This window comes from Pseudonocardia sp. DSM 110487, from assembly GCF_019468565.1.
GTDB lineage: Bacteria > Actinomycetota > Actinomycetes > Mycobacteriales > Pseudonocardiaceae > Pseudonocardia.
Map to the genome: position 1 here is coordinate 3,908,941 of NZ_CP080521.1, position 112,926 is coordinate 4,021,866.

The following is a 112,926-nucleotide window of genomic DNA, read 5'->3' on the forward strand; positions in this document are numbered from 1 at the left end:
AAGCGCGACGATGCCGCGATGGCGCAGGACGGTCTCGACCTGTTGCGGATCGAGGGCGATCGGATCGCGGAGGTGTGGCTGTTCTCCTCCGACCCGCGGTCCGAGGACGCCTTCTGGGGCGCCGCCTGACCGGGTCGCGCGCTACGCCGGGGGCGGGATCGGGCGAGGTGGCCCAGGTGGCGTCGAGGACGTCGCTCGCCGTGCGGCGTGAGTCGGTACGACGGCGACGCGGTTTCCGATCAGGTGCCGCCGGCGCGCCTCCGCTCGCCCGGCCGTTCCTCCATGGCCGCGACCAGGTCCTCCCGGGCGCGGGAGACGCGGGAGCGGATGGTGCCGACCGGGCAGCCGCATACCTCGGCCGCCTCCGCGTAGCTCAGGTCGAGCACCTGGGTGAGGACGAACGCCGTGCGCCGCTCCGGGTCGAGGGCGCGACCAGCTCCCGCAAGTGGACCGCTTCCTGGGTGGCGCCGCCCGCTGAGCCCCGGGCGTCGCGTGCCTCGCCGTCTCCGATGTGGGAGAGGCGGGGTCGGCGGGTGGTCGCGCGCACCGCGTCGGCGGCGGTGTGCCGGGCGATGGACAGCAGCCAGGTGCGGCCGGACGCGCCCGGCGGCGATCGCCCACGCGGTGATGTCGGCGTCGTCCGCGCGCTCGGGGATGGCCTCGAGCGTAGCTAGTGTCATCGCCGGGAACCGCGGGGCACGTCGGGGCGACCAAGTGGTCATGCGGTGCGAGGACTGCCGGGAAGCGATCTCGGCCCGGCTCGACAGCGAGGATCTGCCCGGCGAGGCCGACGCGGTCGACGCACACCTGCGGATGTGCGCGGACTGCCGTGTCTTTGCGGAGCGGGCCGCCCGCGTCCGGCGCCTCACCCGGGTCCGGCTCGCCGAGCCGGAACCCGATCTGGTCGGCGCGGTGCTCGCGGCCGGTCCGCCCCGATCGGTGCGCTCGCGTGCCGCGGGTGCCGTCCGGGTGGCGCTCGGCGGGCTCGGTGTCGGGCAGGTCGCGCTCGCGATCAGCGGCATCGCGGCCTCGGCCGGGCCCGGCCACGGTGGCGTCGTGGAGCTCGCCGGGGGGAGCGCGGCGCACCTGGTCCACGAGAGCTCGGCGTGGAACCTCGCGATCGGTGTTGCGTTCCTGCTGGCGGCCATGGGCTCGCGCCGGGTGTCGGGGATGGTGCCGGTGCTCGGCGCGTTCATCGCCGCGCTCGCGGCGTTGTCGGCGTTCGACCTGGCCGAGGGCCGGGTCGAGGTCGAGCGGCTGCTCGGGCACGGGCTCGCGCTGGCGGGGCTGGTCCTGCTGATGGTGCTCGGCCGGCTCGCGGACGACGGTGGCGGCGGTGCGGACCGAGCTACCCCGGACAGCTTCGAGGCTCCCGCGGTCGGCGGCTCGGATGCTGCGGGGGAGCGCCCGACGCGCCGCGCGTCCGGCGGGGGCCTGGCGCCGAGCGCCCGGCGCGGTGCCGCATGACCGGCGTGCTCCACGCCGGGCGGCGCACCCATGGCCGATGGGGATGGGCGGTTGTGCTCGCCCGCCTGGTGCTGGGCGGGGTGTGGCTGGTGGCGGGGTGGGCGAAGGTCGGCGACCTCGACGAGTCGGTCCGCGCGGTGCGCGCCTACCAGCTGTTGCCCGAAATGCCGGCGCAGGTCGTGGGGGCTGCGCTGCCGCTCGTGGAGATCCTGCTGGGCGTGCTGCTGGTCGCAGGCCTGTTCGTCCGGGCGTCCGCGGTGGCGTCGGCCGTGCTCATGGGGGCGTTCGTGGTCGGTATCGCGTCGGCGTGGGCCCGCGGGCTGCGCATCGACTGCGGTTGCTTCGGCTCCGGTGGGGAGCTGGCCGCAGGGGAGGACCCCGCCTACGGGTGGGAGCTGGCGCGCGACGGCGGCCTGCTCCTGGTCGCCCTGCTGCTCGCCCGGTGGCCTGCCGGGCACTACGCGCTCGACGGGCTGCTGGCCGGCCGGCGCAACGACGAGGAGGACGAGTAGATATGACATCCGGACGAGCAACCCGCAAGCGGCGCGCGATGGTGAAGCAGCGCGGCGGCCCGTCGCCCGCGCTGCTCGGGGCGATCGCAGTGATCGCGCTGTTCGCCGGCATGGTCGGGTTCGGCGTCTACCGCGCATCCGCGAGCAGCACGGACGCGACGGTGCCGCCGAGCGCCACCGCGTCCGGGGTGCCGGTCGGTTCCAGCGACGCGCCCGCCACCGTGGACCTGTACGTGGACTTCCAGTGCCCGGCCTGCCGGGCCTTCGAGCAGCAGGCCGGCCCCACGATCGACGAGCTGGTCGGCAGCGGTGCCGCCCGGGTCGTCTACCACCCGGTGGCCTACCTCGACCGGTTCTCCTCCACGCGCTACTCGAGCCGCTCGTCTGCCGCTTCGGGCTGCGCGGCGGAGGCCGGCGTGTTTCCGCAGTACGCGCAGCTGCTGTTCGCGAACCAGCCGCCCGAGGGCGCGGCCGGCCTGCCGGAGGAACAGCTGATCGCGCTCGGCGCGCAGGCGGGCGCCGGGCCCGGCTTCGCCGAGTGCGTGTCCTCGGACCGGTACGCCGGCTGGACCGCGGCGCTCACCGACGAGGCTTCCCAGGCGGGGGTCAACGCGACGCCCACCGTCCTGGTGAACGGCCAGGAGATCGAGCGGAGCGTCGCGGCGCTGCGCGCGGCGGTCGAGGGCGCCTCCTGAGCGTGGAGTTGACGTAGTCGGTGCACTACTGGGTGCCGTATCGAGAGGGGCTCGGTGGGCGGGCTGCGACGGGCGGGCGGTCCCGCGGTGTTGGCGGGTGCTCTTGTCGCCGGGCTGCTGGTGCTGGCGGACACGGCGGCGTACGCCCGGCTCGGTGTGCCCGTGCCGTCGCTCACGGCGCAGGCGTGGGTGGCCGGTCTGCGTGCGGTCGCGGAACTCGCCGGCGGGCTGGCGGTGGGGTCGTTGGTGTTCGCGGCGTTCGTCGTGGCGCCGCAGCGTTCCGGTGTGCTCGATGTGGACGGCTGGCTGGCGGTGCGCCGGGCCGGGGTCGCGGCCGGGGTGGCCGGGGTGGTCGCGGTGCTGCTCGGGCCGCTGACGGCGGCCGATCTGTCCGGGGTGACGCCGGGCGAGGTGCTGGATCCGGCCGGTTTCGGGCTGTACGCCGTGCTCGAGGAACCGCTGGCCTGGGTGTTGAGCGGCGTCGGGATGCTGGTGTGCGCGGCAGGATGCGCGGTCACGTTGGCCTGGCGGTGGGTGCCGGTGTTGCTGGCGATCGGGGTGGCGAGCCTCCTGCCGCCGGCAGTGGTGGGCCCGGCCATGACCGGCGTAGGCCACGACTGGACGACCGATGCGTCGGTGCTGCAGGCGGTCGGCGCGGCAGCGCTCGGTGTCGTGGCCTCGCTGTCGTCCTTTCGCGCACGGGGGGTGGCGGGCGTGGGCTGCGTCGAGCGCCGGTGTCGGTGGATCGTCGTCGTGCTGGGGCGGCGCTGCTGGTGTCTTCGGTTGTGCTCACCGTGCTCCGCGCGGGTTCCGGCCCGGTGCTGGCCCACCCGTGGGGTGTGGTCGCGGTCGCGCGCATGTTGGTGCTGGTGCTCACGTTGGGTGTGTGTCGGTACTTGGGACGCCGGAGCGGGCCGGTGGTCCTGGCGGGTGTGTGGTTCGCCGTGGTGATGGGGGTCGTACAGGCGCGGTGGGTGCCGCCCCTGTTCCTGGAGCGTGCCTCCACGGCGGGTGAGGCGCTGATCGGCTACGACCTGCCGGAGCCGGTCACCGTCGCGCGGTTGCTGCTCGACTGGCGGTTCAACATCCTGTTCGGGACGGCGGCCCTGGTGCTCGCCGCCGGCTACCTGTTCGGGGCACGGCGGCTCCGGCGCCGCGGGGACGCCTGGCCGGGTGGACGGACCTTCGCGTGGCTGGCCGGGTGCGCGGTACTGCTGGTCGCGACGTCGTCCGGGCTCGGGCGCTACTCGCCCGGTGTGTTCAGCGTGCACATGGTCAGCCACATGGCGCTGAACATGCTCGCCCCGGTCCTGCTGGCGATCGGTGGGCCGGTGACGCTCGCCCTGCGGGCGTTGCCGCCGGCGGGCCGGGACGCCGCTCCCGGGGTGCGGGAGTGGCTGGCCGGGCTGGTGGTGTCCCGGCTCGCGCGGGCGGTGACGAATCCGCTGCTCGCGCTCGTGCTGTTCGTGGGCTCGTTCTACGTGCTCTACCTGACCGGCCTGTTCGACGTCGCGCTGCGCTACCACTGGGCACACCAGTTGATGAACGTGCACTTCCTGCTCGTGGGCTACCTGTTCTTCTGGCCGCTGGTCGGCTCCGACCCGGCACCGGTGCGGCTGCCGCACCTGGGCAGGCTGGCGGTGCTGCTCGCCGCGATGCCGTTCCACGCATTCTTCGGGATCACCGTGATGAGCTCGAACACGGTGCTGGGCGGGGACTTCTACCGGATGCTCGCCCTGCCGTGGGTGCCGGACCTGCTGGCCGACCAGCACCTCGGGGGCGGCATTTCATGGGCGTCCGGTGAGCTGCCGATGCTGCTGGTGGTGATCGTGCTGCTCACCCGCTGGGCCCGCGACGACGCCCGGGAGGCGGCGCGCCACGACCGCAGGGCCGACGCCGACGGCGACGCCGAGCTGACCGCCTACAACGCGATGCTCGCCCGGCTGGCGGGTTCGGACCGCTGACCGTCGCATCAGTCGACGCGGCTGTTAGTCGACTCGGCTGTTAGTCGATGCGGCGTAGCCGCAGGCTGTGGGTGACGACCAGCAACGACGAGCACGCCATCGCGGCGCCGGCGAGCAGCGGGTTGAGCAGCCCGGCCATCGCGAGCGGGACGGCGGCGACGTTGTAGCCGAACGCCCACGCGAGGTTGCCGCGAATCGTCCGGATCGTGGCCCCGGCCAACCGGACCGCGGCCGGCAGCGCGGTGAGGTCGTCGCGCACGAGCACGAGGTCCGCGGACTCGACCGCGATGTCGGTGCCGGAGCCGATGGCGATGCCGAGGTCCGCGGTGGCCAGTGCGGCGGCGTCGTTGATGCCGTCGCCGACCATGGCGACCGTGCGCCCCTGCGCCTGCAGGCTGCGCACCAGTTCCACCTTCTGCTCGGGCAGGGCGCCTGCGTGCACCTCGTCGATCCCGACGGCGGCGGCGACGTGGTGGGCCGCGGCGGGCGCGTCGCCGGTGAGCAGCACCGGGGTCAGGCCCATCGCACGCAGCTGCGCGACCGTGTCCGCCGCGCTGGGGCGCACGGTGTCGGCCACAGCGAGCGCACCGGCGACGGTGCCGTCGACGCCGATCACGACGATCGTGGCGCCGGTCGCGGCCCAGGCGCTCATCCGATCCGCCACCGGGGATCGTCGAACAGGTCCGGTCGACCCACCAGCACCTCTCGGCCATCGACGGTGCCGTGGGCACCCCGACCGGGAAGTGCGCGGAACCCAGCGATGGCAGGCAACGGCGCCTCCCCGGTGCGGGCGCGCACCGCCGAGGCGATCGGGTGCTCCGACCCGTTCTCGACGGCGGCGGCGAGGGTGAGCAGCTCGGTCTCGGTCCGCGGGGCGACCGCGGCGACGCCGGTGACCTGCATCCGGCCGGTGGTGAGGGTGCCGGTCTTGTCCAGCACCACGATATCTGCGGCGTGCACCGCCTCCAGCGCGCGGAACCCCGTGACGAAGATCCCCAGCTCGGCCCCGCGGCCGGTGGCGACCATGATCGCGGTCGGGGTGGCGAGTCCGAGCGCGCACGGGCAGGCGATCACGAGCACCGCGACCGCCCGGATCACCGCGTCCCCGGTGCTCGCTCCGGCCATCAGCCAGCCGGCGAGGGTGAGCACGGCCAGCCCGAGCACCGCTGGGACGAACACGGCAGACACCCGGTCGACGAGCCGTTGCGTCGCCGACTTGCCGGCCTGCGCGTCCTGCACGGCACGCACCATCTGCGCGAGCCGCGTCGCGTCGCCGACCCGGTCGGCTCGCACGGTCAGCGTGCCGCCGACGGCGATCGCGCCCCCGACGACATCGTCGCCGGCGCCGACCTCCACCGGTACCGGCTCGCCGGTCATCGCGCTCGTGTCGACCGCGGCCATGCCGGCGACGACGGTGCCGTCGGCGGCGATCCGCTCGCCCGGCCGCACGACGAAGCGGTCACCGGCACTCAGGTGGGCCACGGGCACCCGCTGTTCGGTTTCCCGGCCCTCGGGGCCGCGCAGCACGGAGACCTCGGCCGGGCGCAGCCCGACCAGTGCCCGCAGCGCGCCACCGGCGGCGCGCCGCGCCCTTGCCTCGAAGTAGCGCCCGGCCAGCTGGAAGGTCGTCACCCCGGCCGCGACCTCGAGGTAGAGCGGCCCGTCCGGGTGCAGCACCGCCGTCCAGCCGCCCTCGACGGGCGGCGCCCCGGAGGTCGCGAGCGTCCACAACGACCACGCCGAGGCGGTGATGATGCCGAGCGACACGAGCGTGTCCATGCTCGTCGTGCGGTGCCGGAGCCCGGCGAGCGCCGCTCGGTGGAACGGCCATGCGGCCCAGCCGACCACCGGGAGCGCGAGCGTGGCGATCACGATCTGCCAGCCGGGGAAGCGCAGCGCCGGCACGAGCGACAGCGCGAGCGAGAGGTCGGCGACCGGCACGAACAGCAGGAGCGCGACGGTCAGCCGTCGGCGCAAGCCGTCGACGTCGCCATGGGGTGGGGTGGGCGGCGAGCCCGGCTCGACCGGCCGCGCGCGGTAACCGGCCCGCTCGACCGTCTCGACGAGGGTGGCGACCGGAACGCTCGGCGGGTGCGTGATCGTGGCCCGGCCGGTGGCCAGGTTCACCGTCGCGACCACGCGCTCGAGCTTGCCGAGTTTGCGCTCGACCCGGCCCACACAGGCCGCGCACGTCATCCCGTCCACGGCGAGCACTGCCGTGCTCGTGCCGCTCACGGTCGCTGATTCTGTCCTCACGCGAAGACGGGTCGGCGCCGAAGGCCCGTCGGTTCCCGTCGATTCCGGGTTCAGGTCCCGCCGTGGCGTTCCGGCGGTCCGGGTGAGGCGAAGCTCGCCTGGCTGGCGCGGAGCATGGCCCGGTAGAGGGCGTCGGGTTCGGGTGAGTCGGGCAGGGGGCCGCGGGCGGGGGCCTGGTAGGACTGGATCATCAGGGCGACGACGCGTCGCCATGCGTCGGGGACGTCGTGGCCGGTGGCGTTGACGACGCCGGCGTTGGCCATGTAGATCAGCACCAGGTCTTCGGGGGTGAAGTCTTCCCGCAGTCGGCCGGCGGCCTTGGCGCGGTCGATCAGTTGCACGACGGAGTGGTAGACCTCGATGCGGCGCTGTTCCAGGGTCTTGGCGGTGGGGAAGGTCATGGTGAGTACGTCGGCGAAGCCGTAGTCGGCTGCCTGCATCGCGCAGACCGACTCGATGATCCCGACGAGCCCGCGCCAGGGGTCGGGGTCGTCGAGGGCCTCGGTGACCACGTCGGCGTAGGCGTCCATCCGGTCGGCGAACACGGCCGCGACCAGGTCCTCCTTGGTGGGGAAGCGGCGGAACAGGGTGGCGATCCCCACCCCCGCCTCGCGGGCGACGGATGCCATGGATGCGTTCAGCCCGCCGCGCCCGAACACGGTGCGTGCGGCCGCGATGATCCGCGCCCGGTTGCGCTCGGCGTCGCTGCGCAACGACGGGGCGGCGGTCTCGTCGGCGCTCGGCGCACCAGGGCTCATGCCGGCAGCCTACCGAACTGGAAGACCGTATCCACTTGCGTGTTACGGTTCCAGTCAACCGGATAGGCCTATCCGGATTGGCCAACGGAGCAACAGGAGTCCTCCCATGGACAGGATGAATGGCAAGACCGCGCTCGTCACCGGCTCCAGCAGGGGCATCGGCCGGGCCACAGCCGTCAAGCTGGCCAACGAGGGTGTGCTGGTCGCCGTGCATTACGCCGAGAGTCGGGACGCGGCCGAGGAGACGGTCACCCTGATCGAGAAGAACGGCGGACGCGCCTTCGCCGTCCAGGCCCGACTCGGAACTCCGGGTGACGTCGGTGAGCTGTTCCTCGGTGTCGAACGCGGCCTGCGGGATCGGACTGGCTCCCCGACGCTGGACATCCTCGTCAACAACGCGGCCGAGGTCGCTCCGCGCGGTATCGCGCCGGAGGACGTGACGCCCGAGCAGTTCGACCGTTCCTTCGCGGTCAACGCCAAGGCTCCGTTCTTCCTCGTGCAGCGGGCGCTGCCCCTGCTCCCGGAAGGTGGCCGGATCGTCAACATCAGCTCCGGAATGACCCGGCTCGCCGTTCCCAGGCAGATGTTGTACGCGATGACGAAGGGGGCGCTCGAGCAGCTCACCCTGCACTTCGCCCGGCACCTGGCCCCGCGCGGCATCACCGTCAACACCGTCGCGCCGGGTAACACGGACAACGGCAATCCCGTGTTCAGGATCCCGGAAGTGGCCGAACAGCTGGCCCAGATGTCGGCGTTCAAGCGTGTGGCCAAGACCGAGGACGTCGCCAACGTGGTGGCGTTCCTCGCCTCCGACGAAGCCGCGTGGATCACCGGGGCGTACATCGACGCCACGGGCGGCACCCTCCTCGGCTGATGAAGCTCCGACGACCAGGCGCTGCGCGAAACGGCACGTGCCATCCGGAGCTGAGTCACTCGCGCTGCCTCGGCGTCGACACCATCGACGCGCTGGGTGAGTGCTCATCCACCACACAAGACATTTGGGTATCGCGCTTCGCGGCCGGTATGACCCTGGCGGCTTCGGTGACGATGTCGCGGGTGAGTGGCTGCCAGACCAGCCAGGTGTCGAGTGTGAGCTCCGGTTCGGTCAGCGGGAGCCATCTCCAGTCGGGGAGGAGGCGCTGTGCCGAGTGCTCGACGAGCAGCACGCCGTCGGCTCTGACGGCTTCGGCGCAGGCGAGCGCCTGTTCGGTGAACTGGGCGAACTGCCACAGCGGCACGGCTCCGGCGTCGTGTGCGGCCACGACGAGGCGGTCGTGAACCACGGGGACCTGCTGGCGGCCGTGGGACAGGATCCGCAGGCCGTCCAGATCGCGGACCCGGCAGGCGGGCCCCGAGCCGAGGGGGTGGCCGGGGCGCAGTGCCACGCCGAACGGGTGGGTCAGCACTCGGGCGCTACGCAGCTCGCCGGGCGGTTGCCCGTGCACGAGCGCGAGGTCGAGGTGGCCTTCCCGGATCATCCGCAGCTGCTCGACGCTGCTGGCCTCGGCGAGGTTCACGGCGGCGTGCGGCACGTCGGCCTCGAGGTCGGCCAGTACGCCGAGTAGCCAGGTGGTGGGCAGGCCCGGTGGGACGCCGATGTCGAGGATTTCGCGGGTGTGGCGGGTGGCGGACTGCGCCATGTCCCGGCTGGCGTCGGCGAGCCGCAGGAGCAGCAGTGCGTGGCGGTGCAGCGCGGCGCCCGCGGGGGTGAGGGCCGTGCCGGTCGCGCTGCGGTCGAAGAGCGGGACGCCCATGTCGCGCTCCAGCTGGCGGATCTGCCGGCTGAGCGACGGCTGCGTGGTGTGCAGCTGTTCGGCGGCGCGGGAGAACGATCCCTCCGCGGCGACCGCCACGAAGTAACGCAGGTGTCTCAGCTCCATCGTGACCTCCCAGTCATGCCTGCCGGGCATGCCTCAGCTGATTAGGGGGCATTGGACGGGGATCGGTCAAGCGGGCTCTACTCAGCCATGCCTGGCATGCAGGGAAGCGTGCCGAGTAGAGAAGGGAATCTCGAGGATGAGTTCCACGCCGACGGCCGCGACGCGGCATCCGTACCGCTGGGTGGTGCTGGTGCTGTCATGGGCGGCGTTCACGATGACCGCCGTCGACCGCGCCACCTGGGGACCGGCATCGCTCGCCGTGAGCGAGCACCTGGGCGTCGCGCTCGCGGGGCTCGGTGTGTTCGCCACCGGCTACTACGTCGGCTACGTCGTCTCCAACGCCGCAGGGGGCGTGCTCACCGACTGGCTCGGACCCCGCCTCGTCATCGGGTGCTCGCTCTTCCTCGCCGGTGTCTTCATGGTCCTGTTCGGCGAGACCGACTCGGTCGCCCTCGGGATCGCGTTCCAGGCCGGTATCGGGATCTTCGCCGGGTGCGACTACTCGGCCGGCGTCAAGATCGTCTCGCAGTGGTTCCCCTCGACGGACCGCGGCTTCGCCATGGGCTTCTTCCTCACCGCGACGTCGCTGGGCACCGTGATCGCAAACGCGATCGTGCCCAGCCTCATCGCCGCCTCCGGCTGGAGCACGAGCTATCACGTCTTCGGTGCGGCGTCGATGATCGTCGCCGTGCTGTGCGGGTTGCTGCTGCGTCCCGCGCCCGACGGGACGCGCGGGGAACCGCGGCAGGCGCCGGACCTGCGCCCGCTGGCCCGCAACCGCGACCTGTGGCTGCTCGGCCTCGCCGGGTTCGGCGGCATGTGGGGCACGGCCGGCTTCATCACCTGGGCGAACGCCCTCATGGTCAAGGGCGGCGGCGTCTCGGGGGTGCAGGCCGGTGTCGTCGTCACGCTCTTCGCGATCGCCGGTCTGGTGGCGAAGCCGCTCATCGGGATCGCCTCCGACCTGTTCGGTGCCCGGCGCAAGGTTCCTGCCGCGCTCATCTTCGGCGCCTTCGTGATCACGCTGCTGGTGTTCGGCACCCGCGACAGCCTCACCGGGTTCCTGTGGGTCGCGCCCTTCCTCGGGGTCGCCGCCTACATGTACAGCCCGTTGCTGGTGGCTCTGGTACCCAAGCTCGCCGGGGTGCGGCTTGCCGGGTCGGCGGCGGGAGCCACCAACGCGTTCTGGCAGGTCGCCAGCACGATCGTGCCCACGGTGGTCGGCGCGGTGTTCGCCGGCACGGGGTCGTTCCTGGCGGCGTTCGCGGCGCTTGCCGCCGGACCGCTCGTGGGCATGGTCCTCGTCCTGCTCATCGACGAGAGCTACACGCCGGACCCGAAGCCCGTGGGGGAGATGGAGGAATCGATACGGTGACCAAGCACTACGACGTGATCGTGGCCGGGGGCGGGTCCGCCGGGATCGGTGCCGCCATCGGGGCGCGCCGGACAGGGGCCCGCACGCTGCTGATCGAGCGGGGGCCGTGTCTCGGCGGGGCGGCGACCCTGCGCAACGTGGTGACCTACTGCGGGCTCTACACCCGCGACGAGGCCGAGCAGGTGGTCTTCGGCGTCGCCAAGGAGATGCTCGCAGGGCTGCGCGCCCTCGACGCGGTCAGCGAGCCGACCCGGTTCACCGCCGTCGCCGTCGTGTTCGATCCGGAGGCGGTCAAGCACGTCGCGGACGAGCTCTGCCACGGCGCCGGCGTGGACGTCCTGCTGCACTCCCATCTCATGGCCGCCACCCGCTCGCAGGACCGGATCGCGTCAGTCCGGGTGGCCGACCACTCCGGGATCCACGATTACACGGCCGACGCCTTCGTCGACGCGACCGGCGAGGCCGATCTCGGTCACCACGGCGGCGCCGACGTGCGCTACGGCAACGACGGCTGGGTGCAGAACGGGACACTCGGCATCCGCTTCGGTGGCATTCCGGCCGACGTCTCCCGCGAAGCCATCCGGGCGGCCGTCGCGGCCGCCAAGGCCGCCGGTGCGCGCGGGCTCACCGCCGCCTCCGGGCTGGTCGCCCGGATGCCGGTGTCCGGTGACCTGATCACCTACCTCGCCGACGAGGGCTACGACGCGCGCAGCGCCGCCGATCTCAGCAGGGCCGAACGCAGCGCGCGGCGCCAGGCCCATGCCTACCTCGAGGTGATCAAGGCGATTCCGGGGTGCGCGGATGCCTACATCGTCAGCACCGGCCCGGAGATCGGCACCCGGGAGTCACGCCACCTCGTCGGCCGCGCCCAACTGCTCGAGAAGGACGTGCTGGAGCCCGGCCCGCTGGGGGACGCCGTGGCCGTCGGCGCCTGGCCCATCGAGTACCACCCCGGCCCCGGGATCCCGTCGGAGTGGAAGTTCATCGGCGCGCCCGGCTACTACGGCATCCCGCTGGACGTGCTCCACAGCCGCGACACGCCCAACCTGTTCGGGGCCGGCCGCACGGTCGACGGGGACCGCGGCGCGGGCGCGTCGCTGCGGGTGATGGGCACGGCGTTCGCGACCGGCCAGGCTGCCGGCGTCGCGGCCGCCGTTGTCGCCCGCGACGCGGACGTCGACGTGGCAGCGGTGCGCCGGGAACTCGATCGCCAAGGTGCGTGGCTTCCGGGCGGTGGCGGTGTGGCCGGATGAGGCTCGGTGCGTCCTCCGCGCGCCTTCCCGACGGCCCGTCACCGATTGCGCCACCGGGGGCTGCGCTTCTGCGCGAATGCGGTGATGCCCTCGATCATGTCCTCGCTGACCATGAGCTCGTCGATGGCACGCGACGGTTGTGTGACGGCGTCGACGGTGTCGGGGATCCCCTCGGTCTCGGCCATGATCTGCAGGGAGGCGCGCACCGAGGTGGGGGAACCGCCCAGGATCTCCGCAGCGAGCGCTCGCGCGCCATCGAGCGCGGTGCCCGCCTCCACCACACGGTTGACGAGACCCGCCGCCAGCGCCTCCTCGGCCGTGAGCCGCCTCCCGGTGAGGATCATCTCGGTGGCGAGCTTGGGCGGAACCATCCGCGGCAGCCGGACCAGGCCACCGGCGCCCGCCACGAGGCCGACCTTCACGTCCGGCCGGTTGATCGTCACCTCCAGGACGTGCCCGTCGCGGTGCACCAGTACGTGCTCGTAGTCGTCGCGCAGCGCGGCGGGCCGAGGCGGGAACCGCGCGTCCATGCATGCTTCGGTGGTGGTGACCCGGTCCCGGCGCCGAACGAGCGGACGTAGACCCGGGCACCGATCGGCGCACCGTCGCCGAGGAGCTGGAGGATCTCCTCGTCGCCTTCGGCGGCCTTCGCGAGGAAGCGCCGGCCGTCGGCCTCCAGCCGCCCGACCACGATGCCGGTGCGCCGACCATCGCGATCGTGCCTGACGGTGTACGTCTCGATCGTGGCCCAGCCGTCGGCGTAGCGGGCAGGCTCGGGCGCGGGCCATGCGTCGATCTCGGCCTGCAGCGTGGCGCTGCGGTCGGGCCGCCAGCCGATGGGCGTCGTGCAGTAGACGCCGGCGGAGTACTTGGACAGCGTTCCGCCGTTCGCGCCGACGAAACCGTACGAGCCGGGGTTCGCCCGGCACCGTTGCACGGTCTCGGCGATGGCGTGCATCGAGTAGTTGTTGCCCGCTCCGCCGAAGAAGGGCAGTCCGCCGGTGACGGTCAGCCCGCGCGGGTCGTCCGGGCCGAGGCCGAGGCCGTCGCAGATGTTCGACACGGCGATCGGGAAGCACGAGTAGAGGTCGAACGTGGCGACGTCGTCCATATCGGACCACCGACCCCGCAGCCCGTCGCGATGAACCGGCTGCACACCTTCCTGCGGAACGCCGGTCTCCGGTCGTTCCACCAGATGAGCGACCACGACCCGACGTTGCTCGCCGCCTACATCCGCCGCAGCCGCGGCGTCACCCTCACGCTGGATCCCCGGTCGGGAGGCCACGCCCGGGTGTTCGACGATCCCGCGTTCGCCGTCGTGCCGGTGCGCGATGACATCGAGTTCCTGCTCGGCCTGGCGTGGCGGCGTGCCGATGTCGTCCGCGGCGAGGCCGTCCACGACCTCGTCCGTGCGGCCCGTGCGGAATGGGCCGAGCGCGCCCTCAGCATCTGACTGACGCCGCTGGCTACGGCCCGGGGAACACACGTCGGAGCACGTCGAGCGCCGGGCCGTGGTCATCGGGCGCGGTGTGCTCCGGATCGAGTCGCCCGTAGACGAGGCGGGAGAACGCCTCGGCCGGGAGCGTGAGGTCGGCGGACGCCGTCGCGGTGGTGGCGAGGAACGTGGCCGAGTCGGCGGCGAGCTCGATGCGGAAGCCGCGTTCGGGACCGGTGGTTGCGACGGTGATGACGGTCGCGTCGCCGGTGGGCTTCGCGGTGAAGCCGGCGACGAGCCCGAGGTTGTCGACGACCAACGCGGCGACCTGCGGCGGGAGGGTGGCTGGTGGATCGCGGGTGATTTCGATGTCCCAGGTGTGGAAGGCGTGCTCGTTGAGACGCATCCCGACGAACTCCGTGAATCCCAGGGTCATCGGGCCCATGGCGGAGGAGAAGCCGGTGCGCTGCTCGGGAGTGACCGCCTCGAAGCGGGCGAGGAGATCGGCGTCAGCGACGAGGGCGTCGTCGCGCTGCGCGACCGGGGTCTTCCCGTTCCAGGTGTCCCACACGCCCGGCGCGAAGTCGTCGGGTGTCGGGCGGCCGGCGAGGGTGTCGTCGAGGCGGCGGCCGGTGATGACGGCACCGGACCCGAGGTGGGAGAGCACGTCGGCGATCGTCCACTCGCTGGGATAGGCGCGACCCGTCAGCTCGGCCTCTGTCATGGATGCGGCGATGCCCCGCAGTCGCGCGACGGAGGAGCGGAGGGCCTCGACGCGCGGCTCCGCGTCGACGAGCGTCTCGGCGTCGGCGAGATCCTCAGTCATTTGTCGCTACCCGGACAGGAGTGAAAGCGGCGGCGACGCGCACGCTGCCGGGGTCCTGGGTGTCTGGAACATCGAGCGTCATAGCCATGAAGCGGACCGTACCGGAAGTGGGCGGACGTCCCCACTTCGGATAGATTCCGGTCATGCACCTTCGGGCCGATGCCGCCCGCAATCGGGCCGCCATCGTCGAGGCCGCTCGGACAGTCTTCGCCGAGCAGGGGCTCGACGTGCCACTGGAGGAGATCGCGCGTCGGGCGGGGACCGGGAGTGCCACGCTCTACCGGCGGTTCCCGACGCGTGAGGACCTGATCGCGGCCGTGCTCGCCGAGCGAATGTCCGAGCACCTCGATGCCGTCCGGAACGGGCTGGCCGACGAGGATCCGTGGCGTGGCTTCGCCTCCTATGTGACCGCCGCCGCGGCCATGCAGGCCCGCGATCGCGGTATCGCCGATCTCGTCATCATGGAGATGCCGGCCGGACCGGAAATCGAGGAGCTGCGGTCCAGGGCCTTCGACGGGCTCGTCCAACTCGTCGAGCGCGCCCGGCACTCCGGCGTCCTGCGCGCCGATTTCACCACGGAGGACGTGGTGTTGCTGCTGATGGCCAACGCCGGACTCGTCGAGCGTGCCCACGGCATGGCTGCGGACGCGTCCGTACGCCTGGTGCACGTTCTCCTCGATGGTTTCCGCGCTCAGGGTGCCTCCGCCGGCCCGCCGGCCCCCGGACCCCGACAGACCGAGGAAGCCATGCGTCGCAACTGCGGGCGCCTTCTCACGTCGGTGCGGAGGCGACGATGAGCGGTTGCTGCGGCGCGAGCCTCCGCTTTCCACGGCACCCCGGGATCGAGCAGCACCTGCGATGAACCTCGAGCGCCCCGCCCTGGCTGCCATGGCGTCGAACGACCACTGTGGTCCGCAGAGTCGTGTCCACACCGCCACGGAGCCCGGAGGTCGCCCGATGTACGCACCCGCCCAGCACGACGAGGTCACCGGCCTGGTCAACTACATCGACGAGCAGCTCGCCGCCATCCGTGCCGCCGCGTTCGGTCTGACCGAGGAGCAGGCGCGCGAGACGCCGTGCCGGAGTGCGCTGTCGGTCGGGGGCATCATCAAGCACGCGGCCTACGTCATGCGCGGAGCGCTGGAGCGCCTGCGGACCGACGTCACCGAGCAGCCGGTCGATCCGGCGGCGTACGCCGCGTACACCGACAGCTTCGCCGTGCGCGATGACGAGACGGTGGCCGGGACAATCGAGGAATTCGACCGGGTGCGGGCTCAGCTGCGTGCCGCGGTCGCCGCGACCGATCCGGCCGGCAGCACGACGGCGCCGCCCGCGCCGTGGCACGGGATCTTCGACGCGCGACCGATTCACGCTCGCTACTACCTGGTGCACCTGGTCGAGGAGTGTGCCCGGCACGCGGGGCACGCCGACATCATCCGTGAGCAGATCGACGGCGTGGCGGTGCCGGCGCTGGTGCTCACCCTGGAGGGGGCGAGCGCCAACGACTTCTTCCAGCCGTACCAGCCGGCCCCGGGCACCCTACTGGCGTGAGGTGCGGGCGCGGACCGCTACAGGGTCGCCATGCCGCCGCCGGCGATGGCGGGCGACGCGGCCGCGCGCATGCGGCGCAGCAACCGTGACGTCACCGGACGCACCAGCGGGTGCTGGCCGCCGTTCGCGGCCGCCGCGTCCCGCCACGCGCCCATGCGTGCCTCGAACGTGGCTGCGTCGCCCAGCTCGACGCAGTCCAGGGTGTCGTCGTCAAGATCGATGACGATCGTGTCGCCGTCCTCGATCAGGGCGATCGGACCGCCCAGCGCCGCCTCCGGACCGACGTGGCCGATCACCAGGCCGACCGAGCCGCCGGAGAAGCGGGCATCGGTCATCAGGGCGATCGAGATGCCCTTCTGCCGGCACAGCGTGGTGATCCGGGACGTCGGGTCGAGCATCTCAGGCATGCCCGGTGCGCCGCGCGGCCCCTCGTAGCGGATCACGACCATGTCCTGGTCGGCGAACACGTCCGGGGTGTCGATGAGGGCGTGCAGCAGGTCCTGTTCGCTGTCGAACACCCGCGCCCGGCCGACGAACCGGTTGTCGACGATCCCGGTCTCGACACCGGCCAGCTTGAGCACGGCGCCGCCCTCGGGGGCGACGTTGCCCGACAGCAGGCGCAGCCCGCCGGTCGGCTTGAACGGCGCCGACACCGGGTGGACGACCTCGCCGTCGGGCGCGGGCGGATCGATCCGGGCAACCTGCTCGGCCAACGTCTCGCCCGTGCACGTCATCGGCGAGCCGTCGAGCACACCGGCGTCCAGCAGCTCCTTGACCACCACGGGCAGACCGCCGACGGCGTCGATGTCGACCATGCTGTACTTCCCGAACGGCCGGGCGTTGATCAGCACCGGCACCGTGCGGGAGAGCTGGTTGAACTCCTTCTGGGACATCACCTGGTTCCAGAAGTCGATGCCCGCGGCGCGCGCGATCTCCGGCGCGTGCAACACCACGTTGGTCGAGCCGCCCATCGCGATGGCGACGATCGTGGCGTTGCGGAACGCGGCGGGGGTGGCGATGTCGCGGGGCGTGATCCCGCGCTGCGTCATGATCTCCAGGCAGTCGACGACCTGCTCGGGGAACACCTCGGTGCGCCGCGGGTCCTCGGACGCGGGCGACACCATGTGCAGCGGTTCGAGCCCCAGCAGGGCGATGAACGACTGCATGGTGTTGTAGGTGAACATGCCGCCGCAGCTGCCGTAGCCAGGGCAGGCGTTGCGGGCCCAGCGCTCGCGCTTGTCCAGGTCCGGGTCACCCGCCACCTGGAAGCAGCTCACCAGGTCGATCGTCTCGCCGGTGAGCGGGTCGGTGCCGGGCCGGATCGAGCCGTCCGACAGCACCACCGCGGGCACGTTGCGCTCCATGATCGCGGCGGTGGCGCCGACCGGCGGCTTGTCGCACGCGACGACGGCGACCAGGCCGCGGATTTCGCTGCCCTCGAAGTGCAGGGACAGGCCGTCGTTCGTGGTCTCGCGTCCGATGAGCGAGTACCGCATCTGCGGCGTGCCGTTGCGCTGGCCGTCGGAGACGCCGCCCGAGTAGTTGGGGGCCAGCAGGCGCACCGGCAGGTCGCGCTCGGAGATCCGGCGCCCCATCGCCGCGTGCACGGCCTCGACCTTCTCGTTCACGCCCACATAGCAGATGCTGTCGCCCAGCGTGCCGACCACACCCCACGGCGCCCCGTGGATCCGGTCGACGTCCTGGCCCAGCGCCTTCGCGGTGGCCACAGCCTGGCAGTCCTGACCGGGCCGCCAGACGTCCCGGCCGTTGGGCTCACTCATGGATCCATCTCCTCGTTCTCGGCAAGGACATCATCGGCCCCCGGCCTCGCGTGGTGCGTTGGGGGCGCCATCGCAGGGCCTCGGACCCGATCGGGTGATCGCGCGCTACTGTCCAGGCCTATCCGGGGTGGCGGCGGCGAACCCTGGAGCGCAGGCAGGGGGACCGTCGCCACGGGGGACTCACGTGTGGTGGCGACGTGCTCGGGATGCCGATCGGGATCCCGACGTTCCGGCATCTGCCGAACAGGTGGAACTGCCCGGTGATGGGCCGAGAGACGGGCTGAGCGAGGCGCTGGCGGCGGCTGCGGCAGTCGAGGACGCCACGCAGCGGGCGCAGCGGATGCTCGCGACGGTTCGGGAGTTCATGGCGAGGGTCGACGACGACGCGCTCGGTCACCGGCTGGGGCCGTTGCAGGACGCGCTGATCGAGGTGGGCGCCGAGCTGCCCGACGAGGCGGTGCGCGAGCTGGTGGCCGTGTCATGGCGGTGCGACGTCGACGAGCGAGCCGCACAGGACGTGCTGGTGCATTGGCTGCGGCGACCGCGCGCCGAGACCTTCGCGGCGACCTGGGGGCCGGTGTCGGGGTTGCTGACGCAGTCGACGGCCCTGTGCGGGTGGCTGACCCGCACCATGCTGGACGAGCACGCGGCGGAGTTCCGGGAGCTGGCCAGGGAGCACCTGACGCGGTTGCTGGACGGGCAGTTCGAGAAGTACGAGTTCAGCGCCACCTCGCCGGTGTGGAAGGTGCTGTACGCGCTCGGCCCGGCCGACCGGGCCCACTGGTTCTGCCTGGTGGGTGACCTGGCGGCGGAGCGCGGTGACGAGGCCGCCGCGGCCCACCGCTACGAGTTGGCGGACCGGTACGGAGGGACGGGGATCCAGGAGCGCCGGGAGCGGCTGCTGGACCGGTCGGCTCATCGGCAGCTGCGCGAGGGGACGACCTCCGCGGTGCGCCTGGCCGGCGACGGCACACCGACCGCGTATCGGCAAATGCTGCTGGCCGCCGCCGCGGTGCTGCGGGGCGAGGCGGCGCAGGCGCTGCCCGACGATCTCGATCCGGCCGGCGACGAACGGCTCCGGACACCGACGCTGCTGATCCACGCACTCGGCCTGCTGCGACGGGGCCGGCCGGATGCCGCGCGGCGCCACCTCGACCTGATGCTGACGGCACCGGTCTCCTCCGCTGCCGACCAGGATCTGATGACCAACGCCGAGCTCGTCCTCGGCGCGCTCGACGGTGACGACCAGCGGATCGCGACCGCGGTGCGGACGCTGCACGCGCGGCACGGCGACGGCTGGCAGGCACGGTCGCTCGTCGCCCCGGCCCTGGTGGTGGCGGCCGTCGCCCGGGTGGATGCGGCGCTGCTCCCCGAGCTGGGCACGTCCGCGCCCGGCGGTGCGCTCGACGCTGTGCGTCGCGCGGCGGCCGCTACGGCGCTGGCGACGGCCGCGCAGGCGGTACTGCTCGGTCGTCCCGGCGAGCAAGAGCGGTTGATCGAGGAGGCACGCAGGCTGCTGACCGGCGCCGGGCACGCCGAGGCGGAGCGGCGGGCTGCGGACCGGATCACGGAACTCGCCGCAACCCTCTCGGGCGACCACGCCCCGCAACGACCGGTGGACCGGCTCGCCTACGCCGCCCTGAACCAGGACGGCGCGGTCCATCCGGTGACCCCCGATGCGCTGCGGCTGTGGCGGGAACTCGACGCCGAGTCGGCAGGCGATCAGCGCAGCCTGCACCATCTCGCCATCGCCGAGCACGCGCTCGCGCATCGGCTCGAGCTCGACGGCGACGACACCGCTCCCGAGCAGTGGCGCCGCGCTCTCCGTTGCTGGGCGCGGCTGGGTGCGGACCCCGCGTTCTGGTCGGATCTGCGCACGCACCTGGCCGCGGTCGTGCCCGACGCGACCGTCGACGACATCGCGGGCGCCGTGGCGCATGCGCAGGCGCAGCTACCGGCGCATCTGCTCGAACCGCACGTCACGCGGGTGCTGCAGCTGCGCCGCGGCGAGCCCGAGCGAGCCAGGGAACACATGGAGATCCTGCGCTCCGCGCCGTTGCCCGCCGACGTCATCGCCGCAGCCCGACTGCGCCTGACCCGGGAGGCGATCAGCAGCGTGCGCGGCCTGCTGCGCGAGGACCACCTCGATCGCGCGCTGGAGGAAGCCCGGTCGTGGGCGGCGGTCGACGCCGAGAACGTCCCCCTCGCCGAACTGCTCCTCGACGTGGGTATCGAGCACGTCGAGAAGGGTGCCCGGGACGACGAGTTCGCGTGGGCGGCGGACGCCCGCCCGCTGCTGGAGCAGCTCGCCGAGGTGGTGGAACCGATCCGGGCCGCCCTGAACCTCACCGGCCGGGAGCTGATCACGCATCGCCGGGCGCAGGTCGCGGACGGCGATCACGCGGCCTTCTCCGCCAAGCTCGCCCGCTTCGAGTTCTGGCTCGGGAAGAGCCAGCTCTACACGACCTACGACCGTCGCCGGACCGACCCGTTTCACAGCCTGCACGGATACCGCACGGCGGGGCGGCATCTGGACGTCGCGATCCTGCTGGGGCTGCCCTCGCGCGCGCCCTTCAGCTCGGCCCGCCACCTCCTCGTGCTGGCCGGGAAGCTCGCGAGCGGCTCCTCGATGGGCTTCTTCTGACGTGATCGGAGCAGCGGTGAACCCATGGACGTGGACCGGCCGGAACCCGTACTTCGAGACGGCGTTCCAGGTTCTCGATCTCGACCCCACCGTCGACCGCGCGACGGCGCGCACGCGCATCGCCTCGCGGCGCAAGCGGATCTCCTACGACGCGGCGCGGTTCCCGCTGTTCGGCGCGACGTTGAGCGCCGCGGACGTCAACGCCGCCGAGGAGCAGATCGCCACCCCGGCCGGGCGGATCGCCGCCGAACTGATCACGCATCCGCGGGAGGCCGAGGGAGCCGATCTCCCGAGCCTCGCCGAGCTGCTGGGGCTGTTCCGGGAATGGTCCGAGCGCGGTGCGGGCGTCGGCGGCGACCAGGAGGGCGGCTCGTGGCTCGATTTGAGCGTCCTTCCCGAGCTCCTTCCCGAGCCCGGACAGATGAAGCACCCGACCGAGGGGACTACTCCATGAACCTCGTCGCCGGTATCGATCTCGGCACCACCAACTGCTGTGTGGCCGTGCCCGCCGACGCCGACATCCCGAACCGGGACGAGCTGATCATCCAGCGGCGGCTGCGCCCGGTCGGCGGGGCGCTCATCGTCGCCAATCCGGATCTCTCGCTCACCACTCCGTCCGCGGTGTGGATCGGGCCCGACGGCACCCCCCTCGTCGGCGCACGTGCCAAACGCAAGGCCCGCCAGCCGGGTTCGCCGCCCGCCCTGTTCTTCAAACGCAACATGGGCACCGATCAGCCCGTGACCGCGGGGCACGCAACCCTCACCCCGTTCGAAGCCTCGGTGCTGCTGCTGAAACAGCTCAAGGAGAACGCGGAAGCGACCCTTTGCATGACGATCGATCGGGCCGTCATCACCGTGCCCGCCTACTTCGAGACGAGCGCCAAGACCCAGACCACGCAGGCAGGTGCGGAAGCCGGGCTGGAGGTGGCCGAGACGCTCATGGAACCGGTGGCCGCCGCGCTGGCCCACATGCACGAGAACGGATACGCCACGGATCCGGAAGGGCCCGCCCGGCGCTTCCTCGTCTACGACCTTGGCGGCGGCACCTTCGACACCTCCGTGGTCTCGTGGGCTGCGCAGGAGGGTTTCACCAGCAGGTCCTTCGGTGGCGACCGGTATCTCGGTGGCTACGACTTCGACCAGGCCGTCGTCGACTGGGTGATCGCGCAGCTGCCCGCGTACGACCTGCGCTTCGAGCCCGGCGATCCGCGTGACGACGAGCGCAGGGCCCGCCTGTTGGCGCTCGCCGAATCCGCGAAGCACGAACTGTCGCGGGAGTCCGAGACCGAGATCATCAGCGATGACCTCGAGGATCGCGCCGGGCAGCCGATGACCATCAACCTGTCGCTGAGCCGGCTCGAGTTCGATCAGCTCATCGGGAGCCACCTGCGCGGCACCGTCGACCACTGCGCGGAAGCGCTCGCCACGGCGCGCGTCGACCCAGCCGAACTCGACGAGATCGTGCTGGTCGGCGGCTCGTCCCGGGTGCCGCTGGTCGCCGAGCTGTTGCGCGAGCGGTTCGGGCTCACCCCGCGCTCGTTCCATCCGGAGCTGGTGGTGGCGGTGGGTGCGGCGTTGAAGGCCGCGGGGCTGGCCACCCGCAGCAGCGTGCTGGAGCTGGAGAACCTGGCGCCTGACGGGGATGTCGTCGACATCGCGGGGCGGGTGCTGCTGTCCGGGATCAGCGGTGCCGAGATCGTCGTGGAGGTGGGGACGAGCACTGGTGATGCCGTGCGCGAGCCGGTGTCCGACGGAGGAACGTTCCTGTTCGTCGACGTACCGATCGGCGCGGGCGAGTTCACGGTTCGCGTGCTCGCCGATGGCCGGGAGGTCGCCACCGAACGCCTCGGCGTGCGCGCCCGACCGGGCCCGGCGGTGCCGGACGTGGCGGGCGACATCCTCGCGCACGACTTCTCCGTGGAACTGCTCGACCGGCAGCTGTGCCGTGTCGCCAAGGCCGGCACCAGGATTCCCCATCGTGTCCACCAGCACCTGGTGACCGCGACCAGGGGCACCACGCTCGCCGTACACGTGTACGAGGGCTGGATTCCCATCGGCACCGTGCGCATCCGCGATCTGCCCGAGGACCTGGACCCCGGCGCCGCAGTGGAGCTGACCCTCGAGTTCGAGGTGGGTTGGACCCTTCGCGCCGCGGTGCGCATCCCGCACCTGGACCGTTCGGCCACGGCCGTCATCGAGATCCCGGTGCGCGAGGTGGCGCCGTGGGCGCAGATCCGGGCCCGCGCCACAGCGGCGCGCGCCGACTGGGCGCAGATCCGCCGAGACGTGCACCCCGCGGAGTCCGCCGCGGCCGCTCCCGAGGTCGAGCACCGTCTCACCGCTCTCGACGCCTTGGTGGCCCGCACCCAGGATCAGGCCAAGGCCCACCACCTCCTGCTCGAAGCCGAGACCATCCTCCAGGGGCTGCTCAACAGCCGCGGTCCGGCCGACTACCTGGAGCCGCCGCTCCCGGAGTTCGAAGACACCCTGCGTCAGGTCTCCGATCTGATCCTGATGCTGCAACGCAGCGAACCCGGGCGTGCGCCCACCTACCGGGCCCGCCGCGACGATCTGGAGGTTCAGGGCCGCACCGCCTACGAGGCCGGTGACTTCCTCACCTGGCCCCGGGTCAACGAGCAGCTCGACGACCTGCACGAGGAGCTGCTCCAGATCTCGTCGGTCCGCGAAGTCGTGATGACGCTGCAGACGCCGAGAGTGGTGCGCCGCTGGATGGCTCGGCGCATCGACCGGACCGATGCCGAGATCCGGAGGAAGCACGACGAGCTCCAGCTGGATGCGCGGCTGGAGGACCATGACCGTGCGAAGCTTCCCGCCCAGCGCGACGATCTGCTTGCCGAGCTGGCGGTCGTCGCGATGGCCGTCGACCAGGTGGACGACAAGCGGGACTCGGCTCCGGAACAGATGTGGAACATCTGGTTCGACCAGCTGAAGCCGCTGACGCGACGCGTCGCCGGCTGGGGCAGGGAAGCACGGATGCGCAAGTCGTAGTAGGTCCTCGTGCCGTCCGCGTCAGTGCCGCGCGTCTGTGCAGGCGCCGGCACGACCCTACGACGGGCCGCTCGATGCTCGGAAAGGCACGGCGTCGGCCGTACGACCTCCGCGCGCCCTGCTCTGGCTTCGCCGCAGAAACGCGGGCCCGACGAGCGCGATCAGCGCGAGCGTGAGGATCGTTGCGGCAATCGGGCGCGTGACGAACACCGACAGGTCGCCTTCGCTGAACGCGAGGGCGCGCCGGAACTGGGTCTCCAACATGGGGCCGAGCACGGCGCCGAGGATGAGCGGCGCCACGGGATAGCCGGTGCGTCGCATCACGAAGCCGATCAGCCCGAAGGCGATCGCGATGAGCACGTCGGTCACGTTCTGGGCGGTGGCGTAGGCGCCCAGGATCGCGAAGACGAGGATGCCCGTCGTGAGGATCGGGGTGGGCAGTTTCAAGATCTTGATCCACAGGGGGATCAGCGGCACGTTCAGCACGAGCAGCATGACGTTGCCGATGTAGAGGCTGGCGATCAATGTCCACACGAGCACGGGCTGGGTGTCGAACAGCTGCGGGCCGGGTTGCACGTTGTAGATCTGGAACGCGATCAGCAGGACGCCCGCCGTTGCCGAGGTCGGGATGCCGAGCGTCAGCAGAGGCATCAGCACACCGGAGAAGGCCGCGTTGTTCGCCGCCTCGGGCCCCGCGACCCCTTCGATCGCACCCTTGCCGAACTCCTCGGGGTGCTTGGTGAGCCGGCGTTCGAGGTTGTAGCTGAGGAAGGTCGGGATCTCCGCCCCACCTGCGGGTAGTGCGCCGATGGGCAGGCCGATCGCGGTGCCGCGCAACCAGGGCCGCCATGAGCGGGCCCAATCCTCGCGGTTCATCCTGATCCTGCCGCGCAGCGGGATCGGTTCGTCGGTGACGTCACGGTGGCGTGCGACCGTGTACAGCGCCTCGGCGATGGCGAAGAGTCCCACTGCGAGCGCGACGACCTCGATACCGTCGTAGAGCTCGGGCACACCGAACGCGTAGCGCGCCTGGCCGGTGAGCGAGTCGATGCCGATCATGCCGACCGCGATGCCGAGGAACAGGCTGCACAGCCCACGGACCACCGACCTGCCGACCAGGGAGGTCACCGTGACGAAGGCGAGCACCATGATCGCGACGTACTCGGCGGGCTGGATCAGCTTGGCCACCGCCGACATCGCGGGGGCGAGGAAGGTGATCCCGACGGTCGAGAGCGTGCCTGCCACGAAGGATCCGATCGCCGCAGTGGCCAGCGCGGCGCCTGCCCTGCCACTCTTGGCCATGGGGAAGCCTTCGAGGGTGGTCGGCACCGAAGCCGTCTCGCCGGGGACGTTGAGCAGGATCGCCGTGGTGGACCCGCCGTACATCCCGCCGTAGTAGATGCCGGCGAACAGGACGAGCGCGCCGGTGGGGTCGAACACGTACGTCAGGGGAAGCAGCAGCGCGACGGTGGTCGCGGGCCCGAGCCCGGGCAGCACCCCGACCAGCGAGCCGAGCGTGGTGCCGACCAGCGCAAGAGCCAGGTTCTGCAGCGAGAGTGCGCCGGCGAAGCCGACGAGCAGGTTGCCGAGGACGTCCATCAGATCGCCAGCCGCACGATGCCCGGCGGCAGCCCGATGCCGAGCAGCCGGTCGAACAGCATGTACACCGCCAGCGCGAGGACCAGCCCGATGATCGCATCTCGGACGAGCTTGCGGCTGCCGAGCACGCGGGCGACGGCCACGAAGAACACCGTGGTCGTTTGCCAGTAGCCAAGTGGCGTGAGCAGCAGGACGTAGCCGATCAGAGCCGCCACGAGCAGGACGACAGAGGGCCAGTGCGTGGCGCGGATCTCCTCGCGCAGCTGGTCGATCTGGTCCGTGTCCGTTCCGCGGAACGCCTGCACCACGCCGATGGCGCTCACCAGGCACATACCGGCGCCGACGAGCAGGGGGAACACCCGCGGGCCCACCGCCTGGTAGGTCGTGCCCTGGTCGATCGTGAACGCACCGGTGAGCACGCCCACGGCTACGGCCAGGAACGCGAGCGCGGCGATCCGGTGTGCCCATGGCGCGGCGCCGGTCATGCGTTGAGCCCCAAGTCGGTCAGGATCGCAGTCACCCGGTCACGGTGTTCGACGATCAGGCGGCCGAACTCATCACCGGGCAGCCAGCCGTCCGACCAGTTGTTCTGACGCAGCGTCTCCCGCCAGCAGTCGGTGTCGCGCATCTTGGCGACCATGTCGACGATCGCCTGCTGCTGGTCGTCGCTCAGGCCGGGCGGGGCGAGCACGCCGCCCCGCGACGCCAGGTTGGCGGCGCCGTACCCGAGCTCGACGAGGGTGGGCGCGTCGATGTCGGCGACGCGCTCGGTGCTGTTGGTGATCGCGAGAACCCGCAGCTCGCCCGCCGTGATCTGGCCCTTGACCTCGGCCAGCGTTCCGATACCCGCCGTGGACGCCCCGCTGAGCAGCAGGCTGGTGGCTTCGCCCCCACCGCCTGTGGGTACGTAGTTGATCCGGTTCACCGGGATGCCGTCGGTGTCAGCGAGCGCGGCCACGGCGATGTGGTCCGGTCCGCCGAGCGAGCCGCCGACCCATGAGACGCCCTGCGGGTCGGCTTTCATGTCCGCGAGCAGCGCCTTCAGGTCGGTGTAGGGGGATCCCGCCGGCACCAGGATGGCGCCGACGCTCTCGGTCAGCCCGGCGATCGGGGTCAGCGTGGTGAGGTCGATGGGGGAGTGGTTGCGCACGATGCCGCCGAGCATGGTCATCGTGTCCATGACCATCAGCTGGTACGGGTCCCCCTGCTTGGTGACGAACGCGGCGAGCCCGATCGTGCCGCCCGCGCCCGGCGTGTTGGAGACGGTGGCGTCCTTGCTGATCACGCCGCACCGGGTGAGGGCGTCCGCCATGCCCCGGGCACGGGTGTCCCAGCCGCCGCCGGTGCTGCCGGGGGCGAGGATGGCGATCCCGCGCGCTGGATAGTCGCTGCCCGGATCGGCGTCCGTGGCAGGCCCGACGGCGCAACCGCTGACGACGAGGCCGAGCAGCACGGCAATCGTCGATATCCGCTTCATGAGCGTTCTCCTCCTGTGAGCAGCTGCGCGAAGAAATCCTGGACCGCGGGGATGACCTTCATCGGCTCGTGCGCGACCCCCTCGACGACGTCGAACCGGACGTCGATCCCGTGCGCCGCGAAGTTGTCCCGCAGCGCACCGAGCCGCTCGATCCGCGTCCGGCCCGCGGCGTCGGCCCCGTCCATCCAGTTGGAGTGGCCCCTGTTGTTGATCTCCCAGGTCTCGACGTCGTCGCTGCCGATCACCATCTGTACCGGCACGTCGGCGAGTTCGCTGATCCTCGGCTCGCGCCCGAAGACGTCGGCGAACCCCTTCAGCCCGATCCACCAGGGGCGCTCCCGGTCGATGAACGTGATCCTCCCCGGTGCGCCGATGGAGAGCCCGGCCAGGCGGTCGGGGTGCAGGTAGGCGAACCGGTGCGCGAACTGCCCGCCCCCGGAGAAGCCGTGCAACAGGAACCGCCCGGTCTCGACGTTGAACCGATCGCCGACCTCGCGGACGATCTCCAGCAGCACCTCGTCGAAGCGGATCTCGCCGTAACGGATGAACTTGAAGTTGTGCAGGTCGTCCGGATCGCCGATGCCCGCGGGGAAGAGCGGGGCGAGCACGATGCACCCGTGCTGCTCCGCGAACTCCGCGAACGCGTCGCGGTACTGGGGTCCCCTCCGGCCGGTGCCATGCTGGATGACGACGAGCGGCACCGCGGCGCCTGCCGCGTCGTGCGCGGTCGGAACGTACAGGCAGAACGAGAACCGCTGGTCGAAGCGTGAGGCGAAGACCGTGGTCTCGCCGGTGGCGTAGAACTCGACCGGATGCTTGATCTTCGTGTTCTTGATCTCTGGGTTCTCGTCGATGGCCTCGGGCATAGCCGGGAATCGTCGAGGTGCCAGCGGTGCCGGACAATGACATTGCCACCAACGCGGTAATGTTGCGCATGCCCGTCACCCTCGTCTTCGGCACCTCGGGCCGTGAGTCGATCTCCGCTCGGGTGTCCCCGCTCGCCGAGCTCTGTGCGTGCCTGCACGCCCTCGCCGAGCCGCACCACCACCCGGCGAGCCGCCAGTGGGTGATGGGCGTGCGGAACGAGCTGGACGAGGAGCTGCTGATCAGGGCGAGCGTCTGGGCGCCGCTGTGGAGCGCGTTCCGGGCTCGCTACCTGCTCCCACTGCGCGGTGACACCGAACTACCCCTCGACGAGGAGCTGGCGGCGGTTGCCCGCCTTCCCGAGCGGGACTTCGTGGCCATGTCGGCGCAGGCCCTCATCGGCAAGTCCTCCCGGGAACCGCCCGCCGGGCTCCCCGACGACCGGTTCCTCTCCCGGCTGCGCCTGAATTCCGAGCAGCGCCACGAGCTGGGCAGGCGCCTGCTCGACGACGTCGGCCGGTTCCGAGACGACCTGCTGGCCTTCCTTGCGACGATGGCCGAGGCGGCGTTCGTGACCGAGTGGGACACGCTGCGACCAGTGCTCGAGGCCGATGCCCGGACCCGTACCCACAACGTGCGCAAACACGGGCCTTCGGCGCTCGCCGACCTGCCGGCCGCGTCGGAGAAGCTCGACCCGCCCGGGATCGTGTTCGACAAGCTTTACCACGCGAGCGCGCGCCTGGACGAGACACCGTGCGTCCTCGTGCCCTCGCTGCACCTCAGCCCGCACACGGTGATCAAGCACTATCCGCGGTTCCCCGTGGTCGTGCAGTACCCGGTACGCGTCGACGGGGAGGCTCCGTCGTTCGACACCGCTCGGTACCGGCTCGCCGCGTTGCAGGACCCCATGCGGATGCGCCTCGCCCGGGCGCTGCTGCGCGAGCCGATGACGACGACCGAGCTGGCTCAGAGGTTCGAGATGACGACTCCGCAGACGTCGCGGCACCTGCGGCGGCTCCGGGAGGCCGGGCTGGTGCTCGCACACCGCTCGAGCGTCCGCGTGCGCTATCAACTCGACGTCGACGCGGTGCGCAGGCTGGGCGTCGACCTGCTCTCCGCCCTCTACCGCTGATAGCAGCCGTCCGGCGATGTCGACGTTGCGATCTTCCCGTTCATGATCCGGACTTTCGGGTGCTCATGGTCGTGGCGACAACCATGGACAACCGATGGTCCGGATCATGCCCGCCGCCGGTCGGGTGCCGGACGGTCGGGGCGTCCGGGCGCTTACGCCACTGGCTGTGGTCCCGACCCCCCACACCCCAGCCCCTGTCCTGGATGGTCGACGCGCGACCACTGCGAAGGGGCAGGGCCCGCCCACAGGTCCATGACCAGCAGGAACGGGACATCAGCTGCAGGGGTGCAGCTCAGGTCCCGATTCCGCTGATCACGCCCCAGGTTCCAGGGGTGGCCCGGGGTCGAGGGTCGGGACCCCCAAGGGTCGGGGAAGGCGCCGATCTGATGATCACAGGCTCACCCCGGGCCGCCCCGACGCGGCTCGTGTCGCGTGGCGCGCTCGTTCTCGGGTGGCGCGCCCGGTCGACGGGGTGTCTGGCCGGTGAGGGGGTGCGTCGGCCGATGCGGGTTGCGCCGGCGCCGACGGGCTCCACCGTGCCGAGGTGCTCTCCGAGCCCTGCGATCAGAGGAACGATCACGAAGTCCGGCTGGAGTACTAGGCGTCGGCCAGACGATCCACGATCCGACAGGCGATTCGGATCTCGTCGCCCAACTGGTGATCCACCCGGATATCGGGCAACGCGGCTGTGACGTCCGCGAACACGGAGGCGAGCAGCTTTCCACGGGGCGGGGTGTCGGCGAGCCGGAGTGCCTGGACGGCGGCTACGAGCTCGCAGGCGAGCACGGTGCGGTAGTTGGCGGCGGCGCTCGCCGCGCTCCGCGCGGCGTGGGGGGTGAAGCTGGCGTGGTCCTCCACGCCGCGGGAGATCACCGATGTCCCGAGGGTCACCGGCCCGGCCGAGTGCCGCAGCCTGCCGAGCGCGTCGTGCGCGACGTACTCAAGAATCATCAGCCCGGAGCTTCCTGCCGGCCCGCTGGCCAGGAACGGGCTCAGCCCGGTGAAGTCCGGCTCGACCAGGTCGCCGAGCCGGGCGGCGGAGAGCTCGGCGACGTGGTGCACCGCTGCCCGGAGGTGGTCAAGGGCCAGCGCCGGATAGGCGGTGGAGAAATGGCCGTGGTGGAACACCGCACCCGTGGAGGCATCGATCAGCGGGTTCTCGGCGGCCGCGTTCACCTCGATCTCGAGAACCCGTCCGAGTTGCTCGACGGCGTCCAACGCCGGCCCGTGGACCTGCGGGAACGCGCGAAGGCCGAACGGGTCCTGGATCCGTCGGCCCGGGCTGAGATCGCCCTCGTGCCACAGCAGCCGCCGCATCAGGGCGGCCGCCCGAACTGCTCCGGGATGTGGGCGTCGGGCGTGCACCTCCTCGGCAAAGGCCTCCGACGACCCGCCCAGCGCGCAGTACGACAGCGCGGTCACTGCGTGTGAGGCATCGAGCAGCCGACGCAGTTCCTCCCTGGCCAGCACCGCCTGGGCCAGAGTGACCGCGTTGGATGACATGAACGCCAGTGCGTCGCCGGGTTCGAGGATGATCGGCCGGACGCTTCCGCGCGCCCACTTCAGGTGCCCGGTGAGGGTCAGCCCGATCTCGGCGAGCGCGGAAAGGTCTCCGGTGCCGATCGAGCCGCTGTCGTGGACGGCTGGCACGGCACCGGTCGTCAGGGCAGTCTCCAACGCCCGGACGAAGCGCGGATGGATGCCGCTGCCGGCCGCGGCGAGCTGGTTGAGCCGGATCACCATCGCCGCGCGGACGACGGCGTAGTCGAGCGGTGCCCCGACCCCGGCGGCGTGGCTCAACAACAGCCGCAGGTCGTGGGTCTCCGCGTCACTGGTCCCGACGATCGCGTCCCGGTTCGCGCCGACCCCCGTCGTCCGGCCGTACACGGGCCGGGTCGCGCTGACCGCGCAGGCTGTTTCGTGCACCTGGTGCACGGCCTTCATGGCGTCGGGAGACACCGCGACCCGGACGTCGCCGCGCGCGACCCGGACGACGTCCGCGCAGCTGAGGCTGCCCCCGTCGACGATCAGAACGTCGCCATGGCTCATGCGGGTGCCTTCTCCCTGATCAGCCGCTCGTGAACCGTGTCCGCGATCTTGCGGAGGACATGCACCGGGAACGCCGGCACCCTCGTGAACCGCGGTCAGAACGTGGCGATCGGGTTGACCGGGCTGCCGGACGTACCGGCGAAGCGGACCGGCGCGACCGCGAGGTGGAATTCCCACTGACCGAGCTCGGCAGCCGTCGTCGCGCACACCTCCAGGTCGCAGTTGTCGAGCATCCACAGACCCATCGCGACGAGGCTCACGGCGTGAACCGGCATCAACACGTCGTCGTACCCCGACGGCTGAACGTCCTGGGGGGTGTCGGCGCCGATCAGCGCAACCCCCCGTTCGTGCAGCCACGGCAGGCAGGACGCGTGCCAGCCGGCCTGCGTGAAGCCGTGCGTCACACCGGCTTCGTGCCGGACGCGGCCGTAGCCGGTCCGCAGCAGTACCGCATCGCCGGGTCGCACCCGCACACCCTGGCGACGCTCGGCCTCCTCGAGATCGTCGGGAAACACACCTTGCCCCGGTTCCAGCCACGGCACATCGCGGACCTTCGCGACGTCGAGCAGGACACCACGCGTGACGATCCCGTTCGCCGCCGCCGTGACGGCCGCCCACGCCGAACCCGTCGCGGCGTCGACCAGCGAGTGCGAGCGCCCGTTGTACATCGCGCCGTCCCAGAAGAGGTGGCACGGCGAGTCGACGTGGGTGACGGTGTTGTTGTGGAACATGATGCCGAGCCGCTCGTTCGAGAAGCCCCAGCGGCGGTCGGCGTGGAACGCAGGCGGCATGTTCTCGGCGCCCGGCATGTCGACGGCGAACGGGCACGCCGTCGTCGACCGCTCCATCTCCGCCGGCACAGCGATCTCCCACGCGCACGACACGCTCCTGCCGTGGCGCACGGCCCGCGCCGCCGCCAGCCGGACGTCGTCGGTGATGTGGTTCAGAGTGCCGAGCTCGTCGTCGTCGCCCCACCGTCCCCAGTTCGACAGCGTGTCGAAGTACCCGAGCACGTCGTCCTGGGTGGGCATCGGTCGCCCTGCCGTCATCCGCATCGACTCCTCCGGTCACATGACACTAGATCAGCGGGGCATCAGTCGGCCGGGACGTCCGTCGCGGTCAGGAACTATCGGCGATCGACTGCGTGGTGTGTCATGCGGCAGAAGCATGACGATGTGATCGGGACGTCGGCGCGGGCGAGGGCAACGTCGAGCTGCTGTTTGACGATTCGCGCCGGCTCTGCCTTTCCCAGCCGAACGAGGCACTCGTGGTAGCCGTGCAGGCTCCACACGTTGCCCGGGTGCCAGGACGAGCGCGGGGCCGACGGGTCGTACCCCAGGTCCTCGGCGTAGACGGTCTCGGCCTCCTCGACGCGTCCCTGCTCGAGCAGCAACGCGCCGTAGGCGTGGCGCGTGGGCTGCATCCAGCCCCACGGCTCGTCGTAGGGCAGCGCGTCGTCGAGCGCGATCGCCCGGCGCAGGTGCTCGAACGCCGCGTCGAACCGGCCGTGCCGGTACTCGAGCTCGCCGTCGAGCATCGCCCCGGCGACGGCGAGGATGTCCTGACACGTGTTGTTGAACAGGTAGCGCGAGTCGGGTACGCGCTGGACGGCGGAGAGGAACGCGTCGCGCGCCGCCTCGGCTTCGTCCAAGCGCCCGGTCGCGGCGTGCGCGACGCCCTGTGCGTAATGCGTCATCGCCGTCGTGGTGCAGTAGAGCGCGGGGTCGGAGGGCAGCGGCAGCGCGAGGATGTCCTTCCACATCCCGAAGCGGATGAGCACGTGCAGGCGCATGGGGACGAACGCCTCGAGGTAGTCGGCCATCGGCGGCTGCTCGATCCGCAGTAGCTCCTCGGGCAGCGAGGCCTCGAGGTCGGCGGCGACGCTCAGGGCGACATGCGAGCGGCCGAGGAACATCGCCGCGTAGATCGCGAAGTGGCGGTCGTGTGCGTGATAGAGCGTGTAGAACCCGACCCGGCCGTCGTGCGCGACGTACTTCTCGTTGACCTCGATCGCGCGCAGGTTGGACTCGAGCGTGCTCTTGTAGTCGCCGCACAGCACGTCGATGTGCGTCGGCATGTGCACCAGGTGGCCGGCGTCGGGGACGAGGGAGCGCAGCTGGTCGGCGATCGGCAGCGCGTGCTCGGGGAACGGCGACATCTCCATCAGGTGCAGGTAGAGGTGCGCCAGTCCGGGGTGCTTGCGGCCGCCGGGCCGGTCGAGCGCGCGCTCGAGCACCTCCTTGGCCTCGAGCGTCGCCGCGCCCTCGGACGGCAGACCGGTATAGCGATCCCACAGCGCCCACGGCGTCAGGTTCATCAGCGCGTCGGCGAAGAGCGCCGCGACGTCGAGATCGTCGGGATGCGCCCGATACACCTCACGCATCGCCCCGGCGTAGTCGGCGTTCCACGAGACGAGGTCGGCCGACGGGTCGTTGGCCTGGTAGCGGCTCCCGAGCGCCTCCACGAGCGCCCGCTCGACCGGCGCGGCGCGGTCCGCGCACGCGCGCGCCGCAGCCACCCCATCGCACGCCTTCTCGAGCGACGCTGCGAGGTCGACAGGGTCGAACGCCTCCCACTGCTTGTTGTAGTTCGGACCGACCGCGTAGGCGATCCCCCAGTGGGCAGGCGCGAAGCCGGGGTCGTACTCGACCGCGCGCTCGAAGCACCGGATCGCCTCCTCGTGGTGGAACGCGTAGGACCACACGAGTCCGCGGTCGAACCATGTCTGGGCGCTCGTCGAGGCCGTCGACGTCCCTCGTGTGTAGGTGCCGAGATCGAAGTAGGGCTCCATCGCTGACGCTCCCGTCCTGGACTCCCCCCACGGTCCTACAGCATCTGTCGGCCTGGCAGGGACTTGGATCCGATCCGGTGGCCGCGCCTACTGTCCGGGGCTGTCCGGGGCTGTCCGGGGGTGGCGGCGGCGAACCCCGGAGCGTGCGCTGGGGGACCAGAGTTGATCAACGGTCGGTGTCGCGGATGGTCATGAACCCGGCCAACTTGGGGCCCTGCTGCGGATGGCGCAGCATCGCCGCGGCCTCTGCGGCCCCCTCCGCGCACCGACAGCCCTGCCAGGTCGACGATCAGGTGTGCCGGCCGGTAGGTGATCTGGCCTGCCAGGCACGCGGCCAGCTGATGATGTCGAGCTCGCCCCACGCGCGCACGAGATGGACCCCGGGCGCTGGCACGCTCGTCGCCAGCAACAGAGTGCCGCTCGGATCCACCGTGGACCGAAGCGCAGCATCCGCGCTGCGATCCGGAGAACGGCGACCAATCACGATCAGATCACCACCGTGGCGCGGAAACCGAGGACGACATCCCGCTTAACAATGCGGACATCTCAGCTCGACTCGACGTAACAAGACAGGATCCTTGCGGCCGTCAACGCAACCCGGAAGGGCACGCTGTTGCTTCGACAATCACATGTCGCCGGTGTGGACACGTTCACCTCCACACGTCCCCGCCCGGACATCAGAGACTGCGGATGCTCGCCGATACTCCTTCTGCCGCCTCACGAGCCTCCGGACGGCGGCCCCGGCCCAGTGGGCGCTGATGCGACCGCTTGGAACAACCCGCCTGGAGGCTACCCGGTATCGGAACCCGGATCTCGTCGGCCATCTGGCTCATCTTCTGCGTCTGTTCATCGTAACCAACACTGGGGCACGCCGTCCGATGCTGCACAAGGGTCGGCATGAGACGGCCTCCGCAATGGAAGGCAGTCTTGCATCGTCGGCCGGACGGGTGACAATTTGATCAGTGTCGCTTCCGGAGATAGATCGGAATACCGCGGCGGGCTTGCGTCCTGCAGTCCGGCCGCTTAGCGTCGCTAGGCGTTCACGCGGAATATCGTGACTTGGCTATCAGTGATCGATGATCCGGAACTGTTGATCGGGGACCCTAGAGAATGACGGTAATGAGCCCTGCTGTGCCGGTGATCGGCGAGGATTCCGCTCCCCTCGCTGACATGGTGCCCCAGGCCGCGATCAGATCAGGACAGCCGGACCGGGAGCATGCCGTTCTCGAGGTCGTCGGCGCACCGGGGCCCGACAGCCTCGATGAGCTGCGGCGACGGCTGGAGGGCCTGCTGGTCTCAGGCGTCCGGTACCTCTTGGTCGATCTTGCCGAGGCCGTCCGGGGCGACGCCGTGGTGAGCGTGCTCGCGGAGACCGGCCGGCGGCTCGAGGAACGCCGGGGATGGCTGCGCGTCGACCGGCGGGGCTCGTCGCTTCCGCTGGGCCTGACCGAGGCGTCACTGGGCGACCTGTTCGCGATCTACCGAGCGTTCGCGCGTTCGGCCGGCCAATGGGACGGTGCACATGCCTGAACGGGACCGTCGGCGCGCATCGGTCACGATCCCGGGCAGATCAGCGTGACGCTGTCGCTGGTCGCCACGCCTCCCCCCGCAGCCACGCAATCGTTCGAGCCCGACCTGCTCGACGTCCGACTACATGCGCCGACGCCGGACACCGTCATCGTGTGGGTCGCAGGCCCGATCCGGCGGGCGGACGCGCCACTGCTGACGCTCCGGGTGCGCCAGCAGATCGAGCGAGCTCTGCATGTGATCCTCGATCTCTCGTCGGTGACGTGGCTCGACCCGACGGTCGCTGCCGATCTGCGGTCCCTGGAGACCCGCGCCGACAGCTGTGGTTGCCGGCTCCACATCGCCGGCGCGGAGAACCCCGCGATCGCCGAGCCACTCCGACACCTCGTATCCGCGCATCAGCTCACGGACGGGCCTGCCGACGCGGTCCTCGCAGTACTGGCTGCTCGCAGCGCAGGAGCTGCGTCGGTCACGATGGCGTGCGCGGGCCGCCCTTCGCCGATGGAGAACGCGGAATGAACATCCGCACCGTCGCCCGGCGCGAAGCCGACGCGCCGCACGACCCCGGCCTCGCCGACGTCACCGCGGACCTCATGGCGGAGTTCGGAGCCCACCTCGAGCGGGCCGCCGTCAGCGAGGCCGTCCGGGAGGGCCTGCGCGACCTCCAGTGTTCGCCGGCCGCCGCGCGTGTGGTCGGGCTCGACCGGCTCGCCCGCAACCGTCTCATCGCGCTGGTCGAACAGGGCGAATCGCAGGCCAGGTGACGCGTGGAGGCGCAGGCCCCAAGTTGCGACACCCGATACGCCGAGGTCGTGGTACGGCGGGATGTCGACGAATCCGGCCTCCCGGTACAGCCGATGTGCGGCTGCCATCGTCGCGGGTTCGGTCTGCAACCACACGTTCATGGCAGGTGTGCACCGGTAACGGCCGACCTCCGGCCGCCGACATCACGCGCGGCGCACCCGAAGCCGCCGGGCCGTTCCAGACATGACTCGTCCCATATCCGCGCTCTGAGCGCCACCACGAACTCGCATCTTGTGTACTGGGGAGCACGCGAGATGTCGCCCGCTGTACCGGTCCTGGCGAGCGGCCTGGACCGGTACGGCACGTCGGGGCGCCGGCACGGGGTCGGGCGTTGCACGCCCCGGCTCGGCGTCACAGGGTGGTGATGACGTCGGCCTCGGACCGTTCGGGCGGGATGTTGGCGTTGTGGTGGAAGACGTTGTCCGGGTCGTAGCGTGCCTTGTTCCGCCGGCGGTGAACACCGGCCCGACCGGGCTCGACGATCACTACCGTCCGGTTTCATGACGACGGTCACGACGCGCACGGTCGAGTATCCCGCCGATGGCCTGACGATGATCGGTCACCTCGCGCTCCCCGCCGGTGTCGACCGTCGGCCCGCGGTCCTGATCGGCCCCGAGGGGACGGGGCTCGACGACGTCCAGCGCCGACGGGCCGACGCCCTCGCCGAGCTGGGGTACGTGGCGCTGGCCTTCGATATTCACGGCGGACGCTGGTTCACCGACCCGCAGGAGATGCTGGCTCGCTGCATGCCGCTTCTCGCCGACCCCGACCGAATGCGGGAGATCGGCCACGCGGCGCTCGACGTGCTGCGCGGCGAACCACGGACCGACCCGGACCGGATCGCCGCCATCGGCTACGGCACCGGGGGCGCGATCGCGGTGGAACTCGGGCGCGACGGCGTCGATCTGCGCGCGATCGCGACGGTCAACGGACTGTTCACAGGCCGGCCGGGCGAGGCGGCGCGCATCCGCTGCCCGGTGTGGGCGGGGGTCGGGTCGGAAGACCCGATCCAGCCGCCCGCGCAACGGGACGCGTTCGCCGCCGAGATGCAGGCCGCGGGCGTCGACTGGCGCATCGTGGTCTACGGCGGCGCCCTGCACGCCTTCCACCACCCGATGACGCGAACCGACCAGATCCTGCTCCCCGGCGTCGGCCACCACCCGCAGCACGCGCAGCGGGCCTGGCGCGACGTACTCGACCTGCTCGCCGAGTGTGTGCCCGTATCGCAGTGAGCTGGCGCAGCTCACGACAGCCGGTTCCGCCGGCCTCGCCTCGATCTGACACGCCTCGATCTGACTTCAGGAGGCGTGCTGGAGAGGTGTGATGTGTGGCGACGTGCGGGTGACAGCGCGAGCTCCACCATGAGTTCCCGTACGAGAGGCGAGCGCGATCGGTCTGTAACGCCGAGGGCGGCGGGCGGAACTGAATTCCCTGACGACGCACCTTGCTCGTCTTGGTACTCAGAGAGGGGCCACCGATGGCCACATTCCACACCGCGCGCCCCGCGAGCACGGCTCTGCGGCTCGAACGGATCGGCGCCGCCGTCATCCGGTATGGGCTTGCCCTGGTCGTCGTGTGGATCGGCGCCCTGAAGTTCGCCGCGTACGAGGCGGCCGCGATCGAGGGACTCGTGACGAACTCGCCGTTGCTGTCGTGGATGTACGGCATCGCCAGCGTCCCGACGGTCGCGGCCGTCATCGGTGTCGGCGAGATCGTCCTCGGGGTTCTGATCGCTGTCCGGCACGTCGCCCCACGGGTGTCGGCCGTCGGCAGCGTCGGGGCGATCCTGATGTTTCTGACCACGCTGAGCTTCATGCTCAGCACCCCCGGGGTGTGGCAGGCGGACTACGGGTTCCCGTTCCTGTCAGGGGCCGGACAGTTCCTGGTCAAGGACCTGATCCTGCTCGGCGCGGCCATCTGGACGGCCGGCGACTCGCTCGAAGCGGCCTCCGTGAGGAAGGGAGCGCGTTGAGCGCCTTGCGTGCGTGCGGGCTGGTACCCGGCATCGAGGACGAGGCGCGCAAGCTGACCGGCACGAACGTCATCATGCACGGCCGATTCGCGCCGCACGCGGTGCGCGATGGCACCGGAACGGCGGCGGCCCGGCGGGTCATCGAGGCACTCGGCACGTAGCACGCACGGCAGGCCCGGTTCTGCAGCTTCGCTGCCAGCACTTTCAGGACTGAGCACTATCGGGAGCGAGAAGCTTCGCCAGGACGCCGACATCCGGCAGGTCCAGGTGTGGCCGCCGTTCCGGAGGCAGGTCGGCGAACGACTGCGCGTGGCCGATGCCCGTGTGGACGGCGACGGCCAGCGCGCCGCCCTTGTGCGCCATGGGCACTTCCAGCTCGGGGTCGTCACCCACGACCGCGAGCTCATGGGTGGCGACCCCGAGGCGCCGGGCGGCGCTCCGCAGTGCGGGCAGCTCCGGCTTGCCGACGACGGTCACGCGGCAGCCGGTGATGTCGCGGATGACGGCGGTGATCGCCCGTGAGGTGCCCAGCTGCCGTCCTTCCGCGGTGGCGAAGAACAGCGATTGGGAGGCGCTGTAGAGCTGGGCTCCGCCGAACACGGCGTCGCAGGCGGCCTCGAGGGCGTCGAAGGTCAGCTCCTGGCGGAACCAGCCGGCCAGCACCGCGTCGGCCCTGGTCGTCCGCAGCGGGGGAACGGTCTCCAGACCGGCGGCCTCCAGCGGCTCGGTGACCCCCTTGCCGCCGAGCACCATCACCCGCCGGTGCCCGCGGCTGCGCAGGACGTCCACGGCGCTGGACGCCGGTGTCAGTACCCCGTTGTCGCTCACCGGGAAGCCGAGGGCCTGGAGCGCGTGGGCGTACTGCTGGGGGGTTCGGGACGTGCCGTTGGTGAAGATCCGGAACGGCAGTCCGAGCTCGGTGAGCGCGGCGAAGAGCGGCCCGGCACCTGGCAACGGCCGCAGCCCCTGGTTGTTGCGGTCGCCGAGCACGAGCGTGCCGTCCATGTCGAGGACGAAGCCGCGTACTCGCCGGAGCCGGTCGAGGACCGCAGGGTCGGGCTCAGACACGACCAGCTCCTTCCCGGTGACGGTGCACGGAGAGGCGCAGGTTCGGCTTCGCCACCGCCAGGTCGTGCACGCTCTGCCGTTCCCCGAGCTCGCCGAGCAGGCGGAGCACCGGGGTGAGGTCCGGGTTGTGGTGGTCAGGGGCCGGCCCGGCGGCGAGCATCGCGTCGACCTGCTCGGCGGGCATGTGCGCGCGCAGCAGCAGCTCTTCGTCGCTGATCGAAAAGCCGAACTGGCGGCGCAGCTCCGCCGGGGTCGGCGGATCCGGTTCCGCGGCGAGCTCCCGGGCCCGCGGCCGGTCGAGGATGCGGTCCTGCACCTGCGGATCGATGGGGGCGGTGGGGCGGCCGAAGCTGCCGAGCACGTAGCGGATCACCTGGTCGGGCACGTTCGCGTACCGCTCGCCAATGACCCCGCTCATGACGTTGAACAGGGCCTGGGTGACGACCATCTGCGGGAACGGCGTCACCATGATCGGGTGGCCCAGCTCGGCACGGACCCGGCCAACCTCCTCGATCAGCCCTTCGAATCGGTCCTCCAGCCCGATCTCGCGCAGCTGGCGCCGGGTCGTGGTCATCACCCCGCCTGCGATCTGGTGGTGGAGGAACGCGGCGTCGAAATCCTGCGGCAGGCCGGCAGGCAGCTCATCGGCCTCGGCGAGGCGGCGGAAGAAGTCGCAGGCCAGGCCGAGGGCGCGGTCGTCGATGTCGACGCGGTGCCCCATCTCCCGCAGGTTGGCCACCGTGCGTTGCACCTCGGGCAGCGACGAGCCGTTGCCCAGCACTCCGCAGCCGGTCTGCACGATCTGCACCCCGAGGTCCGGCGCGATCGAGTAGGTCATGGGGGACAGCCCGATGGTGGCGTGGGAGTGCAGCTCGAGCGGGGTGTGCCGGAGCTCCGCCGTGATCGCCGGGAGCAGGGTGCGGGCGCGCTCCGCGGTGAGGATTCCCGCCGGGTCCTTCACGTAGACGCGGTCGATGTCGGGGCACTCGCGCATCTGACGGGCGAGGTCGGCGTAGAAGGCGTCGTCGTACACCGCGCTGATCGTGAACGTCAGCGCGCCGACCACCTCGTCGACGCCGGCCCGCTTGAGGCGGCGGGCGGTGGCGCGCGCGGCGTCCATGTCGTGCATCGGGTCGAGCACGACCACCCGGTCGATTCCGTTGGCGACCAACCGGTCGTAGACGAGCTGCATCGTCTCCGGGTGCGAGTTCTGCCAGGAGATGAACCGGAAGCCCGTGCCGATGAACTGCAGCTTCGTCCTCGGCATCAGCCGCCGGGTGCGCTGGAACAGCTCCCACGGGTCCTCCCGGTGGGTGCGCACCAGCACGCCCATCGCCGTGCTGGAGCTGTAGTCGAGCGCGCGGAAACCGACCCGCTCCAGCAGCGGCGCGACCTGCAGCACGTGAGCGGTCCGCAGGGCGGTCGCGCCCCACAGGCTCTGGTTGCCGTCGCGCAACGAGACGTCGACCAGTCCTACGTCGGCCATCTATGACACTCCCGAGACGCAGGGCTGGAGGAACCGCTCGAAGAACGCCGTGTCGACGCCCCCGGCGGCGAACTCGGGGTCGGCCAGCAGCGCCTGGTGCATCGGCACGGTCGTCGTCACGCCCTCGATCCGCAGCAAGTCCAGCGCGGCCCGCGCCCTGGCCAGTGCGTCGGCACGGTCGGCCCCGTGCACGATCAGCTTGGCCAGCAGCGAGTCGTAGTACGGCGGTACGACCGACCCGCCCTGCACGTGGTGGTCAACCCGGATGCCGTCGCCTGCCGGCAGCACCACCCGCTCGATCCGGCCCGGCGCTGGCCGGAAATCGTGCGCCCAGTCCTCGGCGTTGATCCGGCACTCCACCGCGTGCCCGCTGAGGACGATGTCCTCCTGCCGCAGGCGCAGCGGCAGCCCCTCGGCGACGGCGAGCTGCTCGGCCACCAGGTCGATGCCGGTGACCATCTCGGTGACCGGGTGCTCCACCTGGATCCGGGCGTTCATCTCCAGGAAGTGGAAGGTGTCCCGCTCCCGGTCGTGGAGCAGCTCGACGGTGCCCAGCCCGCCGTATCGCAGGTGGGTGGCGAGCGCGGTCGCCGCGGTCGCCATCTCCGCGCGAATGCGCTCCGACAGCAGCGGCGCGGGCGCCTCTTCGAACAGTTTCTGGTAGCGGCGTTGTACCGAGCAGTCCCGGTCGCCCAGCGCCACGGCACGGTCGCCGTCGCCGAGCACCTGCACCTCGACGTGCCGGCCGGAGGCGACGAAACGCTCCAGGTACACCCTGGGGTCGCCGAACGCGGCCGCGGCTTCGGAGACGGCGAGGTCGAGCGTGTGCGGGAGCTCGTCGGGCGAGCGGACGAGCTTCATGCCGCGACCGCCGCCGCCACCCACCGCCTTCACCAGCAGCGGATATCCCACTTCGGCGGCCACGGCCCGCGCACCTGCAAGGTCGGCGGCCTCGCCGCCCGGCACCACCGGGAGTCCGGCGGCCAGCGCGTGCGACCGGGCGCGCAGCTTGTCCCCGACCGCTTCGAGGGTCTCCGGTGCCGGTCCGACGAAGACGATCTTGGAATTTCGACAGGCCCTGGCCAGCGCCGGGTTCTCGGACAGGAAGCCGTAGCCGGGGTGTACCGCGTCGGCGGCGACCACCTTCGCCGCCCGCACGACCGCGGCCGGGTCCAGGTAGGACTCCGACGCCGGTGCGGGGCCGAGCCGCACGACCCGGTCGGCCAGCCGGGCCGGCAGCGCGTCCAGGTCGGCGTCGGAGGCGGCGAGCACCGACTCGATGCCGAGCCGCGCGCAGGTGCGGATCACCCGGGCGGCGATCTCGCCGCGGTTGGCGATCAGCAACCGGCGGATCCTCATGCCGGCTCCAGGAGCAGCAGGACCGCGTCGGTGTCGGCGAACTCGCCGTTGCCCGTGCGGAACTCCACGACCGTGCCGCGGACGCCGGCGTGCACCGGCGTCATCATCTTCATGGTCTCCACGATCCCGACGACGCTCTCCTCGTCGACCCGGCCACCGACGTCGACGAACGGCGGCGCGCCCGGCTTCGGCGCCCGGTAGAAGGTGCCCAGCAGTGGCGGATGCACCGCGACCAGACCGTCGGGCACCGCGGCGCGCGGCGCCCGGTTGTCGACGTGGTCCGCGGGCTCGGCGCCGCCTTCCACCGCGGGTCGGCGCAGCACCTGCTGCTCCACCGTCCAGGCGGATGCGCCCGCGCGGCGCACGGTGAGGGTGAGGTTCTCCAGCTCCAGGTGGAGCTCGTCCAGGCCGCTGGAGTCGAGCACGCGCAGCACGTCGCGGACGTCGTCGGGGCTCAGGTCCACTTCAGCTCCCGGAGGATCGCTTGCCGAGCACGGTGAAGACGTGGTCGAAGGCGCGGGCGGCAGGGGCGGCGGTGGGGGCGGTGCGAGCGGCGTCCTTCTTCGCCCACACCGTCTCCGGCCGGCTCTGGAGCAGGAAGACGTTCTCGCCGGGCGGCGCGATGCGCGACACCGCCCACTCGATGTCCTGCGGGCAGCCGTAGTGGGACTCGACCCTGCGGCCGATCGCGACGAGCTCGGCGATCTCCTCGTCGTCGAGCGCCGGGACGTCCCGCAGCTGCACGGGCACATCGGTCTCCACGATGCCGTGCCCGCTGGGATCCGGCTGGTGCCATCGGGTCTTGGTCGACACCGTTCGCCGGATGATCTCGCCGGTGACCTTGCTGACCACGAATGCGTCCGGGGTGACGTCCCCGCTGACCACCGCCGAGCCGAGACCCCAGCTTGCGTCGATGGCGACGACCGAGCGGTCGCCGGTCAGCGGGCTGCGGGTGAACATCACGCCGGAGCTGCGCGCACCGACCATCTGCTGGACGACGACGGCCATCGCGAGATCGGGCTCGGGGATGCCGCGACGGCGCCGGTAGGTCACCGACTCGACGCTGTACAGGCTCGCCCAGCAGCGGCGCACGTGCTCGACGACCGAATCCCCGCCGCTGACCCACAGGTAGGTGTCCTGCAGCCCGGCGAAGCTGGCCTCGGCGCTGTCCTCGCTGGTGGCGCTGGAGCGCACCGCCACCGGCAGGTCGCGCTGGCCGGCCTCCGCGCACAGCCGCTCGTAGTGGGCGGTGATCGCCTCGACGACCGACGGCAGTAGCGGCGTGGACTCCACCGCCGCCCGGATCAGGGCGGTCTCCGCGGTCAGCGCTTCCGGGGCCTGCGGGTCGAGGGCCGCCGCTCGGTACGCGATCGGCTCGCCTCGCACGGCCAGGTGGTCGACGGCCTGCCGGAAGGCGGCGGTCGTCACCACGAACCCGTCGGGCACCCGGATGCCGGCGCGCAGCAGCTCGCCGAGGCTCGCGCCCTTGCCGCCCGCGGCCGCCACGTCGTCGCGGCCGATGTCGGCGAAGGGCAGAACCGGATGGGTCATCGTCATCGGGGTGCCCATCAGCCGAGGATGGTGACGATGCCGCGGTCGCCGTCGACCTGGACGCGGTCGCCGGTCTTGATCCGGGCGGTCGCCTGGCCGGTCCCGACGACGGCCGGCATGCCGTACTCGCGGGCGACGATCGCCGCGTGCGACATGGTGCCGCCGATGTCGGAGACCGCGGCGGCGATCTTGCCGAAGACCGGGCCCCAGCTCGGTGCCGTCACGGGGCAGACCAGGATCTCGCCCTCGCGGATCTGGCCGATCTCGTTGACGCTTCCCAGCACGCGCGCGGTTCCCTCGACCACACCCGGCGAGGCGGCGTAGCCGCGCACGACGTTCTCCTCCAGCTCGTCGCCGCCAAGCCAGGTCTGCACCGTCTCGTCGGTGACGCCCCACAGCATCTGCACCGCCGGGTCGTTGAGCGCCTCGGGAACCGGGCCCAGCGCCGGCGGCGGCGACCAGCCGGCCAGCGCCTCCACGATCCGCTTGCGCTCGGCGACGATCGGCTGCCAGTGCCGCGCGCCCAGCTCGGTGCCGCCGGACGCCCAGGCGAGCATGACGTCGGCGAGGGCGTCCTCGACCTCCACGTGCCGCAGGTGGAACACGTCCTCGGCCTCCGCGAGCACGCCGCGGTCGGCCAGCAGCTGTCCGAAGGCCCGGATCTTCTGGAAGAACCGCGTGGTGAACCAGTGCTCGCAGTAGAACTTGTGCGACTCGATGTAGGGGAAGACCTGGCGGCACAGGCCGAGCATCTGGTCGAAGGCGGCCTTCTCGTCATCGCCGGCCAGCAGCGCCCGGTACTCCTCTGCGATCCGTTCCCGCTCGGCGGCGAGCCGCTCGGTCGGACGGGTCAGGTCCTCACCGGCGCGGATCTGCTCGACGTAGCGGGGGAGTGCGGCGAACGGCACGGTCAGGTCGTCGGCCCAGGACAGGTGGTGGTGGTAGAAGCCGTCCCCGACCGACACGTTGAACCAGGGGTCCTTGGCCTCCTCCAGGGCCGCCAGCCAGCGTCCCCCGGCGTCGCCGCGCTCTCCGAGCGCGCTGAGCACCTTGGCCGGTTCGTTGCCCTCGACGAACAGGTCGGCGAGATCGAGCTCAACGGCGAGGGCGGCGAGCTTCTTCAGCTCGTCGTCCGGCCGGTACATGGTCACGTCCATACCGGCCACCATCCGGGCCACCGCCTGGTCGCCGATCTCCGGGAACGCCTGCCTGCAGAACCCGAAGAAGACCACGTAGGCGCCGTAGCCGAGCATCAGGAACTCGGTGTGGTGGTGCCACATCTTCGAGTACAGGTCGATGCAGCGGTGGAAGTTCTCCCGCACCAGGTGGTTGGTCGCGTAGCCGCGGGATCCGGTGACCACCTCGAGGTCGTCGAGCTCCCCGAGCCGCGGCACCTCGACGGCCTCGATCTCGGCGATCAGCGCCTCGATGCGCTGCTGCCAGCCCTCGTAGAGGCGGTCCCAGTTGGCGTAGTAGAAGCCGGCACGCTCCTGGAAGTGGGTCAGCCGCTCGGCCTGCTTCGCCTCGTCGAGCACGGGGTTGGCCGTGATGTACACCCGGCCGTTCAGGATCCGGTACTCGATCCCCATCGTGGTCGGGAACGCGAACAGCCGCGCGGTATTGGCCCCGATCGCGGTGTACGGGATCTCCGAGGTGATCGCATCGAATGCGGGGACCACTTCGGGGAAGTGCATCGAGTTGTAGAACCAGAACCGCTGGTCGTCCTCGGGCTGGAAGCGGGTGAAGTAGGGGTACAGCGCCTCCCACCCTTCCGCGCCGGGGACGTCAGCGATCTGGGACGGCAGCGGGAAGGATCGCTCGCCGGTGGGCTGGGACATCGTTGTCTCCACTGTCTCCTCGGCTCAGGTGTTCGGCGTCGCAGACGGTCGCCGAGGGCGACGTGCATGGCAACCCGACCTTTTCACTGGCCGGAAGACTTCGTCACGCCCGGATCCAGTGCCCCTGCGGCGGCCCCCAGCCCGCTCCGCAGGAAGTCGGCGCTCACGGACGCCGCGGCGGCTCGCACGTGCGGCAGCGCGCCCGGCAGCCGCGGGCTGGTCAGCGGCGCGAGCAGGCCGATCGCAGCGACGACGCCCTCGGGGCCGGTGACCGGAACAGCGACCCCGGACACCCCGAGCCGGTGTTCCTGTGCGCTGCGCGCCAGTCCGGTCCTGCGGATCGCCTCGAGCTGACGGTGCAGCACGCGCGGGTCGGTCACGGTGTACGGGGTGTGCCGGCGCAGATCACCCATCACCTCGTCCACCAGCGGCTCTGGCGCATAAGCCAGCAGCGCCTTGCCCACCGTCGTGCAGTGCAGCGGAAGGTGACCCCCGGGGCTGTGCCGGGTGGGAACGGTCTTCGTCCCGATGAGGCGCTCGATGACCAGCGCCCTGCCGCCGTCCAGCACGGCCATGTGGACCGTGTGCCCGGTGGCCGTCACGAGGTCCTGCAGATGCGGCAACGCCAGCTCGCGAAGATCGTTGGCCGGCGCGAGCATCCCGAGCCGCCACAGGCGGGCGCCGATCTCGTACCGCCCGTCCTCGCGGCGCACCAGCAGCCGCCCCGCGACGAGATCGGCGGCCAGCCGGTGCACAGTGGCCAGCGGCAACCCGCTGCGACGGGACAGCTGGGAGAGGTTCAGGCACCGATGCTCGACATCGAAGGCACCCAGCACCGCGACCGCTCGCAGAGTCACCGAGCGACTGGACGAGCTCTCACCCGCACCGGACATCGGCACCACCCCGGCGACGCGTTTCCAACGAGCGGAAGGGTACGCGAGGCATCGGCACCGACCATGGCCAGTGAGCCAGCGGGGTGAGCTCGTAGTCGACGCGCGTGCAGGGGAGGGGTCCCTGCCCGGATCGGTAGGTTCTCCGCGGTTTGATCGATTCGTCGTGGTCTCACCTGGGGGAGTGGATGATGACCGGGATTCCGGACGGTGCGCCGGTCGCCGTCGTTGCGGGCCGCTACCGGCTGCGCGAGCTCGTCGGGACCGGTGGCATGGGCGCCGTATGGCGGGCCAGTGACGAGCTGCTCGGCCGGGAGGTCGCGCTCAAGCAGGTGCGGCTCGCCGACCAGCCGGTCGTCGAGATCGCACTTGCGCGAGAGCGGACGATGCGCGAGGCCCGAATCGCCGCATCGCTGCACCACCCGCACATCGTCTCGATCTTCGACGTCGTCCTGGAGGACGGCGAGCCGTGGCTCGTGCTGGAGTTCCTGCTCTCCCGCAGCCTGGGCAGCGTGCTGGCCGAACGCGGCACGTTGCCGCCGGCCGAGGTTGCCGCCATCGGCGCCGACGTGGCCGACGCGCTGGCTGCCGCGCATGCCGCCGGGATCGTGCACCGCGACGTCAAACCGGACAACGTGCTGCTCTCCCGCCCCTCCGCTGCCGGACCCGTTGTCAAGCTCACCGACTTCGGCATCGCCCACTCCGCAGCGGCCCCCGCCATCACGGCCACGCACGTGCTCACCGGCACCCCGGCCTACTTCGCCCCGGAGACCGCACGCGGTGAGGGCACCGATGCACGCAGCGACGTCTACTCCCTCGGCGCCACGCTCTACGCCGCCGTCGAGGGGCATCCCCCGTTCGACACGGACACCGGCGACGTCCTCGCGCTGCTTGCCCGGATCGGGCGGGGCGGCGTGCCCCGGCCGCAACGGGCAGGACCGCTGACCGACCTGCTGGGCCGCCTCACCGCCGACGACCCGGCCGCCCGTCCGACCGCGGCACAGGCGCAAGCGGCGCTGCGCGAGATCGCAGGCGGTGTCCGACCGCCTGCCGCGACGACCGTCGACGCCGACCCACAGGTCCGCGCGGCCGAGCAGCAGCCCGATGCGGTCACATTCGCATGGAAAGCGGCAGCCGGGGGGCGACCGCGGCGCGGCCTGCGTGTCGCCGTGGCCTCGGCCGCCGTCCTCGCGGCGGTGGCTGCCGTCATCGTCGCTGTCGTCGTCGCCCGGCCCGGCGATCCCGACCGTGGAAGCGTCGCCGCGCCGAGCGCCGCCGCCACGGCCGCGCGGGGGGTTGTTGGCATCGCCGACCCCGCCGCGGCGGATCCGTGCACGCTGATCGACGTGGCCTCGCTGCAGACGTTCGGTCCGGTGACGGTCGACCCGGACAACGCGCAGTTCGCGGGATGCCGTGCCGACATCGCGCAGTACACCGGCGGCTCCACCGCCTTCCACGTGAGCTTCGAGAACGAGACCGAGGCCGAGCAGGTCAGTGGCGGCCGGCCAAGGGACTTCGGCGACTACACGGTGGTCAGCTACGACCCGGAGGACGGCTTCTGCCAGCAGCGGATCCTGCTGCCCGACGGGCACGCCATCGAGGTTTCCGCCACGAGCCGGGACGACTCGGGCTACCCGGACCTCTGCCCGATCGTCGACGTCGGCCGGGCCGGCACGCTCGCCTTGCTGGATCGGCAGGGCATCGGCGTGCGGCCGCGCCCGACCAGCGCCGGCCCGCTCGCAGACACCGCCGCCTGCAGCTTGCTGGACCCGGCCGACCTCTCGGCCGCCGTCCGGAGTCCCACGCCCCCACGACCCTGGTTCGCCGACTGGGGCTGTGACTGGACCTCCTACACCGGCGACGGCAGCGTCGAACTGGTGTACAACCTCGGGCACGTGCTGGGCGAGTCCGGCGGCACACGCACCGACTTCGCCGGTCACCCCGGCGTCGTGCTCGCGCAACCCGGGTACTGCCGGGTCGAGTTCGCGCAACGCGCGTACGTCGCCGGCGGCAGCGACCGAGTCGAATCCGTGCAGGTGATCCGCCGCGGGTCCGGCTCCGACGCCGAGCTCTGCCAGGCGGCCACCACGCTCGCCACCGCCGCGGCCGGCAAGCTCCCCCCGCCCGGCTGACAGCGGCGGCGCGTCGACCCGGGCCTGCTCCTGGACAGCCGCCGCTGCCGGCCCCGCTGTGCTGTCAACGCCGCGGCTCGGATCCGCCGCCGGCGTCGGCCGGGCCCTGCCATCGGTGCGGCCCGGCCTTGTCAAGGCTCGCGAGGAACGCGTCCACCACGTGTGTGTCGTCGGTGGTGCGCCATGCGACGTGCATCGCCAGCAGGGGAGTCGGGTCGACGATGGGGACCCCGACGAGTCCGTTGGGCATCGCGGACCGTGCTCGCGCGGCCGAGGTGAACACGATCACCTGCTGCGTGCGGGCGACGATCCCCATCGCGCTCGGATCGTCGATCTCGTCGACGACGCACAGATCGATGTCCATCCGGTGGGCGGTGGAGACCACCGCGTCGTACACGGCCGGGCTTCGTTCCCGCCGGGGGAGCACGCACGGAACGCTCGCGAGTTCCGCGAACCGGGCCTGATCGAGCTCGGCCCACGGGTGCCCGTCGGGCACCGCGGCCACGAGCGGTATGTCGAGGATGTGCCGGGAGCGGAGTCCGGGCGCGGTCGGTCGGCCGTACACCAGCGCGACGTCCAGCTCGCCTGCGGCGAGCGCTTCGAGCTGCGCGCCGGTCAGCCGTTCCCACAGGTGGACGACCAGGTTCGGGAAGTCCTCGTGCAGGCGGAGCAGAGTGGCGGGCAGTACCCACTGCCCGGCGATCTGGTTGTAGCCGATGTTGATGGTGCCGTGCCGGCCCGCGACCACGTCGCGGGCCAGCTTCACGGCCAGCGCAGCCTGCGTGACCAGCCGCTCTGCCTCGATGCGGAAGGCCAGGCCCGCGGCGGTCAACCGCACATCGTGTGAGGTGCGGGCGACGAGCTGCACGCCGATCTCGCGCTCCAGCCGCTGGAGCTGCTGGCTAACCGAGGACTGGGCCAAGTGCAGCCGCGCGGCCGCGCGGCCGAAGTGCAGCTCCTCCGCGATCGCGAGGAACGTCGTCACCTGCCGGAACTCCATTCATCGACGCTGTCGGGTGTGGCGGTACGGCGGGCGAACACCCGGTGAGACGCGGGTGTGCCCGAGTAGAACGATCGGCTCGGCCGATCGTGCGGTCGTGGATTGCACGTTGCCGATGATCGGGTGCGTTCCTAGCGTTTCGGCTGTCACCAGCGGAAACAGGGGTGGACGTGGAGCTCGAGGTGCTTGGCTGCCGGGCCGGGATGCCCGCCGACGGGCAGGCCAGTTCGGGGTATCTGGTGACCACAGCGGGTTCTCGCCTGCTGATGGACTGCGGCCCGGGGGTGGCCACCGTGCTCAGCGCGGCGGGCGGGGCGCAGGGGGTGGACGGGATCGTCATCAGCCACCTGCACCTCGACCATTGCTACGACCTGCTGCCGATCGGCAAGACGCTGCTCAGCGCGCACGCGTCGTACCCGGATGGAAGCGACCCGACGGCGGCCGGGCCGGACGGGCTGAGGCCGGTGCCCTTGTTGGTGCCCGCCGGTGCTCGCGCGGTCCTTGACGACCTCGCGGCGCTGTTCCCCGTCCGCAGCATGCCGTTGCTGGACAAGGCGTTCGAGGTCGCGTTCGACGTCCGGGAGTACGAGCCCGGCGACGTCACGCGGATCGGTGACTGCAGGATCAGCCTGCACGAGCTGCGTCACGCGGTGCCCAACTGCGGGATACGGCTGGACGCGCCGAGCGGGTCGCTGGCGTACACCGGCGATACCGGGATGACGGACGCGCTCATCGCGCTGGCCGACGGGGTGGACCTGTTGCTGGCCGAAGCGTCGCTCGAGCGCACCGACACCGGCCCGCACGGGCACTTGAGTGGCGCGGACGCCGGTCGGGTCGCGGCCGGCGCCGGCGCAGGCCGGCTCGTGCTCACCCACTTCGCCTCTACCGATCCGATGTGGACGGATGCGCGACTGGCCGACGCCGCGCGCCACTTCACCGGACCGATCCACATCGCCGCCCCGGGAAGGCGCTTCCTCGCCCGCGAACCCGTACCGAATTCCACGAGGCAACCATGAGATTCCGACGGCGCGGCCGGCGCGTACTGGCCGTCGCCCTGCTCGCGACGGTGTCAGCCGGACTGGGCGGGTGTGGCGAGGACGGCGATGCGAGCCGGTCCGGGCAGGTCACGATCGACTTCCTGTCATACAACTACGGCACGCCGGACATCGGCGGGCAAGGCACGCAGGAACTGCTAGACGCGTTCCACGCCGCACATCCGGACATCACGGTGCGGCCGATCGGCGTGGCCACCAAGGACGTGCTCACCAAGCTGCGCACCGACGCCGCAGCCGGGGAAATCCCGGACGTCGCCCAGATCGGCTGGAGCAAGATGGCGGAGGCGAATACGAGCCTGCCCGTCGTCCCGGTGCAGGATGTGGCCGGCCCGGAGTGGGAGGCCCACGTCGCGGGGATGGCGCCGGGCGTCATGAACGCGGTCGCCAGTGACGGCAAGGTCACGGCGATGCCGTACACCATGTCCATCCCGATCATGTACGTCAACGCCACCCTCTTCACGAGGGCCGGCCTGGACCCGGAGCGTCCGCCGACGACGATGGCGGAGGTCGAGCAGGCCGCTCTGCAGATCAAGAAGGCGGGCGCCGAGGGCGTCTACATCGACGCCGCCAACTCCGGCAAGTCCGATTTCCTCACCCAGTCGCTGATCGCCAGCAACGGCGGCGCACTGGTCGGGCCGGACGGCGCGGTCACCCTCGACCAGCCGGCGGCCGTCGAGGCGCTCGCGGCGCTCCAGGACCTCACCGCCTCGGGGGCGCAGCCTGCGGTCAAGAGCGAGGACGGGATCGCAGCGTTCAAGGCGGGCAAGGTGGGCATGCTGGTCACCAGCACCGCGCTGCTGGCGGCACTGGACTCAGCGGCCGAGGGTGTGTTCGATCTGCGTACCGCCGGGTTCCCTCGGTTCGGCGACAAGCCGGCGCGGCCGACCTACTCCGGAGCCGGGCTCGCCGTCTTCGCACCGGATGAAGCCCGCCAGCGTGCCGCGTGGACGTTCGTCAAGTTCCTCACCAGCGAGCAGGGCTTCACGATCATCACCACGAAGATCGGTTACCTGCCGTTGCGCGAGTCGATCGTCAACGATCCCAGATATCTTGCCGACTACTTCGCCGCCGACGGGCGCATGCTGCCGTCGTTGGGTCAGCTCGCCACGGTCACGCCGTACACCTCGTTCGCGGGCAAGCGGGCCAACGAGGCGGTCGTCGTCCTGCAGGACCAGGCTGTCGAGCCGATCATGCTGCGCGGTGCGGACCCGCCGAAGACCATGACCGAGACCGCCGGGAAGATCCGCGCCATGGCGAAGGCATGATCCCGGTCGCCGAGCGGGCTCGGACGACCGGGAGGGAGCCCGGCGACCGCCGCGGTCGGCTGCCCCGCTCCCGGGCATGGCCATATCTGGTCCCGCTGCTGTTCGGCCTGGCGGTGTGGGTGTACGGCCCGCTGCTGTTCACCGGCGTCCTCAGCGTGCTGGACTGGGACCTGGTCGCGGCCGACGCCGGCTTCGCCGGCACCGCCAACTACGCCCGCCTGGTCACCGAACCGGAGTTTCCGGCCGCGGTGGCCCGCACGGGCCTCTACGTCGCGGGCCTGCTGCCGTTCGCCACGGTCGTGCCGATTCTCCTGGCGATCATGTTGTGGAAGCGGCCCGGTCGCGCCAGCGAGATGTACCGCGCGCTGCTGGTGCTGCCCATCATGCTGGCGCCGGTCGCCACCGCCGTGGCGTGGCAGTTCATCCTCAACCCGCTGCAGGGTGTCGTGAACGCGGTCCTCGGCGGGCTCGGGCTGCCCCGGCTGAACTGGCTCGGCGACCCAGGCACCGCCCTGCCGGTCATCGTGCTGGTCACCGCGGCGAAGGTCGTCTCGCTCAACACGCTGCTCTTCGGCGCCGCGCTGGCAGGCCTGGACCGGCGGGGTGTCGAGGCCGCCCGCGTCGACGGTGCCACCGAGTGGGAGGTCACCCGGTTCGTACTCGTCCCGCAGCTGCTACCGACCGCGGCGCTGCTCGGTGCGCTGTGCGTCGTGCTGGCCAGCCAGTGGGTCTTCACGAACGTCGCCGTGCTGACCCAGGGCGGGCCGGACGGGGCGACCGACAACGTCTACTACCGGCTCTACACCTACGGGTTCACCTTCTTCGACGTCGGCACCGCCTCAGCGGGCGCCGTGGTGATCGTCGCCGCCCTCGGTCTGATCTTCGCCGGCCGGGCCGCGCTCGCGAGGCGGCGTGATGCCGCCGTATGAGACCCTCTGTCGCCGGCTGGGCTGGCACGCGGCGCTCGCGCTGACCGTGCTCGCGATGACGTTCCCGGTGCTGTGGGCGCTGCTGGCCTCGTTCAAGCCGGCCAACCGGATCTACGCGGAAGCGCCCCTGCCGTGGCCGCCCACCCTCGACAACTACCGCGTCGCGCTGGTCGACTTCCCGATCACCCGGTTGCTGCTCAACACCCTGGTCATGGCCGCAGGTGTCAGCGCGATGCAGCTCGCCGTCGCCGTGCTCGCCGGGTTCGCGCTGGTGCGTTTCCGGATCCGGTTCACCGGGCTGATCGTCGCGGGGCTCACCGGTGCCCTGGTGATCCCGGCCCAGTCCCTGATGATCCCGCACTTCCTGATGATTGCCGAGCTGGGCTGGCGGAACACATTCCCGGGCCTGATCGTGCCCCAGCTGGCCGGCTGCGCGTTGGCAGTGCTCCTGCTGCGCCAGCACATCCGGGCGATCCCGCCGAGCCTGCTGTCGGCAGCCGCCCTGGATGGCGCGACACCGTGGGAGGGACTGCGGTTCGTGGTCCTGCCGCTGCTTCGCCCGGCCCTCGGCGCGGTGGCCATCCTCGTGTTCATCGGCACCTGGAACGAGTACCTGTGGCCCTTGCTGGCTGCTCCGGCAGCCGAGCGGACCACGATCCAGGTGGGTCTGCAGCTCTTCCAGAACGCCGAAGGCGCCAACCCCGGCCCACTACTGGCCGCGGCGGTGTTGTCGACCGCGCCGATCGTCGCGGTCTACCTCGCCATGTCGCGGCGCATCGTCGACGCGTTCCTCCAGTCCGGGTTGCGGTGACAACGTGATCGTCCTCGACGGCGTGACCAAGAAGTTCGGCGACCACCTCGCCCTCGACGTGCCATCGCTGACGATCCCGCCGCGCTCGTTCGCTGTCGTGGTCGGCCCGTCGGGCTGCGGCAAGTCCACCGCACTGCGGATCATCAGTGGGCTGGAGCGGCCGACCAGCGGGCGGGTGCTCATCGACGGGACCGACGCCACCGAGCGGCAACCCGGTGAGCGGAATCTGGCCATGGTGTTCCAGGACTTCGCGCTCTATCCACACATGACGGTCGCGGACAACATCGGCTTCAGCCTCAGGCTGCAGGCGCGACACGACCGCCGCGGCGGACCGTCACGACAGGAGATCACCCGCCGAGTAGGAGAGGCCGCGGTGCTCCTGCGCATCGACAAGCTGCTCGGACGGCGACCGGCTCAGCTCTCCGGCGGCGAGCGGCAACGGGTCGCGATCGCGCGCGCGATCGTCCGCCGCCCCGCGGTGCTGCTGCTGGACGAACCACTGTCCAGCCTGGACGCCCAGCTGCGCCACCACGCCCGCGCCGAGCTGGTCCGACTGCACCGCGAGCTCGACACCACCGTGGTGCTCGTGACTCACGACCAGGGCGAGGCGCTGTCCATGGCATCGCACCTGGTTGTGCTCGACGCCGGACGGGTGGCCCAGGCCGGCCCGCCCGGCGATGTGTACCACCGGCCGCGCACGGTCGGCGTGGCCACCTTCCTCGGCAGCCCGGCCATGAACCTGCACGACGTGGATCTGACCGCCGACGGCACCGCCAGCCGGGTATGCGGGCCCGGACTGCGCGGCCGCCTGCCGGCGCCGCCGCCCGGGGTCCGCGTTCGGCTGGGGTGGCGCCCCGCCGACGCCCTCATCGATCGTTCGGGTCCGTCTCGGGACGGCGTCGCCGTCGAGGGCGTCGTGGACGTGGTCGAGTTCACCGGCGAGGGCCACCTGCTCAACTGCACCGGCCCGGACGGCGCCTGGACGGCCTCGCTACCCGGCAGCGAGCATCCGCCGGCCACCGGCTCGCAGGTCCTCGCGTTCCTGCGTCCCGAGCGGGTGCACCTGTTCGATGCGGCTACCGGAGTGCGGCTCGCCAATCGCTGGGATGAGCCGACCTGATCGACCCGGCCGCAGCTCAGATCGCTTTCACCCACCTCGCCCGAGTTCCGGTGGGAATTGCGGCTGATCGGAACGGCTCGGGCCGCTACGCGTGCGGCTCGGCCGACGGCTGCTCCTTGTTCAGATGCAACAGCCAGTCCGCCCCGGTGAAAATCAAGGCATACCGCCGGGAGCCCGTTCGGCCGTGCAGCGTGAACACGATGCGGCGCTCGTCGCGATCGTGCTCCTCCCACCAACCCGTGTCGGCGATCGACTTGTGCTCGTCCGTGTAGTCGAGGTGGTCCATGGCGTGATCCGCCACCGCGATGGCGAGCCGGTTGCGCGCCGGATGGTCGGGGAGTCCTCGCGGCAGCGCCCACGAGCGAAGAACCCCGGCCTCCTCCAGTCGAAGATCGAAGTGATGACGAGGACGCTGGTGCTCATGGAGCACGAAGGCTGGTCGATCGCTCAAACGGCCGGCCCGGGCGGGAACCCACCGGTGGAGACCGGACCCCATTCGTCGATCCGGACGCGGATCAGCGACTTGTTCTGGCGAGCCATCGCCGTCCGGTACTCGTCCCAGTCCGGGTGCTCGCCGCTGATACCGCGGAAGTAGTCGACGAGGCCGTCCAGCGCGGCGGGCATGTCCAGCACCTCGGCGTGCCCGTCGACCTGTACGTAGGGGCCGTCCCAGTCGTCGGACAGGACACAGATCGAGACCTGCGGCCTGCGTCGGGCGTTCGAGGTCTTGGCCCGGCCGGGGTACGTGGACACCACGATCCGATCCTCGGCGTCCAGCCCACACGTCACGGGTGAGAGCTGCGGACCCCCATCGGCCCGACGGGTCACGAGAAGGCCCTTGTGGCGAGGGCGTAGGAACTCCACGAGCGTGTTCCGGTCGACGCGTTCGGCGGTGGCGGTGCGGGGCACGGCGTTCATCTCTCCCTGGAATGCGTTGCGCATGATCGTCCGACAGTCAACACCAGAGCCGGGCGGTCAGGGGTCGCAGGCGTGGTCGCCAGTGACACCAATGCTGCCGCCCAGCAGCAGTCACACACCGACTTCGGTGCTCACACACCAACCGCAGTCGGTGTGTGAGCACAGAAATCGGTGTGTGAGCAGCGAGTTCACACCGGTTGCCCGGGTTGCACGGCACCGCGCCTCCGCCTGCGGGTGCAGCCGATGAGGACGATGATGAGAGCGGTGATCGCGGACGGCCCCGTGCTCGCGGGCACTGATCGATAGCTGTGGCTTCGGTCGTTGCGACGATCGAACCCGTGGCGGCGCCCCGTGGGCGCCCGCGCCGGCACCGGAACGTCCGATCAGGAATCAAGGTGATCAGGAGGAGTCGCATGGGCGACGCCGATTTCGGCAACGTCTTCGACGACAAAGTGGTGCTGGTGACGGGCGCAGGGCAGGGGATCGGCCGTGCGACGGCGGAGGCGTTCGCGCGCGCGGGGGCGTCCGTGGTCGTGGCCGACGCCGTCGGCGAGCGCGCGCGGGACGTGTGTCGCCTCCTCGACGAGCTCGCTCCGGACGGTCGGCGCAAAAACCTCGCGGTCGAGGTGGACATCAGCGCGGACGACGAGGTCCAGGGGCTTGCCCGCGCCATCGGCGAGGAGTTCGGCCACCTCGACTGCGCGTTCAACAACGCGGGGATCATCCACCCGGCCGCCCCCCTGCACGAGCAGGAGCTCGCCGACTGGGAGCGCGTCTTCGCCGTCAACGCTCGCGGCACGTTCCTGTCGATGAAGCACGAGGTCCCCCTCATGCTCGAGCGGGGCGGCGCGATCGTCAACGGAGCGTCCACGCTCGGACTCGTGGGGACCGCCGACCAGTGCGCGTACGTGGCGAGCAAGCACGCGATCGTCGGGCTGACGAAGGCGGCCGCGCTGGACTACGCGCGCCGCGGCATCCGGGTCAACGCGGTGGCCCCCGGAAGTGTCGCGACCCCGCTCGCCGCCGCCACCGACCCGGCCAAGATGGCCGAGTACCGCGAAGCGCACCCGACCGGCCGGATCGCGCGGAGCGAGGAGGTCGCCGCGGCCGTGCTGTTCCTCGCAGGCGACCACTCGTCCAACATCACCGGCACCGTGCTGAGCTGCGACGGCGGCTACACCGCCCGATAGGGCGGTGGGCTCGTCCCATTCGCTCACCTGACGTGAGTCCGGTCCGCAGGTGCGTTTGTTCGTCGTGCCCGACGATGGTGTCCGAACACCGAAGTCGGTGTGTGACGGCCGGCGGCGCCGGCAGGCCACGCCCACGCGGTCAGCCTCGGCGCCGCTCGAGGAGCGGGCGCAGGACGTCGGCCATGGCTGATACCAGGCCGGGTTCGTGGCCGTTGACGGGCAAGCTCCATCCTGCGACGACACCGATGGAAGGAGCGATCCGATGGATGCTCGGCAGCTGGAGTACTTCCTCGCGGTCGTCGACCACGACGGGTTCAGCCGGGCCGCAGCCAGACTTCACATCGCCCAACCGTCGCTGTCACAGGCCATCGCGGCGCTCGAGCGCGACCTCGGTGTGAAGCTGTTCCACCGGCTCGGGCGCGGGGTTGTGCTGAGCGACGCCGGAGCCGAGCTCATCGAGCCGGCCCGGCAGGTCATACGTGACCTCGAGGCGGCCCGGGCGACGATGGACTCGACGAAGGGTCTGCGACGCGGCCGGGTCGAGATGGTCAGCATGCCCTCCCCGGGCATCGAGCCGCTCGGCACGCTCACCCGCGATTTCAGCCGCCGGCACCCCGGACTCTCGATTCGGGTCGACGCTGCCTTTACCGCGACCGAGGTGGTGGAGCGGGTACGGCAGGGCGCCGCCGAACTCGGGCTGGCCGGCGCGCCGGAGGTGCTCAGCCCACCCGGGGTGAACGTGCTGCCCCTTGAGGCCCAGGACTTCGTCCTCGTCGAGCCCCCTGACGACGAGTCGTCCGCCTTCTCCGACGACGAACCGGTGTCCGGAGCCGACCTCGCCGGCGCGCGGGCGATCGTCACACCCGAGGACAGCGTGATGCGCCGGATCGTCGACGACGTTCTGGCCGAGGGCACCGACATCCACATCGTCGCCGAAGTCGCGCACCGGACGTCGATCCTGCCGCTGGTGCTCCACGGTGTGGGACTGGCAATACTGCCCGAGTCGTGGTCGACACTGGCCCGCCGGAGCGGCGCGCGGGTCCGGCGGCTCACCCCGGCGCCGCAGTTGCACGTCGCGCTCGTCAGCCGGGTGGCACCGCTGACCCCTGCCGCCCGGGCCTTCCTCGCGGTGGCCGACGACTACGCGGCCAGCCGCACCCACCCTGAGCACGGCCGGTCCGGTCGCGGTGGCGTCGGGGGTCGGGGTCATGCGTTCTTCCCTCTCGAGGTGCTCTGAGGTGCGAACTCGTGCTCGCCCGCGCTATGTCCGGTGGCGTGCGTCGGTCCCGGTGGTGGCGGTCCAGGAGGCGAGGAGGTCGAGGGCGTGGGCGGTGGGTGAGCCGGGCTCGGCGGCGTAGAGGGTGAGGGTGAGCCCGGGGTCGGAGATCATGTCGACGCTCTCATAGGCGAGTTCGAGGCCGCCGACGTCGCGGTGGTGGAACTGCTTGCTGCCGGCACCGTGGGAGCGGACGTCATGGGCACTCCACCGGCGGCGGAAGTCCTTGCTGCGGGTGGCCAACTCGCCGACCAGGTCGTGGAGGTCGCTGTCGTGGGGGTCGCGGCCTGCCTCGGTGCGCAGGATCGCGACGCAGACGTCGGCGGCCCTCTCCCAGTCGGGGTAGAAGTCGCGGGCGGCGTCGAGGTCGAGGAAGGTGAAGCGGGCGAAGTTGGGCGTTGCCCCGCCGGTGGCTTCGTAGAGGGACGCGTGCATGGCCCGGCCAAGGTGGTTGCTGGCGAGCAGGTCCATGCGGCCGTTTCGGACGATGGCCGGGGCGGTGAACCTGTCGAGCACCCATTGCAGGCTCGGCCGGGGTGTCCAGCGCTTGCTGGGGCGGCGGCGGGGGCGCATGCCGGCGCTGGTGCCGTCGGCGGCGTGGGCCAGGTGGAACAGGTGGGCCCGTTCGGCGTCGTCGAGGTGCAGGGCGCGGGCGAGCGCGTCGAGGACGGATGCGGAGACGCCGCCGAGCGCGCCGCGTTCCAGCTTGGAGTAGTACTCGACGCTGACCCCCGCGAGCGCGGCGACCTCGCCGCGGCGTAGCCCGGGCACCCGGCGGGACCCGACGTCGGGCAGGCCGGCCTGCTGCGGGGTGATCTTGGCTCGTCGCGAGGTCAGGAACTCGCGGACCTCGGCACGGTTGTTCACGTCGTCGACGCTACGACGGGGCCGGGCCGGCTGGGATGTCCTGTCGGTACACGTTTCGGTAGGGACTTCTCCGACGAGTTCGGGCCGGGTTCCCTGGAGTCGGTGAGCCGCTGGATCGATCCCGCAGGCTCGCTCGACCACGGCTACCGATACGAGGAGATTCCACCGATGCGTGGTGTCGTCATGCACGCGCCGGGTGACGTCCGGGTCGAGGACCGGGCGGAGCCCGCCATTCTGAAGCCGACCGACGCGATCATCCGGCTGTCGGCGACCTGCATCTGCGGGTCGGACCTGTGGCCCTACCGGGGGGTGGACGCGGTCGGTGACCCGTTGCCGATGGGGCACGAGTACGCCGGCATCGTGGAGGAGGTCGGCTCGGAGGTCACGACGGTGCGGCCGGGCCAGTTCGTGGTCGGGTCGTTCTTCGCCTCGGACAACACCTGCGAGATCTGCCAGGCCGGCTACCAGACCTCTTGCGTCAACCGGGAGGTCCTCGGCACCGGTGGGGGCGCGCAGTCGCAGCGGATGCGGGTGCCGCTGGCCGACGGCACCTTGGTCGCCACCCCGGACGTGCCCGATGACGACCTGGTGCCGGACTTCTTGGCCGCGTCCGACGTGCTGGGCACCGGCTGGTTCGGCGCCATGGCCGCCGAGGCCGGCCCCGGCAAGACCGTCGCCGTCGTCGGGGACGGGGCGGTCGGGCTGCTCGGGGTTTTGGCCGCGCAGCAGCTCGGCGCCGAGCGGATCATCGCGATGAGCCGGCACGAGCCGCGGCAGAAGCTGGCGCTGGAGTTCGGTGCCACCGACATCGTGACCGAACGCGGCGACGCCGGTGTGGAGCAGGTCAAGGCGCTCACCGGTGGGTTGGGTGCGCACTCGGTGATCGAGGCGGTCGGCACCCAGGAGTCGATGATGCAGGCCATCCGCGCCACCCGGCCCGGCGGCCACGTCGGCTACGTCGGCGTCGCCCACGACGTCGCGCTGCCCGGCGAGGAGCTGTTCATGTCCCACGTCCACCTGCACGGCGGCCCCGCCCCGGTGCGCCGGTTCCTTCCCGACCTCATCGACCGGATCTGGAACCGGGGCATCCGGCCTGGCCGGGTGTTCGACCTGGAACTGCCGCTCGACGAGGCAACGGCCGGATACCGGGCCATGGACAGCCGGCAGGCCATCAAGGTCCTGCTCCGTCCGTGACCGCAGATCTTTCCGGGGTCGCGTCGCCCGCTCCCGGTGCCGGCACGCGCGGCCAGGCCCGGCTCACGGCCGGGCTGGTCGCGTCCGTGGTGTTCCTGACCGCGATCGCGCCGCTGGCGACCGACATGTACGTGCCGGCGTTTCCGCAGGTCGCCGACGAGCTGGCCGCGACAGCGACCCAGGTCCAGCTCACCCTGACCACCTTCTTCGTCGGCATGGCGCTCGGGCAGCTGGTCGGTGGGCCGGTCTCGGACCAGCGGGGCAGGCGCGGGCCGCTGATCGCGGCGACGCTGGTGATGGCCGCCGCGTCGATCGTGTGCGCGCTCACCCCGACGATCGCGGTCATGGCCGCGGCCCGGTTCGTCCAGGGCTTCGCGGGCGGCTGGGCGATGGTGATCGGCCGGGCGGTGATCGTCGACCTCGCCACCGGCGCCCGGCTCGTGCGAGTGCTGAACGTGATCGCGGGCGTCGGCGGCGTCGCGCCCATCGTCGGGCCGCTGGTCGGGGCCGTCATCCTGCAGCTGTCGCACTGGCGGGTCTCGTTCTGGGCCGTCGCCGCCCTCGGGCTCGCGATGACCCTCGCCGTTCTCGTCGCCGTCCCCGAGTCGCTGCCGCCCGAGCGGCGCCACGGCGGCGGCCTGCGGGACTTCGTGATGGCCGGCCGGCAGGTGCTGCGGAACCGCAGTTACGTCGGCTACCTGCTGGTCGCCGGGTCGGCGATGGGCGCGCTGTTCGCCTACGTCGCCACGTCGGCGTTTGTGCTGCAGTCGATGAACGGGCTGTCCCCGATCGCCTATTCGATCGACTTCGCCGCGAACGCCGCCGGCATGACGATCGCCGCGCTCGTCGCCGCCCGGCTCGCCGGCCGGGTCGCCACGCGCACGGTGATCCTGGTCGGTCAGCTCGCCGCGCTCGCCGCCGGCGTCGCGATGCTGATCGGCGCCGTCTGGTTCGACACCCCGCTGATCCTGGCGATCGTCTGCTTCTTCGTCCTGATGACCGCCCAGGGGCTCATCGGCCCCAACGGCGGCGCCCTCGCCTCCGCCGCCGTCCCCGACCACCCCGGCACCGGCTCCGCGGGCCTCGGCTTCGTCCAATGGGTCGCCGCAGGCACCATCGCCCCCATCGCGGGTCTCGGCGGCGAGCACACCGCGATCCCCATGGCTGTCCTCATGATCGCCGGCGCCGCCGCTTCCATGTTCGGACTGCTCGTCCTCGCGAGGCCGTGGGACGGGAGCACGTGAACGGTGTACTGACAGAACATCCCAGGTGGACCGGCGCGGAACTTACGCTCACCGAGGTGGACACCCGCACTGACGTTCGCGAGTTCCTCGTCTCCCGGCGAGCCAAGATCACCCCTGACGAGGCGGGCCTTCCCGACGTGGGCAAGCGTCGGGTGCCCGGCCTGCGTCGGGGCGAGGTCGCCGCGCTCGCGGGGGTCAGCATCGAGTACTACTCGAAGCTGGAGCGCGGGGCGATCGCCGGCGCGTCGGCGTCGGTCCTCGACGCTATCGCGCGCGCCCTCAGGCTCGATGAGGCGGAACGGGCTCACCTGTTCCACCTGGCCCAGGCCGCCGACGGCACGAGCGCGATCGTGCCGCCCCGCAGGCGCGGCGCAAAGCGATGGTCACCCCGCCCCAGCCTGGAGTGGACCCTCGATGCGGTCACGACCGGACCAGCGATCGTCAGCAATGGCCGGACGGACCTGCTCGCGGCCAACCACCTGGGGCGAGCGATGTACTCCGTCCTCTACCCGCCCCGGGGCCGGCCGAACTTCGCCCGGTTCGCGTTCCTCGACGACGCAGCCCGGCGGTTCTACCCCGAATGGGATCTGGTCGCCGACACCACGGTCGCCGTCCTGCGCGCCTCGGCCGGCCGCGACCCCCACAACAAGACGCTGCACGATCTCGTGGGCGAGCTGTCCACGCGCAGCGATGAGTTCCGCCGCCTGTGGAGCGCCCACGACGTCCGCGTCTACGGAACGGGGATCAAGCGCTTCCGCCACCACATCGTCGGCGATCTCACCCTGGCCTACGAGACCATGGACATGGTCTCCGAACCCGGCCTCTCCATGACGATCTACGCCGCCGAGCCCGGCTCCGCCACCGAGCACGCCTTGGCGCTCCTGGGGTCGTGGGCCGCCGGTGACGACATCGACGCCACGGCACAGCAGGCCTGATAGCCGCTGGTGGACCTTCTGGGTGGTACTGGCGGTACATGTCCCGACAGAGACTCCTCCGGGCGTGCGTGTGCATGATCTCGTTGCCCCATGGCGACTGAACCACCTGGCCCGCCCCGCTCCCCGGCGATGGACGTCTTGTCGGCCGGCCCGCTGTCGGCGTTGTCCCGGCGCACATTCATCGCTGCCTCGGCGGCGGCCACGGGCGCGGTCGCCTTCGGGTGCTCCGTCCTGGACGGTGGGCCGGCCACTACCGCGGAAGGGCTGGAGAGCCAGGTGTCGCTGACGGTCAACGGCGCCCGGCAGACCGTCACCGTGGACAACCGGACCTCGTTGCTGGACCTGCTGCGCGAGCACCTCGGGCTGCCCGGGACCAAGAAGGGCTGTGACGCAGGCGCCTGTGGCGCGTGCACGGTGCTGGTCGATGGTCGCCGGGTCAACGGGTGTCTGACGTTGGCGGTACGGCTCGAGGGAGCCGAGGTCACCACGATCGAGGGCCTCGCCCCGAGCGACGACGCTCCGCTGCACCCGCTCCAGCAGGCCTTCGTCGACCAGGACGCGTTCCAGTGCGGCTACTGCACACCGGGACAGATCATGTCCGGCGTCGGCTGCATCCGGGAGGACCGTGCCGGCTCGCCGGAGGAGATCCGGGAGTGGATGAGCGGCAACATCTGCCGCTGCGGCTGCTACGTCAACATCGTCCGCGCCGTTGCCCAGGCAGCGCAGGGGAGCTGAGGTCGATGTATCCCTTCTCCTACACCAGGGTGTCGGACGCACCTGCTGCGATCGCCGCCGTCCAGCAGGGCGGGCGGTACATCGCCGGGGGAACCACCCTTGTCGACCTGATGCGCGAGTCGGTCGAGCGCCCGGGCGCGCTGGTGGACATCAGCGCGCTCCCTCTCGGCGACATCACCACCACCGCGGACGGTGGGCTGCGGATCGGCGCGCTCGTGCGGATGTCCGATGCCGCTGCCGACCCGGCGGTACGCACTGCGTACCCCGTGGTTTCCCAGGCGCTGGAGCTGAGCGCATCCGCCCAGCTGCGCAACATGGCCACCATCGGCGGCAACATCATGCAGCGCACCCGGTGCACCTACTTCCGGGACGTGACCGCGAACTGCAACAAGCGCGCACCTGGCTCGGGATGTGCGGCCCTCCAGGGTTTCAACCGCACCCACGCCATCCTCGGCGCCTCCGACCAGTGCGTCGCGACGCACCCGTCGGACGTTGCCGTGGCGTTCGCCGCGCTCTAGGCGACCGTGCACCTGCAGGGCCCCGACGGGGAGCGGAGCGTGGCCTTCGCCGACTTCCTCCAGCAGCCCGGGAACACGCCGGACCGGGAACAGGACGTGCGGCCCGGTGAGCTGATCACCGCGGTGGAGATCCCGGCCTATCCGCAACCGCTGCAGTCGGGCTATCTGAAGGTGCGCGATCGGCAGAGCTACGAGTTCGCCCTGACCTCCGCCGCGGTCGCGCTGCACATCCAGGGCGGGGTGATCCGCGCGGCGAGGGTCGCCGCGGGTGGCGTGGGCACCGTCCCGTGGAAGCTGCCCGCCGTCGAGCAGCACCTGCTGGGCAGACCGCCCGCACCCGGCCTGTGGGCCGAGGCGGCGTCCCGGGCGGCGGACGGAGCCCGCGCGCTGGAGCACAACCGGTTCAAGGTCGAGCTGCTCACCCGCACCGTCGAACGCCAGCTGCGCATCGTGGGAGGTGCCGAATGACCCAGTCCCAGACAACACAGCCGCAGATCGCCGTCGGGACCCCGCAGTCCCGGGTGGACGGACGCCTGAAGGTGACAGGGCGCGCGCCGTACGCCGCCGATCACGTGATCGACGGTGTCGTTCATGCCGTCGTGGTGGACGCCCACGTCGGCCGGGGGCGGATCACCAGCATCGACACGAGCGCCGCGCTCGCCGAACCCGGTGTGCTGCGCGTGATCAGCCATCTCGACGCGCCCCGGCTGCCCTATGCGGACAACCAGGGGTCGAACAACCCGCCCGGTGCCCGGCTGCGCGTCTTCCAGGACGACCGCGTCCTGTTCTTCGGGCAGCCGGTCGCCGTCGCGGTGGCCACCACCCCGGAGGCGGCGCAGCACGCCGCGCGCCTGGTGGAGGTCTCCTACACCGCCGAGCAGCCCACCACCGACCTGGCGGCAGGCCAGGCCGGTGAGCCCACCGCCTACGCACGCGGCGACGCGGACGCCGCGGTGGACGGCGCGGAGGTCCGGATGGAGATGACCTACCGGCTCGGCCGCAACCACCACAACCCGATGGAGCCGCACGCCACCACCGCCCGCTGGGATGGCGACCGATTGACCGTGTGGGACAAGACCCAGTGGGTGGTGGGCGGCACGCAGCAGGAGCTCGCGGCGGTGTTCGGTATCCCGCAGGAGTCGGTCCGCGTCATCTCGCCGTTCATCGGGGGCGCGTTCGGCAGCGGGCTGCGCGTGTGGCCGCACACCACGATCGCGGCGCTGGCCGCGCGTGAGCTGGGCCATCCGGTCAAGCTCGTGCTGTCGCGGCGGCAGCTGTACTTCGGCACCGGCTTCCGGCCCGCGTACGACTACCGGGTACGCCTCGGCAGCGATCGGGGCGGTCGGCTGTCGGCGATGGTCCACGACATCCGTGCCGAGACCTCCAGCTACGAGACGTTCACCGAGGCGGTGACGGCCCCGGGACAGATGCTCTACAGCATGCCCAACGTGCGTCAGGCGTACTCGGCGGTGGCGCTGGACGTGAACACCCCGATCTGGATGCGTGGCCCCGGCTACGCCACCGGCGCGTTCGTCGTCGAGTCGGCGATGGACGAGCTCGCGTACGAGCTCGGTGTCGACCCGATCGAGCTGCGGCTGCGCAACGAGCCCGGCAGCGACGAGTCCACCGGCCTGCCGTTCTCCACGCGGCGGCTGCGCGAGTGCTACGAGGTGGGCGCCCGCGAGTTCGGCTGGCAGCAGCGCAACCCGGCGCCGCGCTCCACGACCGACGGTGACTGGCTGATCGGCACCGGCATGGCCGCCGCGGTGTACGACACCACCGGGTTTCCCGCGCAGGCCCACGTCCGGCTGAACGCCGACGGCACCGCCCTCGTGCAGTCCGCGACCAGCGACATGGGCCCCGGCACCTACACCTCCATGCCTCAGGTCGCCGCCGACGCCCTCGGCCTCACCATGTCGACGGTGGAGTTCCGCCTCGGTGACTCGGTCATGCCACCGACCGGGCCGCACGGCGGCTCGACGACCATGGCCAGCGTCGGCACGGCGATCCAGGCGGGCTGCGACGACGTGCGCCGGCAGGCGATCACGTTGGCGGTGAACGACCCCGCCTCACCCCTGACCGGGGTGAACCCCGATGACATCATCGTGCGGGACGGTCGGCTCCAGCTGAGGAACGACTTTCTGCGCGGTGAGACCTACCAGGAGCTGCTGGCCCGCAACAACCGCACGCACCTCGAGATCATCGGAACGTTCACCGGGCCGGAGCAGGAGCGGTTCTCGATGTACGCCTACGGGGCGATGTTCGCCGAGGTGGCCGTCGATGCCCGGCTGGGCATGGTGCGGGTGCGGCGGGTGCTCGGCGTCTACGACGCGGGCCGGATCATCAACCCGAAACTGGCCGACAGCCAGGCGATCGGCGGGATGGTCGGCGGCATCGGCGCCGCCCTGTTGGAGCACACCGTGACCGACCCGCGTGACGGCCGGATCGCCAACGCCAACCTCGCCGACTACCTCGTGCCCGTCAACGCCGACGTCCCCGACCTGCGCGCCATCTACCTCGACGGCAACGACCCCGAAGCGAATCCCATCGGGGTCAAGGGCCTCGGCGAGATCGTGCTGGTCGGCGTGGCGCCCGCCATCGCCAACGCCGTCTTCCACGCCACCGGACGTCGCGTCCGCGAGCTCCCGATCACCGCCGATGCCCTGCTGTGACGCCCCCGGGAGTTGCCCCTGTCAGTTCGCGAGTCCCACGCGGAGCAGGCGGTCATCACCGTCTCCCGCGTCACCGCGTCCGTCGGTGTTGCTCGTGAGGAACCACAGGTCACCGTCCGGGGAGGGCATCACCGCTCGGATCCGGCCGAACTCGCCCGGGTAGTGGTCGACGGCGGTGGCGGGATCAGCGGTGGGTACGGCGCGCAGCACCTGCCCGCGCAGGTTGCCGATGAAGATCGTGTCGTCCACGATCGTGATCCCGCTGGGGCTCGCTTCCGCGGGGCTCCACTGCTGCACCGGGTCGATGTACCGGTCGTCGCCGCCGATGCCTTCGACCTGCGGCCACCCGAAGTTCCCGCCCGGGACGACGATGTTGAGTTCGTCCCAGGTGTTCTGGCCGAACTCGGCGGCGAACATCCGTCCGGTGCTGTCCCATGCGATGCCCTGCGGGTTGCGGTGCCCGTAGCTGTACACGAGGGATCCGGGGAAGGGGTTGTCGGCGGGAACGCCGCCGTCCGGGGTCATCCGGAGGATCTTCCCGCCGAGGCTGGCGAGGTCCTGGGCGCTGGTGCGTTGCCCGGCGTCTCCGACCGTGGCGTACAGCATCCCGTCCGGGCCGAACGCGAGCCTGCCTCCGTCGTGGTAGCTGGCGGCCGGCAGGCCTTCGAGGATCGTTTCCGGTGCCCCGAGGGCGAACGACCCCGGTGCGCCCGACAGGGCGAAGCGTTGGATCCGGTTGCCGTCGGGTCCGGTCGAATACGCGTAGAGGCGCTGCTGCTCGTCGACGGCGAGCCCGAGCAACCCGGACTCGCCGACGTGCTGGACGTCGGGGACCGTGCCGGCCAGGCGGGTGGTGTCGCCGGTCAGCTCCAGGATGTCGCCGCTGTCTCGTTCGCTGATGAGGGCCGTGTCGCCGACGAACGCCACCGACCACGGCGCGGCCAGGCCGGTCGTGACGGCGGTGGGCGTTCCCGCCGGGGCCACCGCGGGCTGGGCGCCCGGTGCGGAGCCTGGCGTGGCCTCCTGAGCCGGCGCCTGCGCCGCGCCACAGCCGGCGAGTAGGAACGCCAGGGCGGCGGCGAGGGCGGGGGAGCGGTACGGGGGTGTGGGTGTCATGGTTCCTTGTCGCGTTTCGGGCGGCGTGTTCGCTATTCGACGACCTGCACCGTGACGTTCTCCCCTTCGAGTTGAGTGAGCTGGTCGAGGGATGCGTTGTAGGTGCCGATGTGCAGCGTCTGGTCGGAATAGTCGACGCCGGAGGTGTTGTAGTAGAACCCGAGGTTTCCCCACGGCGTGAAGTAGATGAGGTCGCCGTTCTCCGGATCCGATCCCGGGGAGCCCTCATGGTTCAGTTCGCGCGGAAGGTAGCTGATCTTCTCGCGGCCGGAGTACTCCTCGACGCTGATCGTGAGCGGCAGCATCGACAGGAAGTCGCGCGTGGCGGGGCTGTCCTCGCCGATCGTGACGTCGACGGACGTGGTGGCGGAGGTGAAGCGCACCACGGTGCCCACGACCGCATCGTCGCCCGCGGGAGGTGCCGGTGCGGCCGCGGGCGCGGACGTCACGGACGGCATCGCGGGTGCGGCGGGCTGCTCCGTCGGGCCGCCGCAGGCTGCGACGAGCGCGAGGAGTACGACCGCTCCGGCGGACGGTGCGATTCGGATCACGTCACCAGTCTTCCTATCCGCCGAGGCGGCTGGGAGTTCCTTGCGAGAGGTGTACCGGCAGGGCACCTCTCGGCGCCCGTCACGGACCTAAACTCGGCTCGTATGGCGCGGCACCCCGTCCTATGACGACAGCAAGCTGTGGGTCACCACCCTGTCGCAGGCGTTCGCGTCCCGGTGGAAGGGAACGTCGAGCCATGCGGTCGATCCCGGGTGGGTTCCCCCGTATGGGCGGACCCCGGCGCATCGGATGACCTGACCGCCGGGCACCAGACGCAGGTATGGCTCGCCACCCACGGCGGGGCCACGGGCACCGGCGGCACACGGCCGCAGGGCGAGGGGTGAGCCCGTCCAGCAGTAGCCGCAGGATCTGCCGCAGTTCGCCCGCCAGGTCGCCGCCGTCGGCTCCGTTGTCGACCCAGCGGTACAGCGCGCCGAAGTAGATGTCACGCAGCACGGTTCCCAGGCGTTCGGCCGTCAGGTCGCTGACCGGATGCGGCGGCGCGCCACCCCCGTCCGGACCGGCACCGGCACCGACCCCGGGCGTCGCCAGGGAGGACTACACGGTGCGGTCCGATCCGGGCGTCGTGCTGCCGGCTGGCTGGCGCACGTGCTCTCGGTCGACGCGACCGTTCGACGGTGTGCCTGACCGTGGAAAGGTTGCGTCGCCGGAGAAGGTGTGCGTGAACGGACACCACTCCGGGGTGTACGTGGCGCGGTCACGACCCGCAGCCGAAGGCGAGATGGCACTGAGCGCGGTTCGGAGAAGATCGAACAGCGCTGCATTCCATCTCGGCGAGAGCGCGTGGCCACGACAGGGCCGGGCCACGGCGGGCCGCACACCATCGCTGCCGCCCCGGGTGCGACGGCGCTGGGCGGGTGGTGGCCGGACTGCCAACATCTGGCCTGACGTTAGTCCTCGTCGGTCGCTTCGTCCTCGGTCGTTTGGTCGTCGGTTGTGTCGTCATCGGTGGCCTCGGCCTCGGCCTCGGCCTCGGCCTCGGCCTCGGCGTCGGTGTCGGCGTCGGTGTCGTCGGTCGCGTCGTCATCGGTGGTGTCGTCGGCGGTCCCGTTGGAGGCAGACACGGGGGTGTCAGCGGCATCGGTGGTGGCCGTGCTTTGCGTCGTGAGTTGGGCTCCCGCCCAGAAGACCAGGGCGAGCACGCCGGCGCACGCTATTGGCAAGAGGAGGTGTGCTCCTGCGCGGGTGGCGGTGGTCTTCGGAATGGTGCGATGTTGTCCGGTCCGGCCAGGGCGAGGCGGTGCCAGGCGTGCCACTCCTGCTCGCGCGGCGGTGGCCGACTTGGCCACCAGCGCCTCCAGGGGGCCCTGCCCGAACAGGTACCGCCACGCCGAGGCCAGCACGAGCGCCCCGAGCACCATGAACAGGAACGTCAGCGCAGGCCGGCCGTTCTGGACGCCAGATGCGAGCAGGATCAGGTGAGCCGAGTACAGCGTGAGTGACATGGCGCCCGCGACGGCGAGCGGCGAAAGCGCCCGGCTGACGGCCTGGATGCGGGTCAGCAGCAGGGCCGCGCCCAGCACGGCGGCGGCCGAGCCGAGGGTGTGCAGCAGGTCGATCGTGCTGTGCGAATGCGGGGCGGGGAGCGCGAGGTACCACCACGAGGATGACCCCTCCGGTTCCCAGAGCAACGCGGAAACCTCGGTCGGGTCGCCCGCAAGGCCGTCCTGTTCGATCAGCCGGGCGAGCCCGCCCATCGGATAGAGCAGCACCGCGGACACGGCCCGGGCTGCGAGGGCGAGCGCTGCCCCGCAGCCGAGGAGCAGCCAGGCCAGCCGGGGTGAGCGCAGGTCGAGCCGTCCGATCGCCAGCCCGACACACAGGTAGGCCAAGAAGACCACGACCGGGTACTCCCCGGTGAGGAACAGCTGGGCGAGCAGCCCGACCGGGTCCTGGAGCAGTGTGCCGAACGTCGGATCGGTTTCGGTGTAGGGCAGCCCGGCGTCGGCCGTCGCCAGCAGCAGCACCGGGCCCAGGATGGTCGCCGCGGCGGCAACCCCGAGCAGGATCATCGGTGGGCAACCCAGTAGCGGGATCGCGAGCAGGAACAGCACCGCGTAGAACGGCAGGATCCCGGAGATCCCGTTGGCGCCGCTGAGATAGCCGAGCGCGAGGCCGATAGCGCCGATCAGAAGGGCCCGCACCGCGAGCCCGGCCGACACCGCGATGCGCTCCCGGCCGTGGACGCTCCGGCGCCCGCCGGACAGGAACGCCAGGCTCACCCCGGCGATGAGTACGAAGGTCGTCGCCGCCCGCCCGCCTGCCACTACATGGGCGGTGGTCGGGTTGCCGTTGTCATCGAGCGTCGCGAAGACGTGCGTCGCCATCATTCCGACAAGCGCGAGCCCTCTGGCCACGTCGACGCCGATGACACGCGGTTGACGAGTGGTAACGGTGGTGTTGGCGCTGGTCACAGCGTCCGCCGAGGACGGATTCGGTCGTTCGAGTACTCGCGTGGACGACACAGGCGTCACTCCTCGGGCGGCGTCATTCGGCGCGGTCACTCCGCGGTCGCGCCGCTGAAGGAACAACGTTGCTTTCGATTCCCGGTCAGACCGATGGGGCGGTCCCTACCGTCGCCGGAGCCACCCCCCGTCCTGCGGGTAGGGACGGTCCTGCACGTGTAGCCCTGGCTTGGGCGAGGCGTGGTCCACGTGCGCGACCTGCTCACCGCGACACTGCTCGGCGGGTCCGATGGGCGCCGTGTCACTGATGTGCCGGAGTCGGGGTGCACGCCGTACCCGAGAACGAACCGTGGTCCGTCGCCGCTGGCGGGCGCGGTCACCAGTGGCGACTCATCTGGGCCGTGCCCTGGTGACCGGCACGTTCGCCAACCCGAACCTGCTCGCCGCGTTCCTCGTGCTGCTGTTGCCGCTCGCGGCGGTCGGCTCCTCAGCGCTCGCCGAGCGCGCCTCGCGCATGCTCGGCACCGGCGTCGTGGTGTGCGGGTATGCGGCGGTGCCGGCGTGGCCGCCTCCAGCGGGAGCAGGTCGAGCCCGAGGCCCTCACCACGCCGATCCCGGTCGCGGCGCGGTCGAGGGGCGGTGTCGCCTGTAAATGAACCGTTCCCGTGACGACGGTGAAGCGGCCGCACAGCGTTCACCGCCGCGCAGTACTCATACCCGGACGGGTTGCGGGCGTCACTCGAGTGGGTACTGAGAGGCAGGATCTCGTGCTTGGCTCGGTCGATGATGGTGTCCCGGTGCTCCGCACGCGTAGTGCGCGCCTGCGTCGCATCCTGATGCCGCTACTGATCGTGATCGTGGTCGGGATCGTGGCGCTGCTGCTGACCGGCCGCGGCCAACAGACCCAGATCATCGGGGCCGGGTCGACGTTGGCCCAGCCGCTGGTCGAGCGGTCGGCCGCGGCGTTTCGCAGCGTCCAGGCCGCGGACAACCCGTCCCGCGTGGCGCAGACCGGGAACGACTGGATGCTGGACGGTTCGGGGATCCAGTACGAGCCGGTGGGTTCGCTCGGCGGCATAATGCGGCTGGCCGATCCCGAGGTCGACTTCGCGGTGTCGGACTACCCGCTCTCGACCGAGGGCCTGGCTCAGCTCGGAGCAGCGCAGTCGCCGATCGCGTTGGGCGCGGTGGCGGTCGTGCACAACCTGGACCTGCCGGCCGGGCAGACCCTTCGGCTGGACGCCCCCACCGTGGCGCGCATCTACCTGGGGCAGACCACTCGGTGGAACGACCCGGCGATCACCGCGCTCAACCCTGGCCTCGCCCTGCCAGAACTCGACATCACCGCGGTGCACCGCAGCGATGGCTCCGGCTCGACGTACGGGTTCACCGGCTACCTCAGCGCCGGGAGCCCGGACTGGGCCGGGGGTCCGGGAGCCGGCAACCAGATCAGCTGGCCGACCGGTACCGGTGCCGAGCGCACCAGCGGGTTGATCGACGCTGTCCGCGGCACCCCCGGTGCGATCGGGTACGTCGAGCAGGGCCAGGCGCAGCGCGCCGGCCTGCGAATCGCCGCGCTGGGCAACGCCGCCGGTCAGTTCACGGTGCCCGGCGGAGCCACCATGCTGGCCGCGGTCGCAGGCCACGACTGGTCCGGGCGCGACGACTACGTCACGCCACTGAGCACGGCCGACGACCCGCAGGCCTATCCGATGACGGTGGCCATCTACGCGGTGGTGAAGCGCAGTCCCCAGTTCCGCGAGGACACCGAGCGGACGCTGCGCTACCTCGCCTTCGTGATGGGGGAGTACGACGGCGCCGCCCAGGACCTGGGCTACCTGCCGCTGCCCCCTGCTGCCTCGCAAGCGGTTCAGGCCTACTGGACGACCGCGCTGACCCCCGGCGCCTGACCGGATCGGTACCCCTCGCCGAGAGGAAGTGGGATGGAAGTCGACGTCTTCAAGGAGATCCTGGTCCCGGTCGTCGGGGGTCTTGGCATCTTCCTGCTCGGCCTGGAGTTCATGGACCGCGGCATCCAGTCGCTGTCGGTGAACAAGATGCGCGCGCTACTGGCCAGGATGGCCGGCAGCCCGCTCAAGGGAGTGGTCGCCGGGACCGTCATCACGGGGGTCATCCAGTCGTCCACCGCGATGACGGTGATGACGGTCGGGTTGGTCAACACCGGCGTGCTGGGCCTGCGCGGGGCCATCGGCGTGATCATGGGTGCCAACATCGGCACCACGCTCGGCAACGGTCTGATCGCGTTGCCGTTGGGTCCGCTCGGCCTGCTGTTCGGCGGGATCTTCGCCACCGTGTACTGCTTCGCGAAGTCGGACCGGCTGAAGAACATCGCGCTCGCTGCGATGGGGTTCGCGCTGATCTTCTACGGCCTGAACCTGATGACCGGCGGCCTCAAGCCGCTGCGCCAGCTGCCGGAAGTGATGGCGATCATCTCGGGCCTGGACTCCTCGACGTTCATCGGGGTGGTCTCCTGCGCGATCATCGCCGCGCTCATCACCGCGTTGATCCACTCCTCATCGGCAACCATCGGCATCGTGATGGGCCTGGGGGCGGCGGGCGTCCTGGACTGGCAGACCGCCATCGCCTTCGCGATCGGGGCCGACCTCGGCACGACCATCACCTCGTGGATCGCCTCGCTGAACCTGTCCAAGAACGCCAAGCGCACGGCCTACGCGCACATTGCGTTCAACTTCATCGGGGTCTGCGTCGTGCTGGCCCTGTTCTTCCCGGCGATCCAGGTCCTCACCTGGGTCATGGGCTTCTTCGGCGGGGATCCGGGTGTTCCGGTCGTCGTGGACGGGCAGGAGACGTTCCCGTTGGTCCCGGTTGCGGTGGGACTCTTCTCGATCTTCTTCAACGTCTTCAACGTGCTGCTGTTGTTCCCGTTCGTCAACGTCTTCGAGCGAGTCCTCAGGCGCATCGGGCACTCCGTCGAGGAGGACCTGGAGGACTACTCGGTGCCCCGGTACCTCGATCGCAAGGTGCTCGACGACTTCAACCGGGCGGTCCCGGCGATGCGGCAGGAGGTCGCGCGCGCATTGGGGGCCGGGCAGGTGTTCCTCGACATCGCACGGGACAAGAAGGGGGCCCCGAGGAAGCCCGCCGAGCTTCACGCGGCGCTCGACGAGCTGTCCCGCGAGATCCGCGCGTACTCGGCGCAGCTGTTCAAGGAGGATCTGTCGCGCCGGCAGATGGACCTGGTGGCCAGCATGATCGAGGAGGCCGACTTCACCGGCTCGCTGACCGAGTCGCTGCACCAGATCGCCCGGCGTGTCCGGCGTGAGCAGTTCAGCCCGGCCGGGCGAACCATCCTCGACGAGGGCGTCGGTCACCTGGAGCAGAAGTTGTCGGCCCTGATCGCCGACGCAGGCCCCGGGACCGACGTGTTGATGGGCGAGCCTGCGGCGATGGGTCAGGCCGAGTTCGAGGCCATGCGCTGGCGGGTGATCGACGCCGAAGACGTCCCGGCCACCGAGAAGGGCGCCCTACTGGCGCTGATCGGGTCGATGGAGCGTGCCGAGAGCTTGATCGACCGGATCCGCCAGGAGCGGTTGTCGGTCGATCGTGCTCAGGCCGACGTGCTCGCAGGCGCGCCCTGACCAACCGGTCGCCCACCGGGAGTTCAGTCGCCTGCCACCGCGATCTCGGGGAGCGCGGGCCGGTGCAGCCACGCGGTGAAGAATGCCGTGAGGTCCCCATCGGTGTGCCGGCCGGCCAGCTGGACGAACTGCGCGGTGGTCACCGTCGCGTGCCGGTGCCGTGCCGTCCAGTCTCGCAGCAGTGCGAAGAAGCGGTCGTCGCCGATCCGCAGGCGCAGCGCGTGCAGTGCCAGCGCGCCGCGCTTGTAGACGCGCTCGTCGAACATCCGGGCCGGGCCGGGGTCGGCGAGGACGAGGTCGGCAGGCTTCGCCGCTAGGTGCGCGTGCCACTGCCGGGCGTGCGCCGCGGCGGCCCGTCCGCCCGAGGCCTCCGACCACAGCCATTCCGCGTACGTCGCGAAGCCTTCGTTCAGCCAGATGTGGCGCCAGTCGGCGATCGTGAGGCTGTTGCCGAACCACTGGTGCGTCAGCTCGTGCACGACGAGCCGCTCGTGGGTGCGCCGTCCGTCGATGTGGTTCGCCCCGAAGATCGACATGCCCTGGGCCTCGATCGGGACGTCCAGCTCGTCGTCGGTGACGACGAGCTGGTAGTTGGCGAACGGATAGGGGCCGAAGAAGCCCTCCAGCGTCGTCAAGATCGCGGGATGGCGGCCGAGGTCGCGGGCGGCGTTCTTGCGCAGCCGGGCCGGGAGCAGCGCCACCTGGTGGACCGGGCCGGCGGCGAGCACGACCTCGTCGTAGCGTCCGATCTGCACGCTGACCAGGTACGACGCCGTGGGCTCCGCGCGCTCGTACACCCATGTCCTCGTGCCGGCGGATCGGCGCCGCGCGGTGAGCACACCGGTGGCGGCGACGGTGTAGGGCGCCGCTGTGGTCACGGCGATGCGGTAGCTCGCCTTGTCCGATGGGTGGTCGTTGCACGGGAACCAGGACGGCGCGCCGATGGGCTGGCTCGCGACGAGCGCGCCGTCGGTCAGCTCGTCCCAGCCGACGTCGCCCCACCGGCTGGAGATCGGTGTGGGGTTGCCGACGTAGCGCACCTCGACGGTGAACCGGCCCGTGACCGGGCGGGCCGGCGTGACGTGCAGCTTGCCGCCCCGCTGGCCGAACTTCGCCGGCTTGCCGTCGACGGTCACCCGCGGCACGCGGAACGCTGTCAGGTCGAGGCTGAACCGGCTCAGCGGCGCGTCGGCCACGGCGGTGAGCACCGCCCGTCCGGCGAGCCGGTTGGCCGCGAGCTTGTAGTCGATGTCCAGGTCGTAGTGCTCGACCCGGTACCCACCGTTGCCATGCGCCGGCAGGTACGGGTCGCCCGACTGGGCTGCGCCCGCCGTCGGTTTGCGGTTCAACCCCACGTCGTGATCGGGTTGCCCAGCCAGCGGGTCGCTGCCGGGACGGTGTCGCCGCGGGTGACCAGCGAGCCGGGTCCGACGGTCGTACCCGCACCGATGCCCGCGCCCGGGAGGATGATCCCGTTGGGCCCGAGTGTGGCGCCCTTGTCGATCCGGACCTCGTCCATGCTCATGATCCGATCATGGAACAGGTGGGTCTGTACAACGCAGCCCCGGTTCACGGTGGCGCCGTCGCCGAGCAGCACGAGGTCGGGCTCGGGCAGCCAGTAGGTCTCCAGCCACACGCCGCGCCCGATGCTCGCGCCCATCGTCTCCAGCCAGGCCGTGAGCACTGGGGTGCCGCCGGCCGGCCCGATCAGCCACGGCACCGCCAGCACCTCGACGAACGTGTCGGCCAGCTCGTTGCGCCACACGAACGAGCTCCACAGCGGGTGCTCCACCGGCCGGAACCGCCCCACGAGCAGCCACTTCATCCCGGTCGTCAGGGCGGCGGCCGTGATGCCCGCGGCGAGCAGCAGCGGGCCGGCCAGCAGTGCGGCGACCACGAACCCTGCGGCGGAGTGGATCGCCACCAGCTGCCCGACGACCAGCACGGCGAGCGCGACGGAGCACATCACCGGCACCACGCGGCACAGCTCGATCAACCCACGGGCGATCTTCAGCCGGCGCGGCGGGTGGAAGGTGCGGCTCGTGTCGCCCTTCTCGACCGTCCTGAACAGCGGCATCGGCGGCAGACCGAGCCACGACGAACCCTTCTTCGCCTTCCGCGGTGTCGCGGAGAGCACGCCGACCAGCCCGCGGTTGGGCACCGAGCGGCCCGGCGCCGTCATCCCGGAGTTGCCGAGGAACGCCTGCTTGCCGACCCGCGACGGCGCCACGCGCATCCAACCGCCCGAGAGCTCGTAGGTGCCGACCATGGTGTCGTCGGCGAGGAACGCGCCGTCAGCGACGGTGGTCATCTTCGGCAACGCGATCACCGTCGACGCCTCCACGTCGCGGCCGACCTTCGCGCCGAGCAGTCGCAGCCACGCGGCCGTGAACTGGCTGGAGTACAGCGGGAACAGGCCGGTGCGGGCCATGCCCATCAGTCGTTCCGTGGTCCAGACCTGCCAGCCGGCGCGGCTGTGCACCGGGTGGAAGCCCTCGACCATGCCGATTCCGAGCAGGCGCACCCCGGCCACCACGAGCGCCGCGTACGTCAGCAGGTACGCCAGCGTCGCGGGGGCGACCATGAGCAGCGCCCCGCCCGTCGCTTCCGCGGGTGACGCCGTGCCGGCGACCCCGGCCGCGACGATCACGAGTGCCGGCAGTGCCGCCACCACCGGGACCAGCCCGAGCAGCATCGACGTCGCCCCGTAGGCGAGCGTCCACGAGCGCGAGTGCGCCGGGCGGGTCGACGGCCAGTGCACGTCGCTCTTGCCGGTGCGCTCCGCGGGCGAGCCCGCCCAGCGCTGGCCCGCGGGGACGGCGCCGTGCACCGTCGACCCCGCGGCGATCTCGGAGCCCTTGCCGATCCGCGTGCCCGGCAGCAGCGTGCTGCGGGAGCCGACGGTGGCCTCGGCGCCGATGCGGATCTTGCCGATGTGCACGACGTCACCGTCGACCCAGTGGCCCGCGAGGTCCACCTCCGGCTCCACCGCCGCACCGCGCCCGATCTTGAGCAGGCCCGTCACGGGAGGGGCCGAGTGCAGGTCGACGTCCTTGCCGATCTTCGCGCCGAGCGCGCGGGCGTAGCGAGTGGTCCACGACGCGCCGGAGACGCCGGTCGCGCCGGACATCTCGGCGAGGCGGGTGGCCGCCCACAGCCGCACGTGCACCGAGCCGCCACGCGGGTAGCTGCCGGGACGCACGCCGCGCAGCAGCAGCCGGGCGCCGCCCGCCGCGATACCGATCCGCCCGGCCGGGCTGAACAGCAGAAGCCACGCCGCCGCGAGCGTCCACCACGGCGCTGTAGGCATCCAAGCGGTGGGTGCCCAGGGGACCGCGACGGCGGCGACTGTCGAGATCGCGGCGGCGACGCTCGCCCAGCGCAGGCCGACCAGCGCCAGCATCGGCGCCATGAGCAGTCCCTGCGCGAGCGCCGCGCGGCGTGGCGTCGGCGTGACGTCGCGCCGCTCGCTCCTGGTCGCGGTCAGCGAATCCAGCCGGGCCGCGAGTGCCCCGAGCTTCGGGTGCAGGTAGAGGTCGTTGACCGACACCTGCGGGTGCCGGGTGCGGATCCGCGCCACCAGCTGCGCCGCGGTGAGGCTGCCGCCGCCGTGGCTGAAGAAGTCGGCCTTCGGGTCGGTCACCGGCACGCCGAGGATCTCCGCCCAGCCCTCGGCCAGCCAGCCCTCGGTGGGGGTCAGCAGGCCCGCGGCGACGGGGTCGAGCCCGCTCGCCGACGGTAGTGGCCACGGCAGCGCGCCCCGATCGACCTTGCCCGACGTGCGCGTCGGCAGGTCGTCGACCACAGCGAGCAGCGGCACGAGCGCGGCGGGGAGTCGATCGCGCAGCGCGAGCGCCGCGGCGTCGGGGTCCAGCTCGCCTTCCGGCACCACGTACCCCACCAGCACCTGGTTGCCGGCCCGGGTGCGGCGCACGGCCGCCGCCGCGCCGCGGACGCCGGGCAGCGTGAGCAGCGCGGCGTCGACCTCGCCCAGCTCGATGCGTCGCCCGCCGAGCTTGACCTGCTCGTCGGCGCGCCCAAGGAACACCAGTCCGGCCTCGTCGGCGCGGACGACGTCGCCGCTGCGGTAGGCGCGCTCCCAGCCGAGCGAGGGCAGAGGGGCGTACTTCGCGGCGTCCTTCTCGGTGTCGAGGTAGCGGGCGAGCCCGACCCCGCCGATTACCAGCTCGCCCTTCTCGCCCATCGCGACCGGCTCGCCCGCGCCGTCGACGACGGCGAGCGCCCACCCGTCGAGCGGCAGCCCGATCCGGACCGGCCCGTCCCCTGTGAGCTGTGCGGCGCAGGCGACGACCGTGGCCTCGGTCGGGCCGTAGGTGTTCCACACCTCTCGGCCCTCGACGGCGACCCGCTCGGCCAGCTCGGGTGGGCACGCCTCGCCGCCGAAGATCAGCAGACGCACGTCTTCGAGGGCCTCCGGCGGCCACAGCGCGGCGAGCGTCGGGACGGTGGAGACGATCGTGATGCGCTGCGCCTCCAGCCACGGCCCGAGATCCACCCCGGTACGCACCAGCGCCCGCGGCGCCGGGACCAGGCAGGCGCCGTGCCGCCACGCGAGCCACATCTCCTCGCATGAGGCGTCGAACGCGACCGACAGCCCGGCGAGCACGCGGTCACCGGGCCCGATCGGCTCCTCGGCGAGGAACAGGCGGGCCTCGGCGTCGACGAACGCCGCGGCCGAGCCGTGGCTGACCGCGACACCCTTCGGGGTGCCCGTCGAGCCGGACGTGAAGATGATCCACGCGTCGTGGTCGGGGCCGGGTGTGCCCGGTGCGCCGATCGGCGCGCTGTTGGTCGTCACGGACCCGTTGTCGCCGAGGACGGCGCACACCCCGGCCTCGCCGAACACGAGCTCGGCGCGCTCCTCCGGGTCGTCGGCGTCGACGGGAACGTACGCGGCGCCCGCGGAGAGTACGGCGAGGATCGCGACGTACAGCTCGGCGGTACCGGAGGAGATCCGGACGCCGACGCGGTCGCCGACGCCGATGCCGGCATCGGCGAGGCGCCGCCGGACGGCGTCGACCTCGTCGGCCAGTCTGCGGTAGGTGAGCACCGTGCCGCCGGCGTCCACCGCGGCCTCGTCGGGGTGCTTCGCGATGGTCTCGCCGAGAACGTCGAGCAGCGTGCGCCGGGCCGGCGCGGGCGCAGCGGGGTAGAGCGCGGGGGTGCGGGTGAGCGCGAGGGTCACCGGACACCGGCCGGGGTCCGCGTCGTCAGGGCACGACGACGGCAGCGTGCAGCGCGCGAGCGCATGTCTCACCTTCCGGGTGAACGCGCTGTGTCGTCAGCCGGGTCGAGGCTGGGGTGCGGAACGGACGGCACCACCCGGGGCACAGCGATCTTGCCGCAAGGTTAACGGCACGTGTCCGCGTGGTCTCGCGGACGTGTGGGAGTTCACCCTCTCCGGCAGGGTCGAGTCACCAGCGCGCATGTGCTCGCAGCGCCGCGAGCACCGTGATCAGTGCGGCGAGCTCCCTCTCGTCCGGCGCGATCGCCTTGCGGAAGATGACGTCGGCCGCGGCATCGGCGCCCATCACGGCGATCTGGTTGATCGGCCAAGCGAACGACAGGTCGGCTGTCACGATCCCGTCCCCGGACGGCCGCTTGGCCTCCATCCCGAAACCGGAGGCACGGTGCCGGCGCAGCCCTTCGATCTCGACGAATCGAAGCGGCCACAGCCCATTGGTGACACCCGGTGTACAACCGGTTCCGGGAGTCCCGTCTCGCGGTCGCAGCAGACCGCTGGCCGCTACTCGGCCACCGGGACGTACCGATTCGCGCGGCCTCAGTGGATGGTTGCGATCAGGTCGTCCACCTCGGCAGGGGTGAGGGTGGCGACGTGTTCGGCGTCGATCGCCATGGCCGTGACGATGAGGGAGTCGTCGAACAGGTCGACGCGGTTGGCCGTGGCGCAGAGGTGCTGGCTCTCGCCGCCGCCCGCGGGGAAGGCGCCGGTCGCGAAGGCTGTGGTGCCGCCGGTCCACACCGGGATTCCGGCCACGGCGCCGGCGCTCACGACGTGCGTGTGCCCGGCGAGCACGATCCGCACGTCCGTTCCGGACAGGACGGCCGCCAGTTCTTTGCGGTTCCGCAGGTCGATCGCGGCGGCGATCCGGGACGCTGTCGGCAGCGGCGGGTGGTGCAGTGCGAGCACGGTGCCGTTCGGTGCGGGCTCGGCCAGCTCGGCCGCGAGCCAGTCGAGCTGGCCGCTGGTCAGCTCGCCGCGGGAGTAGCCGGGCACGGTGGTGTCCAGCACGACGACCCGCAGCCCGTCCAGCCGTACTGCGTAGTCATGAGGTTCGTCGCTGGGCCGCACTCCGAGCAGGTGCTCTCGCAGTTGGGGTCGGCTGTCGTGGTTGCCCATGACGTAGAGGGGTGTCGTGCCCATGCGCGCCGCGACTGGCTCGACGAGCGCGCGGAGCCGTTGGTAGGCGCCTGGTTCGCCGGCTTCGGTGAGGTCGCCGGTGAACAGCAGGGCGGCTGGACGCAGTTCTGACCGCTCGATCGCGGCCAGCGTGCGTTCCAGCACGTCGAAGGTGTCCAGCCGGCCACGCAACAGACGTCCTGCCGGCAGCAGGTGCAGGTCGGTGAGGTGGACGAGGGTGTGCGGCGCGGTCACGCCTCGATCGTCGGCCGCCTTCGCGGACGCGGACAAGGCCGTCGAGATGAACGTCGAGCGGCATCAGGACCGGTCGCGGGCATGATCCGCGGTTTCGGTCGTCTGTTGCCGCGGTGACAGAATCTTCGTGTCCACGGTCGGAGTGAACGAGGGTGAAGTTCGGAGTCGTGCTCAATCCTCGAGGAGCTGGATCGCCCGCTCCGGGCACGAACCCGCGGCGTTGCGCGCGTCGTCGGTCCGGTCGGCAGGCACGTCGACCAGCTGGCCGCGGGCGGTCACGTAGCCGTCGTCGTCGTAATCGAGCAGGTTCTCGGCGAGCGAGTAGCAGCGTCCGTGTCCCATGCAGAGCTCGCCGTCGACGGTCAGCTTCATGCCCGCGCCTCCCACGCCAGCGGGAGGTCGAGGAGGGTCATCATCGCTCCGCCGCCGCGCTCCATGAGCGGGGCCTCGGTCACGACCTCGAAGTCGGGGATGACCTTCAGCCACTCCTCGACCGCGACTCTCATGACCATGCGTGCCAGGTGCGCGCCGAGGCAGCGGTGCGGGCCGCCGGCGAAACCGAGATGGTTGTTGGACTTGCGATCGACGATGAACTCGTCCGGGCGGTCGTAGACCCGCGGGTCCCGGTTGGCGCCGGAGACCAGGCCGTAGACCATGTCGCCCTTGCTCAGCGGGCAACCGTGGAACTCGGTGTCCCGTGCGACCTTGCGGCCGTCGCCGAAGACGATCGTGTACAGGCGCAGTGACTCCTCGACCGCCGACGGGATCAGCTCCGGCTCGGCGAGCAGCCGGTGCCGGTCGTCGGGGTGCTCGGCGAGGTGGCGGAACAGGTAGCCCAGCTGCCCTCGTGTGGTGTCAAGGCCGGCCAGGACGAGCACGGTCAGGATGTCCAGGATCAACGCGTCGTCCAGCGGCTCGTCGTCCACGGTGGAGTGCACCAGGAGCGAGACGAAGTCGTTCTCGCGCTGCGCCTCGCCGCGGCGAGCCTCCAGCACGTCCACCCAGTACTGCCGGATGCCGCCCAGCGCCGCGCCCATCGCCTGCTGCTGGTCGAGGTCGCCGCCGAAGCCGGCGAAGAAGTCCTCCACCCATGGGACGAACAGGTCGGCGTCGGAGTGGGGTACGCCGATGACGGTCAGGAAGACCTCGGTCGGCAGCCGCATCGCGAACTCGCTGACGAAGTTGCAGCCACCCCTCGGCGCGAGCTCGGCGACGAGACGCGCGCCGATCTCGTGCGCCTGCGGGGCGATCCGGTTGACCGCGTTGGGGGCGAACCAGCGGCTGATCAGCTGCCGGTACTTGCTGTGCTCCGGCGGGTCGATCTGGGTCGGCACGAACCGGTAGACCGGCTCCGGCTCCCACGGGGTGATGGACTCGCTGGAGAAGACGTCCGGGTTCTGGTACATCTCGCGGACCTCGTCGTACCTCGTGAAGACCCAGTACCCCTGCGCATGCGTGTTCCAGAACGCGGGGCTGGTCTCGCGCAGCTCGCCGGCCTTCCGCCAGTGGCTCCCCACCTCCAGCGGTGGTGAGGCGTCCAGGTGGATGACGGGGCATCCGCTGGGCACCCGCTCGGGGACGTCCGTCTGGTCATCCGCTGCCGTGCCGGTCATCGCGTCCTCGCTTTCCCCGGCGAGCCCCCGCCGTGCTCCGCTGCGGCGGTGGCTCCCCGGAAGTGCGTATGGGCTTCCTGCCGCGCGACCCATGGCCTGCGGGACGAAACTGAGTTCGGTTCAATCCCCCGGTGCGGGACCGTAACCCCGCTCACAGCGCGCCGCAATACCCTTACCGCGCCAGCACCAGCCGTCCGACGACCCTTGCGTCGCGAAGGAGATCGAACGCGGTGGCCGCGTCGGCCAGTGGCATCGTGGTCGTCTCGACCTGGAGCAGGCCGTTGCGGGTGAGCTCGATGACCTGCAGGAGCTCGGGGCGCGATCCCCAGAACGGCAGTCGCACCCGTGCGCCGGCGGGCAGGGCGCCGGGCTTGGTGACGACGAGGCGGCCGCCACCGCTGCCCACCAGCACCAGCTCGCCTGCGGGCCGCAACACGGAGGCGCCGAGCTCGATCGTGGCGTCTGCTCCGACGAAGTCGAGGACGACGTCGGCGCCGCGGCCGCCCGTGATGCGCGTGACCGCGCCGTGCGTGTCGGGGCCCGGGCGCGCCACGGCGTCCACTCCCAATCGACGCGCCAGTTCCAGGGCCTCGTCGCGGGTGTCGACGGCGATCACGCGCGTGCCCGCGGCCAGCCCGTGCACCAGCTGCACGGCAACGTGCCCGAGCCCGCCCACGCCGATCACGACGACCGTGGTGTCGGTGCCCAGCAGGTCGCGGACGCCGGACAGGGCGTGGAACGAGGTCAGTGCCGCGTCCGTGAGGACCGCGGCCGTGGCGGCGTCGATCCCGGGTGCGGGCACCAGGCGCGTGGCGTCGACGACGAGCGCCTCGGCCATGCCTCCGTCCGTCCCGAGCCCGATGCCCGCCGCGGGCAGCGAGGCGCGCCGGTCGCAGTAGTTCGACATCCCGGCGGCGCAGCGCAGGCACGCGTCGCATCCCCACGGGGCGTGGACGACGACCTGGTCGCCGACGGCGCAGGTGGTGACACCCGCGCCCAGCTCGGCGACCGTGCCGCAGACCTCGTGGCCCAGCGTGAACGGGAGGCGCCATGCCGCCGCGGCGCCGCCGTCGACGACGTGCAGGTCGGAGTGGCAGAGGCCGGCGGCGAGAACGTCGAGGCGGACCTGTCCCGGCCCGGGGTCGGGCACGGGGACCTCGACGAGCCGGGCGACGCCGGGGGCCAGCATCCGGTAGGCGCGCATCGTTGCTCCCTCGTCGTTGACCGGCGTACTCAAACTGACTTTAGTTCGACTTTGCCGCTGCCACTGCCGCTGCGGTGCCGCTGTCGAGGAGGCCACTGTGTCGTTCGTCCTGATCCACGGCGCCGGGTTCGGTGCCGCATGCTGGAACGAGCTCGTCCCGTTGCTCGACGCCGAGGCGCTCGCGGTCGACCTGCCGGGCCGCGGTGTCCGATCCGATGTGGACCTCCGCACCGTGACGCTCGAGGACTGTGCCGACGCCGTCGTCGCCGATGTCGAGGCCGCTGGCCTTGCCGACGTCGTGCTCGTCGGGCACTCCTTCGCGGGCGTCACGGTGCCGCGGGTGATGAACGCGATCCCGGAGCGGATCCGGCACGTGGTGCTGGTGTCGGCGGTGGTTCCTCCGGACGGGACGCGGGTGCTCGACCAGATCGATCCAGGCGTACGGGCCGCGGTCGAGGAGTCGCTCGCCGGTGGCATCTACAGCCAGGGGCTCGACGCCGCACGCCTGATGCTCTGCAACGACATGGACGAGGCCGCGACCGCGTCGGCGCTGGGGCGGCTCGTCGACGACTCGGCGGCACTGCTGTCGGAGCCGGTGGACCTCTCCGGCTTCGCGCGCGACATCCCGCGGACCTATGTCCGGCTCGCTCGCGACCACTGCTACACCGAGGAGCTGCAGGAGCGCTCGGCGCGACTCGTCGGCGGCGACGTCGTGACGCTCGACTCCGGGCACATGGCGATGATCAGCATTCCGGACCGGCTGGCGCAGGCGCTCAACTCTGTTCACGGCTGAGACGCAGCCCCGTCGAGGCTCCCTTGGCGGTGGGCAGCCGAGCGGCTCTTGTCCCGGTGACCCGCCGCCCGTACCCTACTCGAACTGAGTTCAGGTCAGCGCAGGGAGGCGCGATGGACCATCTGGTGCTCGTCGTGGTCAGCGGCATCGCGAGTGGGGCCGTCTACGGACTCATGGGCCTCGGACTGGTCATCATCTACCGGGCCACCGACGTCGTGAACTTCGCGCTCGCCAGCATGGCGACGCTCGCCGTCTACGTCGCACTGATGGTCGTCGAGCAGGGCTGGGGCGTCGTCGCCGGCATCGCGGCGGCGGTCCTCGTGGCCGTCGTGCTCGGGTTGATCGTCCGGGAGGCGGTGATCCGGCCGCTCGGCGCAGGGCAGCTCTTCGCTGCACTGGTCATGACCATGGGTGTTTCCCTGATCATGGAGGCGGTCGTCAGCGACTTCTGGGGCACCCAGCCCCGCGCCTTCCCGCCCCTCGTGGCGGGGGACATGGCGATCGGCTCGTCGGTCGTGGCGAACCAGGACCTCGTCATGATCGCGGTGGCCGGCGCGGCGATGCTCGCGATCGGGTGGCTCTTCACCAGGACGACGCTCGGGTCCGCCATGCGCGCGGTAGCCGAGTCGGCGGCCACCGCCGAGATCATCGGCATCTCGGCTCAGCGCGTCGCCCGCATCGCATGGGCTCTTGGCCTCGGCCTTGCCGCGCTCGCCGCCGTGCTCTACGCGCCCAAGTCGGGATTGTCGCCCATCGTGCTGGCGGCGCCGCTGTTCCGGGCCTTCGCCGGCATCTTCCTCGGCGGCCTGAACAGCATGCACGGCGCCGTCATCGGCGGTCTGGTCATCGGCGTGCTGGAGAACCTGGCCGCCAGCTACGTCTCGGCCAACTTCCGGGACACCTTCGTCTTCGCACTCACCGTGCTCATCCTGCTCGTCCGTCCGCAGGGAATCTTCGGGACGCGCAGTTTCGAGCGGGTCTGAGGAGAGCCCCTGATGGTCCTGCCGAAGTGCCAGCTCATCCGCGTGCTCGCCGGCCCGCTGCTGGCCGCCGCGCTCCTGGTCGGCGTGCACGGCGGCATCGTCCCGCCGTACCAGTCCTACACGCTCGCGCTCGCCGCGACCTACACGATCGTCGTGCTCAGCGTCGGGCTGCTCGCGGGATGGGCCGGCGTGTGGTCGGTGGGCCACCCGGCACTGTTCGCGATCGGCGCGTACACCGCCGCCTACGGCTCCGCGCACGACTGGAGCCTGGAGGCGACGGCGCTCGTCGCCATGGTTCTCGCGGGGGGCTGCGGCGCGTTCCTCGGCTTCGCAGGGGCCCGCTTCTCGGTCCTCTACATCGCCCTGCTCACGCTGGCCTTCGCACTGGTGACGCTCGAGGTCGTCAACCGCTGGACGGGCGTGACCGGCGGCGACCAGGGCGTCCCCGTCCTCGACCTGCCGAGCGCGCTGGGTCTCGGGACGCTGGGCGGTGGGAGCACCGCCGCGATCGACGCGGCCATCGGCACTGCCGGGGTCGTGCTGGCGGTCGCCGTCCTCGCCCGCCCGACCGGCTTCCGCATGCGCATGGTCGCGGCCAAGTCCCACCCGCTGGCCGCGCGATCGGTCGGCATCGCGCCCGAGGCGCAGACCGCGCTGGCGTTCGGGGTCAGCGGCGCGGCGACCGGGCTGGCAGGCGTGCTGCTCGGATTGATCACGGGGTTCGTCAGTCCCGAGACGTTCTCTCTTACGCTCGGGATCAACACCGTGGCCGCGGCCGTGCTGGGCGGCGTGGGGACGATCGCCGGGGCGGTCGTGGGTGGGGCGTTCCTCGCGTGGGCCCCCTCCTTCGCCGACGCCATCGGCGTGAACCAGATGGTCCTGCAGGGCGCGCTGCTCGTCGTCGCGCTGCTGGTGCTGCCCGGCGGTGTCGTGCCCGCGCTCGCCGCGATGGGGAGCGCGCTCTGGCGCCGCCTCCGTCCGAAGCCGGCCGCAGCGCCGTCGGCCGGAGCGCCCCCCGATGGCCCGGCCGACACCGTGCGGGAAGCACCGGGTCCCGAGGCCGAGACGGTGCTGCAGGTGGACAACCTCGCCGTGACCTTCGGAGGCCTCAAGGCCCTCGACGGCGTGTCGGTCACCGTCGGCAAGGGGGAGGTCCTCGCGATCATCGGGCCGAACGGTGCCGGGAAGACCACCCTGGTCAACGCGCTGTCCGGATTGCTGCCCAGCGGACGCGTCGCCGGTTCGGCCCGCTACCAAGGCTACGAGCTGATCGGCAGGCGGGCCACCCGGCACCGGGCCAGGGGTCTCGGGCGGACCTTCCAGCACGCCGAGCTGTTCGGTGAGCTCACGGCGATCGAGAACCTGTTGTGCACACACCGCCGGCTCACCGCCGCGCGCCGCTTCGAGGCCGCCCGCACACTGGAGCGCCTCGGCCTCTCCGGCATCGCCGATCGCAGACCGGCTGAGCTGCCGTTCGGGCCGCAGAAGCGTCTCGACCTCGCTCGCGCCGTCGTCGAGCACCCCGACCTGCTCATCCTGGACGAGCCGTTCGGCGGCCTCGACGCCACCGAGCGGGCGTTGCTCGCGGCTCAGGTTCGGCGGCTGCGCGACGAGGGGACGTCGATGATCATCATCGACCATGTCATCGAGGACCTCTTCGCCGTCGCCGACCGGGTCGTCGCCTTCGACTTCGGGCAGCCGATCGGTTCGGGCACGCCCGACGTCGTCCTCGACGACGAGGTCGTCCGCGCCTCCTACCTCGGCGCGAACACCGAACGCCCGCGCCGGTCCCGGGTGCCCGCGGGCGGCGATCCACTGGTCATGCTCACCGGCGTCGGCCATCGCTACGGGGGAGTCGTCGCGCTCGACGGCGTCGACCTGCAGATCCGTCGTGGTGCCGTCCTCGCTGTTGCGGGAGCCAACGGCGCGGGGAAGAGCACGCTCGGGCAGGTCGTGCACGGCTCGATCGTGCCCACCACCGGTGACCGTTCGGTCGGTGAGATCGACGGTCGTGTGCCACGCAGCAGCCTCGTGCCGGAGGGGCGGGCCCTGTTCAAGACGCTCTCGGTGCGGGAGAACCTCGAGGTCGCCGCGTACGCCGCCGGGGTGCGGGGCAGGGAGCTGCGCCGCCGGCTCGACGGCACGCTCGACTGGCTGCCCGAGCGCGTCCGCGGTCGCCTCTCGGTCTCGGCGGCCGCGTTGTCGGGCGGGGAGCAACAGCTGCTCGCCACCGCTCGCGCGCTGATGGCGGCGCCGGACCTGCTCGTGCTCGACGAGCCGGCCCTCGGGCTCGCGCCTGCGCTGGTCGACGAGGTCTACGCCCGGATCTCCGGCCTCGCCGAGCGAGGCCTGACCGTCGTCGTGCTCGAGCAGCTGCTCACGCGGGCGATCGGCCTCGCGGACGAGGTCGTGGTGCTGCACGAGGGCGTCGTCGCGCTGCACGGAGCACCGGACGACCCCGATTTCGCCGCGCGGGCCGAACGCGCGTACTTCGCAGGCGCCCCGGCCGCGCCGCCCCTCGCACGGACAGCCACTTCATGAACACCTTCCAAGGAGCGGACATGGTTCGTCGACACCTCCGCCTCCTCGTCCCCCTGCTGACCGTGACGGCGCTCGCCGTGAGCGCGTGCGGTGGTTCCGCCGGTAGCGGTGGCTCGGGCGACGGCGGCGGCTCCATCAAGATCGGCGCCTGGATTCCGCTGAGCGGTCCGCAGGCGGCCTCCGGCGTACCGCAGGCCGCAGGCGCGAATGCGTACTTCGCCCGGCTCAACGAGAACGGCGGCATCAACGGGCGCCAGGTCGAGTGGATCGTCAAGGACAACGCCTACGACCCCCAGCAGACGGTCCAGGCGGCGCGCCGGCTCATCGGGCAGGACCAGGTCGTCGCGATCGTGAACGCCAACGGCGTCGCACCGTCGGAGGCGGCGTTCCCCTTCGTTCTCGAGCAGTCCAAGGTGCCGGTCGTCAACCACTACGGCGGCATCGAGCCGTGGTACGAGCCGGCGCGGCCACTGCTGTTCGGCACGCAGACCCTCTACGAGGACCAGGCGGCGGCGATGGCGGCCTGGGCGGTCGAATCCGGCGCGCGCCGGCTCCTGGTGGTGCACGACGACCCGAAGGCCTTCGCCGACGTCGCTGCGCAGATCGAGCCCGCCGCCGAGCGGGCCGATCCCTCGACCACGGTCACCGCGCTGCCGGTGAAGCTCGGCACCACGGACTACGCCCCGGTGGTGAGCTCGGTTCGCGCCGCGGCCCCCGACGCGGTGATGCTGATCGTGCCCGCACCCGAGGCGGCGGCCTACCTCAAGGAGGCCAAGCTCCAGGGTGTGGCTGCACCCGCCTACGGCTACGCGCCCACTGCGTCGTCGACGACCGTGACGCTCGCTGGCGACGCCGCCGAGGGATTCCGGGCGGTCTCCCTGACCAAGGTGCCCTCCGATCCCAGTCCGGAGATGCAGCAGTTCCGCGACGCGATGGCGAAATACGCGCCGGACCAGCCCGCCGACTTCTCCACCCTGCTCGGATACGCCAACGCGGCCGTCTTCGCCGAGATCGCGAAAACGATCAACGGACCGATCACCGCGGAGTCCCTTGTCGCCGCGTACGAGAACGCCGGCAAGGTGTCGACGGGGGTGGCACCGGACATGACCTTCTCGGCCACGCAACACCTCGGAACGGACGACGTGCAGCGAACGGTCGTCCAGGGTGGGGAGTGGGTGGCGGAGGGCGACTTCGTCAGCGCACCTGAGCGAGTCCGGTCGTGAGCAAGGGCAGCCGGCGCCGAGATGGCACTGAGCGCGGTTCGGGGAAGATCGAACAGCGCTGGACGCCATCTCGCCGGGTGCGCGCGGCCACGACAGGGCCGGGCCACGTCCCGGTGGCCGCGAGGTCCCGACGCCGCAGATCATGTCCGGCCGCGGGTCAGCGGGCCGTCCAGCCGCCGTCGACGTAGAGCTCTGAGCCGGTCACGAACGCGGCGTCGCCACTGGCGAGGAATGCGACGGCGGCCGCGACCTCCTCGGGCCGCCCGAGGCGTGCCATCGGGGTGCCCTCCAGCATCGCATCGTGCCGCGGGGTGCCGCCGAAGCGCTCCAGGAGCTGGCGGGTCCCGATGAACCCGGGATGCAGTGAGTTCACCCGGACACCGCGAGCGGCCCAGTGCAGGGCGGCGTTCTTCGTCATGGTCCGCACGGCCCCCTTCGCGGCCGCATACGCGAGGCTGTTCCCGAGACCGCCGACGGTGCCGAGGATCGAGCAGACGTTCACGATCGACCCGCCGCCGCTCTGCTCGATGAGCGGCCCGCCGTGCTTCATCCCGAGCCAGGTGCCCAGCTGGTCCACGGCCACGACGGCGTCCCAGCGTTCGCGGGTCTCGTCCTCGACGGTGCCCAGGCTGCCGATGCCGGCGTTGTTCACCAGGACGTCGAGCCGGCCGAATTCGGCGCGCACACGCTCGACCGCCGCCCGCCATGCGTCCTCGTCGCCCACGTCGAGGGCCAGGACGAGGTGCTCGCCCGGCAGTTCGCCCACCAGCTGGGCGCAGGGGGCCGCGTCGAGGTCGGTGGCCACGACCTGCGCTCCTTCCGCGGCGAGCCGGCGCACGATCTCGGTTCCGATGCCGCCGGTCGAACCGGTCACCAGCGCGACGCAGCCGGTGAGGCGGACGCAGGACGCGGTCGGCTGGGAGTCATTATCGCGCTCTGCCACAGGGTTCTCCTCGTTGACTGCCTGACATGAGTTCAGTTAGGTTAGCGCGGCCCTGCAACGAGGAAGGGCGGTCAATGAAGATCGACTCAGTATCTGGGGTGACGCGCCGATGACTCGACGGCACATCGTGATCTGCGGCGGCGGCTCGGCGGGCTGCGTGCTCGCCGCACGGCTGAGCGAGGACCCGGCGACCGAGGTGACCCTCCTCGAGGCGGGCCCCGACTACCCCGACCTGTCGGTGCTCGCCGCCGCGGACGTCCGCAACGCCTGGTCGTTCGGCTTCACCAGCCACGACTGGGGGTACTCCTCCGACGACCACATCCCGGCGTCGGCGAACGCGCCCACGTTCGCGATCGTCGAGCAGGGCGTCCTGCCGGTGCTGCGGGGGAAGGTGATGGGCGGGTCGTCGGCGGTCAACGCCACCAACGCGCTGCGTCCCACTCCCGCCGACCTCGACCGCTGGGTGGGCCTCGGCGCGAACGATTGGTCGTGGCAGCAGGTGCTGCCGTACCTGCGCAAGCTCGAGCGCGACCCGATGGGCGGAGAGCTGCACGGCACGGACGGTCCGATCCCGATCCACCGCTGGACCGCGGCCAACGGGCTCCGCCCGGTCATGGCGGCGTTCGTCGAGGCGTGCGCGGAGGCCGGGCACCCGGTTGTCGAGGACCTCAACGGTGCCGCGCAGCGCGGCGCGGGCCCGGTGCCGCTCAACCAGGTCGACGGCGTCCGGCAGAGCTCGGCGGCCACCTACCTCGCCGCGGCCCGGGGCCGCCCGAACCTGACGGTGCGCGACGGGGTCGAGGTCGACCACGTCGAGTTCGACGGCGACCGCGCGGTCGCGGTCCGGCTGGTCGGTGGGGAACGCGTGGCGGCGGACCTGGTCGTGCTGTCCGCGGGCAGCATCGGCAGCCCGTCGATCCTCATGCGTTCGGGCGTCGGGCCCGCGGACCTGCTCGACCGGCTGGGGATCCCGGTGGTGTCCGGCCTCGACGGCGTCGGGCAGAAGCTCGAGGACCACCCGCTCGTGTACGTCACCTACGAGGCCGATCCCGATGCCGTCGGGGACCTGCTCCCGCCGCTCCAGACGATGCTCGCGTTCAGCTCGGCGGGACCGGCGACCGACGCCGAGGTGGACCTGCACGCGATCCCGTTCACCCTCGCACCGGGACAGCTGATCGTCGCCGTCGGCCTGGTGCGGCCGATGTCGATGGGCAGCGTGGAGATCCGGTCGCGCGACCCGCGCGACGCGCCGAAGGTGCTGCTGAACCTCGTGCACCACCCCGGCGACCTGCGCCGGCTGACCACCGGTGTCGCGGCCGTCCGCGACATCGTCAGCTCCGGCCCGATGGCCAAGTACGTCGGCGCCGAGCTGTGGCCGGGTCCGGATGTGACCTCGCCCGGGCAGCTGGCCAGTGCGGTGCTGGAAGCCAAGAACACCTACGCGCACGCCGTGGGCACCTGCAGCATGGGCGACGCCGGGTTGCCGTGGGCCGTCGTCGACCAGCAGTGCGCGGTGCACGGCGTGACCGGGCTCCACGTCGTGGACGCGTCGGTGATGCCGTCGATCCCGTCGGTACCCACCAACTTGACGACGATGATGATCGCCGAGCGATGCGCCGACACGCTCGCGGCGTCCTGAGGCGTCAGCCCTTCTTGATGACGTTCCCGGCGTCGACGGGCAGTGCGACGCCTGTGACGTAGCGGGCCGCGTCCGAGCACAGCCACAGCACGGCTTCCGAGACGTCGGCCGGCTCGATCCACGGCACGTCGGGCAGGACGTTGAGGCGCGTGAAGGGTGCGCGGACGTCGGCCTCGGTCGGGTCGGCCACATCGGGCGCGAAGAGCTTGAACGTTTCGGCGTTGAAGATGAGCGGTGTGCTCACTGCTGTGGGGCACACCGAGTTCACGCGGATCCCGTGCGGCCCGAGCTCCTGCGCGAGCACCTTCATGAACCCGATGATCCCGTGCTTTGCCGCCGTGTAGTGCGCGGTGTTCCGGTGACCGAGCAGGCCGGCGGTGGAGCTGGTGAGGACGACCGAACCGCCCTGCCCGCGCTCGACCATCGACGGCAGTGCCGCGCGGGTGGTGTTGAAGACGCCGGTGAGGTTGACGTCGATCATGTCCTTCCAGACCTGCTCGGACATCTCCCAGCTGACCGACCACGAGCCGACGCCCGCGTTGGCGCACACGATGTCGATCTTTCCGAGTTCGGCCAGCCCGGCGTCGACGACCTTCTGCACCTGGCCGAGGTCGCGCACGTCGGCGATCCCCGTGACGGCGCGACGCCCGCGGGCCTCGACCTGTGCCGCGGTGTCCTTGAGGTCGTCGGCGGTGGCCAGCCCGTAGCTGACCGTCGAAACGGCGTCCGCGCAGATGTCCAGCGCGATGATGTCGGCGCCCTCGTCGGCCAGACGGAGGGCATGCGATCTGCCCTGGCCGCGCCCGGCCCCGGTGATGAACGCGACCTTGCCGTCGAATGATCCCATTTCCGCTCCTTCAGACCGTGAACCGGCCGCCGTTGCTGAGCAGGACCGCGCCCACCACGTTGGACGCGCCTGGAGATGCGAGGTAGAGGATGTTGTCCGCGAGCTCGTCCGGCGCGGCGTAGCCGAGCGGCCCTGCCGCCGCCATCGACTGCCGCACGGCTGCCGGCGTGCGGGCGGCCATGGGCGTGTCGACCGGGCCCGGTGCGACGACGTTGACCCGCACGCCGAACGCGGCCGCCTCCTTGGCGACCGCCTGCGCGAGGGCATGCACGCCCGCCTTGGACGCGGCGTAGTGGGGGTAGCCGGTGAGCGTGTCGAACGCTGCCGACGACCCCACCATGACGATGGTGCCGCGACCGGCCGGGACCATCGCGCGCACCGCGGCGCGCAGCACGTGGAAGGTCCCGTCGAGATTGATCGACATGACCCGGCGCCACTGCTCGTCGGTGAGGTGCCGGAACACGTCGACGGGTTCACCCGACTGCTGCGCGGCGAGGATCCGGTGCTTGGCCTCCGGGTCGTCGATCCCCGCGGTGTTCACCACGACATCGAGCCGGCCGTGTTCCGCGACGATCCGGTCGACCTGCGCGTCCACGTCCGGGGCGGCGGTCACGTCCACGGTGACCGCGCGACCGGACCGGGTTCCCGCTGCCACCGTCTTCGCGCCTTCGGAGTCGATGTCGGCGACGTAGATCGCGGCGCACCCTTCGCGGTCGAACCGGCGGACGGCGGCTGCGCCGATTCCGGATCCGCCCCCGGTGACCAGCACGATCGCGTCCTCGAATCGCCTGCCAGGGGTTCCAGTCATGCGTCCTTGCTCCCTTGTGAGGCCGCGCTGCCGGTGGCTACATTGAACCAAACTAGGTTCAGTTAGGGCAACGGCGTCCAGGAGGATCAGTGTCGACACGCGATCACGAGGCTTTCTTCATCGACGGCGCGTGGCGACGGGCCGAGGGTGCGGACCACTTCGACGTCATATCCCCGAGGTCGGAGCGGCGCATCGGACGCGTGCCGGCCGCGTCGAGGGCCGACATCGATGCCGCGGTCGCCGCCGCCCGGAAGGCGTTCGACGAGGGGGAGTGGCCTCGGCTCACGCCCGCGGAGCGGGCCGACTACCTGACCCGGCTGGCGGACGGCCTCGGCAAGCGGCAGGCCGAGCTCGCCGAGCTGATCACCGAGGAGCTCGGCTGCCCGCTGTTCCTGTCGCAGGTGTACCAGGCCGTCGCACCGGTCATGAGCTTCAACTACGCCGCCGAGGTTGGTCGCAGCCTGCAGACGGCCGAGGTGCGGATCAGCGACCTCTCGCCGCTTGCCGCCAGCTCGGCCGGCGGCAGCATCATCCCGATGGCCGGGGCGAGCCTGGTCGTCAAGGAGCCGGTCGGGGTCGTCGCGAGCTTCCCCGCGTACAACTTCGCGCTGGCCGCGATCGGCCAGAAGGTCGGGCCGGCGCTGGTCGCGGGCTGCACGGTCGTCGTGAAGGTGACCGAACCCAACCCCCTCGCCACCTTCGTCGTCGGCGAGGTCTGTGCGGAGATCGGCCTGCCGCCGGGCGTGCTGAACATCGTGGCCGCCCGGCCGGCGGAGTCCGAGTACCTCGTGCGCCACCCCGGCGTGGACATGGTCAGCTTCACGGGTTCGCACGTCGTCGGCGCCAAGATCGCCGCAGCCTGCGGCGAGCTCATCCGGCCGTGCGTCCTCGAGCTCGGCGGCAAGTCCGCCGCGATCGTGCTGGAGGATGCCAAGCTGGAGGACGTGCTGCCGGTCCTCATCGGGACCAGCGTCGGCACCAACTCGGGCCAGAGCTGCGTCGCCCAGACCCGGCTCCTGGTGCCCGAGTCGCAGTACGACACCTACGCCGAAGCCCTGGCCGAGGGTTTCGCGTCCCTGAAGGTCGGTGACCCGATGGACGCCGACACGGTGGTCGGGCCGCTGGTGACGGCGGCGCAGCGGGATCGGGTCGAGCACTACGTCGACCTCGCCCGCAAGGAGGGCGCGACGATCGCGACCGGCGGACGCCGGCCGCCGCACCTCGACCGGGGCTGGTACTACGAGCCCACGCTGATCACGAACGCGGACAACGACATGCGGGTGTCGCGGGAGGAGATCTTCGGCCCCGTCGCGTCGCTCATCCCGCACCGGGGCGAGGACGACGCGGTGCGCATCGCGAACGACAGCGAGCTCGGGCTGGCCGGCTCGGTGTTCACGCAGGACACCGAGCACGGGTTCGAGATCGCGCGGCGGGTGCGCACCGGTACGTTCTCGGTCAACACCTTCGCCGCCGACCTCGGCTCGCCGTTCGGTGGCTTCAAGAAGTCCGGGCTCGGTCGCGAGCACGGACCGTACGCCGTGCAGGAGTACCTGCTGACGAAGACGATCTCGGTCGACCCCAGCCGGGAACTGCCCGAGTCGGTCACGGCGGGCGTGCCGCGCGGGACGGGGCCGGGGACGCGCTGATGGCGGCCGCGTCCGAGGTCGACTTGCTGGTCGTCGGCGGCGGGATGGCCGGGCTGACGGCGGCCGCCCGGGCCGCTCTTCTCGGCGCGCGGGTGCTGCTCGTGGAGCGCGGACCGACGCTCGGCGGTTCCGGGATCTACGCCGGCTTCATCTGGACGGCGCCGACCCACGAGGTGATGGGGGAGGTGAACCCCGAGGGCGATCCCGCGTTGCGGGCGGCGCTCGTCGACGGGTTCGCCGGGGCCGTGGAGTGGATCCGCTCGCTCGGCGTGGAGTGCCGCGATGCGGTGCCGGTCCTGCGGTACGGGCGGGGCCACCAGCTCGACACCGGGCAGTACATCGGGCTGTGCGAGCGGATCGTCCGCGAGCGGGGCGAGGTGCTCACCGAAGCGGACACCACCGACCTCCTGAGCGAGGGCGGTGCGGTGACGGGTGGAGTGGTGCGGCTCGCGGGCGGCACCCGCACTGTGCGCGCGGGCGCGACGCTGCTCGCCACCGGCGGGTTCCAGGCTGATCCCGCCCTGCGGGCGGAACTGATCCATCCCGCGGCCCGGGACGTCGAACTGCGATCCAACCCGGGTAGCCGCGGGGACGGGCTGCGGCTGGCGCGATCGGTGGGGGTGGAGGTCGAGCCGGACGGCGCAGGCTTCTACGGCCACCTCATCCCCGCGGGGGTGTCGCTCTCCGACCCGGCGCTGTTCGTCGACCTCGCGCTCTATTACAGCGAGCACGCGCTGCTGTTCAACCTCGCGGGCGAGCGCTTCGTCGACGAGACCGTCGGCGACCACCTCACGACCAGCGCCCTGATGGCCCAGCCGGAGGCGCGTGGCCTGCTCGTCGCCGACGCGCGGGTGTACCGCGAGTGGATCACCGGGTCGTACGTGGCCGGGATCCCGGGCATCGACAAATTCGCTCTCGCGCGGCGGCGTGGCGCCCGGTGCGCGATCGCCGAGAGCACCGCCGAGTTCGCGGACATGCCCGAGGAGTGGGGCTACGATGGGGCGCGGATCGGCGCCGCGATCGACGAGATCAACAAGAGCGGCCGGGCGCCCGACCCGGACCGGCGCTATGACCCCGCGCCGCTGACCGAGCCGCCGTTCTACGTCGTGGAGGCGCGGCCGGCGGTGACCTTCCCCTTCACCGGGCTGCGCATCGACGTCCACACGCGGGTGCTCGGCGCCGACGGGCGTCCAGTGCCGGGCCTGTACGCGGCGGGCGCGGACGCCGGTGGGCTCTATCGGGGCGCCTACGCGGGTGGGGTTGCTCCGGCGGTGGTGTTCGGGCTGGCCGCGGCGGACGCGGTGGCGGGCGCCCACGTGTAGGAGACCGCGGACGTGGCCTTGACACGGGCTTCCCACGGGTCGCAGAATCTAGCTGAATTCAGTTCAATTTGGAGGATCGATGGCCGTCGAGGACGACATCCAGTTCGAGCGCGACGGACACATCGCGCGGATCTGGTTCAACCGCCCGCACAAGCGCAACTGCATCACCGTGCCGATGCTCCACCGGCTCGACGAGATCATCACTGAGATCGAGGCCGACCCGGAGCTGCGGGTCGTGGTGGTGCGGGGCCGGGAGGGCACGTTCTCGTCCGGGTTCGACCTGGACAGCCTGCAGGCCGACTTCATCGGCACGAGCACCGCGATGGACGTCGCCGTGGTGTCTGCGAAGGTCTGCGACCGGCTCTACAGCATGAGCAAGCCGTCGGTCGCGGTGCTCGAGGGCTACGTCACCGCGGGCGGCTTCGAGGTGATGATCTCCTGCGACTTCGCGATCGCCGAGGACACCGCCCTCATCGGGGACTTCCACATCCGCCGGGCCCTCTTCGGTGGAGCCGGCCCGATCTACCGGCTGCCCCGCATGATCGGCATCCGCAAGACGAAGGAGCTGATGCTCACCGGCAAGCTGCTCACCGGTATCGAGGCCGCCGACTTCGACCTCGTGAACAAGAGCGCGCCGGCCGCCGAGCTCGACGAGACGGTGGAGGAGTTCATCTCCCACCTGGTCGACAAGAGCCCGTTCCAGATGAAGCTCACCAAGATGGCCGTCGACCGCGGGCTCGACGCCGACATCGCCTCGCTGATGGTGCTCGAGCACCTCGCCGTCGGCGTCACGCTCAACTCGCAGGACGCCGCCGAGGGTGTGGCCGCGTTCCTCGAGAAGCGTGAGCCGAAGTGGACCGGCCGCTGACGGTCTGCACCACCAGCCTGGTTCGGGAGCCGCAATGACGCAGATCGCCACGAGCAGGGACGCCGATCCGGCGCTCGCCGCCCGGGTCCGCCGCACGCTCGGCGCGCCCGACGCGGGACCGCTCGCCGTGCTCGAGGGCGGGCGTTCCGGGCTCACGTACGTCATCTCCGACCGGGGCACCCGGCGGGTCGTCAAGGCGGTCCCGCCGGGCAGCAAGGCGGTGGGGCGCAACGACGTGCTGCGCCAGTCGTATGTCCTCTCCGCCCTCGCGGGCCGCGACGTCCCGGTGCCGCGGGTGATCGCCCGGGACGCCGAGGAGCCCGCGTGGTTCGCGATGGAGTTCGCCGAGGGAGCGGCGCTCGAGCCCGTGTTCGAGCCGCTCCCCGTCGAGACCTCCCGCAGGCGAATGGTCACGGCCGCAGCCGTCCTCGGTCGGCTCCATGCCGTCCCGCCGGCCGACCTCGGGCCACGGCTGCGCGAGGCGGGGCGCAAGCTGCCCGCACCCGCGGATCCCGCGGACGAGCTCGAGCGGTGGACCCGCACGATGCACGCGGTGCCCGAGGAGCTCCGGCCTGGATCGGCGGAGCTGCTCGCGGCGCTGGCCGCGAACGTGCCGCCGCCTGTCGCGCCGGTGCTGGTGCACGGTGACTTCCGGCTGGGCAACCTGATGTTCGCGGGGGATGCGCCGACTGCGCTGGTCGACTGGGAGATCTGGGGTGTCGGCGACCCCCGGGTCGACCTCGGCTGGTTCGGCGTCTTCACCGACGGTGAGCTGTTCCCCGGCGTCGGCCGGGCGGTCCCCGGGCTGCCCTCCGAGGACGACCTCGACGCGGCCTACCGGGAGTCCCGCGGGTGCGACGGTGGCACCGCTGGGGACATCGCCTGGTTCCGGGCGCTGGGCCGGATGAAGATGGCCGCGATCATGGGGCACAACCTGCGCCGCCACCGCGAGGGTCGCCACCACGATCCGGTGCAGGAACAGCTCCCGCCGACGATCGCCGCGCTGATCGCCTCCGGTCTGGAGCTCGTGACATGAGTATCGAGATCCGCCGGCCGGGTGAGCTGTTCGACCTCACTGGACGTACCGCGCTCGTCACCGGGGCCTCGTCCGGTCTCGGCGCCCGGTTCGCGCGGGTGCTCGCCACCGCCGGCGCGACCGTCTGGATCACCGCGCGACGCAAGGAACGGCTCGACGAGCTCGCGGCGAGCCATCCCGCGCTGCACGCGCTACCGGCCGATGTCTCCGCGGAGGCGGACCGGGAGTCCCTCGTCGCGGCCGTGGTCGCGGAGTCCGGGGCGATCGACGTCCTGGTCAACAACGCCGGAACGGACAGCGGCGCCGCCCCGCTCGACGAGACGTCGGCCCGGTTCGCCGAGGTCCTCGGCACGAACCTGGTCGGCCCCTTCCACCTCGCCCAGCTCGCTGCCCGCGCTGCGGGCGAGAACGGGCTGTCGGTGGTCAACATCAGCTCGATCCTGGGACTGGTGTCCGCGGCCCCGCTCGGCGGCGCGAGCTACGCCGCGGCGAAGGCGGGCCTGCTCGGACTGACTCGCGAGCTCGCCGGGCACTGGGGCGCGAGCGGGGTCCGCGTGAATGCGATCGCCCCAGGCTGGTTCCGCACCGAGATGAACGACGCCCTGTTCGACGACGAGCGCTCCCTCGCCTGGATCAAGCGCAACACGATGCTGCGGCGTCCCGGGAACATCGGCGAGCTCGACGGGGCACTGCTCTACCTGGCCTCCCCGGCTTCGAGCTACTGCACCGGGCAGGTCCTGGTCGTCGACGGGGGATGGACGGCGCGATGAGAACGACTGATCAGGAGCTGGCCGACTTCGCCGCCACGGCGCGCAAGTGGCTGGCCGAGCACGTCCCGCCGCGGGCCGATGAGGCAGGGCGGCCCGTGGCGGTGTTCCACGATCTGCCGCTCGAGGAGGAGCGCGCGCTGCTGGGCCGCATCCAGGAGTGGCTGCGGGTCAAGTTCGACGCGGGCTACGGCGCGCTGTCATGGCCGGTCGAGCACGGTGGCGCCGGGCTCTCGGCGCTGCACGAGGAGGCGTTCGCCGAGGTCGAGCGCGAGTTCGACACGCCGGGCCAGCATGAGCTGACGTCGGTGAGCACGGCACTGATCGCCCCGACCGTGCAGATGTTCGGCACGGACGCGCAGAAGGCACGCCTGGTGCGGCCGTTGCTGCGCGGGGACGCGCTGGCCTGCCAGCTGTTCTCGGAGCCATCGGCGGGCTCCGACCTGGCCGGCCTCGCGACCCGCGCGGTCCGCGACGCCGACGACTGGGTGGTGAACGGGCAGAAGGTCTGGAGCTCCGGCGCCCAATTCGCGGGCTGGGGCGAGCTGATCGCCCGCACCGACCCGGACGCGCCGAAGCACAAAGGACTCACCGCGTTCCTGCTGCCGATGGACACCCCGGGGGTGGACGTGCGGCCGCTGCGGCAGATGTCGGGTGGATCGTCGTTCTGCGAGGTGTTCCTCGACGATGTCCGCATCCCGGACTCGCTGCGGCTCGGCGAGGTCGGCGGCGGGTGGGCCGTGACGCTCGCGACCCTGGGGTTCGAGCGCGGCCACTCCGGGGCGACCGCCGACGTCGGCGGGGGATTCGCGCAGCTGCTCGACACCGCCCGGCAGCTCGGCCGCACCGGTGACCCGGACGTCCGCCGGGTGCTCGCCGAGGTGTGGGTGGCCGAGCGGCTGGCGGCGGTGGCCGCACAGCGGGACCGGGAGACGCAGCTCGCCGGCGCGGAGCCGGGCCCGCTGGGCTCGCTGCGCAAGCTGGCGTGGTCGCAGCGGCTGGCCCTGGTGTCCGGGGCGGCGGCGGTGGTGCTGGGGCCCCGCCTGGTCGCCGACCACGGAGACGGGACGTTCCGCTGGACCGAGCACGTGCTCGGCGCGCCGGGCTACCGCATCGCCGGGGGCAGCGACGAGATCCAGCGCACGATCATCGGGGAGCGCCTGCTGGGCCTGCCGCCCGAACCGCGCGCCGACCGCAATGTGCCGTGGAAGGACATCCCGCGATGAGTGTCGCCGAGGCCGTCGCGGCGGCCCGCGCCGTCGAACAGCCCCTCGCCGGGCGCACCGCGCTGGTCACCGGCGGCTCCCGCGGGCTGGGCCGCGAGATCGCGATCGCGTTCGCCGCCGCGGGCGCGGACGTCGCCGTCGTGTCCCGGAAGAAAGAGGCGTGCGAGGCGCTCGCCGAGGAGCTGGCCGCGGCCACCGGGCGCCGGGTCAGCGCGCATGGCGCGCACGTCGGGGACTGGGACCGGCTCACCACTCTGCTCGACGAGGTGGCCGAGGCCCTCGCGCCGGTCGACGTGCTCGTCAACAACGCCGGGATCGCGCCGCTCTACCCGAGCCTCGACGAGGTGTCGGAGGAGCTGTTCGACAAGGTGATCGCGGTCAACCTGAAGGGCCCGTTCCGGTTGATGGCCGCCGCGGGGAAGCGGATGGCCGCGAATGGCGGCGGGGTGATGCTCAACATCTCCTCGATCGCCTCGGGCCGGCCGACCGCGTCCGACCTGCCGTATGCGGCAGCGAAGGCTGCGCTCAACACGCTGACCGCCGGGTTCGCCCAGGAGTACGGGCCGAGCGTGCGGGTGAACACGATCCTGGCCGGGCCGTTCTTCACCGACATCAGCCGCGCCTGGGACATGGCCGCGTTCGAGGAGATGGCCGCGGACTGGCCTGCGCGCCGCGGCGGCGACCCCGCGGAGATCGTCGGGGCCGCCCTGTACCTGTGCGGCCCGGCCGCGAGCTACACGACCGGCGCCCTGCTCGCCGTCGACGGAGGAAGGTTGGCCGCGCCATGACCAATACTTCGATCAGGCTCGTGGACGACTCCCTGTTCACCGACACCCCGCAGGGAGTGGCGTTGCTGGGCAGCCGCTGCATGGACTGCTCGGCGTACACGTTCCCGCGCCAGGGCGGGTGCCCGCGGTGTACGGGGTCGGCGATGGAGGACGTACCGCTGTCGCGGACGGGGACGCTCTGGTCGTGGACGGTGCAGGGGTTCCGGCCCAAGGCGCCGTACTCCGGCTCCGAGCGGTACGAGCCCTACGGCGTCGGCTACGTCGAGCTGCCGGGGCAGCTCATCGTGGAGGCACGGCTCACCGAGACCGACCCCGAGCGGCTCGCGATCGGGATGCCGATGGTGCTGGAGCTGGTGCCGTTCTGCGACGACCCGGACGGGGTCCCGGCATACACGTTCGCGTTCGTGGCGGGAGATTCCGATGTCTGACGTGGCGATCGTGGGCATCGGGATGCACCGGTTCGGTCGCACCGAGGGCGTGTCCGGGCGGGCGCAGGCGGTGCACGCGGCGCGGGAGGCGCTGCACGACGCGGGCGTCCGGTTCCCGGACATGCGGTTCGGGTTCGGTGGCTCGCACTCGGCAGGTGACGCGGACACGCTGGTCTCCGAGCTGGGGCTGACCGGGCTGCCGTTCATCAACGTGGCCAACGGGTGCGCCACCGGTGGATCGGCGCTGATCGCGGCCGACGCGGCGATCCGCTCCGGGCAGCACAACATCGGCATCGTGATCGGGTTCGACAAGCACTCGCGGGGAGCGTTCAACACCGATCCGGCCGAGCACGGCATCGGTGAGTGGTACGGCGAGACCGGGTTGATGGTCACCACCCAGTTCTTCGGGTTGAAGATCCAGCGGTACCTGCACGATCACGGCATCGCGCCGGACGTGCTGGCGGCGATCGCCGAGAAGGCGTTCCGCAACGGGGCGCGCAACCCGATGGCGTGGCGGCGGAAAGAACTGTCGGCGGCCGAGATCGCCGCGGCGCCGATGATCTCCCACCCGCTGACGCAGTACATGTACTGCTCGCCGGGGGAGGGGGCGGTGGCGCTGGTGCTGTGCCGCGCGGACCGGGCCCGGGCGTACACCGACCGTCCGGTGTACCTGCGCGGCGCGGCGTTCCGGTCGCGGCGGTACGGGTCGTTCGAGGTGTTCTCGCCGTGGATCGCCAGCGAGCGCGCGGACTCGCCGACCGTGGAGGCCTCGGCGGCGGCGTTCGCCGCGGCCGGGATCGGGCCGGACGAGGTGGACGTGGCCCAGGTCCAGGACACCGAGTCCGGCGCCGAGCTGATGCACATGGCCGAGACCGGGCTGTGCGCACACGGGGAGCAGGAGAAGCTCATCGCCGAGGGCGCCACCGAGATCGAGGGCCGGTTTCCGGTGAACACCGACGGCGGCTGTCTCGCCAACGGGGAGCCGATCGGCGCGTCGGGGCTGAGGCAGGTCTACGAGTCGGTGCTGCAGCTGCGAGGGGACGCGGGCGCGCATCAGGTCCCGGGGAATCCGCGCGTCGGGTTCACCCACGTCTACGGGGCGCCGGGCATCTCCGCCTGCACCGTCCTCACCCGCTAGGAACGGAGCCGATCATGGCGTGGGACTTCGAGACCGACCCGGAGATCCAGGACGAGCTGGACTGGGTGGAGGAGTTCGTCCGCACCGAGGTGGAGCCGGTCGACCAGGTGATCGAGCACGCGTGGAACGTCCGCGACCCGCAGCGGAACGCGCTGATCAAGCCGCTGCAGCTGCAGGTGCGCGAGCGGAAGCTGTGGGCCTGTCACCTTGGGCCCGAACTGGGCGGGCCGGGGTACGGGCAGCTCCGGCTGGCCCTGCTGAACGAGAAGCTGGGGCGGACACACTCCGGGCCGGTGGTGTTCGGTTGCCAGGCCCCGGACTCCGGCAACGCGGAGATCCTCGCGCACTACGGCACCGACCACCTCAAGAAGACCTACCTCGAGCCGTTGATCGAGAACGAGATCGTGTCGTGCTTCTCGATGACCGAGCCGCACGGCGGATCCGACCCGACCGGGTTCCGCACCACGGCGGTCCTGGACGGCGACGAGTGGGTGATCAACGGGGAGAAGTGGTTCTCCTCGCATGCGCTCTTCGCCGATTTCCTCATCGTCATGGCGGTGACCGAGCCGGACGCGCCGCCGCACAGGTCCATGTCGATGTTCGTGGTGCCGGCCGACACCGCCGGGATCGAGCGCGTCCGGGACGTGTCGGTGTGGGGCCACGACGAGCCGGTCGGCACCCATCAGTACCTGCGCTACACCGACGTCCGGGTCCCGGCGGAGAACCTGCTCGGTGAGCGGGGCGGCGGGTTCGCCGTCGCGCAGACCCGGCTCGGCGGCGGCCGGATCCACCACGCCATGCGCACGGTCGGCCTCGTGCACCACGCGTTCGAGCTGATGACGCGGCGGGCCGTGTCGCGCACCACCAAGGGCGAGCGGCTCGCGGACAAGCAGCTCGTGCAGGAGATGATCGCCGACTCGTGGCTGCAGATCGAGCAGCTGCGGCTGCTCGTGCTGCGCACCGCCTGGAAGATCGACAGGTACAACGACTACCGCAAGGTGCGCGCGGACATCGCAGGAGTGAAGATCGCGATGCCGAAGGTGCTGATGGACGTCGCGTCACGGGCGATCCAGATCCACGGCTCGCTGGGCATCTCGAAAGAGCTGCCCTTCGGCAGGTGGGTCATGGAGTCGTTCCACATGGGGCTCGCCGACGGCGCCACCGAGGTGCACAAGGTCAACCTGGCGCGGGCGTTGCTGCGCGGCACCGAACCGGACGACGGGCTGTTCCCGCCCTACCTCCTGCCCACCCGCCGCGCCGAGGCCCGCGAGCGCTACGCCGACGTCTTGGCCGCTCTCGACGGGGAGGAGTCCGGTGCCTGAGCTCCGGATAACCCCTGACGCCGACACCGAGGAGCTCCGAGCCGTCGTTCGGACGTTCCTGCAGCGGAACTGCGACATCGAGGCGGTGTTCCGCGAGCTGAACGGCGACGACGGCTGGGCCCCGGCCGTGTGGTCACGGTTCGCGGGCGAGCTGGGCGCTGTCGCGCTCGACGTGCCCGAGGAACTGGGCGGTGCCGGTGCCTCGTTCCGCGAGGTCGCGGTCGTCGCCGAGGAGCTGGGGCGCTCCCTGGTCCGGCTGCCGTGGTTCTCCACCGCGATCCTCGGTGTCGGGGCGCTCCTGCACGCCGACGGCGACGGGGCGCACGCCGCCCGCGCTGAACTGCTTCCCGCACTCGCCTCCGGCGAGATGACGGCCACGCTCGCGCACGCGGAGGGGGTGGAGGGGGAGTCCACCCGGGCGGAACCGGACGGGGCGGGCTGGCGGCTGACCGGCGCGAAGACCCGGGTGATCGAGGGGACGACCGCCGACCTGATCCTGGTCTCCGCCCGAACCGGCACCGGGCTCGGGCTGTTCGCGGTGCCGGGGGGCGCGGCCGGGGTGACCCGCCACCCGCAGCGCACCCTTGATCCGAACCGCCCGCTCGCGACCGTGCGGCTGCGAGACGCTCGGGCCCGCGCGATCGGCGACCCCTCCGCCGCCGGGCCGGTGCTCGAGCTGGTGCGGGACCGGGCGGTCGCCGCGCTCGCCTGCGAGCAGACCGGCGGGGCCGCCGCCGCCCTGGACATGGCGGTCGCCTACGCGAAGGAGCGGATCCAGTTCGGCCGCCCGATCGGGAGCTTCCAGGCGATCAAGCACAGGTGCGCGGACATGGCGGTCGCGCTGGAGGCGGCCCGTTCGGCGGCGTCGTGGGCGGCCGCCGCGGCGGCCGACGCCCCGGAGGACCTCCCGCTCGCCGCCGCAACGGCGGCGCTGGCGTGCGGAGAGGCCTACTCCTTCGTCGCGGCGGAGACGGTGCAGGTACACGGCGGCATCGGGTTCACGTGGGAGCATCCCGCCCATCTGCATTTCCGCCGGGCGGCCACCAGCGCGACACTGTTCGGCGATCCGGCCCACCACCGCGAACGCCTGCTCGGCGCCCTGGCGATCTGATGCTTGCCCGCTCCGACCGCTGCTCGTATCGTCGATCGCAGCAAACTGAACTCAGCTCAGGAGGCTCAGTGGTCATCGTCGACTACTTCGATCGGCTCGACGGTCCGGATCCGATGAGCGGACTCGAGCTCGCAGAACCCGGCATCGAGTTCCTACTCGCCCTGCCCGACCGCGAGGTGCGGGGGAGTGGCCTCGACGATCTCGGGGCGTACATCTCCGGTCGCCCGGACGTCGGCCGCAAGCACGTGATCCTCCGCAGCAGCGTCGACCGCGACCTGGAGATGGTCTACGGCATCGTCACCGAGGGCGATGGACGGGGCACCGGCTCGTTCGTCTCGGTCGGGCTCGTCTCGCCGGCCGGGCGCCTTGCCCGCTACCAGTCGTTCTTCCACCCGGTGTTCGGGATGTACCCGCTGCCGGCGGTGCGGTCATGAGCGCGGTCGTGACGGCACCGGTCCTGACTCGCTGGTTCGCCACGATCGACTCGGACGCCCCGGAAGCGATCCTGGACCTGATCGCGCCCGACTTCCGGTTCTCGATCGTCTTCTCCTCGGGCGACGGGAAGGCCACCGACTTCGCCGGCGACCGGGCGGCGATGGAGGGTTACCTGGCCCAGCGGGAGAAGGGCGTGCTGACCCACCACATCCTGTCGGCGAGCACCGTCGGGGACGACGAGCTCGTCCTGGGCCAGGCGCGCCGTTCCGGCGCATTCGAGTCGACCTTCGTCGCCGCCGCCCGGCTGGACGCGGCGGGCCGCGTGCGGAGCCTGATGATCGGCCGGTCGCCCGCCCTCGACGTGGCCGGCCGCCAAGAGGAAGGACACTGAACGATGTTCAACCTTGCACTGCTGGCGGCGCGCCCGGCCGACTGGTCGCACGAGAAGTTCATCGACTGGTGGCGCGGCGAGCACGCGGAGATGACCTACCCGCTGCCGGGCCTGCGGGTGTGGCGGCACACCGCGGTGTCCAGCGCCCTCGAGCCACGCTCGGAGGGTTGGGACGGGCTCTCGGTGCTGAGCTTCGACTCCGAGGACGCCGCCCGGGCCGCGCTCGCCAGCCAGGAGTGGGCCGCCGCCGTCCGGCACGTCGGGGACATGCGCGGGCGGCGGATCGCGGTGCTCGGTGACGAGCGCGAGATGTACCGGAGCTGACGGGCCTGCCATGCGGGAATTGGTGACGGAGCTCGAGGAGCGCGCCGCTCGGGAGCCTGCGGCGATCGTGGCGATCGACATCGAGGGGGCCCACACCCTCGAGGCGATGCTGCGGGCCGGGGAGGCGCTCGCCGACACCCTGGAGAAGATCGTGGGCCGCGGGCCGACGGTCCTGTTCCAGGCCGACAACACCTGGCGGACCGTCGCGACGGCGATCGCCGTCGGGCGGCTCGACGGGACGCTTGCCCTGATCAGCAGGCACGCGACGAGCGCGGAGTTCGCCGCCGCTCTCGACGAGATCGGTCCCGACGCCGTGATCGGGTCGGCTGAGCGGATGCGGGCGTGGCGGGTCGCGGAGCGGTTGCCCGAGGTCGACGGCGACATCCTCGAGGGCTGGGTGTGGGCCGGGAAGCCGGGACGGCAGGCCGCCCGGTGGCGCGGCGGCGTCGTCATCGGGCTCACGTCCGGGTCGACGGGGCGGGCCAAGGGCGTGGTGCAGTCCGAGTCCGCGCTGCGGTACGCGGCCCGCTGCACGATCGACGCCGTCGGGCTCGCCGCGGGTGACGCGGTGGCGGCCCTGGTCCCGATGTCCTCGTCGGCCGCGTTCTGCTTCGGGCTCTACCTGCCGCTGCACCTCGGCGGTCCGATCGTCTTCTCCGATCAGTGGGATCCCGCGCAGGCCGTGCTCCTGATGGCCCACCACGCGGTGCGATGGACGATGTGCGTGCCGACGATGGCCCTCCAGCTCGCGGCGGCCGCACCCGAGCCCGAGCTCCTCGCCGGGGTCCGGGCGATGACGGTCGGCGGCGGGCCCATGGACGCCGGCGCACTCGCCAGGGCCGAACACCGGCTGGGCACGCGGATCCTGCGGGTGTTCGGCATGTCGGAGTGCCTCGGGCACACCACTCCCGCCGTCGACGATCCGCAGGAGATCCGCCTCGGAACCGACGGCCGCCCGTTCCCCGGCACCGAGCTGCGGGCCGTCGACGAGTACGGCCTGCCGGTACCGGATGGCCGGTCCGGCCGCGCACAGGTCCGCGGGCCGTCGCTGTTCCTGGGATACGCCCGCGAAGGCGCCGTCGCACCGCCGGAACTGACGCCCGACGGCTTCTTCCCGACCGGCGACCTGCTCGCCGTCCTGCCCGACGGCACGGTGACGATCCGCGGCCGCGAGAAGGACATCATCATCCGGGGCGGCCGCAACATCGACATCGCCGAGGTCGAGGGCGCCATGGCCAGCCATCCCGCCGTGGAGCAGGCCTGCGTCGTGCCAGTGCCCGACGACCTGCTCGGAGAACGCGTCGCGGTCCTCGTCGTGACGGAGCTCGAGCCGTTCGACCTCGAGACCGTGCAGCGCCACCTCGCCGATCGCGGGCTGAGCAAGGGCAAGTGGCCCGAGTACGTGTGGCGGGTACCCGCCCTTCCGCAGAACCGGGTCGGCAAGCTGTCCCGCGCGGATGCCGCACGCCTCGCCCGCGACCTCAAGGAGCGCGCCTCCGCCCAGCGCGTCGGGTGAACTGACATCAGCTCGACGATAGGCTGTGCGACCCGTGCGTGTTGTCGAGAGGAGTGTTCCGGTGAGCATCGCGGCGCTGACCGAGGCGCAGGACGGGCCGCGATCCAAGCGTGCCGCGATCCTGGCCACGGCCGTCACCAAGTTCGGTGATGTCGGCTATGAGGCGACGAAGTGGTCCGACATCGCCGACGAGGTCGGGATCGGGCAGACCGCGCTCTACCACTACTTCGAGTCCAAGGCGCACTGCCTGCTGACGATCATGCGGCTCGGGCTGCGCAACTCCGAGACGGCCTTCCGGGAGGCGGTGTCCGGCGCCTCCGGTGACCTCGACGCGTTGCGCGCGGCCGTCGGCGCCGCCTACGCGGTCTCGGAGCTCGAGGTCCAGCAGAACCGGATCCTCCAGGCGAACGTCTCCCTGCTCGCGAACCCCCGGGCCTCCGAGCGCGAGGAGGTCGAGCGCATGGCCAGCCGCGACCTGGTGGCACGTATCGAGCGCAACTGGGAGGAGCTCCTCGAACGCGGGATGGCGTCCGGGGAGTTCGCTCGGCGCGACCCGCAGCTGTCGGCGCGCGGCCTGCTGGGGCTGATCGTCAGTGTCTGGCGCTGGTACCGGCCGGGCGGCCCCCTCTCGCTGGATGAGGTTTCGCGGTTCGTCACGGACAGCTGCATGCGCATGGTGCGCGCCTGACGCGCGCGCCGGGGCGGCTGCACGATCGTCAGCCGCCGGTGTGCGGTGGCGCGGCGGGTAATTTCACCGTGACGCGGAGCCCGCCCGCTGCCCGGGGGGCGAGAGTGAGCGTTCCGTCGTGCGCCTGGGCGATGCTGTTGACGATCGCCAGGCCGAGGCCGACTCCCGCGTGGTCGGTGCTGATGCGTTCGGTGCCGCGCAGGAATGGTTCGGTGAGCGTCGAGACCAGCTGTGACGTGAGCTTCTCGCCGGTGTTCTCGACGGTGAGCACCACGATCCGGGGGCGGACGCTGGTATTGACCCATACGGTGCCCTTTGCGGGCAGGTTGTGGACGATCGCGTTGTGCACGAGGTTCGTGGCCAGCTGCAGCAGCAGGGCGTGCGATCCGATGGTGGGAGCGATGTCGCCGCAGGTCTCGATCGTGACGCCGCGCCTCTCCGCGAAGGGGAGGAGCGTTTCGGTGGCTTCTTCCGCGACGAGCGACAGGTCGACGTGTTCTCGGGTGAAGGAGCGTCGGTCGGCGCGGCTGAGCAGGAGGAGCGCCTCGGTGAGGTCGATCGCCCTGGTGTTGACGGCGTGGAGGCGGTCGACGAGATCGCCGGTGTCGTGGTGCGGATCGGTGCGGGCCACGTCGAGCAGTGCCTTCGAGATCGCCAGCGGGGTGCGCAGTTCGTGCGAGGCGTTCGCCGCGAATCTCTGCTGTTCGGCGACGTGGGCTTCGAGCCGCGCGAGCATCGAGTCGAAGGCGTCGGCGAGTTCGCGGAACTCGTCTCCGCGGCCCGGTAGCCGGATCCGGTGGGAGAGCGACCCGTTCGCGGCAACGCGGGTGGCGTAGGTGATGCGGGTCAGCGGGGCGAGCATGCGGCCGGCGAGGATCCACCCTCCCGCGAGACCGAACACCAGCAGGAATGCCATCACCACGACTGCCGCCGGACCGAAGACAGCCGGGCCGAAGGAGCCTCGTTGGAAGACGAGCGGGAGGTTGGAGAGGTCGGGAAAGGAGTAGCTGGTGGGCGTTCCGCGCAGCAGGAACACCCACACCGCCGCGAGCAGCAGGGCACCCGCGAGCATGAGGAACCCGGCATAGCTGAGGGTGAGTTTGAGGCGAACGCTCAACCCGGGCCGCCTGTTCACGGTCTCCTCCCTCACGACCGGGTGCCGGCCGCCGTCTCGATGCGGTAGCCGACCCCGGCCACGGTAGCGATGATCGCGGGTTCGCCGAGGCGTTTGCGCAGTGCCGAGACGGTGATGCGCACGGCGTTGGTGAAGGGGTCGGCGTTCTCGTCCCACGCGCGTTCCAGGAGTTCCTCGGCGCTGACGACACCGCCTTCGGCGGCGACGAGGACTTCGAGCACGGCGAACTGCTTGCGGGTGAGCGGGACGTAGCGGCCGTCGCGGTAGACCTCGCGGCGGAACGGGTCCAGACGCAGGCCGGCGATCTCGCGAACGGGTGGCCTGTTGTGGGCGCGCCTGCGGTCGAGGGCTCTGAGCCGCAGCACGAGCTCCCGGAGGTCGAACGGCTTCGTGAGGTAGTCGTCGGCGCCCAGTCCGAACCCGGAGGCCTTGTCGTCGAGCCGGTCGGCAGCGGTGAGCATGAGGATCGGCATGCCGCTGCCGGAGGCGACGATGCGTTCGGCGACCTCGTCACCGCTGGGTCCGGGGATGTCGCGGTCGAGGACGGCGATGTCGTAGGCGTTGATACTCAGGAGCTCGAGGGCGACGTCACCGTCTCCGGCGATGTCGGCCGCGATGGCCTCGAGGCGCAGCCCATCGCGGATTGCCTCGGCCAGGTAGGGCTCGTCCTCGACGATCAACACACGCACAAGTTCTCGATGCTACGAGGCCGCGCATATCGCCGGCATATCGGAAACCGGATACGTGCTGACAACATCACGGTGCCTTCACTACAGGCATGATCTACCGGGAACCAGCACGAGCAGCAGCCCGATCTCTGGCGTCCTCGGGGCACGGCGCGCCGACGCGACTGCGCACGGCGCCGCCCGGACGGCTGCTGGCCGCCGTCGCCATGGTCGCCCTGATCGGCACGGCCTGCTCGACCGCACCCGCCGCGACCGGCAGCGGCGGCGGCCAGAACAGCCCTGCGGGAGCCACTCCGAGTCCCGCCGAGCTGCAACAGCTGCTGACGGAACGCCGCGAGTCCGCCAAGTGCATGCGCGAGAACGGCGTGGAGGATTTCCCGGACCCCGACGCGAACGGGGCCATCCTGTACTACGGCGACGACCCGGACATGAAGTCCGCGAGCGAGAAGTGCGACACCCGTTCGCCCGAGGAGCGGGAACAGAACCCAGGGAATGGCGGATGACTCGGGCGCCGGCCGGAGTCGCCGAGCGCGTTGCCGCAATCGGCAACGACGATCCGTTCGGCGATCGCTTCCCGACGCAACCCATCGCGGTCGGTCGCTACCAGGCAGGGCCCGTCCGCAACGACCGGCACACGCATGCTCCTGATGGCACGAGCCGGCGCATGTCGCCGGCGTACCGGCAACCGCCTCCGTCCTGGCACGACCACGCCGCATCGACCGGCGGCGCGTCCCACCGCGGACCAGTACGAAAAGCCGCCGGCCCGACCCGGTTGACGGTCCTCATCGTCATGGCGGTGGCCATCGCCGCTGTGACCGGAACGTTCGGTTACCAGACATTGATGTCCTCGTCTCCCTGGGGGGCGTCCGATGCCCCCGCGCGATCCGCTCCCGCAAGTAAGGCACCATCGCCGGACCGGCAGCCAGATGACGTTCCTGGGCGTCCCCCTCCACCAGGCAGCGGCGATTGGCACGGTGACCGCGGTGGTGCACTCGGCGAGGCCGACGGTGCCGTCCCCGACGGCCTGACGGTCTTCGACGACGACGTTCCGGCCGTGGCCAACCTCGATGCGGGTCTGCTCAAGGCCCTCCGTCAGGCGGCGACGGACGCTGAGGACGACCGGGTCGAGTTCGTCGTCAACAGCGGCTGGCGTTCCCCGGCGTATCAGGAACACCTACTCGACGAGGCGATCTCGAAGTACGGCTCGAAGAAGGAAGCCGCCCGATGGGTGGCCACCGCGGACACCTCGGCTCACGTGTCGGGGGAGGCGGTCGACATCGGGCCCACCGGCGCCGCGGTGTGGCTGTCCGAGCACGGCGCCGACTACGGGCTGTGCCAGATCTACCGCAACGAGCCGTGGCACTTCGAACTGCGCCCCGACGCCGTCGATCGCGGTTGTCCGCGCATGTACCCCGACCCCACGCACGATCCGAGGATGCAGCAGTGACCAGAATGCTCGGCAACCCCCCGCCGGCGACCCAACCGAGCTTGGCGGCCAGCGCGCGGGGCCTGACGAAGATCTATGGCCGGGGCGACACCGCGGTGCATGCCTTGCGTGGGGTCGATCTGGATCTGCCTCGGGGGCGGTTCACCGCGATCATGGGGCCGAGCGGGTCGGGCAAGTCCACGTTGATGCACTGCCTGGCCGGGCTGGACCAGGCCAGCGGCGGAACAGTCACCGTGGCGGGCACCGACCTCGGGTCACTCGACGACGACGCCCTCACGATCTTCCGCCGCGAGCACGTCGGCTTTGTGTTCCAGTCGTTCAACTTGTTGCCGATGCTCACCGCGGAGCAGAACATCCTGCTCCCGCTGGAGCTGGGCGGTGCGCGGATCGACGACGCGACCCGGGAACGCGCACGCACCCTGGCCGAGACCCTGGGCGTGGCCGACCGGCTCGGTCACCGACCCGCGGAGCTGTCCGGCGGCCAGCAGCAACGGGTCGCGATCGCCCGGGCGCTGATCACGAGCCCGGACCTGCTGTTCGCCGACGAGCCCACTGGGAACCTGGACTCCACCACCTCGGCCGAGGTGCTGGAGCACCTGCGCCGCTCGGTGCGCGAGCTCGGCCAGACCGTGGTGATGGTCACCCACGACCGGGACGCCGCGACCTACGCCGACGACGTGGTCAGCATGCAGGACGGGTTGATCGCCTGATGCGCACGGTCTTCCTCGCCTCGCTGCGTATCCACGTCCGCCGGTATGTGGCGGCGGTGATCGCGGTGACCGTGTCGGTGGCCTTCGTCGTCGTGATCGGTGTGCTCACTTCCGGGGCCCGGGCGGGGTTCATGGAGAACTCCGGGGCGCCCTACCGCGGTGCCGACTACGTGGTCGACGCCCCCGAGGACGGACCCGATCCGGGACCGCCGTGTTGCCCCGACACCCTGGACCTGTCGGACGCGATCGCGCTCATCGACCGCCTCGGCGACAACGCATCCGGGCTCGGCCGGGTCGACCTGCCGGCGCACCGAGAAGGCGGCGCCCCGCTCGGCTCGGGCCAGTTCCGGGGCAAGACGACCGTGGGACCGATCGCCGCGTCGGAGGAGCTGCGCTGGCAGAAGCTCGTCTCCGGTCGCTTCCCGGCACGGATGGGCGAGGCGGTGATGCATGTGTGGGACGCCCAGGCCCAGGAGGTCGCGGTCGGCGACCGGATCCGGGTCGGCGAGGGCCCCACCGCAACCGACCTGGAAGTGGTCGGCCTCGTGGTGTCCCCCACCACGTGGACCCAGGCCTCGATGTACGTCACCTGGCCGCAGTACCTGCAGTGGCGCGACCAACCCACCTTCCACGTGGGCAGCGTGGCGGTGCGCGGGGAAGTGGGTCCGGTCCCGGACCGGATGAGGGTGTGGTCGGGGGACGAGTACGTCAGGGACGGCCTGGCCAGGCTCAACAACGACACCGACATGATCACGTTGATGCTGCTGCTGTTCGCCGGCGTCGCGCTGGTGGTCTCGGTTCTGGTCGTGGCGAACACGTTCTCGATCCTGTTGGCGGGGCGCCTGCGGGATTTCGCGCTGCTGCGTTGCGTCGGCGCGACGCGGGGGCAGGTCCTGGGTTCGGTCCGTCGGGAGGCGGCCGCCGTCGGCGTACTCGCCTCGCTGGCCGGGACGCTGCTCGGCATCGGGCTCGGCTACGGCCTGCTCCCGTTGATCAACACCCTGGCCCTGACCACCCCGTTGGCTGCCCCGGCACTACCGGTGCCGTGGCTGGTGGGCGGGTTCGCCGTCGGCGTGCTGGTCACCATGCTGGCGTCCTGGTTGCCGACCCGGCACGTGGTCGCGGTGAGCCCGCTGGCGGCGCTGCGCCCGCAGGCCGCCCTCGATGGGCGCACCGCCACCGGCCGGGCCCGGCTGGTGTTCGCTGCGCTGCTCCTGCTCGCCGGGCCGGCGCTGCTCGCGGTGGCGATGCTCGGGGACAGCACGCTGTTCATGGTGGCCGGTGGGGCGTCGGTGTTCGCCGGGGTGCTGTTGGTGGGGCCGGTGC

106 protein-coding genes and 1 pseudogene (2 of these 107 cut by a window edge) are annotated in these 112,926 nt (G+C 71.5%); 64 read left to right on the plus strand and 43 right to left on the minus strand.

What is annotated here, in order from left to right; genetic code table 11:
- Window positions 1–129, plus strand: the 3' end of a protein-coding gene (locus tag K1T35_RS18255) for a nuclear transport factor 2 family protein (protein ID WP_220261326.1). It extends 282 nt beyond the left edge of the window; only the last 129 of its 411 coding nucleotides appear in the window; its start codon lies off the left edge, out of view; it ends in the stop codon at window positions 127–129.
- A gap of 110 nt (window positions 130–239) precedes the next feature.
- Here the strand turns inward: K1T35_RS18255 and K1T35_RS18260 are convergent, their stop codons facing one another.
- The gene (locus tag K1T35_RS18260; protein WP_255622142.1) at window positions 240–680 is read right to left on the minus strand and encodes a sigma factor-like helix-turn-helix DNA-binding protein; all 441 of its coding nucleotides are present in this window, start codon (window positions 678–680) and stop codon (window positions 240–242) included.
- Between the two features lie 40 nt (window positions 681–720).
- Here K1T35_RS18260 and K1T35_RS18265 point away from each other — a divergent pair, with 40 nt between their 5' ends.
- Genes K1T35_RS18265 through K1T35_RS48935 form a run of 5 tightly spaced genes read left to right on the plus strand, consistent with a single transcriptional unit; the run spans window position 721 to window position 4,638 of the window.
- Entirely contained in the window at window positions 721–1,467 is a 747-nt protein-coding gene (locus K1T35_RS18265) for a zf-HC2 domain-containing protein (protein WP_220261327.1), read from the plus strand.
- Complete coding sequence (locus K1T35_RS18270) at window positions 1,464–1,979, plus strand: MauE/DoxX family redox-associated membrane protein (protein WP_220261328.1); 516 nt, start codon at window positions 1,464–1,466, stop codon at window positions 1,977–1,979. Before K1T35_RS18265 ends, K1T35_RS18270 begins: the two co-directional genes overlap by 4 nt.
- Before the next feature lie 2 nt (window positions 1,980–1,981).
- On the plus strand, window positions 1,982–2,674 hold the full coding sequence (locus K1T35_RS18275) for a thioredoxin domain-containing protein (protein WP_220261329.1): 693 nt from the start codon (window positions 1,982–1,984) through the stop codon (window positions 2,672–2,674).
- A 54-nt stretch (window positions 2,675–2,728) separates the two neighbouring features.
- On the plus strand, window positions 2,729–3,625 hold the full coding sequence (locus tag K1T35_RS48930) for a hypothetical protein (protein WP_255622145.1): 897 nt from the start codon (window positions 2,729–2,731) through the stop codon (window positions 3,623–3,625).
- Window positions 3,592–4,638, plus strand: coding sequence for a cytochrome c oxidase assembly protein (locus tag K1T35_RS48935; RefSeq protein WP_255622146.1), 1,047 nt, complete (start codon window positions 3,592–3,594; stop codon window positions 4,636–4,638). Before K1T35_RS48930 ends, K1T35_RS48935 begins: the two co-directional genes overlap by 34 nt.
- Window positions 4,639–4,678: 40 nt before the next feature.
- On the opposite strand, the gene K1T35_RS49780 is transcribed toward K1T35_RS48935, so the two are convergent.
- The 3 genes from K1T35_RS49780 to K1T35_RS18290 form a co-directional block, all read right to left on the minus strand.
- A complete protein-coding gene (locus tag K1T35_RS49780) occupies window positions 4,679–5,290 on the minus strand; it encodes an HAD-IC family P-type ATPase (protein WP_370645428.1) in 612 nt (203 codons plus the stop codon).
- On the minus strand, window positions 5,287–6,873 hold the full coding sequence (locus K1T35_RS18285) for a heavy metal translocating P-type ATPase (RefSeq protein ID WP_370645430.1): 1,587 nt from the start codon (window positions 6,871–6,873) through the stop codon (window positions 5,287–5,289). The genes K1T35_RS49780 and K1T35_RS18285 overlap by 4 nt, the downstream gene beginning before the upstream one ends.
- 71 nt (window positions 6,874–6,944) lie before the next feature.
- On the minus strand, window positions 6,945–7,652 hold the full coding sequence (locus K1T35_RS18290) for a TetR/AcrR family transcriptional regulator (RefSeq protein WP_220261330.1): 708 nt from the start codon (window positions 7,650–7,652) through the stop codon (window positions 6,945–6,947).
- A gap of 106 nt (window positions 7,653–7,758) precedes the next feature.
- On the opposite strand from K1T35_RS18290, the gene K1T35_RS18295 reads away from it, so the two are divergent.
- Entirely contained in the window at window positions 7,759–8,526 is a 768-nt protein-coding gene (locus K1T35_RS18295; protein WP_255622148.1) for an SDR family oxidoreductase, read from the plus strand.
- Window positions 8,527–8,581: 55 nt separating this feature from the next.
- Here the strand turns inward: K1T35_RS18295 and K1T35_RS18300 are convergent, their stop codons facing one another.
- Window positions 8,582–9,532, minus strand: coding sequence for a LysR family transcriptional regulator (locus K1T35_RS18300; protein ID WP_220261331.1), 951 nt, complete (start codon window positions 9,530–9,532; stop codon window positions 8,582–8,584).
- 136 nt (window positions 9,533–9,668) lie between these two features.
- On the opposite strand from K1T35_RS18300, the gene K1T35_RS18305 reads away from it, so the two are divergent.
- On the plus strand, window positions 9,669–10,907 hold the full coding sequence (locus K1T35_RS18305; RefSeq protein WP_255622150.1) for a nitrate/nitrite transporter: 1,239 nt from the start codon (window positions 9,669–9,671) through the stop codon (window positions 10,905–10,907).
- On the plus strand, window positions 10,904–12,160 hold the full coding sequence (locus tag K1T35_RS18310) for an FAD-dependent oxidoreductase (RefSeq protein WP_220261332.1): 1,257 nt from the start codon (window positions 10,904–10,906) through the stop codon (window positions 12,158–12,160). Before K1T35_RS18305 ends, K1T35_RS18310 begins: the two co-directional genes overlap by 4 nt.
- A 38-nt stretch (window positions 12,161–12,198) precedes the next feature.
- On the opposite strand, the gene K1T35_RS48940 is transcribed toward K1T35_RS18310, so the two are convergent.
- Both K1T35_RS48940 and K1T35_RS48945 read right to left on the minus strand, forming a co-directional pair.
- Window positions 12,199–12,690 carry an enoyl-CoA hydratase-related protein gene (locus K1T35_RS48940; protein ID WP_255622152.1) on the minus strand — a complete coding sequence of 164 codons (492 nt, stop codon included), beginning with the start codon at window positions 12,688–12,690 and terminating at the stop codon, window positions 12,199–12,201.
- Window positions 12,600–13,271 (minus strand): hypothetical protein, encoded by a 672-nt coding sequence (locus K1T35_RS48945; RefSeq protein WP_255622154.1) that lies wholly within the window; start codon window positions 13,269–13,271, stop codon window positions 12,600–12,602. Before K1T35_RS48945 ends, K1T35_RS48940 begins: the two co-directional genes overlap by 91 nt.
- A 30-nt stretch (window positions 13,272–13,301) precedes the next feature.
- On the opposite strand from K1T35_RS48945, the gene K1T35_RS48950 reads away from it, so the two are divergent.
- On the plus strand, window positions 13,302–13,613 hold the full coding sequence (locus tag K1T35_RS48950; protein ID WP_255622156.1) for a hypothetical protein: 312 nt from the start codon (window positions 13,302–13,304) through the stop codon (window positions 13,611–13,613).
- A 13-nt stretch (window positions 13,614–13,626) separates the two neighbouring features.
- Here K1T35_RS48950 and K1T35_RS18320 read toward each other — a convergent pair whose 3' ends face one another.
- The gene (locus K1T35_RS18320) at window positions 13,627–14,421 is read right to left on the minus strand and encodes a maleylpyruvate isomerase N-terminal domain-containing protein (RefSeq protein WP_220261333.1); all 795 of its coding nucleotides are present in this window, start codon (window positions 14,419–14,421) and stop codon (window positions 13,627–13,629) included.
- Window positions 14,422–14,564: 143 nt separating this feature from the next.
- Here K1T35_RS18320 and K1T35_RS18325 point away from each other — a divergent pair, with 143 nt between their 5' ends.
- A complete protein-coding gene (locus tag K1T35_RS18325; RefSeq protein WP_220261334.1) occupies window positions 14,565–15,218 on the plus strand; it encodes a TetR/AcrR family transcriptional regulator in 654 nt (217 codons plus the stop codon).
- 160 nt (window positions 15,219–15,378) lie between these two features.
- The gene (locus K1T35_RS18330; protein WP_220261335.1) at window positions 15,379–15,972 is read left to right on the plus strand and encodes a DinB family protein; all 594 of its coding nucleotides are present in this window, start codon (window positions 15,379–15,381) and stop codon (window positions 15,970–15,972) included.
- 17 nt (window positions 15,973–15,989) lie between these two features.
- Here K1T35_RS18330 and K1T35_RS18335 read toward each other — a convergent pair whose 3' ends face one another.
- Window positions 15,990–17,753 carry a dihydroxy-acid dehydratase gene (locus K1T35_RS18335; protein WP_220261336.1) on the minus strand — a complete coding sequence of 588 codons (1,764 nt, stop codon included), beginning with the start codon at window positions 17,751–17,753 and terminating at the stop codon, window positions 15,990–15,992.
- 247 nt (window positions 17,754–18,000) lie between these two features.
- Here K1T35_RS18335 and K1T35_RS18340 point away from each other — a divergent pair, with 247 nt between their 5' ends.
- Genes K1T35_RS18340 through K1T35_RS18350 form a run of 3 tightly spaced genes read left to right on the plus strand, consistent with a single transcriptional unit; the run spans window position 18,001 to window position 23,406 of the window.
- On the plus strand, window positions 18,001–20,397 hold the full coding sequence (locus tag K1T35_RS18340) for a hypothetical protein (RefSeq protein ID WP_220261337.1): 2,397 nt from the start codon (window positions 18,001–18,003) through the stop codon (window positions 20,395–20,397).
- A 16-nt stretch (window positions 20,398–20,413) separates the two neighbouring features.
- The gene (locus K1T35_RS18345; protein WP_220261338.1) at window positions 20,414–20,851 is read left to right on the plus strand and encodes a hypothetical protein; all 438 of its coding nucleotides are present in this window, start codon (window positions 20,414–20,416) and stop codon (window positions 20,849–20,851) included.
- On the plus strand, window positions 20,848–23,406 hold the full coding sequence (locus tag K1T35_RS18350) for an Hsp70 family protein (protein WP_220261339.1): 2,559 nt from the start codon (window positions 20,848–20,850) through the stop codon (window positions 23,404–23,406). The genes K1T35_RS18345 and K1T35_RS18350 overlap by 4 nt, the downstream gene beginning before the upstream one ends.
- Before the next feature lie 57 nt (window positions 23,407–23,463).
- Here K1T35_RS18350 and K1T35_RS18355 read toward each other — a convergent pair whose 3' ends face one another.
- From K1T35_RS18355 to K1T35_RS18370, 4 genes are read right to left on the minus strand one after another with little or no spacing between them, the layout of a single operon-like run.
- Window positions 23,464–25,005: a tripartite tricarboxylate transporter permease gene (locus K1T35_RS18355; RefSeq protein ID WP_220261340.1), complete on the minus strand. Its 1,542-nt coding sequence runs from the start codon at window positions 25,003–25,005 to the stop codon at window positions 23,464–23,466.
- Window positions 25,005–25,490, minus strand: coding sequence for a tripartite tricarboxylate transporter TctB family protein (locus K1T35_RS18360; RefSeq protein ID WP_220261341.1), 486 nt, complete (start codon window positions 25,488–25,490; stop codon window positions 25,005–25,007). Before K1T35_RS18360 ends, K1T35_RS18355 begins: the two co-directional genes overlap by 1 nt.
- The gene (locus tag K1T35_RS18365) at window positions 25,487–26,482 is read right to left on the minus strand and encodes a tripartite tricarboxylate transporter substrate binding protein (RefSeq protein WP_220261342.1); all 996 of its coding nucleotides are present in this window, start codon (window positions 26,480–26,482) and stop codon (window positions 25,487–25,489) included. Before K1T35_RS18365 ends, K1T35_RS18360 begins: the two co-directional genes overlap by 4 nt.
- The gene (locus K1T35_RS18370) at window positions 26,479–27,348 is read right to left on the minus strand and encodes an alpha/beta hydrolase (protein WP_220261343.1); all 870 of its coding nucleotides are present in this window, start codon (window positions 27,346–27,348) and stop codon (window positions 26,479–26,481) included. Before K1T35_RS18370 ends, K1T35_RS18365 begins: the two co-directional genes overlap by 4 nt.
- A 26-nt stretch (window positions 27,349–27,374) precedes the next feature.
- Between K1T35_RS18370 and K1T35_RS18375 the strand changes: the two genes are divergently transcribed.
- Window positions 27,375–28,478 (plus strand): DUF5937 family protein, encoded by a 1,104-nt coding sequence (locus tag K1T35_RS18375; RefSeq protein WP_220261344.1) that lies wholly within the window; start codon window positions 27,375–27,377, stop codon window positions 28,476–28,478.
- A gap of 597 nt (window positions 28,479–29,075) precedes the next feature.
- On the opposite strand, the gene K1T35_RS18380 is transcribed toward K1T35_RS18375, so the two are convergent.
- The 3 genes from K1T35_RS18380 to K1T35_RS18390 form a co-directional block, all read right to left on the minus strand.
- A complete protein-coding gene (locus K1T35_RS18380; RefSeq protein WP_220261345.1) occupies window positions 29,076–30,527 on the minus strand; it encodes an aromatic amino acid ammonia-lyase in 1,452 nt (483 codons plus the stop codon).
- Between the two features lie 95 nt (window positions 30,528–30,622).
- Window positions 30,623–31,576 carry a cyclase family protein gene (locus tag K1T35_RS18385; RefSeq protein WP_255622165.1) on the minus strand — a complete coding sequence of 318 codons (954 nt, stop codon included), beginning with the start codon at window positions 31,574–31,576 and terminating at the stop codon, window positions 30,623–30,625.
- A 77-nt stretch (window positions 31,577–31,653) separates the two neighbouring features.
- On the minus strand, window positions 31,654–33,318 hold the full coding sequence (locus tag K1T35_RS18390) for a tetratricopeptide repeat protein (protein ID WP_220261346.1): 1,665 nt from the start codon (window positions 33,316–33,318) through the stop codon (window positions 31,654–31,656).
- Window positions 33,319–34,437: 1,119 nt separating this feature from the next.
- On the opposite strand from K1T35_RS18390, the gene K1T35_RS18395 reads away from it, so the two are divergent.
- The 3 genes from K1T35_RS18395 to K1T35_RS18405 are packed head-to-tail and all read left to right on the plus strand — an operon-like array spanning window position 34,438 to window position 35,609.
- The gene (locus K1T35_RS18395) at window positions 34,438–34,848 is read left to right on the plus strand and encodes a hypothetical protein (protein WP_220261347.1); all 411 of its coding nucleotides are present in this window, start codon (window positions 34,438–34,440) and stop codon (window positions 34,846–34,848) included.
- Between the two features lie 45 nt (window positions 34,849–34,893).
- Window positions 34,894–35,364 (plus strand): STAS domain-containing protein, encoded by a 471-nt coding sequence (locus K1T35_RS18400; protein WP_220261348.1) that lies wholly within the window; start codon window positions 34,894–34,896, stop codon window positions 35,362–35,364.
- On the plus strand, window positions 35,361–35,609 hold the full coding sequence (locus tag K1T35_RS18405) for a hypothetical protein (protein ID WP_220261349.1): 249 nt from the start codon (window positions 35,361–35,363) through the stop codon (window positions 35,607–35,609). Before K1T35_RS18400 ends, K1T35_RS18405 begins: the two co-directional genes overlap by 4 nt.
- Before the next feature lie 391 nt (window positions 35,610–36,000).
- Here K1T35_RS18405 and K1T35_RS18410 read toward each other — a convergent pair whose 3' ends face one another.
- Complete coding sequence (locus tag K1T35_RS18410; RefSeq protein WP_220261350.1) at window positions 36,001–36,135, minus strand: BBE domain-containing protein; 135 nt, start codon at window positions 36,133–36,135, stop codon at window positions 36,001–36,003.
- A gap of 14 nt (window positions 36,136–36,149) precedes the next feature.
- On the opposite strand from K1T35_RS18410, the gene K1T35_RS18415 reads away from it, so the two are divergent.
- From K1T35_RS18415 to K1T35_RS18425, 3 genes are all read left to right on the plus strand, one after another.
- On the plus strand, window positions 36,150–36,881 hold the full coding sequence (locus K1T35_RS18415; RefSeq protein WP_220261351.1) for a dienelactone hydrolase family protein: 732 nt from the start codon (window positions 36,150–36,152) through the stop codon (window positions 36,879–36,881).
- A 245-nt stretch (window positions 36,882–37,126) separates the two neighbouring features.
- Window positions 37,127–37,621 carry a YkgB family protein gene (locus K1T35_RS18420; RefSeq protein ID WP_220261352.1) on the plus strand — a complete coding sequence of 165 codons (495 nt, stop codon included), beginning with the start codon at window positions 37,127–37,129 and terminating at the stop codon, window positions 37,619–37,621.
- Window positions 37,618–37,782: a hypothetical protein gene (locus K1T35_RS18425; protein WP_220261353.1), complete on the plus strand. Its 165-nt coding sequence runs from the start codon at window positions 37,618–37,620 to the stop codon at window positions 37,780–37,782. The genes K1T35_RS18420 and K1T35_RS18425 overlap by 4 nt, the downstream gene beginning before the upstream one ends.
- A gap of 43 nt (window positions 37,783–37,825) precedes the next feature.
- On the opposite strand, the gene K1T35_RS18430 is transcribed toward K1T35_RS18425, so the two are convergent.
- The 7 genes from K1T35_RS18430 to K1T35_RS18460 all read right to left on the minus strand — a co-directional run bounded on the left by K1T35_RS18430 (window position 37,826) and on the right by K1T35_RS18460 (window position 45,780).
- Window positions 37,826–38,689: an HAD-IIA family hydrolase gene (locus K1T35_RS18430; RefSeq protein WP_255622170.1), complete on the minus strand. Its 864-nt coding sequence runs from the start codon at window positions 38,687–38,689 to the stop codon at window positions 37,826–37,828.
- Entirely contained in the window at window positions 38,682–40,175 is a 1,494-nt protein-coding gene (locus tag K1T35_RS18435; protein WP_220261354.1) for a biotin carboxyl carrier protein, read from the minus strand. Before K1T35_RS18435 ends, K1T35_RS18430 begins: the two co-directional genes overlap by 8 nt.
- Window positions 40,176–41,534 (minus strand): acetyl/propionyl/methylcrotonyl-CoA carboxylase subunit alpha, encoded by a 1,359-nt coding sequence (locus tag K1T35_RS18440; protein ID WP_220261355.1) that lies wholly within the window; start codon window positions 41,532–41,534, stop codon window positions 40,176–40,178. It abuts the gene before it with no gap.
- Window positions 41,531–41,998 (minus strand): biotin/lipoyl-containing protein, encoded by a 468-nt coding sequence (locus tag K1T35_RS18445; RefSeq protein WP_220261356.1) that lies wholly within the window; start codon window positions 41,996–41,998, stop codon window positions 41,531–41,533. The genes K1T35_RS18440 and K1T35_RS18445 overlap by 4 nt, the downstream gene beginning before the upstream one ends.
- Before the next feature lies 1 nt (window position 41,999).
- The gene (locus tag K1T35_RS18450; RefSeq protein WP_220261357.1) at window positions 42,000–43,103 is read right to left on the minus strand and encodes a PEP/pyruvate-binding domain-containing protein; all 1,104 of its coding nucleotides are present in this window, start codon (window positions 43,101–43,103) and stop codon (window positions 42,000–42,002) included.
- Window positions 43,103–44,923 carry a PEP-utilizing enzyme gene (locus K1T35_RS18455; RefSeq protein ID WP_220261358.1) on the minus strand — a complete coding sequence of 607 codons (1,821 nt, stop codon included), beginning with the start codon at window positions 44,921–44,923 and terminating at the stop codon, window positions 43,103–43,105. Before K1T35_RS18455 ends, K1T35_RS18450 begins: the two co-directional genes overlap by 1 nt.
- Before the next feature lie 83 nt (window positions 44,924–45,006).
- The gene (locus tag K1T35_RS18460) at window positions 45,007–45,780 is read right to left on the minus strand and encodes an IclR family transcriptional regulator (RefSeq protein ID WP_220261359.1); all 774 of its coding nucleotides are present in this window, start codon (window positions 45,778–45,780) and stop codon (window positions 45,007–45,009) included.
- Between the two features lie 224 nt (window positions 45,781–46,004).
- Here K1T35_RS18460 and K1T35_RS18465 point away from each other — a divergent pair, with 224 nt between their 5' ends.
- Entirely contained in the window at window positions 46,005–47,945 is a 1,941-nt protein-coding gene (locus K1T35_RS18465; RefSeq protein ID WP_220261360.1) for a serine/threonine-protein kinase, read from the plus strand.
- A gap of 64 nt (window positions 47,946–48,009) precedes the next feature.
- Here the strand turns inward: K1T35_RS18465 and K1T35_RS18470 are convergent, their stop codons facing one another.
- A complete protein-coding gene (locus K1T35_RS18470; RefSeq protein WP_220261361.1) occupies window positions 48,010–48,945 on the minus strand; it encodes a LysR substrate-binding domain-containing protein in 936 nt (311 codons plus the stop codon).
- Window positions 48,946–49,109: 164 nt separating this feature from the next.
- On the opposite strand from K1T35_RS18470, the gene K1T35_RS18475 reads away from it, so the two are divergent.
- The 5 genes from K1T35_RS18475 to K1T35_RS18495 are packed head-to-tail and all read left to right on the plus strand — an operon-like array spanning window position 49,110 to window position 54,125.
- Entirely contained in the window at window positions 49,110–49,961 is an 852-nt protein-coding gene (locus tag K1T35_RS18475) for an MBL fold metallo-hydrolase (protein ID WP_255622177.1), read from the plus strand.
- On the plus strand, window positions 49,958–51,265 hold the full coding sequence (locus tag K1T35_RS18480) for an ABC transporter substrate-binding protein (RefSeq protein ID WP_220261362.1): 1,308 nt from the start codon (window positions 49,958–49,960) through the stop codon (window positions 51,263–51,265). The genes K1T35_RS18475 and K1T35_RS18480 overlap by 4 nt, the downstream gene beginning before the upstream one ends.
- Window positions 51,262–52,194: a carbohydrate ABC transporter permease gene (locus tag K1T35_RS18485; protein WP_220261363.1), complete on the plus strand. Its 933-nt coding sequence runs from the start codon at window positions 51,262–51,264 to the stop codon at window positions 52,192–52,194. Before K1T35_RS18480 ends, K1T35_RS18485 begins: the two co-directional genes overlap by 4 nt.
- Window positions 52,181–53,005: a carbohydrate ABC transporter permease gene (locus tag K1T35_RS18490; RefSeq protein ID WP_220262691.1), complete on the plus strand. Its 825-nt coding sequence runs from the start codon at window positions 52,181–52,183 to the stop codon at window positions 53,003–53,005. Before K1T35_RS18485 ends, K1T35_RS18490 begins: the two co-directional genes overlap by 14 nt.
- 4 nt (window positions 53,006–53,009) lie before the next feature.
- On the plus strand, window positions 53,010–54,125 hold the full coding sequence (locus K1T35_RS18495; RefSeq protein ID WP_220261364.1) for an ABC transporter ATP-binding protein: 1,116 nt from the start codon (window positions 53,010–53,012) through the stop codon (window positions 54,123–54,125).
- 85 nt (window positions 54,126–54,210) lie between these two features.
- On the opposite strand, the gene K1T35_RS18500 is transcribed toward K1T35_RS18495, so the two are convergent.
- The gene (locus tag K1T35_RS18500; protein WP_255622180.1) at window positions 54,211–54,555 is read right to left on the minus strand and encodes a DNA polymerase ligase N-terminal domain-containing protein; all 345 of its coding nucleotides are present in this window, start codon (window positions 54,553–54,555) and stop codon (window positions 54,211–54,213) included.
- A 17-nt stretch (window positions 54,556–54,572) separates the two neighbouring features.
- Window positions 54,573–55,034, minus strand: a complete 462-nt coding sequence (locus K1T35_RS18505) for a PPOX class F420-dependent oxidoreductase (protein WP_220262692.1) — start codon at window positions 55,032–55,034, stop codon at window positions 54,573–54,575.
- Between the two features lie 422 nt (window positions 55,035–55,456).
- Between K1T35_RS18505 and K1T35_RS18510 the strand changes: the two genes are divergently transcribed.
- Together K1T35_RS18510 and K1T35_RS18515 are read left to right on the plus strand one after the other, a co-directional pair.
- Complete coding sequence (locus K1T35_RS18510) at window positions 55,457–56,233, plus strand: SDR family NAD(P)-dependent oxidoreductase (protein WP_220261366.1); 777 nt, start codon at window positions 55,457–55,459, stop codon at window positions 56,231–56,233.
- A gap of 262 nt (window positions 56,234–56,495) precedes the next feature.
- A complete protein-coding gene (locus tag K1T35_RS18515; protein ID WP_220261367.1) occupies window positions 56,496–57,470 on the plus strand; it encodes a LysR family transcriptional regulator in 975 nt (324 codons plus the stop codon).
- 24 nt (window positions 57,471–57,494) lie between these two features.
- Here K1T35_RS18515 and K1T35_RS18520 read toward each other — a convergent pair whose 3' ends face one another.
- Window positions 57,495–58,376, minus strand: coding sequence for a helix-turn-helix transcriptional regulator (locus K1T35_RS18520; RefSeq protein WP_220261368.1), 882 nt, complete (start codon window positions 58,374–58,376; stop codon window positions 57,495–57,497).
- A 168-nt stretch (window positions 58,377–58,544) separates the two neighbouring features.
- On the opposite strand from K1T35_RS18520, the gene K1T35_RS18525 reads away from it, so the two are divergent.
- From K1T35_RS18525 to K1T35_RS18555, 6 genes and pseudogenes are all read left to right on the plus strand, one after another.
- The gene (locus tag K1T35_RS18525; protein WP_220262693.1) at window positions 58,545–59,570 is read left to right on the plus strand and encodes a zinc-dependent alcohol dehydrogenase family protein; all 1,026 of its coding nucleotides are present in this window, start codon (window positions 58,545–58,547) and stop codon (window positions 59,568–59,570) included.
- A complete protein-coding gene (locus tag K1T35_RS18530; protein WP_220261369.1) occupies window positions 59,567–60,814 on the plus strand; it encodes a multidrug effflux MFS transporter in 1,248 nt (415 codons plus the stop codon). The genes K1T35_RS18525 and K1T35_RS18530 overlap by 4 nt, the downstream gene beginning before the upstream one ends.
- Window positions 60,815–60,870: 56 nt before the next feature.
- Window positions 60,871–61,749: a helix-turn-helix transcriptional regulator gene (locus K1T35_RS18535; protein WP_220261370.1), complete on the plus strand. Its 879-nt coding sequence runs from the start codon at window positions 60,871–60,873 to the stop codon at window positions 61,747–61,749.
- 90 nt (window positions 61,750–61,839) lie between these two features.
- On the plus strand, window positions 61,840–62,484 hold the full coding sequence (locus tag K1T35_RS18540) for a (2Fe-2S)-binding protein (RefSeq protein WP_370645444.1): 645 nt from the start codon (window positions 61,840–61,842) through the stop codon (window positions 62,482–62,484).
- A 5-nt stretch (window positions 62,485–62,489) separates the two neighbouring features.
- Window positions 62,490–63,470, plus strand: a pseudogene (locus K1T35_RS48955) (xanthine dehydrogenase family protein subunit M).
- Complete coding sequence (locus tag K1T35_RS18555) at window positions 63,467–65,674, plus strand: xanthine dehydrogenase family protein molybdopterin-binding subunit (RefSeq protein ID WP_220261373.1); 2,208 nt, start codon at window positions 63,467–63,469, stop codon at window positions 65,672–65,674. The pseudogene K1T35_RS48955 and the gene K1T35_RS18555 overlap by 4 nt, the downstream one beginning before the upstream one ends.
- A 21-nt stretch (window positions 65,675–65,695) precedes the next feature.
- Here K1T35_RS18555 and K1T35_RS18560 read toward each other — a convergent pair whose 3' ends face one another.
- The 3 genes from K1T35_RS18560 to K1T35_RS18570 form a co-directional block, all read right to left on the minus strand.
- Complete coding sequence (locus K1T35_RS18560; RefSeq protein WP_220261374.1) at window positions 65,696–66,790, minus strand: sorbosone dehydrogenase family protein; 1,095 nt, start codon at window positions 66,788–66,790, stop codon at window positions 65,696–65,698.
- A gap of 32 nt (window positions 66,791–66,822) precedes the next feature.
- Entirely contained in the window at window positions 66,823–67,341 is a 519-nt protein-coding gene (locus K1T35_RS18565; protein ID WP_220261375.1) for a cyclophilin-like fold protein, read from the minus strand.
- Between the two features lie 909 nt (window positions 67,342–68,250).
- A complete protein-coding gene (locus tag K1T35_RS18570; RefSeq protein ID WP_370645446.1) occupies window positions 68,251–69,864 on the minus strand; it encodes a heparan-alpha-glucosaminide N-acetyltransferase domain-containing protein in 1,614 nt (537 codons plus the stop codon).
- A 310-nt stretch (window positions 69,865–70,174) separates the two neighbouring features.
- Between K1T35_RS18570 and K1T35_RS18575 the strand changes: the two genes are divergently transcribed.
- The 3 genes from K1T35_RS18575 to K1T35_RS18585 all read left to right on the plus strand — a co-directional run bounded on the left by K1T35_RS18575 (window position 70,175) and on the right by K1T35_RS18585 (window position 73,385).
- Window positions 70,175–70,417 carry a hypothetical protein gene (locus K1T35_RS18575; protein ID WP_220261377.1) on the plus strand — a complete coding sequence of 81 codons (243 nt, stop codon included), beginning with the start codon at window positions 70,175–70,177 and terminating at the stop codon, window positions 70,415–70,417.
- 145 nt (window positions 70,418–70,562) lie between these two features.
- Window positions 70,563–71,675: a phosphate ABC transporter substrate-binding protein PstS gene (gene pstS / locus K1T35_RS18580; RefSeq protein WP_220261378.1), complete on the plus strand. Its 1,113-nt coding sequence runs from the start codon at window positions 70,563–70,565 to the stop codon at window positions 71,673–71,675.
- A gap of 33 nt (window positions 71,676–71,708) precedes the next feature.
- Window positions 71,709–73,385 carry a Na/Pi cotransporter family protein gene (locus K1T35_RS18585; RefSeq protein ID WP_220261379.1) on the plus strand — a complete coding sequence of 559 codons (1,677 nt, stop codon included), beginning with the start codon at window positions 71,709–71,711 and terminating at the stop codon, window positions 73,383–73,385.
- A 23-nt stretch (window positions 73,386–73,408) separates the two neighbouring features.
- Here the strand turns inward: K1T35_RS18585 and K1T35_RS18590 are convergent, their stop codons facing one another.
- The 7 genes from K1T35_RS18590 to K1T35_RS18620 all read right to left on the minus strand — a co-directional run bounded on the left by K1T35_RS18590 (window position 73,409) and on the right by K1T35_RS18620 (window position 82,839).
- Window positions 73,409–74,740 (minus strand): M1 family metallopeptidase, encoded by a 1,332-nt coding sequence (locus K1T35_RS18590; protein WP_220261380.1) that lies wholly within the window; start codon window positions 74,738–74,740, stop codon window positions 73,409–73,411.
- On the minus strand, window positions 74,731–78,591 hold the full coding sequence (locus tag K1T35_RS18595) for a Pls/PosA family non-ribosomal peptide synthetase (protein ID WP_255622187.1): 3,861 nt from the start codon (window positions 78,589–78,591) through the stop codon (window positions 74,731–74,733). The genes K1T35_RS18590 and K1T35_RS18595 overlap by 10 nt, the downstream gene beginning before the upstream one ends.
- A gap of 229 nt (window positions 78,592–78,820) precedes the next feature.
- Complete coding sequence (locus tag K1T35_RS18600) at window positions 78,821–79,018, minus strand: carboxyl transferase domain-containing protein (RefSeq protein ID WP_220261381.1); 198 nt, start codon at window positions 79,016–79,018, stop codon at window positions 78,821–78,823.
- Between the two features lie 170 nt (window positions 79,019–79,188).
- Window positions 79,189–80,022, minus strand: coding sequence for a metallophosphoesterase (locus tag K1T35_RS18605; protein ID WP_220261382.1), 834 nt, complete (start codon window positions 80,020–80,022; stop codon window positions 79,189–79,191).
- A 171-nt stretch (window positions 80,023–80,193) separates the two neighbouring features.
- A complete protein-coding gene (locus tag K1T35_RS18610; protein WP_220261383.1) occupies window positions 80,194–80,394 on the minus strand; it encodes a ferredoxin in 201 nt (66 codons plus the stop codon).
- Window positions 80,391–81,635, minus strand: a complete 1,245-nt coding sequence (locus K1T35_RS18615; protein WP_220261384.1) for a cytochrome P450 — start codon at window positions 81,633–81,635, stop codon at window positions 80,391–80,393. The genes K1T35_RS18610 and K1T35_RS18615 overlap by 4 nt, the downstream gene beginning before the upstream one ends.
- 172 nt (window positions 81,636–81,807) lie before the next feature.
- The gene (locus K1T35_RS18620; RefSeq protein ID WP_220261385.1) at window positions 81,808–82,839 is read right to left on the minus strand and encodes an alcohol dehydrogenase catalytic domain-containing protein; all 1,032 of its coding nucleotides are present in this window, start codon (window positions 82,837–82,839) and stop codon (window positions 81,808–81,810) included.
- Window positions 82,840–82,936: 97 nt separating this feature from the next.
- Here K1T35_RS18620 and K1T35_RS18625 point away from each other — a divergent pair, with 97 nt between their 5' ends.
- The 4 genes from K1T35_RS18625 (at window position 82,937) to K1T35_RS18640 (ending at window position 88,379) form a co-directional block, all read left to right on the plus strand.
- Window positions 82,937–83,632, plus strand: coding sequence for an alpha/beta fold hydrolase (locus K1T35_RS18625; RefSeq protein WP_220261386.1), 696 nt, complete (start codon window positions 82,937–82,939; stop codon window positions 83,630–83,632).
- 113 nt (window positions 83,633–83,745) lie between these two features.
- The gene (locus K1T35_RS18630) at window positions 83,746–84,615 is read left to right on the plus strand and encodes a branched-chain amino acid ABC transporter permease (RefSeq protein WP_220261387.1); all 870 of its coding nucleotides are present in this window, start codon (window positions 83,746–83,748) and stop codon (window positions 84,613–84,615) included.
- 12 nt (window positions 84,616–84,627) lie between these two features.
- Window positions 84,628–87,156 (plus strand): ATP-binding cassette domain-containing protein, encoded by a 2,529-nt coding sequence (locus K1T35_RS18635; RefSeq protein WP_220261388.1) that lies wholly within the window; start codon window positions 84,628–84,630, stop codon window positions 87,154–87,156.
- Between the two features lie 20 nt (window positions 87,157–87,176).
- The gene (locus K1T35_RS18640; RefSeq protein WP_220261389.1) at window positions 87,177–88,379 is read left to right on the plus strand and encodes an ABC transporter substrate-binding protein; all 1,203 of its coding nucleotides are present in this window, start codon (window positions 87,177–87,179) and stop codon (window positions 88,377–88,379) included.
- 157 nt (window positions 88,380–88,536) lie between these two features.
- Here K1T35_RS18640 and K1T35_RS18645 read toward each other — a convergent pair whose 3' ends face one another.
- Window positions 88,537–89,322 (minus strand): SDR family NAD(P)-dependent oxidoreductase, encoded by a 786-nt coding sequence (locus tag K1T35_RS18645; protein WP_220261390.1) that lies wholly within the window; start codon window positions 89,320–89,322, stop codon window positions 88,537–88,539.
- A 109-nt stretch (window positions 89,323–89,431) separates the two neighbouring features.
- On the opposite strand from K1T35_RS18645, the gene K1T35_RS18650 reads away from it, so the two are divergent.
- The gene (locus tag K1T35_RS18650) at window positions 89,432–90,961 is read left to right on the plus strand and encodes a GMC family oxidoreductase (protein ID WP_220261391.1); all 1,530 of its coding nucleotides are present in this window, start codon (window positions 89,432–89,434) and stop codon (window positions 90,959–90,961) included.
- Between the two features lie 4 nt (window positions 90,962–90,965).
- On the opposite strand, the gene K1T35_RS18655 is transcribed toward K1T35_RS18650, so the two are convergent.
- Together K1T35_RS18655 and K1T35_RS18660 are read right to left on the minus strand one after the other, a co-directional pair.
- Window positions 90,966–91,808, minus strand: coding sequence for a mycofactocin-coupled SDR family oxidoreductase (locus tag K1T35_RS18655; RefSeq protein ID WP_220261392.1), 843 nt, complete (start codon window positions 91,806–91,808; stop codon window positions 90,966–90,968).
- A gap of 10 nt (window positions 91,809–91,818) precedes the next feature.
- The gene (locus tag K1T35_RS18660; RefSeq protein ID WP_220261393.1) at window positions 91,819–92,616 is read right to left on the minus strand and encodes an SDR family NAD(P)-dependent oxidoreductase; all 798 of its coding nucleotides are present in this window, start codon (window positions 92,614–92,616) and stop codon (window positions 91,819–91,821) included.
- Between the two features lie 89 nt (window positions 92,617–92,705).
- Between K1T35_RS18660 and K1T35_RS18665 the strand changes: the two genes are divergently transcribed.
- The 16 genes from K1T35_RS18665 to K1T35_RS18740 all read left to right on the plus strand — a co-directional run bounded on the left by K1T35_RS18665 (window position 92,706) and on the right by K1T35_RS18740 (window position 107,622).
- Entirely contained in the window at window positions 92,706–94,262 is a 1,557-nt protein-coding gene (locus tag K1T35_RS18665) for an aldehyde dehydrogenase (RefSeq protein ID WP_220261394.1), read from the plus strand.
- Complete coding sequence (locus tag K1T35_RS18670; protein WP_220261395.1) at window positions 94,262–95,584, plus strand: FAD-binding protein; 1,323 nt, start codon at window positions 94,262–94,264, stop codon at window positions 95,582–95,584. Before K1T35_RS18665 ends, K1T35_RS18670 begins: the two co-directional genes overlap by 1 nt.
- A 79-nt stretch (window positions 95,585–95,663) precedes the next feature.
- Window positions 95,664–96,452, plus strand: coding sequence for an enoyl-CoA hydratase/isomerase family protein (locus K1T35_RS18675; RefSeq protein WP_220261397.1), 789 nt, complete (start codon window positions 95,664–95,666; stop codon window positions 96,450–96,452).
- A 34-nt stretch (window positions 96,453–96,486) separates the two neighbouring features.
- Window positions 96,487–97,488: a phosphotransferase family protein gene (locus tag K1T35_RS18680; RefSeq protein ID WP_220261398.1), complete on the plus strand. Its 1,002-nt coding sequence runs from the start codon at window positions 96,487–96,489 to the stop codon at window positions 97,486–97,488.
- Window positions 97,485–98,258, plus strand: coding sequence for an SDR family NAD(P)-dependent oxidoreductase (locus K1T35_RS18685; protein WP_220261399.1), 774 nt, complete (start codon window positions 97,485–97,487; stop codon window positions 98,256–98,258). The genes K1T35_RS18680 and K1T35_RS18685 overlap by 4 nt, the downstream gene beginning before the upstream one ends.
- Window positions 98,255–99,481 (plus strand): acyl-CoA dehydrogenase family protein, encoded by a 1,227-nt coding sequence (locus K1T35_RS18690; RefSeq protein ID WP_255622190.1) that lies wholly within the window; start codon window positions 98,255–98,257, stop codon window positions 99,479–99,481. Before K1T35_RS18685 ends, K1T35_RS18690 begins: the two co-directional genes overlap by 4 nt.
- Window positions 99,478–100,269: an SDR family NAD(P)-dependent oxidoreductase gene (locus tag K1T35_RS18695; protein WP_220261404.1), complete on the plus strand. Its 792-nt coding sequence runs from the start codon at window positions 99,478–99,480 to the stop codon at window positions 100,267–100,269. Before K1T35_RS18690 ends, K1T35_RS18695 begins: the two co-directional genes overlap by 4 nt.
- Complete coding sequence (locus K1T35_RS18700) at window positions 100,266–100,697, plus strand: Zn-ribbon domain-containing OB-fold protein (RefSeq protein WP_220261405.1); 432 nt, start codon at window positions 100,266–100,268, stop codon at window positions 100,695–100,697. Before K1T35_RS18695 ends, K1T35_RS18700 begins: the two co-directional genes overlap by 4 nt.
- Window positions 100,690–101,835 (plus strand): thiolase family protein, encoded by a 1,146-nt coding sequence (locus tag K1T35_RS18705; RefSeq protein WP_220261406.1) that lies wholly within the window; start codon window positions 100,690–100,692, stop codon window positions 101,833–101,835. The genes K1T35_RS18700 and K1T35_RS18705 overlap by 8 nt, the downstream gene beginning before the upstream one ends.
- A 14-nt stretch (window positions 101,836–101,849) precedes the next feature.
- Window positions 101,850–103,157: an acyl-CoA dehydrogenase family protein gene (locus tag K1T35_RS18710; RefSeq protein ID WP_220261407.1), complete on the plus strand. Its 1,308-nt coding sequence runs from the start codon at window positions 101,850–101,852 to the stop codon at window positions 103,155–103,157.
- Window positions 103,150–104,268 carry an acyl-CoA dehydrogenase family protein gene (locus K1T35_RS18715; RefSeq protein WP_220261408.1) on the plus strand — a complete coding sequence of 373 codons (1,119 nt, stop codon included), beginning with the start codon at window positions 103,150–103,152 and terminating at the stop codon, window positions 104,266–104,268. The genes K1T35_RS18710 and K1T35_RS18715 overlap by 8 nt, the downstream gene beginning before the upstream one ends.
- 68 nt (window positions 104,269–104,336) lie before the next feature.
- Window positions 104,337–104,702: a nuclear transport factor 2 family protein gene (locus K1T35_RS18720; RefSeq protein WP_220261409.1), complete on the plus strand. Its 366-nt coding sequence runs from the start codon at window positions 104,337–104,339 to the stop codon at window positions 104,700–104,702.
- Window positions 104,699–105,094 carry a hypothetical protein gene (locus K1T35_RS18725; RefSeq protein ID WP_220261410.1) on the plus strand — a complete coding sequence of 132 codons (396 nt, stop codon included), beginning with the start codon at window positions 104,699–104,701 and terminating at the stop codon, window positions 105,092–105,094. Before K1T35_RS18720 ends, K1T35_RS18725 begins: the two co-directional genes overlap by 4 nt.
- Window positions 105,095–105,097: 3 nt before the next feature.
- Window positions 105,098–105,418 carry an EthD family reductase gene (locus K1T35_RS18730; RefSeq protein WP_220261411.1) on the plus strand — a complete coding sequence of 107 codons (321 nt, stop codon included), beginning with the start codon at window positions 105,098–105,100 and terminating at the stop codon, window positions 105,416–105,418.
- A gap of 10 nt (window positions 105,419–105,428) precedes the next feature.
- The gene (locus K1T35_RS18735; RefSeq protein ID WP_220261412.1) at window positions 105,429–106,934 is read left to right on the plus strand and encodes a class I adenylate-forming enzyme family protein; all 1,506 of its coding nucleotides are present in this window, start codon (window positions 105,429–105,431) and stop codon (window positions 106,932–106,934) included.
- A gap of 61 nt (window positions 106,935–106,995) precedes the next feature.
- Window positions 106,996–107,622 carry a TetR/AcrR family transcriptional regulator gene (locus tag K1T35_RS18740; RefSeq protein ID WP_220261413.1) on the plus strand — a complete coding sequence of 209 codons (627 nt, stop codon included), beginning with the start codon at window positions 106,996–106,998 and terminating at the stop codon, window positions 107,620–107,622.
- A 28-nt stretch (window positions 107,623–107,650) separates the two neighbouring features.
- Here the strand turns inward: K1T35_RS18740 and K1T35_RS18745 are convergent, their stop codons facing one another.
- Together K1T35_RS18745 and vanR-Sc are read right to left on the minus strand one after the other, a co-directional pair.
- Window positions 107,651–108,757 (minus strand): HAMP domain-containing sensor histidine kinase, encoded by a 1,107-nt coding sequence (locus tag K1T35_RS18745; RefSeq protein ID WP_220261414.1) that lies wholly within the window; start codon window positions 108,755–108,757, stop codon window positions 107,651–107,653.
- A gap of 11 nt (window positions 108,758–108,768) precedes the next feature.
- Window positions 108,769–109,446 (minus strand): VanSc-type vancomycin resistance response regulator transcription factor VanR, encoded by a 678-nt coding sequence (vanR-Sc, locus tag K1T35_RS18750; protein WP_220261415.1) that lies wholly within the window; start codon window positions 109,444–109,446, stop codon window positions 108,769–108,771.
- An 89-nt stretch (window positions 109,447–109,535) separates the two neighbouring features.
- Here vanR-Sc and K1T35_RS18755 point away from each other — a divergent pair, with 89 nt between their 5' ends.
- The 4 genes in view from K1T35_RS18755 to K1T35_RS18770 are tightly spaced (at most 5 nt apart) and all read left to right on the plus strand, a layout consistent with a single transcriptional unit that may run on beyond the window.
- Window positions 109,536–109,946 carry a hypothetical protein gene (locus K1T35_RS18755; protein ID WP_220261416.1) on the plus strand — a complete coding sequence of 137 codons (411 nt, stop codon included), beginning with the start codon at window positions 109,536–109,538 and terminating at the stop codon, window positions 109,944–109,946.
- Entirely contained in the window at window positions 109,943–110,890 is a 948-nt protein-coding gene (locus tag K1T35_RS48960; protein WP_255622200.1) for a M15 family metallopeptidase, read from the plus strand. The genes K1T35_RS18755 and K1T35_RS48960 overlap by 4 nt, the downstream gene beginning before the upstream one ends.
- A gap of 5 nt (window positions 110,891–110,895) precedes the next feature.
- Window positions 110,896–111,600, plus strand: a complete 705-nt coding sequence (locus K1T35_RS18765) for an ABC transporter ATP-binding protein (RefSeq protein ID WP_220262697.1) — start codon at window positions 110,896–110,898, stop codon at window positions 111,598–111,600.
- A protein-coding gene (locus K1T35_RS18770; RefSeq protein ID WP_220261417.1) for an FtsX-like permease family protein crosses the window boundary here: on the plus strand, window positions 111,600–112,926 show its 5' portion. It continues 1,136 nt past the right edge of the window; the window shows 1,327 of its 2,463 coding nt (coding positions 1–1,327); the start codon lies at window positions 111,600–111,602; its stop codon lies beyond the right edge, outside the window. The genes K1T35_RS18765 and K1T35_RS18770 overlap by 1 nt, the downstream gene beginning before the upstream one ends.

Bases quoted from the DNA above. Each gene is read 5' to 3' on its own strand.
- K1T35_RS18620 (WP_220261385.1), bottom strand. From the start codon at position 82,839: ATGCGCGCCTACCGGATGCTGGCCCCCGGCGTCGCCCGGCTCGTCGAG.
- K1T35_RS18370 (WP_220261343.1), bottom strand. From the start codon at position 27,348: ATGCCCGAGGCCATCGACGAGAACCCAGAGATCAAGAACACGAAGATC.
- K1T35_RS18525 (WP_220262693.1), top strand. From the start codon at position 58,545: ATGCGTGGTGTCGTCATGCACGCGCCGGGTGACGTCCGGGTCGAGGAC.
- K1T35_RS18470 (WP_220261361.1), bottom strand. From the start codon at position 48,945: ATGGAGTTCCGGCAGGTGACGACGTTCCTCGCGATCGCGGAGGAGCTG.
- K1T35_RS18420 (WP_220261352.1), top strand. From the start codon at position 37,127: ATGGCCACATTCCACACCGCGCGCCCCGCGAGCACGGCTCTGCGGCTC.
- K1T35_RS18635 (WP_220261388.1), top strand. From the start codon at position 84,628: ATGGTCCTGCCGAAGTGCCAGCTCATCCGCGTGCTCGCCGGCCCGCTG.
- K1T35_RS18705 (WP_220261406.1), top strand. From the start codon at position 100,690: ATGTCTGACGTGGCGATCGTGGGCATCGGGATGCACCGGTTCGGTCGC.
- K1T35_RS18515 (WP_220261367.1), top strand. From the start codon at position 56,496: ATGGATGCTCGGCAGCTGGAGTACTTCCTCGCGGTCGTCGACCACGAC.
- K1T35_RS18650 (WP_220261391.1), top strand. From the start codon at position 89,432: ATGACTCGACGGCACATCGTGATCTGCGGCGGCGGCTCGGCGGGCTGC.
- K1T35_RS18390 (WP_220261346.1), bottom strand. From the start codon at position 33,318: ATGGAGCCCTACTTCGATCTCGGCACCTACACACGAGGGACGTCGACG.
- K1T35_RS18600 (WP_220261381.1), bottom strand. From the start codon at position 79,018: ATGGAGGCCAAGCGGCCGTCCGGGGACGGGATCGTGACAGCCGACCTG.
- K1T35_RS18490 (WP_220262691.1), top strand. From the start codon at position 52,181: ATGCCGCCGTATGAGACCCTCTGTCGCCGGCTGGGCTGGCACGCGGCG.
- K1T35_RS18640 (WP_220261389.1), top strand. From the start codon at position 87,177: ATGGTTCGTCGACACCTCCGCCTCCTCGTCCCCCTGCTGACCGTGACG.
- K1T35_RS18355 (WP_220261340.1), bottom strand. From the start codon at position 25,005: ATGGACGTCCTCGGCAACCTGCTCGTCGGCTTCGCCGGCGCACTCTCG.
- K1T35_RS18485 (WP_220261363.1), top strand. From the start codon at position 51,262: ATGATCCCGGTCGCCGAGCGGGCTCGGACGACCGGGAGGGAGCCCGGC.
- K1T35_RS18360 (WP_220261341.1), bottom strand. From the start codon at position 25,490: ATGACCGGCGCCGCGCCATGGGCACACCGGATCGCCGCGCTCGCGTTC.
- K1T35_RS18330 (WP_220261335.1), top strand. From the start codon at position 15,379: ATGTACGCACCCGCCCAGCACGACGAGGTCACCGGCCTGGTCAACTAC.
- K1T35_RS48940 (WP_255622152.1), bottom strand. From the start codon at position 12,690: ATGGACGCGCGGTTCCCGCCTCGGCCCGCCGCGCTGCGCGACGACTAC.
- K1T35_RS18320 (WP_220261333.1), bottom strand. From the start codon at position 14,421: ATGACTGAGGATCTCGCCGACGCCGAGACGCTCGTCGACGCGGAGCCG.
- K1T35_RS18695 (WP_220261404.1), top strand. From the start codon at position 99,478: ATGAGTGTCGCCGAGGCCGTCGCGGCGGCCCGCGCCGTCGAACAGCCC.
- K1T35_RS18455 (WP_220261358.1), bottom strand. From the start codon at position 44,923: ATGTCCCAGCCCACCGGCGAGCGATCCTTCCCGCTGCCGTCCCAGATC.
- K1T35_RS18755 (WP_220261416.1), top strand. From the start codon at position 109,536: ATGATCTACCGGGAACCAGCACGAGCAGCAGCCCGATCTCTGGCGTCC.
- K1T35_RS18325 (WP_220261334.1), top strand. From the start codon at position 14,565: ATGCACCTTCGGGCCGATGCCGCCCGCAATCGGGCCGCCATCGTCGAG.
- K1T35_RS18680 (WP_220261398.1), top strand. From the start codon at position 96,487: ATGACGCAGATCGCCACGAGCAGGGACGCCGATCCGGCGCTCGCCGCC.
- K1T35_RS18655 (WP_220261392.1), bottom strand. From the start codon at position 91,808: ATGGGATCATTCGACGGCAAGGTCGCGTTCATCACCGGGGCCGGGCGC.
- K1T35_RS48945 (WP_255622154.1), bottom strand. From the start codon at position 13,271: ATGGACGACGTCGCCACGTTCGACCTCTACTCGTGCTTCCCGATCGCC.
- K1T35_RS18615 (WP_220261384.1), bottom strand. From the start codon at position 81,635: ATGACCGGCACGGCAGCGGATGACCAGACGGACGTCCCCGAGCGGGTG.
- K1T35_RS18350 (WP_220261339.1), top strand. From the start codon at position 20,848: ATGAACCTCGTCGCCGGTATCGATCTCGGCACCACCAACTGCTGTGTG.
- K1T35_RS18690 (WP_255622190.1), top strand. From the start codon at position 98,255: ATGAGAACGACTGATCAGGAGCTGGCCGACTTCGCCGCCACGGCGCGC.
- K1T35_RS18305 (WP_255622150.1), top strand. From the start codon at position 9,669: ATGAGTTCCACGCCGACGGCCGCGACGCGGCATCCGTACCGCTGGGTG.
- K1T35_RS18480 (WP_220261362.1), top strand. From the start codon at position 49,958: ATGAGATTCCGACGGCGCGGCCGGCGCGTACTGGCCGTCGCCCTGCTC.
- K1T35_RS18730 (WP_220261411.1), top strand. From the start codon at position 105,098: ATGTTCAACCTTGCACTGCTGGCGGCGCGCCCGGCCGACTGGTCGCAC.
- K1T35_RS18265 (WP_220261327.1), top strand. From the start codon at position 721: ATGCGGTGCGAGGACTGCCGGGAAGCGATCTCGGCCCGGCTCGACAGC.
- K1T35_RS18610 (WP_220261383.1), bottom strand. From the start codon at position 80,394: ATGAAGCTGACCGTCGACGGCGAGCTCTGCATGGGACACGGACGCTGC.
- K1T35_RS18300 (WP_220261331.1), bottom strand. From the start codon at position 9,532: ATGGAGCTGAGACACCTGCGTTACTTCGTGGCGGTCGCCGCGGAGGGA.
- K1T35_RS18685 (WP_220261399.1), top strand. From the start codon at position 97,485: ATGAGTATCGAGATCCGCCGGCCGGGTGAGCTGTTCGACCTCACTGGA.
- K1T35_RS18555 (WP_220261373.1), top strand. From the start codon at position 63,467: ATGACCCAGTCCCAGACAACACAGCCGCAGATCGCCGTCGGGACCCCG.
- K1T35_RS18630 (WP_220261387.1), top strand. From the start codon at position 83,746: ATGGACCATCTGGTGCTCGTCGTGGTCAGCGGCATCGCGAGTGGGGCC.
- K1T35_RS18560 (WP_220261374.1), bottom strand. From the start codon at position 66,790: ATGACACCCACACCCCCGTACCGCTCCCCCGCCCTCGCCGCCGCCCTG.
- K1T35_RS18395 (WP_220261347.1), top strand. From the start codon at position 34,438: ATGAGCCCTGCTGTGCCGGTGATCGGCGAGGATTCCGCTCCCCTCGCT.
- K1T35_RS18670 (WP_220261395.1), top strand. From the start codon at position 94,262: ATGGCGGCCGCGTCCGAGGTCGACTTGCTGGTCGTCGGCGGCGGGATG.
- K1T35_RS18335 (WP_220261336.1), bottom strand. From the start codon at position 17,753: ATGAGTGAGCCCAACGGCCGGGACGTCTGGCGGCCCGGTCAGGACTGC.
- K1T35_RS18385 (WP_255622165.1), bottom strand. From the start codon at position 31,576: ATGACGGCAGGGCGACCGATGCCCACCCAGGACGACGTGCTCGGGTAC.
- K1T35_RS18735 (WP_220261412.1), top strand. From the start codon at position 105,429: ATGCGGGAATTGGTGACGGAGCTCGAGGAGCGCGCCGCTCGGGAGCCT.
- K1T35_RS18415 (WP_220261351.1), top strand. From the start codon at position 36,150: ATGACGACGGTCACGACGCGCACGGTCGAGTATCCCGCCGATGGCCTG.
- K1T35_RS18765 (WP_220262697.1), top strand. From the start codon at position 110,896: ATGCTCGGCAACCCCCCGCCGGCGACCCAACCGAGCTTGGCGGCCAGC.
- K1T35_RS18290 (WP_220261330.1), bottom strand. From the start codon at position 7,652: ATGAGCCCTGGTGCGCCGAGCGCCGACGAGACCGCCGCCCCGTCGTTG.
- K1T35_RS18540 (WP_370645444.1), top strand. From the start codon at position 61,840: ATGGCGACTGAACCACCTGGCCCGCCCCGCTCCCCGGCGATGGACGTC.
- K1T35_RS18295 (WP_255622148.1), top strand. From the start codon at position 7,759: ATGGACAGGATGAATGGCAAGACCGCGCTCGTCACCGGCTCCAGCAGG.
- K1T35_RS18725 (WP_220261410.1), top strand. From the start codon at position 104,699: ATGAGCGCGGTCGTGACGGCACCGGTCCTGACTCGCTGGTTCGCCACG.
- K1T35_RS18660 (WP_220261393.1), bottom strand. From the start codon at position 92,616: ATGACTGGAACCCCTGGCAGGCGATTCGAGGACGCGATCGTGCTGGTC.
- K1T35_RS18405 (WP_220261349.1), top strand. From the start codon at position 35,361: ATGAACATCCGCACCGTCGCCCGGCGCGAAGCCGACGCGCCGCACGAC.
- K1T35_RS18710 (WP_220261407.1), top strand. From the start codon at position 101,850: ATGGCGTGGGACTTCGAGACCGACCCGGAGATCCAGGACGAGCTGGAC.
- K1T35_RS18260 (WP_255622142.1), bottom strand. From the start codon at position 680: ATGACACTAGCTACGCTCGAGGCCATCCCCGAGCGCGCGGACGACGCC.
- K1T35_RS49780 (WP_370645428.1), bottom strand. From the start codon at position 5,290: ATGAGCGCCTGGGCCGCGACCGGCGCCACGATCGTCGTGATCGGCGTC.
- K1T35_RS18450 (WP_220261357.1), bottom strand. From the start codon at position 43,103: ATGGGCACCCCGATGACGATGACCCATCCGGTTCTGCCCTTCGCCGAC.
- K1T35_RS18510 (WP_220261366.1), top strand. From the start codon at position 55,457: ATGGGCGACGCCGATTTCGGCAACGTCTTCGACGACAAAGTGGTGCTG.
- K1T35_RS18465 (WP_220261360.1), top strand. From the start codon at position 46,005: ATGACCGGGATTCCGGACGGTGCGCCGGTCGCCGTCGTTGCGGGCCGC.
- K1T35_RS48950 (WP_255622156.1), top strand. From the start codon at position 13,302: ATGAACCGGCTGCACACCTTCCTGCGGAACGCCGGTCTCCGGTCGTTC.
- K1T35_RS18675 (WP_220261397.1), top strand. From the start codon at position 95,664: ATGGCCGTCGAGGACGACATCCAGTTCGAGCGCGACGGACACATCGCG.
- K1T35_RS18435 (WP_220261354.1), bottom strand. From the start codon at position 40,175: ATGGCCGACGTAGGACTGGTCGACGTCTCGTTGCGCGACGGCAACCAG.
- K1T35_RS48960 (WP_255622200.1), top strand. From the start codon at position 109,943: ATGACTCGGGCGCCGGCCGGAGTCGCCGAGCGCGTTGCCGCAATCGGC.
- K1T35_RS18700 (WP_220261405.1), top strand. From the start codon at position 100,266: ATGACCAATACTTCGATCAGGCTCGTGGACGACTCCCTGTTCACCGAC.
- K1T35_RS18440 (WP_220261355.1), bottom strand. From the start codon at position 41,534: ATGAGGATCCGCCGGTTGCTGATCGCCAACCGCGGCGAGATCGCCGCC.
- K1T35_RS18365 (WP_220261342.1), bottom strand. From the start codon at position 26,482: ATGAAGCGGATATCGACGATTGCCGTGCTGCTCGGCCTCGTCGTCAGC.
- K1T35_RS18270 (WP_220261328.1), top strand. From the start codon at position 1,464: ATGACCGGCGTGCTCCACGCCGGGCGGCGCACCCATGGCCGATGGGGA.
- K1T35_RS18380 (WP_220261345.1), bottom strand. From the start codon at position 30,527: ATGAGCCATGGCGACGTTCTGATCGTCGACGGGGGCAGCCTCAGCTGC.
- K1T35_RS18275 (WP_220261329.1), top strand. From the start codon at position 1,982: ATGACATCCGGACGAGCAACCCGCAAGCGGCGCGCGATGGTGAAGCAG.
- K1T35_RS18585 (WP_220261379.1), top strand. From the start codon at position 71,709: ATGGAAGTCGACGTCTTCAAGGAGATCCTGGTCCCGGTCGTCGGGGGT.